Origin of the sequence: Ereboglobus luteus (assembly GCF_003096195.1) — a bacterium.
Taxonomy (GTDB): Bacteria; Verrucomicrobiota; Verrucomicrobiia; order Opitutales; family Opitutaceae; genus Ereboglobus; species Ereboglobus luteus.
In genome coordinates, this window is the sequence record NZ_CP023004.1 from 4,004,734 (window position 1) to 4,120,076 (window position 115,343).

Annotated in this window: 98 protein-coding genes, 1 tRNA gene and 2 pseudogenes (2 of these 101 only partly in view); 72 read left to right on the plus strand and 29 right to left on the minus strand. The window is 57.2% G+C overall.

The window, feature by feature from the left end; genetic code table 11:
• Positions 1-97, minus strand: partial view of a hypothetical protein gene (locus tag CKA38_RS14515; protein WP_108826208.1) — the 5' portion only. 143 nt of this gene lie to the left of the window's left edge; only the first 97 of its 240 coding nucleotides appear in the window; its start codon is at positions 95-97; its stop codon lies beyond the left edge, outside the window.
• A 945-nt stretch (positions 98-1,042) separates the two neighbouring features.
• Here CKA38_RS14515 and CKA38_RS14525 point away from each other — a divergent pair.
• The 24 genes and pseudogenes from CKA38_RS14525 (at position 1,043) to CKA38_RS14635 (ending at position 23,991) form a co-directional block, all read left to right on the plus strand.
• On the plus strand, positions 1,043-1,582 hold the full coding sequence (locus tag CKA38_RS14525) for a hypothetical protein (RefSeq protein WP_108826210.1): 540 nt from the start codon (positions 1,043-1,045) through the stop codon (positions 1,580-1,582).
• Between the two features lie 8 nt (positions 1,583-1,590).
• Positions 1,591-2,505, plus strand: a pseudogene (locus CKA38_RS14530) (IS481 family transposase); the annotation flags it as partial.
• Positions 2,506-3,100: 595 nt separating this feature from the next.
• Entirely contained in the window at positions 3,101-3,520 is a 420-nt protein-coding gene (locus tag CKA38_RS14535; RefSeq protein ID WP_108826211.1) for a Pam3-gp28 family putative phage holin, read from the plus strand.
• A gap of 133 nt (positions 3,521-3,653) precedes the next feature.
• Positions 3,654-3,863, plus strand: coding sequence for a hypothetical protein (locus CKA38_RS14540; protein WP_108826212.1), 210 nt, complete (start codon positions 3,654-3,656; stop codon positions 3,861-3,863).
• A 44-nt stretch (positions 3,864-3,907) separates the two neighbouring features.
• Positions 3,908-4,435: a hypothetical protein gene (locus CKA38_RS14545; RefSeq protein ID WP_108826213.1), complete on the plus strand. Its 528-nt coding sequence runs from the start codon at positions 3,908-3,910 to the stop codon at positions 4,433-4,435.
• A 14-nt stretch (positions 4,436-4,449) separates the two neighbouring features.
• Positions 4,450-5,622, plus strand: a complete 1,173-nt coding sequence (locus tag CKA38_RS14550; RefSeq protein ID WP_108826214.1) for a DUF3383 family protein — start codon at positions 4,450-4,452, stop codon at positions 5,620-5,622.
• A 91-nt stretch (positions 5,623-5,713) separates the two neighbouring features.
• Positions 5,714-6,160 (plus strand): hypothetical protein, encoded by a 447-nt coding sequence (locus CKA38_RS14555; RefSeq protein WP_108826215.1) that lies wholly within the window; start codon positions 5,714-5,716, stop codon positions 6,158-6,160.
• Positions 6,161-6,251: 91 nt separating this feature from the next.
• Positions 6,252-6,674 (plus strand): hypothetical protein, encoded by a 423-nt coding sequence (locus CKA38_RS14560; protein ID WP_108826216.1) that lies wholly within the window; start codon positions 6,252-6,254, stop codon positions 6,672-6,674.
• 5 nt (positions 6,675-6,679) lie between these two features.
• Positions 6,680-6,850: a hypothetical protein gene (locus CKA38_RS15820; RefSeq protein ID WP_161554943.1), complete on the plus strand. Its 171-nt coding sequence runs from the start codon at positions 6,680-6,682 to the stop codon at positions 6,848-6,850.
• 163 nt (positions 6,851-7,013) lie between these two features.
• Complete coding sequence (locus CKA38_RS14565) at positions 7,014-8,108, plus strand: hypothetical protein (protein ID WP_152032889.1); 1,095 nt, start codon at positions 7,014-7,016, stop codon at positions 8,106-8,108.
• A gap of 5 nt (positions 8,109-8,113) precedes the next feature.
• Positions 8,114-9,127, plus strand: a complete 1,014-nt coding sequence (locus tag CKA38_RS14570; protein WP_108826218.1) for a phage baseplate protein — start codon at positions 8,114-8,116, stop codon at positions 9,125-9,127.
• An 85-nt stretch (positions 9,128-9,212) separates the two neighbouring features.
• The gene (locus CKA38_RS14575; RefSeq protein ID WP_108826219.1) at positions 9,213-9,560 is read left to right on the plus strand and encodes a phage baseplate plug family protein; all 348 of its coding nucleotides are present in this window, start codon (positions 9,213-9,215) and stop codon (positions 9,558-9,560) included.
• Complete coding sequence (locus CKA38_RS14580; protein ID WP_108826220.1) at positions 9,557-11,182, plus strand: baseplate hub protein; 1,626 nt, start codon at positions 9,557-9,559, stop codon at positions 11,180-11,182. Before CKA38_RS14575 ends, CKA38_RS14580 begins: the two co-directional genes overlap by 4 nt.
• 43 nt (positions 11,183-11,225) lie before the next feature.
• Positions 11,226-11,939, plus strand: coding sequence for a hypothetical protein (locus tag CKA38_RS14585; RefSeq protein ID WP_152032890.1), 714 nt, complete (start codon positions 11,226-11,228; stop codon positions 11,937-11,939).
• Positions 11,940-12,194: 255 nt separating this feature from the next.
• Positions 12,195-12,581, plus strand: coding sequence for a contractile injection system sheath initiator (locus CKA38_RS14590; RefSeq protein ID WP_108826222.1), 387 nt, complete (start codon positions 12,195-12,197; stop codon positions 12,579-12,581).
• 176 nt (positions 12,582-12,757) lie between these two features.
• Complete coding sequence (locus CKA38_RS14595) at positions 12,758-14,035, plus strand: baseplate J/gp47 family protein (RefSeq protein WP_108826223.1); 1,278 nt, start codon at positions 12,758-12,760, stop codon at positions 14,033-14,035.
• Between the two features lie 114 nt (positions 14,036-14,149).
• Entirely contained in the window at positions 14,150-14,908 is a 759-nt protein-coding gene (locus tag CKA38_RS14600; protein ID WP_108826224.1) for a baseplate wedge 1 family protein, read from the plus strand.
• Positions 14,909-14,993: 85 nt separating this feature from the next.
• A complete protein-coding gene (locus CKA38_RS15570) occupies positions 14,994-15,989 on the plus strand; it encodes a hypothetical protein (protein ID WP_152032891.1) in 996 nt (331 codons plus the stop codon).
• A 150-nt stretch (positions 15,990-16,139) separates the two neighbouring features.
• Positions 16,140-16,541 carry a hypothetical protein gene (locus CKA38_RS14605; RefSeq protein WP_108826225.1) on the plus strand — a complete coding sequence of 134 codons (402 nt, stop codon included), beginning with the start codon at positions 16,140-16,142 and terminating at the stop codon, positions 16,539-16,541.
• Positions 16,542-16,823: 282 nt separating this feature from the next.
• Positions 16,824-18,383: a hypothetical protein gene (locus tag CKA38_RS14615; protein ID WP_152032892.1), complete on the plus strand. Its 1,560-nt coding sequence runs from the start codon at positions 16,824-16,826 to the stop codon at positions 18,381-18,383.
• A gap of 6 nt (positions 18,384-18,389) precedes the next feature.
• Entirely contained in the window at positions 18,390-19,592 is a 1,203-nt protein-coding gene (locus tag CKA38_RS15575) for a hypothetical protein (protein WP_152032893.1), read from the plus strand.
• Positions 19,589-20,149, plus strand: a complete 561-nt coding sequence (locus CKA38_RS14625) for a carbohydrate-binding protein (RefSeq protein WP_108826229.1) — start codon at positions 19,589-19,591, stop codon at positions 20,147-20,149. The genes CKA38_RS15575 and CKA38_RS14625 overlap by 4 nt, the downstream gene beginning before the upstream one ends.
• A gap of 184 nt (positions 20,150-20,333) precedes the next feature.
• Complete coding sequence (locus CKA38_RS14630) at positions 20,334-22,556, plus strand: hypothetical protein (protein ID WP_108826230.1); 2,223 nt, start codon at positions 20,334-20,336, stop codon at positions 22,554-22,556.
• Entirely contained in the window at positions 22,510-23,991 is a 1,482-nt protein-coding gene (locus CKA38_RS14635; RefSeq protein WP_161554944.1) for a glycosyltransferase, read from the plus strand. Before CKA38_RS14630 ends, CKA38_RS14635 begins: the two co-directional genes overlap by 47 nt.
• A gap of 771 nt (positions 23,992-24,762) precedes the next feature.
• Here CKA38_RS14635 and mobF read toward each other — a convergent pair.
• Positions 24,763-27,600: a MobF family relaxase gene (mobF, locus tag CKA38_RS14645; protein ID WP_108826233.1), complete on the minus strand. Its 2,838-nt coding sequence runs from the start codon at positions 27,598-27,600 to the stop codon at positions 24,763-24,765.
• A gap of 1,364 nt (positions 27,601-28,964) precedes the next feature.
• Here mobF and CKA38_RS14650 point away from each other — a divergent pair.
• Positions 28,965-29,324 (plus strand): hypothetical protein, encoded by a 360-nt coding sequence (locus CKA38_RS14650; protein ID WP_108826234.1) that lies wholly within the window; start codon positions 28,965-28,967, stop codon positions 29,322-29,324.
• Between the two features lie 265 nt (positions 29,325-29,589).
• Positions 29,590-30,888, plus strand: a complete 1,299-nt coding sequence (locus tag CKA38_RS14655; protein WP_108826235.1) for a HEPN-associated N-terminal domain-containing protein — start codon at positions 29,590-29,592, stop codon at positions 30,886-30,888.
• A 535-nt stretch (positions 30,889-31,423) separates the two neighbouring features.
• Here CKA38_RS14655 and CKA38_RS14660 read toward each other — a convergent pair.
• The gene (locus CKA38_RS14660; protein WP_108826236.1) at positions 31,424-32,494 is read right to left on the minus strand and encodes a transposase; all 1,071 of its coding nucleotides are present in this window, start codon (positions 32,492-32,494) and stop codon (positions 31,424-31,426) included.
• 191 nt (positions 32,495-32,685) lie between these two features.
• Between CKA38_RS14660 and CKA38_RS14665 the strand changes: the two genes are divergently transcribed.
• Positions 32,686-33,180 carry a hypothetical protein gene (locus CKA38_RS14665; RefSeq protein ID WP_152032894.1) on the plus strand — a complete coding sequence of 165 codons (495 nt, stop codon included), beginning with the start codon at positions 32,686-32,688 and terminating at the stop codon, positions 33,178-33,180.
• Positions 33,181-33,301: 121 nt separating this feature from the next.
• Here CKA38_RS14665 and CKA38_RS15580 read toward each other — a convergent pair whose 3' ends face one another.
• On the minus strand, positions 33,302-33,784 hold the full coding sequence (locus CKA38_RS15580) for a DUF6530 family protein (protein WP_152032895.1): 483 nt from the start codon (positions 33,782-33,784) through the stop codon (positions 33,302-33,304).
• Between the two features lie 446 nt (positions 33,785-34,230).
• Between CKA38_RS15580 and CKA38_RS14670 the strand changes: the two genes are divergently transcribed.
• The 3 genes from CKA38_RS14670 to CKA38_RS14680 all read left to right on the plus strand — a co-directional run bounded on the left by CKA38_RS14670 (position 34,231) and on the right by CKA38_RS14680 (position 36,371).
• Complete coding sequence (locus CKA38_RS14670; protein ID WP_108826238.1) at positions 34,231-34,506, plus strand: type II toxin-antitoxin system Phd/YefM family antitoxin; 276 nt, start codon at positions 34,231-34,233, stop codon at positions 34,504-34,506.
• Between the two features lie 4 nt (positions 34,507-34,510).
• Positions 34,511-34,915, plus strand: a complete 405-nt coding sequence (locus CKA38_RS14675) for a PIN domain-containing protein (RefSeq protein WP_161554945.1) — start codon at positions 34,511-34,513, stop codon at positions 34,913-34,915.
• Between the two features lie 388 nt (positions 34,916-35,303).
• Positions 35,304-36,371 carry a LacI family DNA-binding transcriptional regulator gene (locus CKA38_RS14680; protein WP_108826240.1) on the plus strand — a complete coding sequence of 356 codons (1,068 nt, stop codon included), beginning with the start codon at positions 35,304-35,306 and terminating at the stop codon, positions 36,369-36,371.
• A gap of 109 nt (positions 36,372-36,480) precedes the next feature.
• Here CKA38_RS14680 and CKA38_RS14685 read toward each other — a convergent pair whose 3' ends face one another.
• From CKA38_RS14685 to CKA38_RS14710, 6 genes are all read right to left on the minus strand, one after another.
• The gene (locus CKA38_RS14685) at positions 36,481-38,727 is read right to left on the minus strand and encodes a sialate O-acetylesterase (protein WP_108826241.1); all 2,247 of its coding nucleotides are present in this window, start codon (positions 38,725-38,727) and stop codon (positions 36,481-36,483) included.
• Positions 38,728-38,875: 148 nt separating this feature from the next.
• Positions 38,876-40,216, minus strand: coding sequence for an exodeoxyribonuclease VII large subunit (gene xseA / locus CKA38_RS14690; RefSeq protein ID WP_108826242.1), 1,341 nt, complete (start codon positions 40,214-40,216; stop codon positions 38,876-38,878).
• A complete protein-coding gene (locus CKA38_RS14695; RefSeq protein WP_108826243.1) occupies positions 40,209-40,979 on the minus strand; it encodes a TVP38/TMEM64 family protein in 771 nt (256 codons plus the stop codon). The genes xseA and CKA38_RS14695 overlap by 8 nt, the downstream gene beginning before the upstream one ends.
• A gap of 161 nt (positions 40,980-41,140) precedes the next feature.
• Positions 41,141-41,827: an HAD family hydrolase gene (locus CKA38_RS14700; protein ID WP_236919060.1), complete on the minus strand. Its 687-nt coding sequence runs from the start codon at positions 41,825-41,827 to the stop codon at positions 41,141-41,143.
• A gap of 120 nt (positions 41,828-41,947) precedes the next feature.
• Complete coding sequence (locus tag CKA38_RS14705) at positions 41,948-43,798, minus strand: YgiQ family radical SAM protein (protein ID WP_108826244.1); 1,851 nt, start codon at positions 43,796-43,798, stop codon at positions 41,948-41,950.
• Between the two features lie 312 nt (positions 43,799-44,110).
• Positions 44,111-44,187: transfer RNA gene (locus CKA38_RS14710), tRNA-Glu, on the minus strand.
• 176 nt (positions 44,188-44,363) lie between these two features.
• Here CKA38_RS14710 and CKA38_RS14715 point away from each other — a divergent pair.
• Positions 44,364-45,578: a hypothetical protein gene (locus CKA38_RS14715; protein ID WP_108826245.1), complete on the plus strand. Its 1,215-nt coding sequence runs from the start codon at positions 44,364-44,366 to the stop codon at positions 45,576-45,578.
• A 27-nt stretch (positions 45,579-45,605) separates the two neighbouring features.
• Here the strand turns inward: CKA38_RS14715 and lptE are convergent, their stop codons facing one another.
• The gene (lptE, locus tag CKA38_RS14720) at positions 45,606-46,088 is read right to left on the minus strand and encodes an LPS assembly lipoprotein LptE (RefSeq protein ID WP_161554946.1); all 483 of its coding nucleotides are present in this window, start codon (positions 46,086-46,088) and stop codon (positions 45,606-45,608) included.
• Between the two features lie 22 nt (positions 46,089-46,110).
• Here lptE and CKA38_RS15825 point away from each other — a divergent pair, with 22 nt between their 5' ends.
• Positions 46,111-46,350 (plus strand): hypothetical protein, encoded by a 240-nt coding sequence (locus tag CKA38_RS15825; RefSeq protein ID WP_161554947.1) that lies wholly within the window; start codon positions 46,111-46,113, stop codon positions 46,348-46,350.
• Positions 46,325-47,596: a serine--tRNA ligase gene (serS, locus tag CKA38_RS14725; protein ID WP_108826247.1), complete on the plus strand. Its 1,272-nt coding sequence runs from the start codon at positions 46,325-46,327 to the stop codon at positions 47,594-47,596. The genes CKA38_RS15825 and serS overlap by 26 nt, the downstream gene beginning before the upstream one ends.
• Before the next feature lie 38 nt (positions 47,597-47,634).
• On the opposite strand, the gene CKA38_RS14730 is transcribed toward serS, so the two are convergent.
• Positions 47,635-47,940, minus strand: coding sequence for a YhbY family RNA-binding protein (locus tag CKA38_RS14730; protein WP_108826248.1), 306 nt, complete (start codon positions 47,938-47,940; stop codon positions 47,635-47,637).
• 28 nt (positions 47,941-47,968) lie between these two features.
• Complete coding sequence (locus tag CKA38_RS14735; RefSeq protein ID WP_108826249.1) at positions 47,969-48,670, minus strand: pseudouridine synthase; 702 nt, start codon at positions 48,668-48,670, stop codon at positions 47,969-47,971.
• Between the two features lie 174 nt (positions 48,671-48,844).
• On the opposite strand from CKA38_RS14735, the gene CKA38_RS14740 reads away from it, so the two are divergent.
• The 6 genes from CKA38_RS14740 to CKA38_RS14765 all read left to right on the plus strand — a co-directional run bounded on the left by CKA38_RS14740 (position 48,845) and on the right by CKA38_RS14765 (position 55,583).
• Positions 48,845-49,768: a bifunctional methionine sulfoxide reductase B/A protein gene (locus CKA38_RS14740; protein WP_108826250.1), complete on the plus strand. Its 924-nt coding sequence runs from the start codon at positions 48,845-48,847 to the stop codon at positions 49,766-49,768.
• A 72-nt stretch (positions 49,769-49,840) separates the two neighbouring features.
• Positions 49,841-51,307, plus strand: a complete 1,467-nt coding sequence (hemN, locus tag CKA38_RS14745; RefSeq protein WP_108826251.1) for an oxygen-independent coproporphyrinogen III oxidase — start codon at positions 49,841-49,843, stop codon at positions 51,305-51,307.
• Positions 51,308-51,426: 119 nt separating this feature from the next.
• Positions 51,427-51,696 carry a hypothetical protein gene (locus CKA38_RS14750; RefSeq protein ID WP_108826252.1) on the plus strand — a complete coding sequence of 90 codons (270 nt, stop codon included), beginning with the start codon at positions 51,427-51,429 and terminating at the stop codon, positions 51,694-51,696.
• 136 nt (positions 51,697-51,832) lie between these two features.
• Complete coding sequence (locus CKA38_RS14755; RefSeq protein WP_108826253.1) at positions 51,833-52,999, plus strand: D-alanyl-D-alanine carboxypeptidase family protein; 1,167 nt, start codon at positions 51,833-51,835, stop codon at positions 52,997-52,999.
• A complete protein-coding gene (gene obgE, locus CKA38_RS14760; protein WP_108826254.1) occupies positions 52,959-53,972 on the plus strand; it encodes a GTPase ObgE in 1,014 nt (337 codons plus the stop codon). The genes CKA38_RS14755 and obgE overlap by 41 nt, the downstream gene beginning before the upstream one ends.
• A 249-nt stretch (positions 53,973-54,221) precedes the next feature.
• Positions 54,222-55,583 carry a sulfatase gene (locus tag CKA38_RS14765; RefSeq protein ID WP_343192841.1) on the plus strand — a complete coding sequence of 454 codons (1,362 nt, stop codon included), beginning with the start codon at positions 54,222-54,224 and terminating at the stop codon, positions 55,581-55,583.
• Between the two features lie 158 nt (positions 55,584-55,741).
• Here CKA38_RS14765 and CKA38_RS14770 read toward each other — a convergent pair whose 3' ends face one another.
• Complete coding sequence (locus CKA38_RS14770) at positions 55,742-56,935, minus strand: pyridoxal phosphate-dependent aminotransferase (protein WP_108826622.1); 1,194 nt, start codon at positions 56,933-56,935, stop codon at positions 55,742-55,744.
• Between the two features lie 256 nt (positions 56,936-57,191).
• Between CKA38_RS14770 and CKA38_RS14775 the strand changes: the two genes are divergently transcribed.
• Positions 57,192-58,568 carry an MFS transporter gene (locus tag CKA38_RS14775; protein ID WP_108826623.1) on the plus strand — a complete coding sequence of 459 codons (1,377 nt, stop codon included), beginning with the start codon at positions 57,192-57,194 and terminating at the stop codon, positions 58,566-58,568.
• 15 nt (positions 58,569-58,583) lie between these two features.
• On the opposite strand, the gene CKA38_RS14780 is transcribed toward CKA38_RS14775, so the two are convergent.
• Together CKA38_RS14780 and CKA38_RS14785 are read right to left on the minus strand one after the other, a co-directional pair.
• Entirely contained in the window at positions 58,584-59,753 is a 1,170-nt protein-coding gene (locus CKA38_RS14780) for an ATP-binding protein (protein WP_108826255.1), read from the minus strand.
• A 156-nt stretch (positions 59,754-59,909) separates the two neighbouring features.
• Positions 59,910-61,361, minus strand: coding sequence for a replication-associated recombination protein A (locus tag CKA38_RS14785; protein WP_236919062.1), 1,452 nt, complete (start codon positions 61,359-61,361; stop codon positions 59,910-59,912).
• Positions 61,362-61,533: 172 nt separating this feature from the next.
• Here CKA38_RS14785 and CKA38_RS14790 point away from each other — a divergent pair, with 172 nt between their 5' ends.
• The 3 genes from CKA38_RS14790 to CKA38_RS14800 all read left to right on the plus strand — a co-directional run bounded on the left by CKA38_RS14790 (position 61,534) and on the right by CKA38_RS14800 (position 64,241).
• On the plus strand, positions 61,534-62,532 hold the full coding sequence (locus CKA38_RS14790) for an ABC transporter substrate-binding protein (RefSeq protein WP_108826624.1): 999 nt from the start codon (positions 61,534-61,536) through the stop codon (positions 62,530-62,532).
• A gap of 91 nt (positions 62,533-62,623) precedes the next feature.
• Positions 62,624-63,394, plus strand: a complete 771-nt coding sequence (locus CKA38_RS14795) for an ABC transporter ATP-binding protein (protein ID WP_202863926.1) — start codon at positions 62,624-62,626, stop codon at positions 63,392-63,394.
• A 73-nt stretch (positions 63,395-63,467) separates the two neighbouring features.
• Complete coding sequence (locus CKA38_RS14800) at positions 63,468-64,241, plus strand: ABC transporter permease (protein WP_108826257.1); 774 nt, start codon at positions 63,468-63,470, stop codon at positions 64,239-64,241.
• A gap of 2 nt (positions 64,242-64,243) precedes the next feature.
• Here CKA38_RS14800 and CKA38_RS14805 read toward each other — a convergent pair whose 3' ends face one another.
• Positions 64,244-64,903, minus strand: coding sequence for a hypothetical protein (locus tag CKA38_RS14805; protein WP_152032896.1), 660 nt, complete (start codon positions 64,901-64,903; stop codon positions 64,244-64,246).
• A gap of 58 nt (positions 64,904-64,961) precedes the next feature.
• Between CKA38_RS14805 and CKA38_RS14810 the strand changes: the two genes are divergently transcribed.
• From CKA38_RS14810 to CKA38_RS14835, 6 genes are all read left to right on the plus strand, one after another.
• Complete coding sequence (locus CKA38_RS14810; RefSeq protein ID WP_108826259.1) at positions 64,962-65,162, plus strand: hypothetical protein; 201 nt, start codon at positions 64,962-64,964, stop codon at positions 65,160-65,162.
• 22 nt (positions 65,163-65,184) lie between these two features.
• Complete coding sequence (locus CKA38_RS14815) at positions 65,185-67,083, plus strand: tetratricopeptide repeat protein (protein ID WP_152032897.1); 1,899 nt, start codon at positions 65,185-65,187, stop codon at positions 67,081-67,083.
• A 90-nt stretch (positions 67,084-67,173) separates the two neighbouring features.
• A complete protein-coding gene (locus CKA38_RS14820; RefSeq protein ID WP_108826261.1) occupies positions 67,174-68,046 on the plus strand; it encodes a CPBP family intramembrane glutamic endopeptidase in 873 nt (290 codons plus the stop codon).
• Between the two features lie 75 nt (positions 68,047-68,121).
• Positions 68,122-69,090 (plus strand): thiamine-phosphate kinase, encoded by a 969-nt coding sequence (gene thiL / locus CKA38_RS14825; RefSeq protein WP_108826262.1) that lies wholly within the window; start codon positions 68,122-68,124, stop codon positions 69,088-69,090.
• A 130-nt stretch (positions 69,091-69,220) separates the two neighbouring features.
• Positions 69,221-69,670, plus strand: coding sequence for a tRNA (adenosine(37)-N6)-threonylcarbamoyltransferase complex ATPase subunit type 1 TsaE (gene tsaE / locus CKA38_RS14830; protein ID WP_236919063.1), 450 nt, complete (start codon positions 69,221-69,223; stop codon positions 69,668-69,670).
• A gap of 134 nt (positions 69,671-69,804) precedes the next feature.
• Positions 69,805-70,581 (plus strand): DeoR/GlpR family DNA-binding transcription regulator, encoded by a 777-nt coding sequence (locus CKA38_RS14835; protein ID WP_108826264.1) that lies wholly within the window; start codon positions 69,805-69,807, stop codon positions 70,579-70,581.
• A gap of 49 nt (positions 70,582-70,630) precedes the next feature.
• On the opposite strand, the gene murI is transcribed toward CKA38_RS14835, so the two are convergent.
• Entirely contained in the window at positions 70,631-71,278 is a 648-nt protein-coding gene (murI, locus tag CKA38_RS14840; protein ID WP_108826265.1) for a glutamate racemase, read from the minus strand.
• 139 nt (positions 71,279-71,417) lie between these two features.
• On the opposite strand from murI, the gene CKA38_RS14845 reads away from it, so the two are divergent.
• The gene (locus tag CKA38_RS14845; RefSeq protein ID WP_108826266.1) at positions 71,418-72,470 is read left to right on the plus strand and encodes a hypothetical protein; all 1,053 of its coding nucleotides are present in this window, start codon (positions 71,418-71,420) and stop codon (positions 72,468-72,470) included.
• Positions 72,471-72,479: 9 nt separating this feature from the next.
• Here the strand turns inward: CKA38_RS14845 and CKA38_RS14850 are convergent, their stop codons facing one another.
• Positions 72,480-73,655: an AraC family transcriptional regulator gene (locus CKA38_RS14850; protein ID WP_108826267.1), complete on the minus strand. Its 1,176-nt coding sequence runs from the start codon at positions 73,653-73,655 to the stop codon at positions 72,480-72,482.
• 108 nt (positions 73,656-73,763) lie between these two features.
• Here CKA38_RS14850 and CKA38_RS14855 point away from each other — a divergent pair, with 108 nt between their 5' ends.
• The 6 genes from CKA38_RS14855 (at position 73,764) to CKA38_RS14880 (ending at position 82,409) form a co-directional block, all read left to right on the plus strand.
• Positions 73,764-75,965 (plus strand): hypothetical protein, encoded by a 2,202-nt coding sequence (locus tag CKA38_RS14855; protein ID WP_108826268.1) that lies wholly within the window; start codon positions 73,764-73,766, stop codon positions 75,963-75,965.
• 199 nt (positions 75,966-76,164) lie between these two features.
• Positions 76,165-77,355, plus strand: a complete 1,191-nt coding sequence (gene dgoD, locus CKA38_RS14860) for a galactonate dehydratase (RefSeq protein WP_108826269.1) — start codon at positions 76,165-76,167, stop codon at positions 77,353-77,355.
• Positions 77,356-77,357: 2 nt separating this feature from the next.
• On the plus strand, positions 77,358-78,131 hold the full coding sequence (locus CKA38_RS14865; RefSeq protein ID WP_108826270.1) for an SDR family NAD(P)-dependent oxidoreductase: 774 nt from the start codon (positions 77,358-77,360) through the stop codon (positions 78,129-78,131).
• Positions 78,128-79,411 carry an MFS transporter gene (locus tag CKA38_RS14870; protein WP_108826271.1) on the plus strand — a complete coding sequence of 428 codons (1,284 nt, stop codon included), beginning with the start codon at positions 78,128-78,130 and terminating at the stop codon, positions 79,409-79,411. The genes CKA38_RS14865 and CKA38_RS14870 overlap by 4 nt, the downstream gene beginning before the upstream one ends.
• Before the next feature lie 31 nt (positions 79,412-79,442).
• Positions 79,443-80,732 carry a YdcF family protein gene (locus tag CKA38_RS14875; protein WP_108826272.1) on the plus strand — a complete coding sequence of 430 codons (1,290 nt, stop codon included), beginning with the start codon at positions 79,443-79,445 and terminating at the stop codon, positions 80,730-80,732.
• Positions 80,733-80,861: 129 nt separating this feature from the next.
• Positions 80,862-82,409, plus strand: coding sequence for a GH39 family glycosyl hydrolase (locus CKA38_RS14880; RefSeq protein WP_161554948.1), 1,548 nt, complete (start codon positions 80,862-80,864; stop codon positions 82,407-82,409).
• Between the two features lie 181 nt (positions 82,410-82,590).
• Here the strand turns inward: CKA38_RS14880 and ffh are convergent, their stop codons facing one another.
• Positions 82,591-83,934: a signal recognition particle protein gene (ffh, locus tag CKA38_RS14885; RefSeq protein ID WP_108826274.1), complete on the minus strand. Its 1,344-nt coding sequence runs from the start codon at positions 83,932-83,934 to the stop codon at positions 82,591-82,593.
• A 148-nt stretch (positions 83,935-84,082) separates the two neighbouring features.
• Between ffh and CKA38_RS17015 the strand changes: the two are divergent.
• Together CKA38_RS17015 and CKA38_RS15830 are read left to right on the plus strand one after the other, a co-directional pair.
• Positions 84,083-84,340, plus strand: a pseudogene (locus CKA38_RS17015) (energy transducer TonB); the annotation flags it as partial.
• A 251-nt stretch (positions 84,341-84,591) separates the two neighbouring features.
• Complete coding sequence (locus tag CKA38_RS15830; protein ID WP_236919065.1) at positions 84,592-85,437, plus strand: energy transducer TonB; 846 nt, start codon at positions 84,592-84,594, stop codon at positions 85,435-85,437.
• A 168-nt stretch (positions 85,438-85,605) separates the two neighbouring features.
• Here the strand turns inward: CKA38_RS15830 and CKA38_RS14900 are convergent, their stop codons facing one another.
• A complete protein-coding gene (locus tag CKA38_RS14900) occupies positions 85,606-86,124 on the minus strand; it encodes a peptidylprolyl isomerase (RefSeq protein WP_108826276.1) in 519 nt (172 codons plus the stop codon).
• Positions 86,125-86,279: 155 nt separating this feature from the next.
• Here CKA38_RS14900 and CKA38_RS14905 point away from each other — a divergent pair, with 155 nt between their 5' ends.
• Positions 86,280-87,719, plus strand: a complete 1,440-nt coding sequence (locus CKA38_RS14905; RefSeq protein WP_108826277.1) for a PP2C family protein-serine/threonine phosphatase — start codon at positions 86,280-86,282, stop codon at positions 87,717-87,719.
• Between the two features lie 51 nt (positions 87,720-87,770).
• On the opposite strand, the gene lpxK is transcribed toward CKA38_RS14905, so the two are convergent.
• Positions 87,771-88,964 (minus strand): tetraacyldisaccharide 4'-kinase, encoded by a 1,194-nt coding sequence (lpxK, locus tag CKA38_RS14910; protein ID WP_108826278.1) that lies wholly within the window; start codon positions 88,962-88,964, stop codon positions 87,771-87,773.
• 113 nt (positions 88,965-89,077) lie between these two features.
• On the opposite strand from lpxK, the gene panD reads away from it, so the two are divergent.
• From panD to CKA38_RS14945, 7 genes are all read left to right on the plus strand, one after another.
• Positions 89,078-89,443 (plus strand): aspartate 1-decarboxylase, encoded by a 366-nt coding sequence (panD, locus tag CKA38_RS14915; protein ID WP_108826279.1) that lies wholly within the window; start codon positions 89,078-89,080, stop codon positions 89,441-89,443.
• Positions 89,444-89,538: 95 nt separating this feature from the next.
• Entirely contained in the window at positions 89,539-90,627 is a 1,089-nt protein-coding gene (locus tag CKA38_RS14920; RefSeq protein ID WP_108826626.1) for a pyridoxal-phosphate-dependent aminotransferase family protein, read from the plus strand.
• A 117-nt stretch (positions 90,628-90,744) separates the two neighbouring features.
• A complete protein-coding gene (locus CKA38_RS14925) occupies positions 90,745-91,152 on the plus strand; it encodes an SMI1/KNR4 family protein (protein ID WP_108826280.1) in 408 nt (135 codons plus the stop codon).
• Positions 91,153-91,184: 32 nt separating this feature from the next.
• Positions 91,185-93,287 carry an alpha-ketoacid dehydrogenase subunit alpha/beta gene (locus tag CKA38_RS14930; RefSeq protein WP_108826281.1) on the plus strand — a complete coding sequence of 701 codons (2,103 nt, stop codon included), beginning with the start codon at positions 91,185-91,187 and terminating at the stop codon, positions 93,285-93,287.
• A gap of 143 nt (positions 93,288-93,430) precedes the next feature.
• A complete protein-coding gene (locus tag CKA38_RS14935; protein WP_108826282.1) occupies positions 93,431-93,955 on the plus strand; it encodes a KdsC family phosphatase in 525 nt (174 codons plus the stop codon).
• Positions 93,956-93,973: 18 nt separating this feature from the next.
• Positions 93,974-95,881 carry an LptA/OstA family protein gene (locus CKA38_RS14940; protein WP_108826283.1) on the plus strand — a complete coding sequence of 636 codons (1,908 nt, stop codon included), beginning with the start codon at positions 93,974-93,976 and terminating at the stop codon, positions 95,879-95,881.
• Between the two features lie 286 nt (positions 95,882-96,167).
• Positions 96,168-100,985: an autotransporter outer membrane beta-barrel domain-containing protein gene (locus CKA38_RS14945; RefSeq protein ID WP_108826284.1), complete on the plus strand. Its 4,818-nt coding sequence runs from the start codon at positions 96,168-96,170 to the stop codon at positions 100,983-100,985.
• A gap of 9 nt (positions 100,986-100,994) precedes the next feature.
• Here CKA38_RS14945 and CKA38_RS14950 read toward each other — a convergent pair whose 3' ends face one another.
• A complete protein-coding gene (locus tag CKA38_RS14950; protein WP_108826285.1) occupies positions 100,995-102,302 on the minus strand; it encodes a type II toxin-antitoxin system HipA family toxin in 1,308 nt (435 codons plus the stop codon).
• Positions 102,299-102,697 (minus strand): helix-turn-helix transcriptional regulator, encoded by a 399-nt coding sequence (locus CKA38_RS14955; protein WP_108826286.1) that lies wholly within the window; start codon positions 102,695-102,697, stop codon positions 102,299-102,301. The genes CKA38_RS14950 and CKA38_RS14955 overlap by 4 nt, the downstream gene beginning before the upstream one ends.
• Positions 102,698-103,003: 306 nt before the next feature.
• Between CKA38_RS14955 and CKA38_RS14960 the strand changes: the two genes are divergently transcribed.
• The 4 genes from CKA38_RS14960 to CKA38_RS14975 are packed head-to-tail and all read left to right on the plus strand — an operon-like array spanning position 103,004 to position 107,180.
• Positions 103,004-104,563, plus strand: coding sequence for an adenylosuccinate synthetase (locus CKA38_RS14960; protein WP_108826627.1), 1,560 nt, complete (start codon positions 103,004-103,006; stop codon positions 104,561-104,563).
• A gap of 37 nt (positions 104,564-104,600) precedes the next feature.
• Positions 104,601-105,803: a phospholipase D-like domain-containing protein gene (locus CKA38_RS14965; protein ID WP_108826287.1), complete on the plus strand. Its 1,203-nt coding sequence runs from the start codon at positions 104,601-104,603 to the stop codon at positions 105,801-105,803.
• Positions 105,767-106,309, plus strand: a complete 543-nt coding sequence (locus tag CKA38_RS16795) for a phospholipase D-like domain-containing protein (protein WP_108826288.1) — start codon at positions 105,767-105,769, stop codon at positions 106,307-106,309. The genes CKA38_RS14965 and CKA38_RS16795 overlap by 37 nt, the downstream gene beginning before the upstream one ends.
• 31 nt (positions 106,310-106,340) lie before the next feature.
• Complete coding sequence (locus CKA38_RS14975; RefSeq protein WP_108826289.1) at positions 106,341-107,180, plus strand: MBL fold metallo-hydrolase; 840 nt, start codon at positions 106,341-106,343, stop codon at positions 107,178-107,180.
• A 59-nt stretch (positions 107,181-107,239) separates the two neighbouring features.
• Here CKA38_RS14975 and CKA38_RS14980 read toward each other — a convergent pair whose 3' ends face one another.
• The 3 genes from CKA38_RS14980 to CKA38_RS14990 are packed head-to-tail and all read right to left on the minus strand — an operon-like array spanning position 107,240 to position 110,364.
• Positions 107,240-108,367 (minus strand): AMP-binding protein, encoded by a 1,128-nt coding sequence (locus CKA38_RS14980; protein ID WP_108826290.1) that lies wholly within the window; start codon positions 108,365-108,367, stop codon positions 107,240-107,242.
• Positions 108,368-108,419: 52 nt separating this feature from the next.
• Complete coding sequence (locus CKA38_RS14985) at positions 108,420-109,496, minus strand: o-succinylbenzoate synthase (RefSeq protein ID WP_108826291.1); 1,077 nt, start codon at positions 109,494-109,496, stop codon at positions 108,420-108,422.
• The gene (locus CKA38_RS14990) at positions 109,474-110,364 is read right to left on the minus strand and encodes a 50S ribosomal protein L11 methyltransferase (RefSeq protein WP_236919066.1); all 891 of its coding nucleotides are present in this window, start codon (positions 110,362-110,364) and stop codon (positions 109,474-109,476) included. Before CKA38_RS14990 ends, CKA38_RS14985 begins: the two co-directional genes overlap by 23 nt.
• Before the next feature lie 170 nt (positions 110,365-110,534).
• On the opposite strand from CKA38_RS14990, the gene CKA38_RS14995 reads away from it, so the two are divergent.
• Both CKA38_RS14995 and CKA38_RS15000 read left to right on the plus strand, forming a co-directional pair.
• Positions 110,535-111,191 (plus strand): hypothetical protein, encoded by a 657-nt coding sequence (locus tag CKA38_RS14995; RefSeq protein ID WP_152032898.1) that lies wholly within the window; start codon positions 110,535-110,537, stop codon positions 111,189-111,191.
• Positions 111,192-111,303: 112 nt separating this feature from the next.
• Complete coding sequence (locus CKA38_RS15000) at positions 111,304-111,852, plus strand: GNAT family N-acetyltransferase (protein WP_108826293.1); 549 nt, start codon at positions 111,304-111,306, stop codon at positions 111,850-111,852.
• Between the two features lie 82 nt (positions 111,853-111,934).
• On the opposite strand, the gene CKA38_RS15005 is transcribed toward CKA38_RS15000, so the two are convergent.
• Together CKA38_RS15005 and CKA38_RS15010 are read right to left on the minus strand one after the other, a co-directional pair.
• Positions 111,935-114,604 carry an ATP-dependent DNA helicase gene (locus tag CKA38_RS15005; protein ID WP_108826294.1) on the minus strand — a complete coding sequence of 890 codons (2,670 nt, stop codon included), beginning with the start codon at positions 114,602-114,604 and terminating at the stop codon, positions 111,935-111,937.
• 162 nt (positions 114,605-114,766) lie between these two features.
• Positions 114,767-115,343 carry the 3' portion of a bifunctional 4-hydroxy-2-oxoglutarate aldolase/2-dehydro-3-deoxy-phosphogluconate aldolase gene (locus CKA38_RS15010; RefSeq protein WP_108826295.1) on the minus strand. The gene runs 62 nt beyond the window's last position, so the window shows 577 of its 639 coding nt (coding positions 63-639); its start codon lies off the right edge, out of view — the gene reads right to left on this strand; it ends in the stop codon at positions 114,767-114,769.

Below are 115,343 nucleotides of genomic sequence, written 5' to 3' on the forward strand. Positions count from 1 at the left end.
TTCCCCCATAGCGGACATCCGCTTCGGCTCTCAATTCACGATGCAAATCGCGGTCTATCGTCAGTGTTAATCTGACTTTTTTTGTAGATGCTTTCATAGGAAATAAGTATGATTTATCATATAAATATGAAAAGCAAGATTGAAATCCATCAAAAACATATGATTGTACCATGACTGACTCACTCATGAAGGATTCCCCAAAGGTGCGCATCACTGTGACGCTTGACCCCGATGTTGTAGCGGTGCTTGTGCGGATAAAGACGTACCGTGGGATAAAGGCTAGCACCTATATCAATAAAATACTGCGGCGTCATTTCCTACGACCAGGAAAAGGCATGGATCAATACACCTTGCCCAAATTGAAGGGAAAGGGGGCGACATGAGTCGGTTAATAAGGCATTTGGTTAGGTTGCGAAATGGCTTCCTTCGATGGCGTGTGGAGAGGATAGCAGGAAAACTTCAACGCGCTCAACGACGTTACTGGAGCGCAGTCATGCAAGCGTTGAACCGACGTCGCACGGCGCATGTGGTGAGCGCCATGGTCAAACCTGAAGAGTCCCCTACCCAGCGTGTGCAAAATGAGCTTCCCTCACATACGGAGAGAGAGTGTGTGTCAGTCGAGCGGCAAAATGCGCATTGTACGGAAGGAAACAAAATGCCATGAGTGGATTAGCACACCCAGCAATTTATAATTTCCGCAAGACGCTACGGGCGCGGGGAACAAACTTAGGGAAACTTGCGCAGGAGGTAGGTGTTACACGGCATTTTCTTTCACAGTTGCTTTGGGGATATTTTCCAAAAAACAGAGGCAATCATTGGGCGCGTGTGAGGGCCTGTGTTACGGAGAAAGAGTGGGGGCTGCTTTCAAAATTGCCGCATGTGGCCAAGTGGGTGCAAAAGACTGAGAATGATGCCGCACCATATTGCGTGCAATGGGTATGCGGACAATGTGGTATAGGGCTGGGCTTCCGGGCGGCAAGGGCAGACACACCGGTGGGCATGACGATGCAAGGGGTTTGCCCAGTGTGTCTTGAATTGAAGAATGAAAATAGAAAAAGCGATGCGGTTGATAGGCACATTCAATCTCAAGCTCAGGTTAACAAATAAGCAAACAAATGAATATAAGTATCAATACGAAAAAACACAGACTGGAAGTTTACGCGTCAAGAAAATGGGTGGGAGGTTTAAAATGAACAGAAGAGTCAGTGACTGGGCGGCGCGTGAAGGAGCCGCCCGGAAACGTCTAGATGACGAAGCAATATCATCGTGGATACATCCAGGAGATGTGATTGACGGGGTGGCTCAGTCGCAAGAGTCCGATATGGATTCGCGCGCTCACGCACTGGAGGCGATGAGACGCATCCTCGCTGTGGTCATACCACCACCAGGATGTCGCGATGACAACCGTTGGCGTGCCGCCTTTGGACGTTTCATGGCGTTGGTCTATATTGTAGCTCCAGAGTACACCGAAGGCATGACCATGCGCGCACTTGCGACACAGCTACATGTTGATGAACGAACATTGCGTTTGCGCATGTCGGCAGTGCGAGAGGCATTGGATGGTAGCGCTAGAGAAGTGTAGTGTCGCCTATGGAAGCATTGATCGATAGAAGTCGGCGTGCGCCAAACCACAAAAACCGGGTGGACGAGCGCATTGAGAAACGCATCTGCGAACTGGCATTGGACAATCCAGCCTTGTGACAAGTGCGAGTGGCCAATGAACTGCGTCAGGAAGGCCTGATAATCTCGGCGGGCGGAGTGCGCTCGGTATGGCTGCGACATGAGCTGCAACCCTTCAAGCTGCGGCTCAAGGCACTTGAGGCGCACATCGCCAAAACCGGCGCGGTGCTCACCGAGGCGCAAGTCGTCGCCTTGGAACGCAAGGCCGACGACGATGTGATCGACAACGAGATAGAAAGCGCGCACCCCGGATATCTCGGCTGCCAGGACACCTTCTACGTGGGCACCATCAAAGGAGTCGGGCGTATCTACCAGCAAACCTACATCGACGCTTACAGCAAAGTCGCCTGCGCCAAACTCTACACAACAAAAACACCGCTTCCCGCGGTCGACCTGCTCAACGAACGCGTGCTGCCGCTCCACGAGGAAGGCGGCATGGGAGTGTTGCGCATCCTCACCGACCGCGGCACCGAATACTGCGGCAGGCCCGAGCAACACCCCTACGAACTGTATCTGGCGATCAGCAATATCGACCACACCAAGACCAAGGCCAAAAGCCCGCAAACCAACGGCATCGCCGAACGCTTCCACAAAACGATCCTGCAAGAGTTTTATCAAATAACATTCCGCAAAAAACTCTATCAAGACATCGAGTCATTGCAGGCGGATCTCGACGAATGGATGCGCTACTACAACCACGAGCGAACGCACCAAGGCAAGATGTGCTGCGGTCGAACACCATGGAAAACCTGGCTCGACGCCATACCGCTATGGAAACAAAAAGTCGACACCCTCAATCAACAACCTATAATCATCAATAACTAATCTGACATTTTATCCGCCCACTCACCTCTCCTTGTCAGATCAAGTCCTGTCTACTACAGCTAAACTGGCATTTTTTACGCCCACTCTCTTTACCCTGTTAAATCGAGTCCTGTCTACTACAAATCCCCCAATTTTACATTCCTGTGTTGCTTTGTTCAATGTCCAACAGTTTCCGTTTTTTCAACGTTGAACATTCCCATTATTAAAAATAATTCTATTATCTCCCTGTTCCCCATTTTTTTGCCATCCGATATTCCTGCATTTTCCTCTCTAAATTGGATCGAATAGCATAACACGGATGCGCCCTTGGCGGATAGCGTCGGAACCACTATTCTCCTGCTCATTCCACGATCCAAAGTAATCTGGAACCGACCCTGTGCTTCCGCTTTCCACCATTACCATAAACACATCACAAAAAATCTCATGCAAATCATCGAAACATCTCAAGGAAAAATCACCGATGAGACCAGCAAGACGAGAATTATGCCTATCATAATGAATCACTAGAAGTGATCCTCCTATACGTTTTTCACGCATCAAGCATCAGCGGCAATCTGTAAATCCAAAATCAAATGTCCATCGCACACATTCGCGCATGAAAGATTCCTTCCTTTCCCTCATTCGCCACGCAGCAACATTTCTCGGCGGATATCTTCTAGCAAAAGGCTATGCAACTGAACTTGTTTCAAACTGGCTATCCGGCGCTATTTTTACTCTCGCTGGTGCCATCTGGGGCAGTGTCGATGAATACCTCGCCACTGGCAGCAAGCTTCAATTCGCCCTATCCATCATTCGCCATGCCCTAACAACCATTGGTGGATATTTTTCTGCCCTCGGTAAAATCAGTCTGGAGCACGTTGAAACTATTGTTGGCTTTATAATGACCATCGCTGGCACGATCTTAGGATCCGTCGATGAATACACATACGCCACCAATGATACAACACGCATTTCCTCAGCATCAAACGCCCAGTCCAAGCATCACGAATCAATATCCCCCAAATACCTGCCATGAGCGACTATGAAAATGATTTCCATTGAATAATATCACGACGTTATCTGCACAACAAAAACCTAACCCCCGCCAAATTCGAATCAAAATGAGTATAGAAACACACCCTCCCATAAAGCCAAGGACATCATTCAGCATGCCGCTGTCCGGATGGGTTGTATTCATCAGTATCATTGGCGCCACCTTTGGCGTTTTTGCCGTGGAGCAATATAGAGTTGGGATGCATGAAACACGCCTTGAAAAACTGGAGATCAAATATGAGGAGTCAAGCCGGTTGCTGCACCGCATAGACCAGAAAATGGATTCCCTCCAGCACCAATTCGAAAAACGCTACACCTCCCCTTAAGTTTTGGTCTAGCTACAGACGACAGATCAACCACTTTTAATACAATGTTAGAATTCGAAACAGTCAAAGTAATCGCCGGCATCATTGCACACGAGATGGCTCTTCCTGTGGCGCAAATCGCACTCTATGAGCAAGGCGATCCCGAACCTGGGCAGACGGTGGGACTTCGTATCGCCATCGATATCCTCGAAAAAAAGGTTTTGAATAATAATGTTCGCCATGAGACTCGAGAAGGATCCAGCAACTTCTGGGAGGTGCAGACCATGCAGGTGCAGGAACTGATTAGTATCAACATCTTTTCCACAGGACAGGAGGCGCATGAGCGCAACCACGAAATCGTTCTTGCATTGGGCAGCACTTACGCCCAGCAGGTTCAGGAAAAACACGGTCTGCACATTTGCCGGATACCGACTGCGTTTACCAAAGCTTACGCTCCCGAGTTGTTGACGCGTGCAAATCATTACACAATCACCGTCAACGCACAACGAGCTCATAAAAAGGAGGGCAACGTGGATTATTATAATCAATTTCAGCCAGTCGAAATCATCACTCAACCCACAACCCATAACTAAACACCATAACCACCATGCCAGAAATCGACATCACAAACGTCATTCAGATCGACGTGAGCACCCCTCCCGCCGGCTTGTCCAGCTATAATATCAATAATCTTGCGTATTTTACGAAAGAGACACCGATCAACGCGCCCGACGCCGGCTATGCTGTTTACCTCACACCATCCGCAGTTGCTTCGGATTGGGGGACGAATAGTGCCGTCTATAAAGCGTCTGTTGCAATTTTCTCGCAGTCGCCCAATATACTTACCGGCGGTGGTGCATTCATAGTAATCCTCATGGAGGATGCCGAACTGCTTGCAACGGCCATTGAACGCACAAAGAATCTCGTTTATTATAGCGGCATTCTCACAGGTTTCGATCCGTGGGTTACCGCGAATAGTGATGCGGAGACTCCTGTTGTGGCCGATTATGATGAGGCTATAGCGGCATCCAATGCCGTGCAATCCGTGAATAAAATCCTTTTTCTGGCCAGTCCGGAGCTGGATGCGCTTGGAAGCAACGGAATTTTCGCACAAATCAAAGCCGCAAATAATACACATACGCGGATGCTCCTCTACACGGTCGAGAATGCGTCCGTCAATCATCGCCTCATGGCCGCTGCCTATGCCGGACGCGCCATGTCCACCAACTTCTCCGGCTCCAATACAACGGCTACCATGCACCTTAAGGATCTGGCCACGATTACTCCGGATCCACTCATCAATGAAACCGTAATTACTGACTGTCGGCGTATCGGCCCCGATGTTTACGTAAATATTGCCGGCTTGCCCAAGGTCTTCGCTAGCGGTGCCAATGACTACTTCGATAATGTATACAACCTTAACTGGTTCAAGGGCGCGATGGAAGTTGCAGGCTTCAATGTCCTCGCCACCACCTCAACCAAGGTGCCGCAAACCGAACCCGGCATGAGTCTCCTCAAGGGCGCTTACCGCCTCGTTTGCGAGCAGGCTCTTGCCAATGGATTCATCAGCCCCGGTTCGTGGAATTCGCCCGAGCTTTTTGGAGATCCTGAATCCCTGCGGCGCAATGTTCTGGAGCGCGGATATTACATATACTCGCAGCCTGTTAATGAACAGCCGCAGGCGGACCGTGAGGCCCGCAAGGCTCCGCTGATTCAAATCGCCATCAAGTTCGCCGGGGCAATTCACAGCACCAACCTTATTATCTATATTAATCGATAAAAAACCGGGAATTGGGGGCGTCCGGATTTCTTGGCGCCTCCGATTTCCGCCACACCATTCCAACGCATCAAACACTCAATCACCACACACCATGGCAAATATCATACTCACTGGTAATGACACCGTCAAAATCAATGGCCGCATCATCACTGCTTTTGTAACAGGAGGCAAAACTGGCGCCGGCACGATTGAATTTCCAAATCAGCTTGTCAGCATCACAACTGGAAAAAACGGCAACAGCACATACACGCTTAACGAAGACGGACAACAATGCAAAGTCGTCTTGAATCTCGTTCGGGGATCGCCAGATGACTGTTTTCTGAACAGCTTGCTCTCCCTCATGAAGGCAGATTTTGCATCCTTCACCCTGCTCACAGGCGAGATTAATAAGCGCGTTGGCAGCGGCGACAGCAGTGTCCGGGATGACATTTATATCCTCACAGGCGGCGTATTTACAAAAGAGGTTGAAGCCAAGGAGGAGGATGGCGCGGCAACCTGGAACCTCAGCTTTAACAGTGCTCCGCGTTCGATTGTGTGATCTATGCAAAACACGGGGACCATCAGTGAATACGCACTAGCGGCCACTGGGTTTCAGCCCGCCAACCACTGTTCACTACTCGTTTCCACACATGGACAATACCATCATCACCCTCCCAAGCGGCGCAACCCTTGAGGTTCAAATTGCGTCCTTCGCCACGGGCAACAGCCTGTTCAAGACGCTCTGCCGCGAGCTTAAAAACTCCGGCGTGCTGGCCACGAGCGGCCTCGCCCTCGCAAATCTTGCCGGCAAGGACATCTCCATCATCGTCGGGCCCGTGCTCCAAGCCGCCGGCTCCGACGATGTGGAGCACTGCCTCTGGGAGTGTTTTAAAACCTGCCTCTACAACAACACCCGCATCACCCGCGAAACCTTCGAACCGGAGGAGGCGCGCGGCGATTATCTCAAGGCGGCGTGGGAAGTCCTCAAGACCAACCTCGCCCCTTTTTTCAAAGGCATCGACTGGAAGTCATTGGCCGCGTCGAATGCCGTGAGCAAAGGCCAAAAGTCATAAACGAAATGCCCGAGGATCTGTTCATCGCCTTCCGGCTCTCCAAGGAAGGCTTTGGCAGGCCCGACGAAATCCTGGCCATGCCCTCCCATGTCGTCCTTGCAGCCTTGGATTATGTGGACTTCGAGGCCGCTTATGCGTGCACATGGCTGGAACTCAACAAAAATACTCACTCATAATTCGCTGGGTAGCATGGGCATTTTCCTGTCTGTGCACCATCTAAAAACGCCTTACGGGGAATCGCGCCTGCGCGCCCCAAAACCACATTGATTTGTGCACCCAAAACACGTATAAACCGTCAATCCACACTGTCGTTCTGTTCATCCATCCCAGCCTCAACCCATGACTTTCGCTGACATACTTGCCCGATGGGGGATTTCCCCCGACGCCGACACCGGCGAAACTAGCCCGGCGGCAGACGGGACCATGCAAATACCCGCCCAATCCGCCCTCATGGTTGACTCGGCGTTGCTGGCGCTGGAAGACCCCTTTCTGAAAATCCAAACCTTGGTCGAGACCGCCGCCGCGAAACTCAGCACATTGGTTCGCATCACACGGTTACCCTCCGATCGCATGGAGGCATGGATGATGGCGGCGCAACAGCATCATGTTTCGCCCGCGGAAATCACCGCTGCCATTGAGAGTATACAGGCCGCCGCCGAACACGGTCGCGCGGATATCGGCAACAGTAAACCTTGGGAGCAGCTTGGCATTTCCCCCGATCAGGATCCGCTCGATGTGCTCGACCAGATGCACGCATGCGCCAGCACATTCGCCCCGGCCATTGTGCGTCCCATCCTCGCCGGCGCGGGTATTGGGGACCATGTGTTCCATCTGTTCCGGCAGGAGAAACCCGGGTTTCACGGAATTGATGGATCTGACCGCGATCGTGCATCAACATCATTCCCCGTCCGTGTTTCTGAATTTGCCCAAAAACTTGCGGCGACGACCAGAGGAGCTTCGTCACGCCTCTCCGGCATCCTGTCCGGCTTTCGAGATGCCGCTGCAGCATCCTTGCATATCGGCGATTTTACGGATGCATGGGCTGGCAGTGTGCAGGGAAACGCCCTTGCGGAGAAAAACCTCGCATGGATTTACGACTCGCTCCAAGGCGCTGCGGAACCGGTCGGCACTGCGATGCAACTGGCGTCCAGCCTTGTTGAGGATGCCGGCAAAAACGGCATTGGCAAACTGATGGACTGGATCGCGCCCGGAAACGGCCAGGACCTGACGGGCTCAATTTCACCGGCGTTCTTGGCCCAACCCACGCTGGCGCTCGCGCAACGAGTCGTCGCGGACGAGGCCGCCGCACCCAATACCACAGTAAACGTAAACCAATATATCGAGGGCTCTGTCAGCCCGCAAAAGGCGGCGGAAGACGCCATCCGCAGGATGATCGAGATGACCGCCGCCCAGCTTCCCTCCGAATCCTACTGATCCCCATGTCATACAAGTCCAACATTCGAGCCCTCAATGATGTTACGCAGACGGCTGGCACGTTTAGCGCGCTCTCCAAAAAATTCACCGCTCTCGTCCGTCCCGACAATGCACCGCCGGGCATTGCTGGCTACGTTTTTAATATCGTGCAGGATGACACGGTTGAGCTCACCTCGGACATCTCCCAGTATGTCATGGAGGACAAAAAAATCGCACAGGACAATATCACCCTCAAACCCGCGTCCGTTCAGGTTACCGGCCTCGTGGCCGAGGTGCATAGCACGCCTCCCGCATTTCTTGGCGAGGTCCTACCCTATGTTCAGGCCCTTGATCCTATTGCAGCTTATGTTCCCCGGTTCGCCACTAGTGCCAATAAGATCTACAATGAGGCGGAGCGTATTGAGCGCGAAGGCCGCAAGGTGTGGCAGCAGGCAAAAAATCTTTGGAGTTTGTATAAAAATACCTATAGCACGGAACAAGAAAATATTGCGAAAAATCGCGCCGTCAAGGGAGCAGCAAGCGATTATAAAACATATAACAAAGACGAAGAGCGCACACAACTGGAAAGTCGGCAGAAGGAGGCGTTTGAGTTTTTCCACCACCTCTGGGTAAACAAGCAGCTTGTCACCGTCGAGACTCCGTGGGGCATCTATAATGATATGGCAATAGAATCCCTATCTGTTAAACAGACCGGAACTTCATCTTATACATCCACATTCACGATGAAATTCAGGCATATCCGTATTATCGGAGATACCAAGGCTGAGGCCCCGGAAAAGGAAGCCGCACCCGGACGTTTTAAAAACCTAAAGAGCAAAGTGGCCGCCATTGGCACGGTCCTCGGCGCCGCTGTTCCCGTGGGCGCCATTATATGGGATAATAAGCAGCATAATGACCCTGATAAAAAACCGAAGCAGGAAGAATCACCCGAAGAACCATCCGAGGAAACACCGGAGCCAGAAAATCCAGATCCGGATAAACCAGATGAAGAAACATCCGGGAACGAAAATGCCGGATGATCCGCACATATCGCCACATCTCCGACTCCCCGTATTCCAACAATAACAGTCGTATTTTAATAAATCCCGGAAATCAACCCGACCTATGAAACTCATTCCACCGCTCTCAGATTCCCCGCGCCAGCGCTTTAGCTTTGTCCTTGAGGACAATCGCAGGGTGGACTTTACGCTCCAGTATGTATCACAACAGCGCGGTTGGTTCTTCGACTTGGATTGTGAGGACGACTTCGCCCTCTCCGGCATCCGCCTTGTCAGCTCGCAAAACATTCTCCGCCCCTGGCGCGCAATCATCCCCTTTGGCCTTGCCGTTGTCACCCTCTCCGAGGGCGAACCCATGCGCCAGTCCGACCTCGCCGACGGCACCGTGAAGTTGTATATATTGGAGGGCACCGACATTGATTACATTGAAAACCTTTGTTTCGCACGAAAATGAGAAAATTTGAAAAAACATTTGAACTTCGACTCGCACCGCGGTCTTCATGGGGCGACGAGGAAAATACGATCGTGATCAAGCCGCCCCTCATGATTGATTTTGAAGTCAAAAAAGACGGCAAACCCAGCGCAAATACTGGAGATTTCACCATATATAATTTGGGAGAAAGCACACGAAAACGCATTCATGAATTGAAAGAGAAATCCCGGGAAGAGGAAGAGGCAGGGATTGAAAAGTGGGCACGTGTTCAATTAAGTATTGGATACGGTGGAAATAACATCCTTGTTTTTGATGGTGATATTAAGGCAACCCGAGACAGTCATGAAAAAAATAATACAAAAACTATAATAGAAGCAGGTGAGGGTCTGTATGCCATAGCGTGGAGTTATTCTGTGCATGATTTTGAGCCTGATGCCAGCATGGACAGTCTTATCAAGACTCTCGCGGCCGACCTGAGTCTGATGCCTGATCTGGCTCACACGCCCGAGGCTGGGGCTCCTTATATTGGCAAATTTGGCGGCCAAGTCAGCACTGATGATGGCCTGTTCTCGCGTAAACTTGTGGTTTTCGGCAATACATGGGAACAACTCAAAAAATATACAAATCAGCGCTGCTTTATTGATAAAGAGCGTCTTTATGTCATTCCGCAAAAAAGTTGGAATACAACAAAAGATCTATCGTTCAAAATATCGCATGAAAATGGATTGATTGGCACGCCTCAGAGGAAAGGTGATAGTGTTGTCGTCAATATGCTTTTTGAGCCCCAGCTCATGGTTGGAGCCTTGGCAAAGCTTGATAGTCGCACGCTTCCCGGAGAATATGTCATTGATGCCATTGCCCATAAGCATAATGTTGTCAAAAATGAGGAATCTCTCACGACAGTAACGCTGGTTAAGAAAAATAAATTTAATAAAGAAACACAGGGTGGCACAGGGAGCACCGGGCAAGATACATCCAAGAAAGATGCGCAGGACGCCCTGAAAAACAATGCGACAGATACGACCAGTCTGGACTTAACATCTTTATTGGATCTCTCTAAAAGAAACATGTTTGTCGATCTCAATTGTCACAAGCTCGGCACCATAGTTTCTTTCGATAATGAAGATCAGACGGCTTCTGTTGATATAAATCATAACGGAGTCTATGGCAATAAGCCAATCAAGTATCCTATATTAAAAAAGGTTCCTATTTTTGTTCTTTCTGGTGGCAAAGCATCGCTCACCATGCCGGTAGCGGTAGGTGACACCTGTCTTCTGCTGTTCTCTGACCGCAATATTGATACGTGGTTCGAGACTGGTGAAGCCGATGCTATCCCCGCCTCTCCACGGACGCATCATATTAGCGACGCCCTCGCCATTGTCGGATTTCGGCCTAAGAGCAAAAAAATATCTGATTACAATACTAGTGATGTCGAATTGCGTAACAACAAGGCGCTCATTGCCACGTGCCAGGATGGCCTGATTCGCATGCAAAGCGAAACAGAAAGCCTTCACGGATTATTGTCCAATGTAATTAAATGCATAGAAGGCCTTGTAGTCGACACCAAATCCGGAAAGAGAATTACGCCAACTGATGACGACTTGACTCAAATCAAGTCCCAACTGAACGCGCTGCTAAAATAGAAAAATCGAAACCTCATGTCACATTAACGAATCCCATAACACCATGAAAACAAAATTAATATTTGCGCTGACATTGCCGGTATTCTTATTGTCACCGTTTGCACAGGCTCAGGATAACAATATCTCTAAAGAAATGGCTAATGCGATAGAAAAAGCCGTCAATGAGAAAATTGAAACCATTAAAGCTGACTTGATAAAAGAAATATCTGCTCAATCTCAAAACTACTGTATTGCTGAAATACAAGATTATCACCCTGAAACACAAACAGTATCCGTATTCACAAAAGAACGTTTAGTTAAAGGAAAAATTGTTAACGAAGCTCATGTTTGTGTTAGTATCCCCGTATTTATTCCTGCTGGGAGTAATGTAAAAATCGATCGAGGTGATCTTTGCGTCATTTTCTTTTCCAGCATCAACAGAGACGGCAATTACGAGTTTATCACTAATCGAGGAGGAAAGGATGCTTCCGGTGCTTTCGCTATCGCCGGCTTCTTTACTAAGGAGGCGCAGGAGCGCAAGGCCTACGAGCAGGCAAGGATTGCAGCGTTAGCCGCAAGATTAGGCACAATCAATTCTGGGATAGTCCAGATGTCCAGTAACACGCAAACAGCCGGTGGAGTCGATACAGCACGACTCTGCAGATTAGTCATCGAGCTTAACTCAGAGATGATTTTCCATTTTCAGCAAAACGATTTCAGTTCCCTGGCCCTCAGTTTACGAAGAATTCAAGATGAATTAGTAGCATTGCAAAAATGATGATCACAAGAGCACTTCCTATAAATCTTGATCCTAACCTCGCCTGCAACTGAACCTCTGATAAGTGAAGGCAAAACAGCCTTCGTCACACACATAACACAGCGTTTTTGACTCACCATTCATCACACGTATCCTATTCGCCACACTCACTGTCGCATATGTCTGCGTGCCTGAAATTTGGGCTCAATGCATGGTTAATATTTAACAACATCGATTCAAACGGGATTCAGCGCATATTAAATTATCACAAATAAAATGATCACGCGAGCACTCCAAGTCACTTCCGACTACAGAACAAATCATGACTGGACCTTTGGCAAGGGCAGGCAGAGTTACCTGCGCCACGAGGACGCCATCAAGCAGTCCATCAAAACCCGGCTCATGTCCTTCCTGGGCGACTGCTTTTTCGACATCAACGCGGGCGTCGACTGGTGGCGTTTCCTGGGCGGCAAGGAGCGCCTCGCCCTCCTCGTCCAGATACGCAGCATCATCCTCGGCACCGAGGGCGTGATGGGTGTCACCGATCTCGACGTCATCGACGCCCCCGCCACCCGCGGCATCCAAATCCGCTACGAAATCAACACCCTCTATTCCCGCACCCAAACCGGCACCGTGGAGGTATCCACATCGTCAGTGGCATAACCACATGCCGGCCTACAACTCAAAATCCCAAGTTCCCATGCGATAAGACAGCGGCCTTTTACCGTCCCCAGCACCACCCCACCAATTTCCGCGCCAGGCCGGAAACACTAGATTGCGCCAAAAACGCTCTGAGGCACTCCTTTTGACCCTATAAATCCTAAACACCAATCACCAAAATGCCTAACACGATAAATAATAATGGAATACAGACAAAGCCCCTCGACGAGATCATCGAGTCCATCGTCGAGGGCGCGGATGGCAAACCCGGCCTCAAGGCCATCTACGGACCCGATATTAACATCGATTCCGACACGCCGGACGGACAGCTTGTCAACATCTTTGCCCTCGCAGTGAAGGACGTGCTCGACCTTGCGGTCCAAACCTACAACAGCTTCGATCCCGACCTCGCCATTGGCCGCTCCCTCGACATGCGATGCGCCATCAACGGCATTGAGCGCCAGGGAGCCTCCTACACTGAAACCACCGTCGCCATCACCACCGACCGCGCTGTCACGCTTCACGGTCTCGACAATGCCGACGACACACCCTTCACCGTCAGCGATGGAGAGGGCAACCGGTATGTGCTCAAAAACACGGCCGTGCTATCCGACCCTGTTGACGCGGAGGAGCTCGATTTTCGAGCCGAGGAAGCCGGCGCGGTAATCTGCCTCGCGGATACAATCACCAAGCAGATCACCATTACGCCCGGTGTCACCGCCGTGAACAATCCCAATCCTCCCAAAATCACAGGTGTCAACGAGGAAAGCGACTATTCCCTGCGCTCACGTCGTTCGCGGGCCCTCTCCCTGCCGGCCGTCGGAACCGTTGACGGCATTCTTTCCTCCATTCTGGACGTCAAGGATGTCACCGAAGCCATTGTTTACGAAAATACATCAAACATCGAGGAAGGCGGCATCCCCGCCCACTCCATCTGGTGCATCGTGGAGGGCGGGAAAAAAGAGGATATCGCCCAAGCCATCTATATGAAACGCAACGCCGGCTGCGGCATGAAGGGCGAGACCAAGGGCATAATAAAACAGGAAAACGGCATCGAGTTTAATGTCTGTTTCGACCGTCCCATCGAACAGCCTCTTTGGATTAGGTTTAACACTATCACGATCGATGGAGGAAGAATCGCATCGAAGGACTATTTGCGAAACCAGCTTGTCGAAAAGCTCAGATATTCCATTCATCAAAACGCCGACATCACTACCATCGCCAAACTGGCGAGGGAAATCGTGCCCGATGTCGTTATTTGCGACGCGGAGGTCTCGGCCGACAATGACAGGCCAATTAATGAAAAGGCCTTTCACGCATACGTCGAACCCGAGTCCAGAAGTCACCGATTTGTCGTTGGCAAGAACCGCATCATTATAGATGGAGTTGTTGGCAGTGACGACTCGGGTGAAATCGACCCCGAGGATGACCCCGATAATGAAAATGAGAATGGCTGACCAAAAAAGCGGTTATCGGGCGGCATAGCCCCCATTCGCACTTAACATTCACAGCAATCGCAGCACTCAATATCGAGCCCGGAAAATATTCAACATCAGGCCGGAGATCACAACATGACATCTGAAGAAATCGTAAACTACTACGTCGATCGACTAATTCTGCAATACCGGCAGAAGCCGAAAGCGCGCGCCACCATCGCCGCTTTCGTCCGTGAAGTCGTAGCCGGCTGCTTGCATCTGCGTTTGCACGACGCGTTTGACATCGAAACCGCCGCAGGCAAGCAACTCGATACTTTGGCCAAATACATCGGCCTCACTCGCACCTTCATATCTGGAGAGCTTAATCAGGAGTATTTCGGTTTTGCTGATTATGATCCGAAGAAAGAGCAAAATCCAAACGGATTTCGCGACTACTCAAGCGAGTTTATAAACAGCAAAGGCATCTGGCTCCAATACGGCTTCGACCTGGACACCACTGCCCTACTTGATGACGTTGATTTCCGTGTTCTCCTAAAGCTGAAGATACTCTCCAATACAACCGACACCACCCTTCCGGGCATGATGGCGGCTGTCAGACAGATGTTTGACAGCGCGGTCACCCTTGAGGATCACAAAAACATGACGCTCACCTACACCGTGAACGCCAGTGTCATCACACTTCCCAGGTCCGTCCTCGAAAAAACACTCCCCCGCCCCGCTGGAGTGGGAATTACAGTCAAAATTGTCAGGTCACGTTTCTCCTTCTGGCGTTATTCTTACAACAACTACAACCCCAAAAAACCGAATCCTCATCCGTATAATACAGGTTTCCGGAGATATGCAGGAAATCTCACAGGCGGACAATTTACCACATACCAAGGCTACGATGGCTAAACCATAAAAGTGGCCGGGCATCACTACCCGGAAAAATGCTTAAAAAATTCACCTCAACATAAACATTATAAAATAATATATCACCATGTCAAAAATCAAAAGAACCATACAAAGAATATTCGGCGGAGATGTCGGCCTTGATGGAAACATCTCAGTATTCGGAAGCCTCAGCGCTGGAAATCCCAAATACGCGGGGTCACTTCCCGCCTCGGATAACCCGCTTGACGATATCCAAAACCTGCCTGGCTACGGACGGGGCTGGACCGGGGCGACAATACGCAACAATATCGCCCCTTTGCAGGATATGAATGCCCTGCAATACCTCTTCAGTTCACAGATCGCCTACCTCATGCAGTCTGGTGTCCCTGAATGGCATAAGGATCAAGAATACCACGAAGGCTCATTCTGTAGTTATAATAATACCCTCTATGTGGCGACCAATACTGTTGTCGGTAAATCAAATCCCAATCCCAAAGACGATACTAATAATTGGCGTCCTTATGCAATGATATCTATAGGGACAACCGAAAATCGCAAACGCCTTGAATCGCCATCGACTGGACATATTTATTATGATATCGACATACCTCGGTGGTTAACATGGAATGGCCGCTGGACAACAATCGAAGGCTCGCCTGGCGACATTAAAATGGTGCATGCGAACTCGATTGATGAGGCAGAAGAAAGAAACCCTGGATGGGTTCATTACGTGACAAGCAAGGAACATCCAGATTTCAAAAATTCAGTGGGACGAGTTATTGCCAGCGCCGATCCAAATAACGGCGCAAAATCTAGTGGTTCAATCAACGAACCCAAAGAGAGTATCATTCTTTCAGTGGCTAATTTGCCACCGCACACGCACGATTATGAAGATGTTGGCTTTCTGGAACAATTGAGTAAAACGGGGACCATTAAAAACAGAAAGAAGAGCGAGTATGAGGGCTATATTGGGAGCAAAGCAACCGATTGGGATAACGACATGCAAGTTTTCCGTAACGCTGTTACCAAGTCCACTGGTTCCAGTGATCCAATTAGCATAATGCAACCCACACTCTACGCATGGTGTCTCATCAAACTTTAACTGTGTCTGATAGAATTTAATTATAATGAGTAATGAAAATCAAGGTTTGTTTCCTACACGTTAAATATCTCGTCAAAATTCAAATTTAATTGAATACAAAAGTATTTAAAGAAAACAGACAGTGTTATAGTGAAGTAAATGTGACAACCAATGATCATCAATAAAAAAAATAATATCATCACCATCTTTGTGATGGCCGCGCTTACATTTAGCACCTTGCCCGGCTGCAAGACAACTCTTGAGGAAGGCGGTCCGTATAAAGGTGACACACTATTATACCGGGCTGAGCTTGCATCCGTCACTTCATACGAATTGATGAATACATTTGTCAAGTGGGAGCATGATAATCGCAATCTTCTCTCGACACATCCTGAAATCAAAGTGGCCGCCGATCGGGTCCGGACAGAATATCCGAAAGTTAAGGCCGGGTTGGATGCCGCTATCGAGGTTTATAGACAGCTTCCAAACGATGAAAACAAGGCCAAGCTCTCTGACATCATCAAGGTGGTGCAGACGGAGGTGGCGAAAGTTTCAAAATACATGAACCCCTGAATTACTTTTTAATCTTATGGATGCCGCAACAGCACTCACATTACTCAAAACACTCATCGACACGACCGAGAAACTCTTACCCATTGTCAACGAGTTGTTCAAACAAGGCCTTATCACCAGGGCGGAACAGGAAGACCTCCGTCGTAGGTATGAGTCACTCAAAAACAAAGCTAGGGAACAGTTTTCCGCCCCGCATTGGCAGGTTTGAAGAGCCTTTGCCGTTTCATTCCTTCGGCTTACCAGCATTGATCCACATCCACTAACGCCACCTATCATATTATCATGCCATCTGAAACTCAACTACCCGAGCCACACATGATATTGGGCCGCAAAACACAAAAAATCTTTGCGAGTGCAGCTGAACCCAATAGCATCGCGGTATTCGGTAGTCTAGCCAATCCCCCCACGGCTTCCGATCCGGAGAAAAAAATCGCTTCTACCGAAATCGAAGCTTCGGGAGGAAACGAAATGTTCACCGACGACCCTGATAAAATTCAGAATGAAGCCTACGAAAAGGGATGGAGTGCCGCAGTAGTCTCCGACGACAGTCCCGCATTGGAAGACATGAACGCCCTCTTTTACCTGATCACGCGACAGCTTGCCTACATCATGCAGGCCGGAGTGCCTGAATGGGATGCGGATACGAGCTATCGCAAAGGGAATATGTGTTCTCACTCGGGATTCATTTATGTCGCGTTGGATGGCAATGCAAACAAGCCGGTAAGCGATGAGACAAAGTGGGTGAAATTGGGAAGCGAAATCGTCGAACAACTCACCGCCGCCATCAGGGCAGTCAACGATCGCATTGATGCGGCTGAACTCTCAAGTAATTCCGTCGATGTTGTCGGCACTCATGCTGCTCTTCTCGCTTACGATACATCGGCAATCACGGCCAATGATATCATCACTGTCATTCGCGACGAAACACACAGCAATCACATCTCTTATTATCGCTGGGGCAAAGCAGGCAATGTGTGGGGGTGGAATTTTATCATCGACGAACCTCCTGTAACGAAAGGGCAAATTGGCCTAGGCAATGTTGATAACACAAGCGATGCAGACAAACCGATAAGCAAAGCCACCCAACAGGCGCTTGCTGGAAAGGCTAATCAGGGGGACATGGATCACGCGATAGAACGGCTCAATTTGCTAGAAGAGCAAGCGGTTGTCGCCGAAATTACAGAAACTTACGCAGGCTTGCAGACGCTAAGCAAATCCAAGTTTACTGCAAATGACTATGTGAAGGTGTTGAAGGACGAGATTCGCGGAGGCAAAGCGTCATTCTATCAACTGAGTGCAGATAAAACGGCTTGGAATTGGAAGTATTCTGAAGCGCCGATTAGTCTGCCGCTTGAAGGTGATCAAGTCGGCATATCAAACCCAAACACCGGGCAGCTGGTTTTTTGTGGAGCAGATGGTGATAGTTTCATAACAATAGATACATCTGTGGAAATGATTGGTCGGGCTGGCGTGGATATTCAATCCCATGAAGGGAAAGTTACATTAACTACGCATAACTCTCAACTTATTGTTGGGGAAGGTAAAATTAGTATTTCTGGCGATGACGGGAATGTTAAGCTCACAGGCGTTGCACCAGGCAATGATTTAAATGATGCTGTCAACAAGCATCAATTGGATGTTGTGGAAGCGAAAGCAGAAGATGCCATAGAATCAGCGCACACAAAAATCGAGGCAGTATTCCATGATGTTACTTTATCAGGAGATGGCACAGTCGGCACTCCCCTCAGCGCAGCCCCGTTGCTCACACTTGTTGCTGACGACGCGACCGCAGAAGCCATGAGTCTACTTTACCCTGACCGCTATTTTGCCTCACCTGAATAAAAGCTTATGCCTTTATATAAAAACAGACAAAGGATCTCTGCTATAAGAAAAAACGGCATATCCATCGGCAGGATACACAAGGCGGGAGCGTTAATTTTTGACAAGGTGACGCCATTCGGTCCGCCGCCAATCCTTTGGTCTGATGTCAGGGGCTATCGTTACGGTGGTGTGACGCGGTGCGGCGAGGATATATTTACGACATGCCAAGATCGCACTGGTGAGCAAAATTATCGAGTCACCACAAGCGGCGGCACCCTGATCTTGACAGAGCTTCCAGTAACAGGGATGAATTCAATTGTCGGTTCGCTACTGGACCCGGGAGTATATTGGGCTGTTGGGAGCTATAGCTATGGCCGGCCGTTGACAAAGTTTAATGATAATGAAGTTATCGGCACTTACGCGACAAATACAAAAGGCTCAGGAGGACACGCTGCATACACACCAGATGGCCGAGTTCTTTTTAGCATGCGCGACAACAGTCAAGGCGGAGCAACTAAATATGTGGATGAGACAAATAACGCACTTGTGGATATCGAGGCTACCACGGGCCACTATGGAACAGCACCATTTTCCCCTCAAGTCGCCAACGATTCTCGTTACTGCGTAATTTATGGTTTCATGCGTAATACCCTATCCAATGATCGAATGACACGGTGGAATTCCGAAACAGGGTTTTATGACGTTTGTCTCGGGGGCTCTCCACAACAAGGTGGTGTCGCCTGGAATGAAACAGGAGGGGCTCTAATGAACGGCACGCTTCCAACGATCCAATGCCTTGCGAACTCAAATCTGTTTGCGTCACAAACGGGGCGTTTGTATATAATTCCCCACAATAACTCCGGCATATGGTCTATTGCGCATGATAATGTCTATCTGACCGCCTGCGTTCAAGTCGGGGATGTATTTTACTTTTTCAGTCGATCTGGTGGATATATGAAATCCAAGGCTGATCTAACGAATTTTCAGTCTCATATTGCCGCGGGACTTGGTTCTATAAACTGGGCCTATCATCACGCAGTTTATACTGAGTATATAATTATTGGCAGCGAGACAGGCCTTTATTCGCTTCATGTTACCTCCGGGGATATTACAAAATATAATGGAGCCACAAATTGCATGCGCAGTGCTGTGCGCACGGGAGCTCATATAATTGCGACAGGTTCTGGAGACAGCGCCTCTGGCTCCGAACAAGGACTATTCTACCTATGAAAATCGAACAACCGAATACATCACAAGCAACACCGCTCACACTGAAACCAGATAATGGCAAGGTGCTTAAACTTCTTGAAGCAAATGTCTATTTTGCAAACGCATTCTTGGACGATGCGATTGATCCCAAAACTCTCTTTACAGAAGTGCCCACAGGGCAAGTTCCCATTAGTATGGGGTCGCTACGCTACCAACACACAATCCTCAAGGCGGCGGGCGTGGATATCGACAAAGAATCCACAGATACATCCGTGACACCATGGACTCTGGGCATGCTTTTGCTGTCAAAGCAAAAAGTATCCTATGGCGGACTAAATTATACTGTTATACAAGGACATACAACCCAGAGCGATTGGACGCCGCCACTAACGCCCTCCCTGTTTTCGGAAATGAAGGACAGCGACAAAAACGGCGCTGCCGAATGGAAACAACCCACAGGTGCGCACGATGCATATGCACTTGGCACCAAGGTTGCTCACAACGGCAAGACATGGGAATCCACGGTAGATGGTAACACATGGGAGCCGGGATTGCACGGCTGGAAAGACGTATCCTGATAATTTCAAACCACCAGTAGAAAACACTTGAAACATCCATCTCGGCGCCCTCGCCATATAAGACATCTAAAATAAAGCCGGGGCAGTTATCAGTTCATCACGGAGAGATTTGAAGTGGCTTTCACTAACTCATGCTTTTTTGTCCGATAACCCCCATACATTAATATTAACTCATTATACTACCATGTCATCAGAAATTCAACAGACCGAACAACCAACGTCATTGGAACGCAAAACGCAGAAGATTTTCGCAGGCACAGCCGAGCCAACTAGCATTGCAATATTCGGCAGCTTGGCCAATTCTTCTTTAATCTCAGTCTCGGATGAGAATATCGCTCCCTCTGCAGACGAAAACTCCAGTGATAACGAAATATTCACTAACGATCCCGTTAAGATACAGAATGAAGCTTATGAAAAAGGCTGGGGAGCCGCAGTGGTATCCGACGACAGCCCCGCTTTGGAGGACATGAATGCCCTCTTTTACCTCATTACTCGCCAGCTCGCCTATCTGTTTGAAAAAGGAATAGCCGAATGGGATCCCGAAACGACTTATTATAAAGGGAGCATTTGTGCCGTTCCAAAATCGGGAAAAATCTGTATCGCCAAAAACTCAGGAAAGCTGGGTGATCCTGATACCGACAGGACAAATTGGTTTGAATTCGGCAGTGACAAGGTGACCTCCATTGAATTCATCAACGAACTCGCAAAAAAGGCTAATGCCACTACTTTAGCAGCGCACACTGCGAATACCAACAATCCCCACGCAGTTACAAAAACGCAACTTGGTCTTGGCAGCGTTGACAATACGTCCGATTTAAACAAACCGGTCAGTATTGCCGCCGCCGCCGCGCTTCAAGTTATTAACCAGCGCATCGATGCCGCAGAGCTCTCAAGCAACTCCGTTGATGTTGTCGGCACATATGCTGACCTGTTGGCTTATGACACATCAGCGCTTACGCCGAATGATATAATCACTGTTATATCTGATGGAAATCACGGCGGTCAATATTCGTATTATCGTTGGAACGGCTCCGCGTTTGTATTCATAGCCTCCGATCCACCTCCTACCGAGGCAAATGAAACAACCAAGGGCATTGCAACGCTCGGCTCCGCAGGAGGTGCAGCCAAATTTGAGGATGTTGAAGTGAAACTTTCACAAGTTTGCACTGACGGGACACTTTCAGGAACAGGCACCCCACTTGATCCGCTCTCTGTTCTTGTCTCATCCGGCACACTCGACACTACTGCCACCACCGCACAAAGCCCTGCAACAGCGGAACCCCTTGCCGGCGCCGTTACACTACACAAAATCAGCAAAACCGGTGCTTACGATGATCTTTCCAATAAACCCACGATCCCGGCAGTCCCCGCCCTTGCGAGTCAGTCAGAGGCCCAAACGGGGACGGAGAATACCAAGATCATGACGCCTCTACGCGTCGCGCAAGCGATCACGGCGCTCGCTCCCAGCGGTAGTGGAGGTGGTGCCGTTGGAGTAAAAGTTACCGGAGTGACGACTGCTGGCGCAGTTACCGAGCCGACATCCAGCGGTCCTAATTCCGTTGTTATTGGCCACAATAGTAAGATGATGCACTATGCAGGAGGCACTGTTGTCATTGGTGCAAATATCACCAATTATAAGGAAAATGGTGTTCAAATTGGCTCTGGCTCGCAGGTGACCGATGGTAGCGAAACCGTGGTTGGCTATCAGGCTTATACTCGTTATGGAGGGCAGGCGTTTGGCGCGCGTGCACGCGCCCAAGGTCGCTATGCTGTCGCATTTGGTCAGGACGCCAAGGTTGAAAGTGGAATAACTAATATGCAAGGCGGTGTTGCCATTGGCAACGAAGCCAGTGTCTCCGGCATAGATGGAATTGCTATTGGTGGCCAAGCGACAGTGTCTGCACAAGGTGCCGTTGCCATTGGCAGAAGCATTAACAATACCGAAGCCAACACTGTTCAGATTGGCGATGAAACAACCGGAAAGAGGTTGAAAGGTGTTGCCACCGGCACACAGGCAACGGATGCCGTTAATCTGGCGCAGATGCAGGCCGCGGTTGCTGCTGCTGGAGGCAGCGGAGGCGGGAATACTTTTGGGCCATGGATCCCCGCCCCATCTCATGTCGGAATGCCAGGCGGCTATCTTATAGATGGTGAGGAAAATACTATTGAGGTTGAAAATCCGCCCGAGGGTATCTATGAGTTTTTGAACATATCTTATATGGGGGGGACTAATTATGTTCGGCTTCTTCATAACAATCTTATAGGGCCGAATGGGCAGACGTATTATCGTATAGTTTTATTTAATGGAGGCGCGGTGCGCCTCTACTATCGAAACGGCTATTTTTATACACTCTCGCACAATGCAAGCACTCAGTTCCAATCCGATGGTAGCGGATCATCTTCGTGATTTCCTCTACGTAACTGATGGGCGTGACTACGAACTCACGCTGCTCTCTGCTCAATCCGTGCGTCGCCATGTCCCTGACGCACGGTTCCATCTCATCATAGCTGGCAACTCGAATGTTCCAGTTGAGTCGTTCCCATGGAAATCAACACATGCCGTATCCATTGATGACCTAAGAAAGCATGTGCATTATCAAGTTGAAGGACAGGGGCCGGAGTTCCACTGGGGATGGGGCGCGGCCGCCCGCTGGTTTGTTCAACACATGAGACATATCAGGCAGTGTGTTTATCTTGATAGTGATATTCTCTGTCTACGCCCGCCGATGCTCACACCGGTTGATACCATCGCGGCGGTTCCGGCCCAGCAGTTCCGCAAGGAACGAAGGTCCGAGACGGCTGACTTTGCCGGAAAGATATTCGATGCCAAGAAACCTCTCTTTGAGACCGGCATGCTTGTAATAAATGCAGAGTGGATGCGCAAGGTGAATTTTCTTTCGCGCATTTTTGATGGTGCAGTGGAAACACAAAAGATGCTTGGCAAACGATTTTATGCCGAGAATACCCTCCTCTCAAAAAATTTCGCCGGCTTGATCAAAAAACTACCATTGAAGTATAATGTCGGAAACAATGATGTAACAACTGGAATTATCTCCGAAGATGAAACGGTATTTTATCACTTTCATCATGAAGCTTCTGGAGTATACAACAAGATAATCCAAATGCGCGTCTATTCCGAACGAAATGGACGCATGAATATCGCTTATCTGGTTGATAATTCTATGGATCAAATTTCTCGCATGTGGATGTCAATGCGTTCGATAAGACAGTTCAACAAAGCGGTGAGGTTTTATGTTGTTTCGAGCATACCCCTAAAAGGTGATTTTATAAACCTTGTAGTCAATCCTCCTAGTGATGGGTTTGCCATTTATGGCAACCGACCGAACACACGTTTTAGCGATGCAACGATGTTTCGTTTTTATCTCACGCGCCTGCCTGTTGAACGGCTCATCTACATTGACACAGACACGATCTGCCATGGCAGTCTTGAGCCTTTGTGGAAGATGACGAAACGAAAAGGTATTGGGATGCTTCGCTACGCTATTTCCGATTCAGAGACGAATGCCTCATTAAAACGCAAGTTTTATGGTGATATATACCATAACGCTGGTGTCTTGGCCCTTAACCTGCCTTCGCTTCTCGCGGAAAATTTTGAACACGAATCGCTCAAGTGGATCGCGTCAGATGATATGCCCACGGAGGTATTCTTTGCCGATGAGACGGTTTTGAACCTCCGGTGGTCGCATTTGATTTATCCAATTCCTGAGGAGTTCAACATAAAATTTCCGCTTACTTATAAGGGAACGCAAACCATTAAACATTTCTACGGCAGTCAAAAAGACGCTCAGATTCGGGATTTCTCAGCACTCATGACACCATGACGCTCAATTATTCTCGCCGTTCCTCTCAGTTATCCGCCACACCTGAAGAATATTTATTCAGTGGCGTGCAATTCCAGTCAATTCATCGCGAGAAACCCATCCATGAGTCCAAAAAGATGATTTCCGCGTAGCGCGACCTCATGCCGCGCAAAACTCAATTCAATGCATTCCAATGCGCAGCATCGACACTCGCTGCACATACATCTCGGCGAGTGCGAGCATCAGCGCCTTCTCGCTTCGCTGGTAACGGCCAAACACCTCCGTGCCTCCCCTCGCGGTTCTGCGCCCCCCTCAACTCCAACGTTCCGAACTCGAGGGTGAGCTTGCGTGCGTAATACCCGCTGCGGTAACCGAGCCTGCCGTTCGTGCGCGCACAGCATCTCCTTCATTTCTGGCTCGAGCACTTCCTGCACTATCACTTGCAATAGCATGCGCATCGGATCGTCGTCTAGCAACAATGTCATCATTTGCTCGAGCATCTGTGTTTGTCCTGTCATCTCCTTGTTTGGATGGGTCATGTTTTTTCCTTTCATTGTGGTTTTCGGCTTTTCACCCAACCACTTACCATGATCCGTCTTTTTGCTAGATTTTTTACATGCTATCGTAAAAAACTCGCCCAGAATAATTCCCATGCACGACCGTTGACCGCGACGAGGCGCAAACAACGCGATTCGGCACCTGCCGTTTTCGCAATCATTGACCGTGCTGCGGGATCAAGTGTGTTACCGCCAGTTTCACGTTCCATTTTATCAAATGCTTTTCCGAGTGAACTCATATACCGATGCCTTTCCGTATTGTTGGTTGTTGTGTTTCTGGCTCATAAAATGACGCGGCTTGCGCGTGGCCCATGCGCGATTCTTGGGCGAGGCGCAGTGTCTCGTAGTGTTGCGCCATGATCCGCTGGTGTTCCTCGGTGAGGTTCGCCTGCAAGGCGGCCTGCGCGGTTTCGCCGATTGCCAGCGACACGGCGGACGTTCGCTCGCCTTCCTGCGCGATACGGGTTCGCAGAGCCGCCAGGTCGTCCGTGAAAACCAGCGCTTGTTTGCGGGCGCGCGAGATGCCGACATACCATTGGTTTTTGTTGGCGACCAAGCGTTCGCCCGCATAGTGCAGCAACACCGTATCGACGGTCTTGCCTTGCGAGGCATACGAGGTGACGGCGTAGCCGGGCACGAACATCCGCTGTTCCGGCGAGAGTGTTTTTATCGTTCCCGCGTCGTCTCGAACACGGATGCTTTTGTCTTTTAACACACGACATATCGTGACCAGTTCGCCGTTCCTGATCGCCTTTCCTTCGATTGAGTCCCCATTAAATTTCATCTGCAACCGATCCCCGCGCGCCAACTCCTGCTCACGCTCTTTCACGACCGCAAATCTGTCCGCGTGGCGATAGCTCATGAGCGTGGTTCGTCCGCCTTTTTTCAATATTACGCCGCGTCCGTCGGCGCCGGCGACCTCGCAACAATCGCCGCGTTGAAAGCGTCCGTAGTTGCGCAGAAAATACACCCTGTCGCCGGATGCGTAAAACCGGGCGTCGCGTTTTTGCGCGTCCGTCAAATCGATCGGTTGCCACGTGGCGACGCGCACACCGTTTTTCAAAATGCCCGCATTTTTCAGTTCGTCACGAATCGCCGTGTTGAGCGCGCGCACGCCCTCCCAGGTTTGCGAAACCGCGAGCACGCTTTCATTGCGTTTCACGGATTCGCAGTAACGCGTGGCAATTTCCTTCGGGATGTCACCGGTGTCGTGTTCACGCACCCAGCCGAGGCGTTCCAATTTGTCCAACGACTTCGTGAGATCGCCATCGGCGGCCGCTTTGACGGCGGCGCGGTATTGGCGCACGGCGCGCTTGCCCGCTGCGTCCGGCATGGCGTCGGGATTCTGGCGGCGGATGGTGTTCAATTGAATTGGACGCAGTCCGGTTTGCGTTTCAAGGATGCGCAGCGCGTCCGACGCGGCGACCGCACCTTGCTGGCGCGTGTCACCGGAGAGGATGACGCGCCCGTGGCATTCGCGCGCGGCCTCGATGATGCGCAGCATGTCCTGACCACCGATTTGCCCGGCCTCGTCAACGATGAGCACCGTGCCGCGCGCGAGCGGCACGAGGTTTGTCATGGCGAGCAGGCGCGCAACGGTGTCGGCATCAAGCCCGTCGCGCCTCAGGTCGGCGGCTTGCTGATGTTGCGGCGCATACACACTCACAGGATGCCCCGCTGTCTCCAAACCGCGCACGACCTCGCGCAGCGTGTAACTTTTGCCCGTGCCCGCGCCGCCTTGAAACAGCGTGATAAAATCGCAACTGCGCAGGATGCGGTTCACAGCGGAGCGCTGATCGGCCTTGAGTTCGCGGGATGGAGCGAAGCCGGTGCCGGTGTTAAAAGGGCCGTGCGCATCGCGACCGTCGCGCGCGGCCCAAATGAGGTTCCATTCCGCATTGAGCGTGTCGCGGCAGGTCAGTTTGCGGGTGCCTTCTTCACGGATGAAGTCCGCCTTAGCGACAGCGGTTTTTAACTCGCTCAATGCGAAATTGTCGCCGCGTCCGCGCACGAGCGCGGCGGCCATCAACTCATGATCGGTGGCGACCGCGCGGCGTTCGAAAACATGTTTCTCCGCCCATGCGAGAAAACCGGACAAGTCCGGTTTTTCCTGAACGGACGGCGTTGCCGGCTGCGACAACTTTTCTGGCGCGATGGACGCGAGCGCGGCGCGTTCCGAGTTGGTCATTTCGGCGGCCCAACGCGGGCGCAGTTCATCGGTCGAAAGGTTTTTGATTTTCCGACGCCGGATATCATGAGCGATTTGCTTGCGGAGGTTTTTCTCGTTGCCGCGCAGCCCCTCGTTTTCGATGCGCTTTTTCGTTTCCGCGTCGATTTGTTGATGCCGTTTGGAAAAGCGGTCGATCAGCGATTTCGGGATGTTGGCGATTTCAAAGTCGCGGGCGTTGTTGGCGAGCGTGTAACCGAGCGCGCGGAGGCCCTTTGACAACTCGTGATAATACACATTTTCCGCAAACTTTTGCGCGCGATACATGCCCGTCGCATGAAGCGCCTTCCACTTGTCTTCCTCCCAATCATACGTCGCATTCAGGAAAATGCAGTGCGTGTGTAAATGGGGGTCGAGCTCGCGGCTGGTGTCATGGCGGAAGAGCGCGGACAGGCAGTTGCCTGTCACGCGCTCGGAGCCCGCGCCGCCCTTGCGCACGCGAGCCTCTGCGAACTTTTCCAGTTCGTCCGTCATCATGCGCACGGCGTCATCATGAATTTTCAAAATCCGGTCATCCTGATACAACGCGACAATGGAAACCGACTTCGGCGGGCTGATCGTGAAGTCATAAAATACGCGCCGGTTCGACAGCGTGCGGCCATCCTCGCAGCGCGTCGTGTTGCGGCGCATCGTGAGCCAGCGCCCGGTTTCGGGATGATGCCCCTCGCAAAGCGCGAGAAACTTTTCCTCCGTCACACTGCCTTCGAGTCCGAGCATGGCGGCACCCGTGCCTCGCCATTCGCCGGCGATCACATGACCGTCCATGTAGTAGTCGCCAACAGCCAGGTGCTCGCGAAAATAACTCTTCGCGTTTTGAAGATTCAACTGTGGTTTGGGTGTGAGCATGTTTTTTCAACGCGCGACGTTGCGCGGGAAAACCCACCCTCATCCGAACGTGCCAGGGAAACGCAGTCGCGTTTGAAACCGCAGGACGCATTTCCCCTTGCCAAGGTTGGCAACGTTTTTTGAGGGCCGCTTCTCCACATAAGGGCGCGAATGTAAACCCACCTACGGAGTGCGCCGCCGAATGCCCGGTTTTTGGATACGCGGAAAAACGACGCGCACGCCGACGCGGTGGATTGATTCGACTGGCACGGATTCGCGGCGCAATGCCTCGTCCCTCGTTTTGCGGCGCGTCACCGTGCCCATGCGAATTGATACTTGAATGTGGACGGAGGTGGGAGCGAAGACACGGGCGCGCTCCTCGCTCGCGCTACGCCTCCGCCCCTTCGCGGACGCCCGTTCTTCGTGTCCTATTTGCTCAGGGTTCCGGCTCCGCTTCCGCTGCGGGCGTCCCGTGACTTCGCGCCCCGGTCTCTGGCAAAAAACGCATCCGCGAAAATGCGGACATTTGAATCAGTGAGCGTGCGAAAGTTTCGCGATGGGACAGCGCGGAGGATACCGCAGGATCGCGGATTTTACGCGATGAAAACTGGATGAAAATTTTGGTCGGCGGACATGCGGCTTGTGATTTTTCGACTATCCGCGATGGAAAAAACTTGGAGAACGAAAACCGGACACAGGGTTCATCGTGATGTACGCGCGACGGTTGTTTATCCGAGTCCGAGATGCAGTGCCGACGAATGCGCGAAGGCGCGCTGCACCCTTCGTCCCTCGGATTTGCAGCGCGCCCTCGCGCCGTGGCGGAACGACGGCGGCACCGATCGCAGACTTGGGCGCGTTCGGAGCTTTTCGGCGGGCCGTCGTGCGGGCGCGGACAATGCGTTGCAAACCCGCTCCCGCCTGACGTCACCGCCCGCTCCGAACGTCCCAAGATTCCGATTCGGGCCGCATGTGAACACCTGTTTTTGAGGACGAAAAATCGAAGGTTCGAAACCAACTGGTTGATTCAATTTATCCGGTTTTCCAAGGGCGCGATTACCTCGCTTCGCAACGTGACAGATTGCGATTCAACAGATCGGAAAAGCGTCCCAAAGATGCTCAAAATGAGCGGACAATTTTCGCGCGCACGTTGGCGAAAACAAATCGGACACCTTCGCCGTTAAACAATGACCCTTTCCTTCGTTTCGCCCTATTTTGCCACATTGATCAATGTCGTTCTCGCCAGCGCAAGGCGCCGGCTCCGCTCCACACCGGACGCCTACGGCGTCCTTTGACTCAAGGTGCCTTGGCGACGGTGCAAATCGGGGTGACACCGAACGATCAGGCACGTTGCCGGATGCGGACGCTGCCGCGATTGCGAACTTCACATGGAAAATACAATCATCGCGGACAAACCGCTCACTGCAAAGCAAGCCAAAGACGCCGAACGCGCCGAGGCCGTCGAGTCCTTGAAAAAATCGCTCAAACGCGGGGCTACCGTTTACACCATCTTGCGCCACGTGAGCGCTTCGGGCATGAGCCGATGTCTGGACATTTATACAATCAAGCACGATCAACCGCTCCGGCTCACATGGAGCGCTGCCAAAGTGCTCGATGCCACTTACGATTGCAGAAGGGAAGCCCTCCGAATAAATGGATGTGGCATGGACATGGGATTTGCCGTTACTTCGAACCTCTCGCGTAAACTCTTCGGCGACACCTACGCCCTTCAGCACCGCTGGCTTTGAATGTGGACTGTCGCACAGGGGCACAAGTTGCCCCTATTTTTTCCAACAGGCAAAATCCCGACATCTTGTATCGGGAAATACTGCCAATACTTTACCTACTACAAAAATAATATTTCGCATTCTTACGCAGAAGAGCGAAAAATAGTTCCACAAACCTGTCCAAAGTAATATAAGCAATCTGGTTTTCATCTGATTTTTTATACTTGTAATTAAAATCCAAGATCATAGACTTACTGATAATCAGCTATTAAATCAATAAAACGACATGGGGGGAACAAAACGTTACTTTGAAAAACTTCAAGCAGAGCGTAGGGGCGGCGTTTCAGATAAATATGTATGTGCGGGTTGTTTCGACGACTACGCTATTGAAGACTACATCACGACCAATGCATCAGTTTGCGAATGCTCTTATTGCGGTCGTGTTTCCGATGAGAAAATAGCGGCTGATGCGAATGAAGTTTTTTCTTTTATAGCAAAAGGCATAAACCGCGAATATGAAGATCCTGCAAATGAAGTGCCTTATGATTCAAGCGAAGGCGGTTATTTGGTAGCGCCAACAGATGGATGGGATTTAATTTGTGATCTTGGAATTGTAAAAGACGGACGAGGTTTCAATGATCTGTTCAATGATCTATGCAAGGAATTTGGAGATAATGCTTATGTTCACCATGACCCTCTGGGCAGCACCGAAAGCGAATCGCTTCGGTTTTCTTGGAGACAATTTTGCAACATGGTTAAGCATGAAAAACGGTTTGTTTTTTATCGCTCAAATGATGATGAACACAAAGGCGATGACTCAAATTACTACGCTGATGACGAGCCTCCAGTTCATGCGATTCTCGACGGCCTGGCACACTTAGTAACGAGCCATGATCTTATCACAAAAAAAGAATCAGGACATACTTTTGTTCGCGCTCGACAGCATCCGGGAAAAGTCACTTTTACAGAGGCTTGCCAGCTTGGTGCTCCACCTGCAGCGTGCGCTAAGCAAAGTCGGATGAGTCCTGCTGGGATACCAATGTTTTATGCTGCCGAAAATGAAATGACGGCGTTCATTGAAACTTACGACGCTTCCGACATAGAGAATGATGCAATGACATTCGGGTTCTTTGCGGCCAAAAGACCTTTAGTATTTATCAATTTAGAAAACATACCCCCTGCGCCAAGCCTGTTTGATGAGGGACAACATCATTTAATGCACCAATTGCGATTTTTGAATGAATTCTCTCGGGATATTTCCAAGCCAGTTACCCGAACTGGTGAAGCGCACCACTATAAATATGTACCTACGCAAATCATAGCGGAGTATTTTCGTTGGATATTCCGCACAGCAGACGGTTCCCGAGTCGATGGGATTCAATTCAAAAGCAGTCGCCCATATGCGGGAACTTGTTACTGTATTTTTGCCGATGAGTATAACTGTGTCGATAAAGACTGGGAAACAAAAGTGAAACGCACAGATGTTTGGCGAATCAAGCCCATGCTGGAGCTCAAAAGCTCAAGGAAAGAAGACCCGTCAAAATTAAAAACTGAGCCCACTTTTAGACTGTTGTATTCAGAATAATTTTTAGCTCTAGCATATTGGCAGTTACTACCCGCTACAGCGCATGAATAAAAGAGACCCGCCGCTACAGGGTTTCCATCGTATCACATCGTCAAGGTCTTCTCGGTTCGTTTCTCGCCTGCGCTGCTATGAAGGCCAGTTGGTCAAGAGGGAAATAAGTTTTTTTGGAAAATATGGTATAGTTTGAGTATTGAGGCGGTTGTTTTGCTTTCTTTGGTTTTGTTGCCCCGCCGGGGGTGCGGGGGCGGCGAGCGCCCCGCTTGTTTGCGGCATGATTTTTGCAAAGTGCCTTGCGTCCGAAACCGGTGGGAATGGTCCAACCGGTCAAGCTGCTATCCGCGCGTGGCGAGTGCTAGCGCAACCTACTTTGTTCGAGGCGTTGGGCCAAATGGGGACGCAAGCGAGAGGCACTATCTCCAAAGATCGGGGGATTCCCAAGCGCAGGCACGTGCGCGCTTCACTTGCGAAAATCTGCCGTGTGTGGCGGCGGGCAAAATGTTAAAGAACAGGGGGACAGGCGCGGGACATCGCGCCATCAAGTCATGACGAGGCCGAGTTTTTCGGGGGTGGTTCTTGAGGTGCTCAGCCGCCAAATGTCCACTGTGAGCCGGCGGGCGGCGGCCACCGCCAGTTTTTTTCTCGCCGATCCACGAATGATGCCCTCGGCGAGTTTTTGCACGGGCGGGTAGTTTGGCTGCCAGCGGGAGAGTCTCCAAATTGCCTCAACAAGCAGTGCACGGATACGGCAGTTGCCGTGCCGGTCGATGCTGCCTTCCTTCAAACTGGTTCCCGACTGGCAAACGCCGGGGCACAAGCCGGTGTAGGAACTAACCTGGCGGCGGTTGTTAAAGTGTTTCCATCCGTGCGCTTCCCGGGAAAGCACCACCCAAGTGAGCGCCCCCAATGCCTTCGGAAGACTTGCAGGCGCGGTTTGTTCTATTTTTTCGCGTTCGCGTTTTTCAAGCGTGTCGAGTTTCTCGATCACTTCTCGCATGCTTTCAAGCGAGCCGTGCATCCAGGCCGGAAGCGTTTCCTTGAGTGTTTCCCAGCGTTTTTTCTGCCACCATTTGCCGGTGATGTGGTGGCCGTGGCGCAACATCAGGCTGCGTCCGCGGTGTTCCCATGAGAGGCGTTCCTTGCGATACATCTCACGTTCGCGCGTCTGGGTGCGTTCCCGCTCCTGCTTTTCGGTGGGCACGTGCACCACGCTGAAGGCTTTCGTGTTCCCGCGCTCGTAGCTGTCGAGCAGCGCCACCAGCGCCTGCGCGGCGATTTTGTCGGTCTTGCGGCTCTTGCCCCTGCCGAGCAGTTGCGGCGCGATGACAAGGCTTTTTACTCCCGCCTTCTGAAGCTGGCGGTGCAGCACGTAGCCGCATGGCCCGGCTTCATACACACTGCTCATTTTGATCGCCGCCTTGAGAAGTGATTTTGCCAGGTGCAGCAACTGCTCGCTTTGCATTTTTTGCGAACGCAGCGGCACCGATGCGTCCAGTTTGATCGCCACCACCACGTCCCTCGCGTGCTGGTCTATCCCCAGTCGCACTGTTTGCGGCTTGGCGTTGATGATTCGTTCGATTAGTTTGGTGTGGTTAGTTATAGTATTCATACGAGGCCGACGGGTTAGCGGGGGTTCCCCTGCTTGTCGGCCTCATGGTATCTCCACCACGTCGCGACGGCATACCCGCGCCGCCGCGATTTTGACTTGATGTGACCGGGGAACCGCGTGAATCGGGCGGAGCCGATGACAACTTCGGCACGTCACCGGAAAACGGACTTCGCGCGATTCCGCAAAACATCATGATTACATGCGAAACGACGTTCGTCATGGAACTGCTCAACCTGCCCAAAGGCCGCAAACGCACGGCACTGCGCATCGAGTTGCTCCAAAATATCAACCTCGGTGAAACCGCGATTTTCCGCCTTTTGAGAGGCTACCTCGAAGCTTCGCTTTGGACATCGACTGACGACGAGGGCGAACCGCTCGACAAGGATTTCTGCATAACAAATATTGCCACCGAATCTCTCTTGAGTGCATGGGCAGAGTGCTCCCGCTTCATTCGCGAAAATGAAACTGACCTGACTCACCTTGATGACGCGCGAAACGGATATAACTTTTGGCTCTCAAGGTCGAGCTACGGCAGCGGTGGATTCGGGGACGAGCGCCCCAGCGACGAATCCGCCGAATGCGCGATGAGGCAACTCACTCATGCCAGCCACGTCTTTGGTGAAATCGACCTTTACCTTGGCGATGACCGCAAACAGCACTTCAGCAACGAAAGTGCCGTCGTATGAGGAATGCCTCACGTCCACCGTGGTTCGCAAGCGCGCCATGATTGACGTTATTGGCGACTCAAAAGATGACAACTGATTACTAAAACGGTAAGGCTATTTTCCTAATTTATCATTGCTCCATTTAAATCTTTCCTCTTCTGCGCAAGTCATTCAGCGTATCGCAAAGAGAGTTCAGCCGCTCTTTCAAGAGTCCACTATGAGTAGAAAGCCAATTATTGAAAATTTGCGCTTCTGCCGAAGAGATGGATTCCATTTGAACTGTTATGGCATCATCCTGTTGCGAAAATGTATCGCCCTTAATTTTCAATGTTTGATTTGAGGAATCGAACAATGCTTTGGCTATAAATATGGATAAATCTATCGGCCGATGTATCGGCAACTCCTCGGCTTGCCGACTCCACTGGCCAGTGTGTCGCATGACTTTTGCTGACACATCATTGTTGTCATACTGTGCCAATCCAACTGATAAATATGAGGCATCAGTTGAATTAATATACATGCCGTCAAATTTTTCATACGGCATCGCATAAATAGGCTTATGCGCTAAATGGTGAGGCAATTGGTGCGTGGGAATGTAAGCGTTGTTATTTGATTTGAATGGCATTATTTTTTAGTGTGTTAAAGTGTGTTTTTCAGGCAAGAATTTTCAAATTAAAATGCACATTAAATCGCATGTTTTATCTATGGACAAAAATGCACTACCTCGATAAACAAATGCCCCGCAGTTGAAACTTTCGCATGTGGTTTAATTCCAGACACAGCGTGCTTCAGGGCGAATCACAACCGATAATCGCAGTCACGTGAAAAACACACGCCCCGGCTAGCGAGTATATCACGACGAGCAAGGAGTTCTCGCCTGCGACTCGCTTGGCTGCGCTCCTCCTTGCGCATCGTGCTTTCTCGCAGCAATGGGGGCTTTTGTCTTCCATAAAAGATGGGGGAGGACGCCACTTGGAAAATCAATCGCGCGTTTGTCGATCCGTCCCTTTGCCTGCTGTTTTTTTTGGATAAGTTTGACACGAAAATGCGATTTTATGTATTTTACGCATCATGAGAACGCTAACTGTCACAGAGGCCGTGCGCAATTTTTCCGATGTCATCGGACGAGTTCGCTACGCCGGGGAAGTCACAACCCTGACTAAGGGCGACAAACCCATAGCCCGGATCGTGCCGGTCAAACCCGTCCGCACGACTGCGGATTTTCTGGCATGGGCGAATGATCCAGATCGACCGCGCCTCGCGCCCGAGGAGCTGGCGGCGTTTGAACGCGACATCGAGACGGCGCGCAAACACGCCAACCAACCGCCAGTCTCCAAATGGGAGTGAACCGATGAACGGCATCATATTGGACACATCGGTCGTCATCGCCGCCGAAAAGGGCAAACTCGACCTGAACGGTTTGCTGGGTCGCCAACAACCCTGCCCGATTGCCATTGCGGCAATCACCCTTTCCGAACTGCTCCACGGTGTCGAACGAGCCGACACGACGGCACGCGGCAAGGCTCGCGCCGCATGGCTGGAATCATTTCGGGCTACCGTGACCATCATCGACTTTGACGAAGGCTGCGCGCGCGTTCATGCAAAGTTGTGGGCGAAGCTCGAAGCCGCCGGCGAGCGCATCGGCGCGCATGACATGCTGATCGCCGCCACCGCGCTCACCCACAACATGCGCGTGGCGACATGCAACGCCGGCGAGTTCAAGCGCGTCGCAAACCTGAAGGTTATCACCCCGTGATCACCCGTCCAATGGCCCAAATCGTATTCAAATAATGGATACTCACATGGTGAATTTGCCCAAGATTTGACAGGGATTTGTCAAACAGAGTGCTTTTCGCTTGCTTTCGTTGCACTTCATTGCTTCTCTTTAATCGTCATAAACCATTAACAATCAACTAAGTCCAAAAGACCCAAAGATTTAGGAATCGCAGATAGGCGGGTTCGAATCCCTCCCTCTCCGCCAGTTTAACCGTTGGAAAACAACAGTGCTGTTGCATCGTCCGGTCAGGCTTGAGGATAACTCCGCCGAATTAGAAAAGCGGACGATTGTCTTTTTTTAAAATGAAGATGACCGAGTTTGACATGCGGGATGTGTCATTGATCATACGACAAACCTTTTTGTTACCGTGAAAAGCAAACATACCGAACCCAAAACCGTCACCCGCCCCATTCGTTCCACGACCGAATTTGCCCGTCATGTCGGGCTTGCTCGCACCACTGTTTCACGCGTGCTTAACGGACAGCCCGGTCTCAAAAAAAAGACGATTGACCGCGTGAACCGGGCGATTGAGGAAACCGGCTTTGTTCCCAACGCCTACGCGCTGCATCTGAAGGGCAAGCGCACGCAAACCGTCGGCGTGTGCGTGCAAAATCTTTCGTTCCCAATTCTCGTGAACAAACTCGCAACCTTGCAGGCCAAGCTCCGCGACAGGGGCATCACCACATTCATCGAAGTGGTCGATGGCGACAGCTACGAGGGAGCGGTTCGCAACTTTCTTTCGCTGCGTGTGGAGGCGATGGTGTTTCTCGGCTATTTCGACGAGGGGAAAATCGAGCGCCAGCTTCAGGGGCTCGTGAACAATGGCACACCGAGCCTGATAATCGACCATTTCGGCATCAAGGGCGCCAACACGGTGACACTTGACCGCGCGCGCGGCATGGTGGCCATCACGGAGCACCTGCTCGATCTCGGGCACCGGCGGTTCGGACTGCTCGGCTACTCGGAAAGTTTCCGCAGCACGCACGAGCGCACCCGAGGCATCCGCGAGGCACTCGAGGAGCGCGGGCTCGACTTCGACAAATGCACGGAAAACATCGACGACCAGATTGTCCGCACGAGCGATTTTGAATTCGGGCGCGCGCTCGTGCGCACGTTCATCGAGCGCGGCAAGCCGCCGACCGCGTTTATCGCGCTCAACGACGTCCTGGCCGCCGGCGCGATCCACGGGGTGAGGGACATGGGCCTCCGAGTGCCCGAGGATTTTTCGGTGAGCGGTTTCAACAACCAGGACATTTGCTCGATGGTCGTGCCCAATATCACGAGCGTCGACCAGCGTGTGGACAAGACGATCCAGGTCGCGGTTGATTTTGTTATCGACCAGATGGGAAAACCACTGCGCACAAAACCCGTCGTAAAAATGATCGACCCATTGCTCATCGTGCGCGGTTCAACCGGTCCCGCGCGGGGACGGTAACTTTGCGCAAAAAAAACAACCCGCTGTTTTAAAGCGGGTCGTGGATGAGTGGTTTACCGGGACCGAGCGGGAGTGCGTTGTCCGGAATTGCCTGCAATCCAAAAGGCGCTCACTCGGTTTTCACGAGCACCAGGAGGCGGGCGGACTGGAGGCTGCTGCCGGACTTGGAGAAGGTCCAGTCGGGGTTTTTGTTTGCACCGGTCTGGTTGCCGATGCCGATGTCGCAGTTCTTGCCTTCGCTCCAGTGGTTGTAGGCGATGATGGTTTGTTTTTCGGCGGTGTTGTGGATTTGCATGGAGCCGTAGCCGGGCGAGCGTCCGGTGCTCATGCCGTCGCCGAAATCATAAAGCTGGTCGCTGGCGCCGGGGACCTTGGTGGCGTTGGCGCCGGAGTAGTTGCAGTCCCAGAACTCGATGTTGCCCCGCGCGAAGCTGCCGTTTTTCACACCGCGGACGTTGGAGCGCACGACGAGGTTGGTGACGTTTTGCTGGAAGCGCGCGCCCGAGTTTTTGGTGGGGACGCCTAGTTTTTTCGCATCCTGCGCAAAGGCGTCGAACGAGACGACGGCGTGAGTGTCCCTGTCGTTATGGTCGGTGAGGGAAAGGAAGTAGGCGACGCGCTTGATTTTTTTGCCGGCAAACTTGGCGGCGTTGTTGACATTGTAGGTGACTTCGTGGCCCTTGGAGGCGAGAGGGTTGAGGTCGTAGAGAACTTGGAAGCCCTTGGCGTCGTCGCCGAGTTTTGCGATTTCGGCGGGCAGGGGGATTTCGCCATGTGTGAATGCGCCGACTTGAAGGCCGGTGGCTGCGTCGCGGAGGTTGGGCTCGGCGGTGCCGGACCAAGCGTAGCGGACGGCGGCGGGCTGCGTGACGCCCTCGGCGCGAACGGTGACGGTGTTGTCCTTGATCGTGGCGCCGGCCTTGTGCCAGCCGGAGGCGTCGGCGATTTCAAACCAGTCGGGCGCGGCGTTGTCGCGTGTGGCGAGCTTGGCGGTGTTGCCAAAGGTGATGACGGCGGAGTCGCGCTCGAAGCGGATTTCCGACGGCGCCGGCGAGTCGCATTTCACTTGGGTGATGCCGTAGGTTTTGTTGAGGGCGAGGAGGGCGAGGCGCGCGCCGACGGTGAGTTTGTTTCTCGGGTGGATGTCCTGAATGTTGCCAATGTCGTTGATGATGGCGATGCCGGAGTGTTTGTCGTCGCGGGCGAAGCGCTCTTGGGCGGCCCAGATTTTGGGCAGGGTGACGGTGTCGTTGTATTTGTAGGGGGCGAGCTGGACAATGTGCAGGGGCATCGCGGGGTTTTCAAACTCCGCGCGCCAGGATGCGATGAGGGCATTGAGTTTGTCGTAATAGAGGGCGCCGTCGGCGCGGTTGGCCTCGCCCTGATACCAGATGGCGCCCTGGACGGCGAAGGGGACAAAGGGAGCGATCATGGCGTTGTAGAGGACGGTGGGGTTTTGATGGCGGCTGGCCATGTCGGTGCTCAAGGGGCGAAGCGCCTTGGGAAACTCGGGCGGCGGCGCGATGACTTTGCCGGCGGCGGTGGCGGCGCGCGCGGTGGCGAGCCAGGATTCCTGCGCGGCGATGGCCTTCGCGGTGAGGGTTTTGTTGGCCTCGGTGCCGGGCTGGACCGATTGCACGCGGGTGTTTATTTCGGCGAGCGCGGGGACGGCGGCGAAACCGGCGGGGCTGGTCCACGGCTCGATGCGCGTGCCGCCCCAACTGGTGTTGATGAGACCGACGGGGATGTTGTTCTTGAAGGCGTTCAGGAGGGCGCGTCCGAAGTAGTAGCCGACGGCGGAAAACTTCGGCGTGGTTTCGGGCGCGGCGGCGGCCCAGGCCCAGGAGTTTTCGAGGGGGATGTCGTCGCGAGGCGTGTCGCTCCAGGTTTTCTTGACGTGGAAGAGGCGGAGGTTGGGGTGGCTGGATTCGGCGATGGCGTCGGCGCCGTTCTCCGACTTCTGGAGCGTCCATTCCATGTTGGACTGGCCGGAGCAAATCCACACGACGCCGACGAGCACGTTGTTGAAACGCAGGGTGTTTTTGCCGGCGATGGTGAGTTCGCGGGGCGTGGGTTTCGGGTCGGCATGAAGCGGGTCGAGGTTCACGCGCCACTTGCCGTCGGCGCCGGCCACGGCGGACTTGGTCTGGTCGGCAAAGGTGACGGTGACTTTTTCACCGGGCGCGGCGCTGCCCCAAACGGGAACGGGACGGCCAAGCTGGATCACCATGTTGTCGCCGAAAATGGCGGGAACCTTCACATCGGCGTTGAGCGCGATGCCGGCGCCGGCAAATACGAGCGCCAAAAGGAAGGCGCGGAGGTTGCGAAATGGACGGGCGTATGTTTCTAAATCCATGATATTGTGATTTGTGTTTTTGGGTGACAGAATGAAGACTCCAACCGTTTGGCAGGCGGATTGCGAGATTGTCTTTCACAGGGGAAGGAAAATACCGGCGGATGATGAAGCAACCTTCACCGCTCTCGACGCGACTGGCGCGCACGTCCTACAGGCCAAGCTCCGGCTCTGTCGCACTCATGCGAACCTTCCCGTCGGCAAACTCCGCGACCACCGGCTGGCCGGCATTCACTTCCGCGCGGCGCGCAAGCGGCCGTCCCGCCTCATCGCGCATGATCACGAAACCGCGATTCAACACCGACCGGGGACTCGCCGCCTGCAAGCGCTTCCAGAGACCGAGCAACTGTTGCGATGCCATCTGCACACGCGTTTCCGGCGAGCGCGCCGCAAAGGTCGATCTCGCGGCGGTGAGTTGCTGCCGCTTCAACAATGTCGCGTGCTGAAACGCGGACGCGAGCCGTCCGGCCATGTCATCAAGCCGCAAATGTCCCTGCTCGATCCGGGCCGACGGCGAAAGCAGCCGCAAGTGCGCGCGAAGACTGTCGAGTTGATCGCGCGCGCGTTCGATGCGTTCGCCCAACAATTTTCCGAGTGTTTCTCCCGCTCGCGTCATGCGCTCCACGCAATGCACAAACTGGCTCGAAATCAGTTCCGCCGCGCCGCTCGGTGTTTCCGCGCGCAAATCCGCCGCGAAATCGCACAGCGTAAAATCAATCTCGTGCCCCACCGCCGAAATGACCGGCACCCGGCAGGCCGCGACCGCGCGAACAAGCGCCTCCTCGTTGAACGCCCACAAATCCTCCAGGCTTCCGCCGCCGCGGCCGATCACGAGCAAGTCAAAAATCCCCAGAGATTCGGCGGCGCGCAGCATCGCGGCCATTTCCTCCGCCGCGCCCTCGCCCTGCACTTTCGCAGGCAGCACGACAAGCCAGCCGCGCCAGCCGCGCCTCTTGAGAATTCGGATGAAATCCTGCACCGCCGCGCCCGTTGGCGAAGTCACAAAACCAATCGTCGCCGGCATCGGCGGAATGGCAGTCTTGCGCGCATTGTCGAAAAGCCCCTCGTCGGCGAGCCGCCGCTTGAGCGCCTCGAACTCCCGCTGCAACCGCCCCACCCCGTCCTCGACCACCGCGCGCACGATAATCTGATACTGTCCGCGCGCCTCGTAAACGCTCACCTGCCCGAACACGAGCACCTGCAATCCATCGCGCAACGCGACCGACTGGCGTGCCGCGTCACCGCGAAAAAGCACCGCGGCAACCTGCGCCCCCGCGTCTTTCAGGACGAAATACACATGGCCGCTTGCCTGCGCGCGCAAATTGGAAATCTCCCCGCGCACCCAGCACGGGCGGATTGATTGCGCGAGCGTGTCCTTCACGCGGCGTGTGAATTCCGTCACACTAAACGCGCGCTGGGTTTCGTCCGCAGACGGATTGCCGTCCTCGCCCCCGCGCCGTCCGAACAAGCCCCCGGCACCCTCGTCACTCATGATTGCCGCCTTCCCCGGCATCAACGGACTTGTCGCTTTTCATCGCCGCTTTTTTGGTGATCCGCCTGCGCACGATACGGGTGGCGACGATCAGCAAGGCAATAAAAACCACGGCGACAAAAATCCCCTTGAAGGAGCCGCTTTCCTTGAAGGTGTCGAAATTTTTCCCGAGAAAAATCATGGCAAAGGCCCACCCGTATTGGCCTAGAAACGAGACGACCATGTAGGGCAAAAAGCGCACTTTCGCGAGCCCCAGAATGTAGGATTGTATGACATACGGCGGCCCCGGAACAACACGGAGAAACAAACACGCCGTGATGTGCTCGTCACTCGGAATCACGGGCAGTTTGTAGCCGAGTTTTTTGACCAGCCGCTCAATCACGGGGCGCATCGCATACCGGGCCAGCCAGTAGGAAATCGCATTGGCGCACATCAGGCTCAGCGCGGCAAAAAGACTTGTCCAGAAAATGCCCAGCTTGGGAACGAACACCAAGCCGGCGGTAATGTTAAAAAGCGATATGGGCATGCCAATCGCGGGGCCAATTCCATACGCGGCAAAAAACCAACCGCTGCCGGCGGCGCCAATCGTCTCCACAAAATCAGCAAGGAGGGCGCCCGTTTGCTGCATCAGCACTTTTACCTGCGGCCAGAACCCGACAGCCAATGCGCCACCGACCAAGGCGCACGCAAAAAACGCAATGATGAGTTCGCGTTTATAGCGCTTGTGCAAAGGCTTCGGCTGGGAATCGGTATTGTCGGACATTGGTTGGAAATGCGTAAAAAGTCTTGGTAAAAAAGCCAAGCAACCACCCCGGCATCCCCGTGGCAAGTGGGTTTATGAAAAGGGCTGAAAGACTGAAAGGCCGAAGGGCTGAAAGATTGAAAATGCGGAAGTCGGAAAGTCAGAAACCTGAGGACCGAATTTCAGAATCCCGCCTTTTTGGCCAGCTCGGGCAAATCCGCACACACTTCGGTCGCGCCCGCCTCGCGCAATGCCTCCGCCGTGTGCGTGCCGGTTGTCACGCAATAACACGGGAAGCCGCCGTTCACACCCGTCTGCGCGTCATAGATCGAATCGCCGATCAGGCACACGCCTTGCACGCCGCCCGCCTTGCCCACGCGCGCGGCATCGTCGGGCTTTCCGAGCGTGTTGAGCGCGTGCGCGGCGAATTCGTTTTGCGGCTTGAGCCACGGAGTGTCCGCCGCGCCGAAAATCCCGTCGAGCAAATGCGCCACGCCCAGATGCTCGCACACCTTGCGCGACGAAGGACCGTGCTTGTTGGTCAGCACCGCGCAACAAACACCGGCGCGATTCAACGCCTCAAGCAATTCGCGCGCGCCCGGCAGCAAACGCACGCCGTCGAGCATGTTTTTGTCCCAAAATTCCTTGTAAACCGGCAGCGCCTGCGAAACCAAATCCGGCCTGTCGTCCGCAAAAATCCGCGTCACCGCAACATCCACACCCGCGCCCACCGCGCGGTGCACCTCGTCCATCGACGGCTCGCTCAAGCCAAAATGCCGCCGCGTGTGACAATGCGCGCGGTGGATCGCATCAAAATGATCCAGCAGCGTGCCGTCCAAATCGAAAAAAATTGTGTGAAAACGCATCATGTCGCCTGACAGCATTATGAATCGCATCCGCCGAGAACAGATGAAAGTGCGCCCTTTTTTCACCAACCAGCCTGTCCCGCCAGTTGGACAAGGCTTCGATGGGGTTGCGAAAAAATTTCGCTATCTCCGTTTCGCCCCCGGCCTTTTCCACGCGGGTCCCTGTTTGCGGGCGTCGAAAAAATACGACCGCTGTTTCAATTTTTCCTCCGGCGTGCGCGCCACGTAGGCGGGCGTGCCGGTGTAAGGATCGAAACCGCTGTAATAAATCGCCGAGTCGAGCGTCATCGGCGTCGGCGTGAAATCCTGCACCTGCTCCAGGCGAAAACCCAGCCGCTTCAAATCGCCTTGCAGCGCGCGCATGTCGCGCTCCTCGCAATACGGCAGGCTCGAAATAAAATACGGCACCAATTGCTCGCGCAATCCCTCGCGCTCGTTGAGCTCGTCGAACGCCGCCTTGAAAACCTCGAACAACTTGAACGACGGTTTTCGAATGTGGCCGAGCACCTGCGGCGCGCTGTGCTCCGGCGCGACTTTCAGGCGTCCCGACACATGATGCCGCACCAGTTGCCCGAAATACTCCCCGCCGTCCTTCGAGCGGAATCCGTTTTCATCGAGAAAAATATCGTAGCGAATCCCGCTGCCCACAAACGCGCGCTTCACCTTTGGATGCTCGAGCACCTTGCGATAGAGCGCGGTCAGGCGCGACAAATCCGTGTTCAAATTGCGGCACACGCGCGGATGCAGGCACGACGCGCGACGGCATTGCGCGCAAATCGACTCGTCCTTCCCGCGCAATCCATACATGTTTGCCGACGGCCCGCCAAGATCGCTGATGTTACCCGCGAAATCGGGCATCCGCGCGACATTTTCCACCTCGCGCAAAATCGACGCCTCCGTGCGCTCCGAAATAAATTTCCCCTGATGCGCCGAAATCGTGCAAAAACTGCATCCGCCAAAACACCCGCGGTGCATTGTGATCGAATGCCTGATCATCTCGTAAGCGGGGATGCGTTTCCCGCGATAACGCGGATGAGGCAGCCGAGTGTAAGGCAGGTCGAACGATGCGTCCGTCTCCGCCGTTGTCAGGCTCGGCCAGGGCGGATTCGCCACGATCGCGCGCTCATCGCCGCCCCCCATCGGTTCGACAATCGTTGCCGCGCGCACGCGATTCGACTCCTCCTCGATCACACGAAAATTCTCCGCGAACTTGCGCCGGTTCGCCACGCATTCCGCAAACGAATGGAGTGCGCGGATCTCAGTGGCGCTGGACTCCTGCTCGCAATTCATTCCGCGCTCCACCCGCGCCGTCTGCCGGACATCCCGCAACTCCCCCGCCCGCTCGCCCCGCGCGAGCCGCTCCGCGATTTCCACAATCGGTTTCTCGCCCAGCCCATACACGAGCAAATCCGCGCCGCTTTCCATCAGCACCCCCGGCTTCAGCGCATCCGCCCAATAATCATAATGCGCAAACCTTCGCAGCGACGCCTCGATTCCACCGAGCACCACGGGCACATCCGGCCAAAGTTGTTTTAGAATTTTCGAATAAACAGTGACCGCGTAATCGGGCCGCTGCCCCGCGCGTCCGTCCGCCGTATAGGCATCGTCGCTGCGCAGGCGTTTGTTCGCCGTGTAGTGGTTGACCATGCTGTCCATGCAACCGCCCGACACTCCAAAAAACAAACGGGGCCGCCCCAGCTTTTTGAAGTCGCGCAAATCGTCGCGCCAGTTTGGCTGCGGCACGATCGCCACGCGATACCCGCGCGCCTCCAGCACCCGTCCGATCACCGCCGCGCCAAACGAAGGATGGTCCACATAGGCATCACCGCTGAACAAAATGACATCCGCACAATCCCATCCGCGAGAATCCATTTCCTTCCGCGAGGTCGGCAGCCACGCATCGGGCTTGAACTGCGATTGCAAATCGGGAACCCGTCGCGGTTGCTGCTGCGAATGTTGAGTGTGCGAAGTCATTGATGTTTGTCAGCCGCAACAAGGCGGGCATGCGACCAATCAAACGCAAAATGCTGCGCTTTGAGAAGCATTTATAGATTCACGCAGATGCCGGGCAAAGATGCGTAGCGACAACAGCATCCAAAAAACAATGAAACAGTGTTCGTTTTATGCGTCAAATTTGATGCGATACGTCCTAGCCGATAAAACACATCATTTTGGATGATAATTGGATGCGAAACAAGAATAAGGCAGCCAATGGTGCGGATGGGGTTGGGTTTTCAAAAAAAGCAAAAACCCTCGCATTTGATTAAAAATGCGAGGGTTTGAAATTGGCGTCCCCACGGGGATTCGAACCCCGGTTCTCACCGTGAAAGGGTGGTGTCCTAACCGGGCTAGACGATGGGGACTAATCCGGAAGAACCGCGAACGCTACGAGTCGCCTTCCTTTGCGCAAGGTTTTTTTCGAGTTTCTTTTGCCTTTGAAATTTCAGGGACGCACACGACGGACACCAAACCATGTTTTCCCGAAACCGCATTACGGACTTCTCAATGCCTCAAAATTGCATTTGTCTGTTTTCTTTTCATGAAACGCCTCGCTCCTTTTGCCCTGTTCGCAGCCTTGTTCTGTCTATTTGTCGGTCCGTTGCTCGGGGCCGTGCTGCCCGCCGCAACCACAACGGCCCCGCCTGCGGACAAATCGCCTGCGGGCACGATCTCGTCCACCATCACCACGATCACCGGAATCGCCATTTCCCCGCTGCTCGGCACAGGAGTTTACGGTGCGTATAAATACGTGCGCGCGTCGGATGAGGACCGGGCGAAACTTGCCTGGTATGCGCAGCCCGCGTTTTTTATTCCGGCGCTGCTGATCGCGCTGGCATGCGCGTTCAAGGACACGCTGGGGGCGGTTTTGCCGGCGGGATGGAAAAAACCGCTCGATATTTTGGAGACAGTTGAAAACAAGGCGTCGGGCCTCGTCGCCGCGGGTGCGGTGGTGCCGTTCACAATGGATTCGCTGCGCGGATTGGTCGCGGAATACGCGGCACCGGCCCCCGGCGCGACGGAGTCGACGGGACTGGCGATGATGAACCTGGCCGCAATCGATTTTTCATGGCTATTGAACATTCTCACGGTGCCGCTCGGCATAGCCGTTTTTGCCGTGGTGTGGATGGCGTCGCATGCAATCAACGTGCTCATTTTGCTGAGTCCGTGGGGCGCGATCGACGCGGCGTTGAAGAGCGCGCGCACCGCGCTGCTCGGGCTGATCACGGTCACGGCCACGCTGGATCCGAAGATAGCCGCGATCATGTCGGTGGCGGTGATAATCATTTCGTATTTTGTGGCGGGCTGGTCGTTCCGGTTGATGATTTTTGGAACAGCGTTCACTTGGGATTATTTCACATTCCGCAAATACCGCTTCAAGGTAAACGCCTCGGCCAACAAGGTTTTCAGCGGCGCGCATTTGGAAAAAGTGCCGCTGCGCACATTCGGACGTTTGATCAACGAACCGGAAACCGGCGGCCTGCGTTTCGCGTTCAAACCGTGGCTCGTGATGCCGGAGCGCTCGGTCGAGGTGAAGTTGAAGGAGCCGTTTGTGGGCAGGGGCCTGTTTTTCTCAAGCGTGCGCGACGGCGAATACACCCTGTTCTTGCTGCCGCCGCGTTATCGCGGGCACGAGGAGGAAGTCGTGAAAACCTACAACCTTTCGGGCGGCGTGAAGGACGCGGGGCTCCTCAAGGCGTGGAGCTCGATGCGGGAGCTGTTCGGCGGAAGCGCGACAAAGACACAAGTCACCTAATGGCCGCCGCAGACGGGCTCCGGTTTTTCACCAGACATCCAGCACGGCGTGCGTCACGCCGCTTGCCAGCGAGGAGGCCAGCAACGGCATCGCGTTGTATTCGGCCTGCAGCTGGTCGCTTTGGCGCGCGTCAAAAGTGGGCGTGGTAAAAATCTGCCTCGTGGATGAAACCGGGCGTTTTTCAAAATACACCTTGCCGTCATTTGCACCCTGAAGCGTGCATACGGCGAGAACCGTGAGGTCGAACTTGCGGGCGAGCCCGGAATCGTCGGCGCGCGACGTGGTCATGTTGCGCGTGTAGCGCTCGAGCGTGACTGTGAGCGTGACATCGGCGGCGGCGGCCGAGTTGACGACCGCGAGGCGTCCATCACGCACAAAGCTTTCCCGCAGTTGCGCGGAAAAAATCGCGGCGCCTTGGGGAATGTTCGCGGCATTTTCGACGGGCGCGATGTAGATCGTGCGAAAAGGCAGCTTGCCGCCGGAACCAAGTTGATAATGCGAACAGGACACAAAAAACGCGCCGCAGCACAGCATGAGCGCGACCGAAAAAAAACGTGGTAAAAAATTACGCATGGAAAACACGAGTGTCCGTGATTTTTCCGATGCACGGGCAAAAGACAACAACCTTATCCCGGCTGCCCGGGGAAGCCGCGACGATCCGGCGCGGCGCATTTTACGTCCCTCAACAGTTAAGATTTTGCGTGTCAGCGCATGGGTTTCACGCTTTCATTGTCGTTTTTCCATCCATGCTCGATCCAAAACTGCTTCGTGAATCGCCCGACACCGTGCGCGCGGCGATTGCCAAAAAACATCTTCAAGTCGATCTCGACGCCGTCATCGCGCTCGACAACGCGTGGCGCGCGCTCTTGCAGGAAACCGAGGCGCTGCGCTCCAAGCAAAAGGCCGCGAACGGCGAAATGGTCAAACTGCCGAAAGGCTCGCCCGAGTTCATCGCGAAAGTTGCCGAGATGAAGGCGGTGTCCGCGCAAGTGAAGGAAAAGGAGGCCGCGCTTAAGGACGCCGAGGAGAAGTGCCGCGCCGCCATGCTCTCGCTGCCAAACATCCCGCACGAAAGCGTGCCCGAGGGCGCGACGCCGGAGCAGAACGTCGTTTTTTCGACGCACGGTGACATCGCCGCGCTCGTTTCGCAGCACGCCAAACCGCACTACGAAATCGACGGTTTCAACAAGCTCTTCGACTTTGATCGCGGCGCGAAAGTGACCGGCGCGGGTTTTCCGTTCTACGTCGGCGACGGCGCGAAGATCGTGCGCGCGCTGCTCCAGTTCTTCCTCGATGAGGACACGAAGGCCGGCTACACGGAGGTCAATCCGCCCATCTTCGTCAACGAGGCCAGCGCCACCGCCGTCGGCCAGCTCCCCGACAAGGAGGGCATGATGTATGAGACGATCCCCGACCGTTTTTACGCGATTCCCACGGCCGAGACTCCGCTCACCAATTTCTTCCGCGACGAAATCATCGACGAGGCCGCGCTGCCGGTCTGCCGCTGCGCCTACACGCCGTGCTTCCGCCGCGAGGCCGGCAGCTATGGCAAGGACGTGCGCGGACTCAACCGCCTGCACCAGTTCGACAAGGTCGAGCTGCTCAAATGGGTGCATCCGTCAAAAAGCTACGAGGAGCACGACAAGCTCCGCGACGACGCCGAGCGCCTATTGCAAAAACTCGAGCTCCCCTATCGCGTGCTCCTGATGTGCGGCGGCGACCTCGGATTTTCGCAGTCGAAAAAATACGACCTCGAAGTCTGGTCGGGCGGGCAAAAACGCTGGCTCGAAGTTTCGAGCTGCTCAAATTTCGAGTCGTTCCAGGCGCGTCGCGCGCAAATCCGTTTCCGCGGCAAGGACGGCAAGCCCGAGCTCGTCCACACGCTCAACGGCTCCGGCCTCGCGATCCCTCGCGTGCTCTCGGCGCTCTTGGAAAACAACCTGCAGGCCGACGGCCGCGTGAAAATCCCCTCCGCGCTCGCACCGTATTTCGGCAAGGAATATTTGTCGTTCGCGTGATCGTTTTGCAAGGGCGCCGATTGCGGCGCCCCGCGACATCAAATCTCAACACGCTGTTTCGCCTTGGCCTCCTGCCGGCGGAAAAACAGCGCCGTGCCACCCACCGCGCCGACGCACACACAACGACCCTCGTCGGCGATTTGTTCGCATAGTTCGGCGCGCACGTCGCGGTCTTTTTCGAGCAGCCGCACCTTGATCAGCTCGTGCGCGTTGAGCGCGCGCTGCAGCTCCAATAAAAATTCGCGGGTGATTCCGGATTTGCCGAGCTTGAGCACCGGCTCGAGCGTCTGCCCGATGCCGCGAAGCTTTTTTCTCTGCGCGCCCGTGAGTGGAAAGTCATACATGGTTTCGAAGAAATTTTCTGAAATAGAATCAGTCGAAAAAATTGATTGGCAATTCGCGAAATGCGCCCGGCTCAATGCCGTCCAAGTCGAGCGGGCCGAACTTTTCGCGATGCAGCGCGAGCACCTCGCTGCCCTGGCTCGCCAGCATCCGGCGCACCTGGTGGTAACGCCCCTCGGTGAGCGTCAGCTCCGCCGTATTCGGATTTAGGATACGCAACTGGGCGGGCAGGCATGGCTGCTTTTCGCCGTCAAGCACGAGCGAGCCCGATGCAAACAACCCGACTGCCTCCGGCGGAACCGGGTTCGCGACAGTCGCGCGATAAACTTTCGGCACCTTGTGCTTTGGCGACGTGAGCCGGTGCACGAGCGCGGTTTGATCGGTCAGCAGAATCAAGCCGCTGGTGTCCTTGTCGAGCCGCCCGACACTCGTCACCTGCGGATTGCGCGCGCGCCAGCGCGGGGGCAACAGTGAATAGACATTCGGGCCCTCGCGCGGATCGTGCGAGCACACAAGGCCGGTGGGCTTGTTGAGCACGACAAGAATCCCCTCGGGATGATCCAGCGGCGCGCCATCAACGAGCACATTTGCCGGGTCAACTTTTGCAGAGGTGTCGCGCAACACCCCGTCCGAATCGCGCAGCGTCACCGCGTGCGTTTTCAGAAACAGTCGCGCCTCGCTGCGCGAGCAGTAACCGAGGCTGGCAAGAATTTGGTCGAGTCGACGGCGCATGGCGGGTGATATTTTTTAAAAAGATGTAAACAAAACGCCGAGGCTGACAACGATTGTTGCGCGCCGGGCCGTTGCAATTTGATTATTCTTTTTTGATGAGCCACTCTCCGCCAACTTTCCAGAGCCCAAACCAAAACATGCCGACATTATGATTCCAATGACGCCCGACCAACCATGAAAATCAGACTCCATATTTGGATTTTCCTGCTCCTCGCTATGACCAGCAACGCCGAACAACCCCAGCCGCCAATCAAAACCAACCCGCTCACCCCCGAGGAGGCGCGGGTGATTCTCAACAAGGGCACGGAGCAGGCGTTCAGCGGCAAATATTACAAGTTCGGCGACAAGGGCGTTTACACCTGCAAACATTGCGACGCGATCCTGTTCCGCTCGTCCGACAAGTTTGACTCCGAATGCGGCTGGCCGAGTTTCGACAACGACATCCCCGGAGCCGTGAAAAAAACTCCCGACGCCGACGGCAGGCGCACGGAAATCGTCTGCAATCGTTGCGGCGGCCACCTCGGCCACGTTTTTCACGGCGAGCGTTTTACGGAAAAAAACACGCGCTACTGCGTCAACTCGATCTCGCTCAATTTTGTGCCGTCATCGAAAATGAAAGTTGAGAAGGCCTATTTTGCCGCCGGGTGTTTTTGGGGCGTTGAGTATTATCTGGAAAGGGCAAAGGGCGTGGTCGCGACAACCGTCGGCTACATGGGCGGAATGACCAAGAATCCAACCTACAGGCAAGTGAGTGCCGGCGGCACCGGTCACATCGAAACGGTCGAGGTTGTTTACGATCCGCTGCAAACCGATTTCGAGTCGCTCGCCCGCCTCTTCTTCGAGATCCACGATCCCACGCAAACAGACCGGCAGGGGCCCGACATCGGCGAGCAATACCGCGGCGCGATTTTTTATCTCAACGACGGGCAAAAAAACACCGCGGAAAAATTGATCCGCCTCCTGAGGAACAAGGGCCTGAACGTCGTGACCAAACTGGAGGCCGCGCCAACATTCTGGAAGGCGGAGGATTATCACCAGCAATACTACGACAACAACGGCAAACAACCCTACTGCCACGCCTACACAAAACGCTTTTGAAAAACGGCCGCGCCACATTGTAAACAGGTCAAAAAGCGTTAACTTTTTTTATTTAATTTTCGCAAGCACGACATGGATCAGTCCCACATAACCTCCACCAACGCCCCCGACGCGGCGCCCCGCGCATGCGCGTCGGCCTTTGACCTTGATTTGGTGCGCAAGTATTCCCATGTCGCGGCCCCCCGTTACACATCCTATCCGCCCGCAACCAAATTTTCAGAGGACCTGGCCTTGCTGCGCGCCGGGGACGCGATCGCCGAGGACAACAATCCCGCCGCGGACGCCGAAGGCGGGCAGCCGCTCTCGCTGTATTTTCACCTGCCGTTTTGCGAGTCGCGCTGCTGGTATTGCGGATGCACGGCGGTGATCACGCGCGACCAAGGCGCGGCGGACGCCTACCTGGACGACCTCGCGCGCGAACTGGAACTGGTCACGAGCAAAATCGACCGTCGGCGCAAGGTCGCGCAACTGCACCTCGGCGGCGGCTCGCCCACCTTTTTCACGCCCGACCAACTGCGACGCCTGAACGGCCTCGTGCGCGCGCACTTCGCCTATGCGCCGGATGCCGAGGTGAGCGTTGAAATTGATCCGCGCAAATTTTCGCAAGAGCATGTGCACGCGCTGCGCGAAATGGGCGCGACGCGCGCCTCGCTCGGCATACAAGACACCAACCGCCGCGTTCAGCTCGCGATCCACCGCTACCAGCCAAACACCCTGAACCGGCAGGCCGTCGCATGGCTGCGCGAGCAGGGTTTCACATCGATCAACTTCGACCTGATCTACGGGCTGCCGTTGCAAACCGCCGCATCCTTCGAGCGCACGCTGGACGATGTGCTCGCGCTTTCGCCCGACCGATTCTCGATCTTCAGTTACGCGCACATCCCCTGGATAAAACCCGCGCAACGCATTTTCGAGGACCGCGGGCAGCTTCCCGGAGCCGAGGAAAAACTGGCCATGTTTGCGCTCGCGCACAAGCAGCTCACCGGCGCCGGTTTTGTGGACATCGGGCTGGATCATTTTGCAAAACCCGACGACGAACTCGCCGCGGCGCTGCGCAACGGCACGCTGCAACGCAATTTTCAAGGCTACAGCACGAAGGCCGGAACATCGCTCTATGCGTTCGGCATGTCGGCGATTTCGCAAACCCGCACCGCATACTGGCAAAACACAAAGGACCTCGCCGCCTACCGCTCGATTCTCGCCGGCGGACGCCTGCCGGTGGCGCGCGCCCTGTGCCTCAGTGCCGAGGACCAGCGCCGTCGCACGATCATCATGCGCATCATGTGCAACCGCCAAATCGACTTCGCCTCGATGTCGGCGGAGCTGGGCGTTGACTTTGCGCAAACCTACGCCTGCGAACTCGCCTCGATGTCGGATTTGGTAGCCGATGGAATCGTGCGACTGACCTCCGACAAATTGGAAATCACACCAGTGGGCGTTCCGCTGCTGCGCCTGGCCGCCATGCGTTTCGACACCACGCTTGCCAAGCCGGCCGGCCCGGACGACTCCGCCCCGCCAATGCACGCGCGGGTAATCTGACGCAGAATTTTTTACACGCTGGCTGGCGTTGGGGCACCCTTGTTTGCATGGAGTGCAAAACGCCTGCCGCAAAAACGCCGGTTTGCCTTCTCCCAAAAAACGCTTAATTTTCCCGCATCATGAACCTCAAGACACTCATCGACGAAACGGCCAATCGTGCGGATGAAACGCTCGATGGTTGCACGAACCCATCGGAAGCCCGTTCGATCTTGCTCGAATTGCTCGCAGCCGAGCATCCGGAACTTCAGCAAGCCGACCTCCGAAAAATCGCCGAACAGGTCACTGTGATTCTCACCAACGAAGGATTCTTCGAAAGCGGCCCCGGCAGCGGCGGATGGGGAAGCAGCGACGATGACGACGAAAGCGACGGTTTGGCCGAGGACGAATAATATTCGGAACCCGGTTCCCCATAAAAAAGTTTGCAGCAAACGCACTTGGATCCTCTTGCGGCGCACTCATTTTCGCGACACCCCGCATTTCATCCTTTAACCCTGCGCGTGGACGCTCATTTTTGACGGTTCCGAAATGAGAATCCGTTTTTCCCAGCGCATCCTGTTCACCGCATTCGCACTTTTCCTGTTCGCCGCATCGCAACCGGCACTCCACGCCGCGCCCAAAAAATCAGCCAAGCCCGCCGCCGCGCCGGCCGTTTACAAGGGTGCCATCACCATCAATGTGCAGGACGGCTCCGTGCTCTTCGAGGATAACGCCGATATTATCAACCCGCCCGCCAGCATCACGAAACTGATGACCTTTCTTGTCGTGCATGACGCAATCAAGGCCGGCCAAATCTCGCTCGACACACCCGTCACCGTCACCGCCGAGGACAGCCGGCTCGGAGGCACGCAAGTCTGGCTCAAGGAAAAGGAGGTCTTCCCCGTCGAGGAACTGCTCTACGCACTCATGATTCACTCCGCCAACGACTGCGCAAATGCCCTTGCGCGCGCCACGGCCGGCTCGCGCGCCGCGTTTGTCGAGCGCATGAACATACGCGCCCGCCAGCTCGGCATGACAAACACCACCTTCGTCACTCCCCACGGCCTTCCGCCGGCCAGCCGCAAAATCAGTGAGGGAGACCTCTCCACCCCGCGCGATATCGCCCTGCTCTCCCGCCATCTCATCGCCCACACCGATATCCTCAAATACACCTCGGTGCGGTTGCGCAAATTCGGCGTGAATACGCGTCCGCAAAAATCACAAACCGACATGGTCAATCACAACAAGCTCCTCGGCAAAGTCCCGGGGGTGGACGGGCTCAAAACCGGATTCACCAACGGCGCCGGGTTCTGCCTCTCCGCCACCGCCGAGCGCGACGGACGCCGCGTGATAGTCGTTTCCATGGGCACGCCAAACCGCGTTGCGCGCGACGCGAAAATCGCCGAGCTCATCGAATCCGCCTTCGCCAAACTTTCCGAAATCCCCCTCTCGCCCGTTTCGGCCATCGCGGCGCCATCGCCTGTCGCGCCGACACCCGAGCCGCAATCCGCCCCCGCCCCGGCGCCCGTCACCGAGCCCGCGCAACCCGACGACATCCCGAGAATCGTCTTCCCTCGCCGGGCGGCTCCGGCAAGTCGCGCAAAAAATAACACGCGCGCCACCATTACAGGCTCGCCACACTCCGCATTCCGCATTCCACATTCCGCATTCAATTATGTTTATCGACGAATGTGTAATCAAAGCCCAAGCCGGTGACGGCGGACGCGGCTGCATCAGCTTCCGCCGCGAAAAATACGAACCCTGGGGCGGCCCCAACGGCGGCGACGGCGGGCGCGGCGGCGACATCGTGCTCCTCGGCGATGTGAACACCAACAATCTCATCGACTACAAATACAAGCCCCACTGGAAGGGCGAGCGCGGCGAGCACGGCATGGGCTCCGACTGCAACGGACGCGAAGGCCGCTCCGCCATTTTGAAAATGCCGCTCGGCACCGTCGTCATCAACGAGGAGACCGGCAAGGCCGTCGCCGAGATCGTGCACGAAGGCGAGCGCATCGTGCTTTGCAAGGGCGGCAACGGCGGCTGGGGCAACACCCGTTTCAAAAGCTCCACCAACCGCGCCCCCAAGCGCGCCAACCCCGGCGCGCCCGGCGAGGGCGGCACGTTCCGGCTTGTCCTCAAAAGCATCGCCGACATCGGCCTTGTTGGATTTCCCAACGCCGGCAAATCCTCGCTCACGAGCAAAATCACCAAGGCGCACCCCAAGACCGCCGCGTATCCTTTCACAACGCTGCACCCGCAGATCGGCGTCATCGAATACAACGACCTGAAAACGCAGGACCGCCTGCTCATCGCCGACGTGCCCGGCCTCATCGAGGGCGCGAGCGAAAACCGCGGCCTCGGTCATCGCTTCCTGCGCCACATCGAGCGCTGCACGCTGCTCATGTTCCTGATCGACATGGCGGGCACCGACGCCCGCGACCCGCGCGACGACTACGCCACGCTCCTCAAGGAACTAAAGCTCTACGATCCGGCGCTTGCGAAAAAAGCGCGCATTGTCGTCGCCAACAAAATGGACATCCCCGAGGCCGAAAAGAACCTGAAGAAGTTCAAGACCCGGCACAAAGTGGACATCCTGAAAATCTCCTGCCTGACCGGCGACGGCTTGGACAAGTTGAAGAAGGAACTCCTCAAGCGCGTCCGCAAGGCCAAGCCAAGTGGCAAATGAACCGCAAGCCACGGCGGGATGTTGCGTAAGCGCCAACCTCACCAAACCTGATTTTCAAAAAACACCCATTACGGCATAATGGGCGGGATTGATGCGGGAGGACCGGATATGGATTTCGCCCAAGCAAAACGGGCAAATCCCGCGGGCTTCTTGACCGTGCGAAGAAAAACGATTCCTTTGACGCGCATGTCACCCAAATTACCTCTGATTCAAACGACGCTTGGCGTGTGCGCTTTTGCGGCGAGTGCCGTGTCAATTCCCGCGGCATCCCAACCGAAAAATATCGTTTTGATGCTTGTTGACGACCTCGGCTGGGGCGACACCGGGCCTTATGGCGGGAGATTTGCGGAGACGCCAAATTTCGACCGTCTTGCCAAGGAAGGAATGCGATTCACCAACGCCTACGCGCCCGCGCCGATTTGCTCGGCAACCCGCGCCGCCATCATGACGGGAAAATCCCCGGCACGGTTGAATTTCGAATTTGTTATTCAGGCGCGCGGTTCCAAGCCGCCGCCCGGCACCGTTTTGAGGCAACCCGATTTCCCTCGTTTTCTTGATCCGGCGGAAACCAGCATGGGCGATGTGATGGGGGCTGCCGGTTATGTCACCGGATATTTTGGAAAGTGGCATCTTTCGGAGCACGGGGTTCCCGGAAACGAACGCTATCTCGGCTACGGCAGCCAGGGGCCGGACAAACAAGGTTTTGTCCATGTAAACGAGGAGCGAGGCAGCCATCCCTACAGTTACCCGAAAGGAAAAAAGAACCGTCCGGGATACGGCGATTTTAAGGAGGGCGAGTTCGCGCCCGACCTTCTTACCGACAGGATGATCGATTTTTTGAGAGCGCACCGGGATGAAAAATTCTTTCTCTGCCTTTCGCATTATTATGTGCACGCCCCCATTCACACCCGCTGCGAATGGTTGATTAAAAAATACAAGGCCAAGGCCGCCCGCATGGGTTTGCAGATGGACAAGGAACACATCGAGTATGCCGCTTTTGTGGAAACGATGGATCATCTTGTCGGGCGCGTGCTGGACGAGATGGACTCGCTTGGCCTGGCACAAAACACCCTGTTCGTCCTGATGTCCGACAATGGCGGCGATCCCCGTTTTGCCGACAATGGCGGATTGCGCGGCGGCAAGTGGACGCTCTACGAGGGCGGCACCCGAGTGCCGTTGATGGCTCGCTGGCCCGGAATAATCGACGCAGGCTCCGTCAACGACACACCCGTGATCGGCACCGATTTTATGGCGACATTTTGCGAGGCCTTGGGCGTTAAAAAACCGGCGAGCGCGGTGGACAGCATGAGCTTCCTGCCCCTTCTCACCGGCAAGGCAAAGGCCCTGCCGAGGGACACACTGACATGGCATTTCCCCTTCTATCACCCGCGGGTCACCGGAACCAAGCCGATCTCCTCCATCAGAAAAGGAGACCTGAAACTCATTTATTTCTACGAGGATGATCGCCTTGAACTTTTTGACCTCAAAAACGATCCCCTCGAAAAGAATGATCTGTCGTCCCTCAAAACACAAATTGCCGCCAACATGAAAAAAACACTGCTCGACACGCTCAACGCGCAAGGCGCGCGGTTTCCGACGAAGCGCGAGTAGGCGAAGTTGAGCCGTCCTCGTCTCCGTTCGCGTTGCGGCAAGAGTATGTCCGGTTTATTTTTTGCTCAAAATGCGACTGAAAAAACCAAAACGGCAGCCCTGAGCAGGGCTGCCGTTTTGGTTTTAATATGTATTTCGATCAAACTTTCGAACCACGCTCAGCGTTTCAGGTTGGCGCAAAACGCGGCCAGGCGCTCAACGCCTTTCTTGATCATCTCGTCGCTCGTCGCGTAGCTGAGACGCAGGTAACCCTCCGCGCCGAACGCGCTGCCAAACACCGCCGCGACCTTTTGCTGTTCGAGCAGTTTTTCGCAGAATTCAGCCGAGGAAAGGCCGAACTTGCTGATGTTCGGGAACAGATAAAACGCGCCTTGCGCAAGCAGGCACGAAATGCCGGGGATTTTGTTTATCTCGGCGTGCAGGTATTTGCGGCGGCGATCAAATGCCGCCATCATCGCCTCAACGGCCGCCTTCGTTTTTTCCTTTTCGGTGAGCGCCGCAAGCGCGCCGTATTGGGCGAAGGTCGTGGCGTTCGAGCTTGTCTGGCTTTGGATTTCCGCAACGGCCTTGGCAATTGGCGCGGGCGCGACAAGCGTGCCAAGGCGCCAGCCCGTCATCGAGTAGGTTTTTGAAAATCCGGACACCGTGATCGTGCGCGCAGCGGCTTCCGCCGAGAAGGTCGCGGGCGACACATGCTTGGCGCCGTCGTAGATGAGATGCTCGTAGATCTCGTCGGACATCACGTAGAGGTTGTGCTTGAGGGCGACGGCCATGATCGCCTCCATCTCGGCGCGAGTGTAAACGGCTCCGGTCGGATTCGAGGGAGAGTTGATGATGATGAGTTTTGTCTTCGGCGTGACGGCGGCCTCGACTTGCGCGGCGGTCAGGCGGAACCCGGTCGTGTCGTCGGCAAGCACGATCTTGGGCGTCGCGCCGGCGAGCTTGATCATTTCGGGATAGCTCACCCAATACGGCGCGGGGAGGATCACCTCGTCGCCGGGCGAGCACACGGCCATGATCGCAAGGTAGCAGGAAAATTTGCCGCCGGGCGAAACAACAACCTGCGCGGGCGTGAAGTTGAGGCCGGCGCGCGCGGCGTAGTCCGCGGCAATGGCCTCGCGAAGCGGCAGGATGCCGGGCGTGGGCGCGTATTTGGTTTTGCCGGACTTGAGCGCGGCGATGCACGCCTCCTTGATGTGCTCGGGCGTGTCAAAGTCGGGTTCGCCCGCGGCGAAACCGCAAACATCTTCGCCCGCGGCAATCATCGCCTTGGCTTTTGCGTCAACGGCGAGCGTCGGGGACGGCGCTATGTTCTGGGCCCATGTTGAGAGAGGACGTGTCGGTGTGCTCATGTGAAGTTGGTTTTGCTTGTGGAAAACGACAATCGGGGCGGACTTAAAGAGCCCGCCGCCAAAAGAGCAAGCGCGCTGTTGACCAATGACCATCGTCGGAGACGCAAAAGTGCTTTCGAACGATCATCTCCGAATAAACGCGGCCTTGGCACCGGCATGTCTTCAAAACGTGGTTAAACCCGCGTCCGCACCATCACGGCATTGCACCCGTTTCGCCGACATGCCAGACTCGCCGGACAATTTTTATTATCACATAATGTCCGATCACGCACACTCCACCCATTCCGGTCGCGCGCTGCTGGTGATTTGCACCGCGGCGTTCTTGGCACCGTTCATGGGGTCGGCGCTCAACCTCGCGCTGCCGGAGATCAGCGCGTCGCTTTCGCTTGATGCCGTCGAGCTTACCTGGCTCACAATCGCCTACCTGATTCCCACCGCGATTTTTCAGGTTCCCGCGGCGCGCATGGGCGACTTGCTCGGGCGCAAGCGCGTGTTCGTTTGGGGTGTGCTCGGGTTTTCGCTGTTCACTTTCGCATCGGGGTTTGCCCCGTCGGGAACGGTGTTGATTGCGCTCCGTTTTCTCGCCGGGATGTGCTGCGCGATGATGTTCGGCAACAACATCGCCATCCTCACCTCGGTGTTTCCGCCGCATGAGCGCGGCAAGGTGCTCGGCATCAACACGGCCATGGTCTATTCGTCGCTCGCGGCGGGTCCGTTTGTCGGCGGGCTGCTCACGCATTATTTCGGGTGGCAAAGCATTTTCTTTGTCAGCGGGGCGGTCAGCTTCGCGGTGCATATATTTGCGCGCGTCTATTTGAAGGGGGAATGGACGGTGGCGAAGGGCGAGCGGTTCGATTACGCGGGCAGCGTGCTGTATGGAATCGGGATCATGGGGTTGATCTGCGGCTTCACGCGGCTGTCATCCATCGACGGTTTTGTGTGGCTGTCAATCGGCGGCGCGGCGCTATTTGCGTTTGTATATTATGAGCGGCGCTGCGACGCGCCGTTGATCAACTTAAAACTGTTCAGCGAGAACCGCGTCTTTGCGTTTTCCTCGCTCGCCACGCTCATCAATTACGCGGCCACGTCGGCAATCGCGTTCATGCTGAGTTTATATTTGCAATATATAAAGGGAATGGACGCGCGGCACGCCGGCTTGATATTGATATCGCAAGCGTGCGTGATGGCCGTGTTCGCGCTTGTCTCAGGGCGATTGTCCGACCGTTTTTCGGCATCGCGCCTTGCCACGTTTGGCATGGCGGTAATCGTCGCCGGCCTTGTGATCATGCTGTTTTTGTCGCCGACAACACCCATCGGGGTCATCATCGGCAGTCTGTTTTTGCTCGGCCTCGGGTTCGGCCTGTTTTCCTCGCCAAACACAAACGTCATAATGGGCTCGGTGGACAAGAAACACTACGGCCAGGCCTCCGCCACAACCGGCACGATGCGTCTGACCGGCCAGGCCTTCAGCATGGGCATCGCGGGAATGGTGATCGCGCTAAAAATCGGCAACAGGCAAATCACACCGGAGATTTTCCCCCAGTTCATGCAAAGCCTGCGCATCACATTCATAATATTCGTGGTGCTGTGCGTGATCGGCATCTACGCCTCGTCGGTGAGGACGAAAAAATAGGAGAATCATCGTCGATCAAGTTTCATCCGTGCGAAGGCCTCGTATGAATTTCCCCAGTGATATTGCGGTCGTTTTGGCGTCCAGCGGATATGTTTCCCCGCCTGAATAAATGACCCATTGCCGTGTGGCCTTTATGTCTGCGCAACCTATGTGGAATCCTTTGCTCACAGTTGGCGCGAGGCCTTTTTTGATCTCCACTGCCCAGCGGCGGCGCTTGGGCAACTCCATAACAAGGTCAATTTCCGCGCCCGCCGAGGTTCGGTAAAAATAACAATGCGCGCCCTCGGGCATGGCCGCGATTATGTTTTCGATCACATGCCCCTCCCAAGAGGCTCCGACGACTGGATGTCCGAGCAAGTCGTCCTCGGTGTCAATACCAAGCAGACAATGAAGCAGGCCGGTGTCGCGAAAATAGATTTTCGGTGATTTCACCAGGCGTTTGCCGACGTTTTGATGCCACGGTTCGAGACGGCGGACGAGCAGGAGATCGACGAACAAATCCAGATACGAGGCGACAGTCTTGCCATCAACCCCGAGCGACTGGGCGATGGTGGCGGCGTTGTGCAGTCCGCCATGCCGGTGCGCGAGCATCGTCCAAAAGCGGCGCAATGTTTCCGCGGGAATGCGCGGGCCAAGCTGAGGGATGTCTCGTTCGAGGTAAGTGCGAATAAAGTCCCGCCGCCACGACATGCTGGCTGCGTCGGTTTTGGCCGTGAAACTTTCGGGGAAACCTCCGCGCACCCAGAGCGCGGAGGCATGTTTTTGGCCGACCTCCTCAAGCGTGAGCGGGCTAAGTTCAATGTAACTGATGCGCCCGGCGAGGGATTCGCTGGATTGTCGCAGAAGGTCGAGCGACGCGGAACCGAGCAGCAGAAATCGTCCGTTCTTTTTCTGACGCCGAATGCGGTCAATGCTGCCACGCAGGGTTTGAAAGAGCCCGGGTTTGCGCTGGATTTCATCGAGAATCACGCAGTCGTCCTCGTGCTTCGAGAGATAGAGTTCCGGGTCGCTGAGTTTCGCCAAGTCGCTTTCGGATTCGAGGTCGAGATAAACCGAGGAAGGCATGGAGTCGGCCACGGTGAGCGCGAGGGTCGTCTTGCCAACTTGCCGAGGCCCGAGCAATGCGACTGCCGAACGTTCGGACAGGCGTGCTTTCAACAATGGAAGGATCTGGCGGGCAATCATACTACCTTGCATTTATGGAGTTACACTCCTGAAATGCAAGGATGATTACATGACAATAAAGAGCGCCAAATTGACCAATCCCGCACCAATCTAGCAATTAATTCGCCTCAATCGACGGTATCCACGCCTCGTCAGTGAGGACGAAAAAATAGTCGCTCACCCTTTCCTTCTCCCGCGCATCTCCGCCTGAATCGACGCGCGCATTTCGCGCCAGCGGGCGAGCCGCTCGGCGATTCGCGCCTCCGAGCCCGCCGTCTTCGGCGTGAACAGCGACATCGGTTTTTCCAGGTAGGCCTGTCCCGAAATATTCTCCGGGTAATCGTGCGCATACATGTAGTCCCTGCCCTGCCCCATGCGTTTGTTCGCCTGGCCGCTGCTTGAACGGCAGGACTCCGGCACTCGCTGCACCACGCCGCTCGCGATCTGCGCCTTCGCCGCGTGCAGGCCGAGCGTGATCGAGTTGCTCTTGCACGCGCACGCGATGTAAACCGTCGCGTGCGCCAGCGCGTATTCGCACTCCGGAAGGCCGACAAAATCGCACGCATGATGCGCCGCCACCGCCAGCGGCAACGCCAGCGGATCGGCCAGTCCCACGTCTTCCGACGCCAGAATCACCAAGCGCCGCGCGATAAATCGCGGGTCTTCGCCGCCCGCCAGCATTTTGGCCAGCCAGTAAAGCGCCGCGTCCGGATCGCTGCCACGACAGCTTTTGATGAAAACCGAAATTGTGTCGTAATGCTCGTCCTCGTCGGCGTCATAGCGCACGCGCCGCTCGCGCGCGAACGCCTCCAGTTCCTCCGGCGTGATCTCGCGTTTCGCGCCGCCCTCAGCCGGCGGCATGCTCAGCACGATCACCTCGAGCGAATTGAGCGCGCGCCGCAAATCGCCGTCGCACAGCACCGCCAAGTCCGACAGCACCGCATCGCTCGCGGTCACGCCATGCGAGCCAAGGCCGCGCTCGGAATCGGCCAGCGCGCGCTTCAGCACACCCGCCACCGACGAGGCCGAGAGCGGCTCCAGCCGGAACAAATGACTCCGGCTCAGCAGCGGCGGATTCACATAAAATCCCGGATTGTGCGTCGTCGCGCCGATGAGCCGGATGTAGCCCTCCTCGACATCCGGCAGCAGCAAATCCTGCTGCGATTTGTTGAAACGGTGCAGCTCGTCGATGAACAGCAGCGTCGGCGAGTCCGGCTGCGATCGCGCCTCCGCCAAAATCTCGCGCAGCTCCGCCACGTTGGACATCACCGCGTTGATGCGCACGAAACGGCTCTTCGTCTCGCGCGCGATCACCTCCGCGAAACTCGTTTTTCCGCAACCCGGTGGTCCGTAGAAAATCAGACTGCCAAAACGGTTGCTCGCAATCAAACGCGGCAGCAGCGCGCCCTTCGCCGTCAAATGCTCCTGCCCGACGATTTCGTCCAGCGCGCGCGGCCGCATTCGCGCCGCCAGCGGTTGCGCCGCCGAGGGTTTTTGCGGCATCGCGCTCAAAGCGCGCGCGCCGCGCGCCTTGCCCTTCGGTGCGAAACTCCCGCCAAAAAGATCAGCCTGTTCATCAAGTGCCATGTTGCCGCGACCAAACCAAATCCCCGCGCCCTGGGCAAGCACGGGAACGGCCCTCCCCCGCCCGGTTTTTGCCCCGCGGGGTTAAAAATCCATAAACTGAATTAAAAAACACCCTAAAGTGAAATTTCACCTCGCCCTGCACCCCATCATTTGAGAGCGCTTTTGTGTGCGCAAAAGCACACAAACCCACAACCCGGCAAAACCCTTCGCAAACATGAAAACAAAAAACACATTTCTGTTGCTCATCGCTGCTCCTTTGCTCGCCGTCGCCCTTCTCATTTCCGGCTGCGGCAAGAAAGAAGCCGACCTCACCGTGCTGCGCGTGGGTTACTTTCCGAATATCACCCACGCCCAGGGCGTCATCGGGCGCGCCTCGACTGACGATGGCAAAGGCTGGTTCGAGCAACGCCTCGGCCCCGGCGTCAAAGTCCATTGGTATGCCTACAACGCCGGGCCCACCGCCATGGAGGCCATGATCGCCGGCTCCATCGACATGACCTACGTCGGCCCCAACCCCGCCCTCAACGCCTACATGCGTTCGCGCGGCGATGAAATCCGCGTCATCGCGGGCGCGGCCTACGGCGGCGCCGCGCTCCTCGTGCGCCCCGCCGCAAACATCAAGACGCCGGCCGACTTTCGCGGCAAAAAAATCGCCACGCCCCAATTCGCCAACACGCAGGACATCGCCGCGCGCGTCTGGCTCAAGTCGCAGGGCTTCAGTGTCACGCAAACCGGCGGCGACGTCTCCATCCTCCCCGCCGCCAACCCCGACCAGCTTCTGCTCTTTCAGCAAGGCAAGATCGATGCCGTCTGGACCATCGAACCCTGGGTCTCGCGCATCGAGCGCGAAGCCGGCGGCAAACCCTTCATCGAGCAAACCGACGCCATCACCACCATCCTCGTCGCCAGCAGCGGCGCGTTGAAGGACAAGCGCGCTCTCGTGGAAAAATTCCTCCAGGGACACCGCGAACTCACCGCGTGGATCAACGAACATTCCGCCGAGGCGCAAACCCTCGTCCAGCGCGGCATCAGCAACACCGTGAAGCGCGAAATCCCGCTCGACCTCGTGCAAGCCTCGTGGAAACGCCTCCATTTCACAACCGATGTGAAACTCGCCCCATTCGAGGAACTCGTCACCCAAACCCGCGAGCTCGGGTTTATCAAGGACGACACCCAACTCGACCGCTTCATCGACACAAGCATATCCAAATAATTTTGGATTGCGCGCCGCCGAGCGACACCGAGATTGAAGCCGGAGCGGCGGCTCCCAATCGAAAATCCCCTATCCAAAATCCAAAATTTCAATGGGCATTCAACAGGAACTCGAAAACGAAGCGCCGTCGAAACTTTCAGTGCGCAACATTTCGAAGATTTTTCATTCGAAACACCAAATCGTGCGCGCGCTCGACGGTGTCTCGCTCGAAATCAACGAAGGCGAATTCGTGTGCCTCGTCGGCCCCAGCGGCTGCGGAAAAAGCACGCTCCTGAACATCATCGCCGGCCTCGACCAGGCCGACGAGGGCTCCGTGCTTTCAGACGGCCAGCGCATCTCCGGTCCCGGGCGCGACCGCATGGTCATGTTTCAGGAACACGCGCTCTTCCCCTGGCTCGACGTGCTCGACAACGTCATGTTCGGCCTCCGCCTCAAACCCAACCTCAAAACTGACGAGCGCCGCGAAGTCGCCAAATATTACCTGCACCTCGTCGGCCTCGACAACTTTCTGCACGCCAACATCCACGAGCTTTCCGGCGGCATGAAGCAGCGCGTCGCCCTCGCCCGCGCCCTCGCGCCCAACCCCAAGGTCCTTCTCATGGACGAACCTTTCGGCGCGCTCGACGCCCTCACGCGCGAACAACTCTACCGCGACATCCAGCGCATTTGGGCGCAGCGAAAAAAGACCATCGTCTTCGTCACCCACAATGTCCGCGAGGCAGTCTGCCTCGGCGACCGCGTCGTGCTCTTCTCCCCGCACCCCGGGCGCATCCGGCACGAGTATCCCATCACCCTCCCCGCCCGCGCGACATCAACAGCGTTTCACTCGCCGAAAAATCCGGCGAGATTCTCCAAGCCCTGAAAGGCTACCTCAACGACGGCGTGGTCACCGCCGCCAACAGCCGCACACCCTTCAACACAGACGGAGCCGCCGAATGAAAACCCGCATTATCTCCGCCATCGCATTTTTCCTTCTCCTGCTCGTCGCATGGGAGGCCGCCTCGCTTCTCGGCTGGGTCAACCGCATCCTCATCCCCGCGCCCAGCGACGTGCTCCGCTATCTCTACGGCGCGGTCCTTGATGGCTCGCTCGCCTCCGCCGCGCTCGTCACCGTCAAGCGCCTCCTTCTCGGCTACCTTTGCGGCATCGTCATCGGGCTGCCCCTCGGCCTTGTCACCGCCCGCTTCAAACTTTTTCAGGACACCATCGGCCTGCTCGCCCTCGGCCTGCAAACCCTGCCAAGCGTTTGCTGGGTGCCGCTCGCGATCATCTGGTTCGGGCAAACCGAGTCCGCCATGTTTTTTGTCGTGGTCATGGGCACGCTCTGGTCGGTGATCATAGCGACCGAGACGGGCGTGCGCACCATCCCGCCCATCTATGCCCGCGCCGCGCGCACCATGGGCTCGCGCGGCATTCACACATGGGTGCATGTCATGCTCCCCGCCTCGCTGCCCTTCATCGTGAGCGGCATGAAACAAGGCTGGGCCTTCGCGTGGCGCTCGCTCATGGCCGCCGAAATCTACGTGACAATCCTCACCGGTTTCGGCCTCGGCCACCTGCTGCACTACGGTCGCGAACTCAACGCGATGGAGCAAGTCATCGGTGTCATGTTTGTGATTGTTGTGATAGGCCTGCTCGCCGACAAGGTCCTCTTCTCGCCGTGGGAGCGATTCCTCCACCGCCGATGGGGCACGCAGGGCAGCCGTTGATTCTATTTGGAAAGCCCGCCCTGTTGGGAAACCGGAATCACGATTGTTTTTTCCGCGGACGCGGGAGCGCGTGACGGGGAGACCGATTGCACTTTGCTTGTGGGATCGCCCAAAGGTTCGGGACCGGCTGGACGCTGCTCTGCCTTCACCTCCGCGGCCATGGCTTTATAACGCTCATATTCCTCGCGAACCACGGTGGCTCGCATTATCAGCAGAAGCTTTTTTTGATACTCCAATTGTTGAATGGCGCTTTTGGCGTAGTCCGCGCGCGCCTTGTAACTACCTCCGCCAAAGAATCCCCAAAACAACCTTGGATGATTGAGCACCTCGTCGAGTTTTGTCGGCACAGTGAGCATTGTTTTGCGGGCAATCAGGTCGTCGATTTCAGCAATTCGGATTTCTATGTCACGGACAGGTTTGCTGGTGACCACCATCCTCTCCATGATGACAATATCCGGGTCCACCTCAACCGCCTCAGAAGGCGCGGGTGGCGGTGCCTTTGGCCGAGGTGCTTGCGCCCGCGCCATCAATTCCGCCGTGAGCCGAGGGCGCGGCTGCGGCGTTATCGTGGAAGATCGGACGAAGTCGCTATTCTCCTTGGCGGGGAGTTGGGGCAAAATGCTGTATTCATCTTTTTTGACGAGGATGTCGTGGATATCCACATGCAAGGCGGTGCCGGAGCTCGTTTGCGCAACGGAAATCTCCCCGGCCGCAAACATCATGGCGGTCAGCCAAAGGGACGAAAGCAACAAGATGGTTTTCATGGCGGGCAATATGATTGGACTGCCGATTTTGGCGGAAGTGTGTCAAAATCTTGCAAAGCATGAGAGATACAATCACCACACGCTTGCAAGCACCACATTTTTTGGATTCTTTCAGCGTCAACAACGGTGGCGCGACAACGCCAACTGGAAAACCTAAACCGCAGAATCAGCCCCCTCCCATGCACTTAAGTCTTCCCCGTCCTCTCGCCTGCCTGCTCTTCGCACTGACAATGGCTGCGTCGTCTTTCGCCCAATTCTACTATGGCGTCCCGGAGCCCGGAATTGTCGAACTGCCCGAACTGGAAGTCATCGGCTCGCGCTATGAGTGGAAATACGTAAAAACCGGAAATTTTGAATTATACTCAAACTTGGACGACATCGATTTTATAACAAGATTCGCAACATTGTTGGAAACCTCGCATAATCTCATCAAATCACAATTCAAGGGATTTTTAACAAACCGCACTCTCCAAAAAAAATACGTGCTCTGCTATGAATCCACGCGCCAGGATCGGTTTTCCGTCATGGAACGAAACACGCGTGAACACAAAAGGGCGGATCAGGGCGTGAGAGTTTTCACCTACGAAAAACGCAACGGACGCCTGTATAATTATCGCACAAACAGACTGTCCACGGCTCTGACACTGGCCGACCTCCATGGAGACATCATGCCCGACGATGTGAAACACACGCTGGGAGGCAGGGCCAACGCAAGATCGCGCGGCCGTGTAAACGACTGGTTTAGGACGGCGATATGTTACATGAGATTGAATCTGAACGAAAAATCGGCAGTGGATCGCGGCGAATACCTGGTTGTATTTAACAGTGAAATCGCAACCCAGGCCGATGCCGCGGCAAAAAAACCGTCCGTTTCCAAAATGATCGACGGTTTTTCAAACACGATACACTGGCACTCCCAGAACCGCGGAAGAAGAACCAATGAGGATTTGCGAAACGATCTGCGCTGTTTCAATTTTGTTTATTATTGCATGTTTGGAAACCAGGGGCGGCACAGGGCCGCGATGGCCGCCTTCATGGCCTGGTTGAATAAACATGACGCCTCCGAGGAAGTTTTCATAAATATTTTCGGCATTGATTACAAAACGATGGAAAAAGAAATCTCGGAGTATTTCGCCAAGATATATAAAACAAACCGTTGCATTCTCCCCATTGCAAATACTGCGGAGAAACCCGAAAGGATCGATGTGCAGCGGGTCGTGCGCTCCCGCAGCTCCCGGCTGCTGAGCGATGCCTTTTACGTGGCAAATGACGATTTTCGCGCCCGCGCGCTGCTCCTCAAGGCGCTGGATGAGCAGCCCAACGTGCTCAACGATCCCGAGTTCAAGGCCTCGCTCGCGCTCAACGAACTTTACGCGGATGAAGGCGACCGCGAGAAAGCTGCCGACTGGCTGGAGGAGCTTGTGCAAATGAAAATCCCGCGCCCGCGCGTCTATGCCGAGGTCGCCAATCTGCGCCTCAAGAAAACCCTGCCATCCAACCAGCATGACGCCACGGACGCGTTCGTGCAAAGGATCCGCGCCTCATCAGCGACAACAACAGACCCCTTTCATGCGTTCGGCTGGCAGATCGGCGAGGCGGCGAACTGGCTGCGCCTCTATCAACGACGCTCCGAACAATTTTCCGCATACAGACTTTCGATGGAGGAAGTGGCGCACTCAATGGAGCCGCTCGTAACCGCGTTCTCAATGTATCAAAGCGAGTCGTTGTATGTGATGCTCACGACGATTTGGTTCCTGTCAGATCATGCGCCGCCGAAAAACATCATGAATAAAATCAAAGAAGGCTGCATGTTGTATCCGACCAACACGGTGATGATCGAATGCACTCTCGACATATTAAAACGCCACGACGCGATGGCTGGCGCGGAAGAGTTGCTCAAACACGGATTCATACATGCCCTGCGCTCCAACGAAGCGAAGGTTGTGAACATGGTCGCGAAATTTTATGATTTGAATGATCCAATAGCCGAGCGAACCAAGGACGGACTGAAACGCGAGCAATGGCAGCGTTTTTACGAAGTGATGCAAAGCGCAAAGACAAGAACGAAAACACCATAAACACGGAATTTCCGCCAACTGCAATTTTCTAGTGGCGCGGTAGCGTTAAACCGCAAACTGTAAACGCAGCATCCTTCCCAGCATCCGCACATGCCAGAGCAATCCGCCACACCCGTCTCCATCATCATCACGATGTCCGCCATCTGCATCGCGGGATTGTTTCTGCTGTGGCATTGGGAACTGAGCCCCACCGCGCGCAAGACCGTGCAATACTCGCGCGTCCGGCACATCGCCGCCTCGTGGCCCTATTTCGCGGCAATGTGCATCCTCGTGGTTTTCGCCGCCTTTTTCGCGCAAAGCCTCTTCGTGCAATGCTGCAAGTGGATCCATTCCGACTTTTCCCTTAAAAACGGCTTCAACCAGATGCTTTCGCAGGGGGCGTTCGACATTGGCGCAATTGCCGCGGTGCTCTACGCCCGGCGCTTTCTTCTGGTCATGGAACGCCTGCCTCGCCTCGCAATCCTCGCGCACGCGCAACCCAAGCCAGCCCCGCCAATCCCACTGCTCCAGGCCATTCTCGTTGGCATCGGGGTTTTCTGCATCGCGCGCATGGTTTTCGTTCCGGTTGCGTTTGCCTGGGACTGGCTGCTCGACCGCGCCGGTGTCGAGGCAGCAAGCCAGGATCTCATCCAAATTTTCATCAACGAAACTTCGCCCGCCCGCATTGCCGCGCTTGCTTCCATAGCCGTGGTCATCGCGCCTGTCACCGAGGAGGCGATTTTTCGCGGGGGGCTTTTTGGCTACATCCGCACCCGCACCCAGCGCCTGATCGCGCTCATCATCCCCTCGTTTGTTTTTTCGCTGGTGCATTTTAATCTGCGCGTGTTTCCGCTCCTCTTCATTTTCGGCGTCATCCTTTCGGTTTCCTACGAGCGCACCGGACGCCTCACGGTCCCGATCATCGCGCACGCTCTGCTAAACCTCAGCACAATCCTCACCATTCTCCTCGGCCTTGCAAACTAACCCCAAATCCTCGCGCCCATCGACGCCCGCGCGCATCCGGTAGCAGCCGAAAAACGCCCGCGCCAGTCAACACACATGCACCCGTTCAGCAGCAAACCCGGCGAAACTGTTTCCGCGCTCGGCGAGGAAAAACTCATCACGCGCATCCGCCGCTGGCTCGGCCCCGTCTCGCCGCCCGCGCCGCTCGGCATCGGCGACGATTGCGCCGTTCTCGCGCCCTCGAAACGCGCCCAAGCCGTCACCGTCGACCCCGTCATTTACGGGCGCCATTTCGACGACGCCGTGCCGCCGCGCGCGGTCGGGGCCAAGCTCCTAAAGCGCAACCTCAGCGACCTCGCCGCAATGGGCGCCGCGCCAGTCGCCGCCGTGCTCGCAATCACGCTCGATCCGGGCGTGCGCATCGCATGGCTCGAGCAGTTTTACCGCGGACTCGCCTCCTGCGCGCGCGCATACCGGCTTCGCGTCATCGGCGGCGACATCGCGCAAAACACCGGCGCGCTTGCCGCCAGTCTCACGCTCATCGGGCGTGCCACGACGCCCCGCATGCTCCTGCGCACCGGGGCGCGCGCGGGCGATCACATCTACACCACCGGCACGCTTGGCGGAAGCCTTCTGGGAAAACACTATCGTTTCACGCCGCGTCTCGCCGAGGGCGCGTGGCTCGCCGCTCGCGCCGAAGTCCGCTCAATGATGGACATCAGCGACGGCATCGCAAAAGACCTTCACTCGCTCACGCCCGCCGGGGCGCGGGCGGAGATCGACGCCACGGCCATTCCGATCAGCGCCGCCGCGAAAAAAATGGCGCGCGGCGACAACCGCCCTCCCCTCGTCCACGCGCTTTGCGACGGAGAGGACTACGAGCTCCTCTTCACCGTCGCCGCAAAAACAAACCTCCCCGCCTTTGATAAAAAATGGCGCGCGCGTTTTCCGAAAACCCCGCTCGCTCGCATCGGCCGGTTTGTCCCGTTGCACGCGCCGCGCGCCCCCGGTGCCATCGACCTTGCAGCCCATCACGGCTATGAACACCTCGCAATCGCCCGCTGATGTTTGTGAGGTTCACGATTTACAGTTCACCGTTTACAGTTATCCAAGCCATCAAAGTTCCAACTGGCGCGCCCGCGCCCAACTGAAAACCGCAAACCGTAATCCGCAAACTCCGCCTCCGGCTTCTCCCGTGCCCGATCTTCTCCAACAACTCCGCGCCGGCCTCACCACGCATTCCGCAGAGGAAACACGCTCGCTCGCCGAACGCCTCGCGCACGTGCTTCCGCGCAACGCCACGCTCGCGCTGCATGGCGATCTCGGCGCGGGCAAAACAACCTTCGTTCAGGGTCTTGCGCACGGTCTCGGCATCCAAAGCTCAATCACAAGCCCCACGTTCACCATCTTCACAATCCACCGCGGCCCGATTGCCAGCCTCGTTCACCTCGACGCCTACCGCCTCGAAAACGACCGCCAAATCGACTCGCTCATGCTGGAGGATTTTCTGATCACGCCCTACATCCTCGCCGTTGAGTGGCCTGAAAAAATCGCCTCATGGCTTCCCGAAACCGCCTGGCATTTCAGCCTCGGAATCACCTCCGAACAAAATCACTTCGTGCGTCTGGACAAATCTGCTGCGTAGCCAACGGGCAAAAACGAAGAAGCCGTTTCGCTGACGGGCAAATGTCCGCCTCCACACTGCGCGCGGCCACATTTTCAAACGATTGACCTCAATCATATTTTAAAAACAATCGCGCCTCACAAATTTGAATCCTCATGCGCGTCCCCCTGCATATTGTTGAAGCCCGTCGCGAGCGGCTTCGCACCCTTATCCGGCACGACGGCTTTCTGCCCATCGCCGACATTTGCGCGCGGCTGAGCATTTCCGAAGCCACCGCGCGCCGCGATCTCGCCGCAATCGAGGCGGAGGGACACATCACGCGCACTTACGGCGGCGCGCTGGCCGATTACAACATCTCCTTCGCGTCGATCGGCGAACGCGCCAAGCGCGCCCGTTCGGCCAAGGCGCTCATTGCGCGCGCCGCAATCAAACGCGCGCCACTCCACGGCACGATCTTCCTCGACGCGGGCACGACGGTGCTTGCGCTTGCGCGGCTGCTCGCGCGGCGTCCGGGGCAGCAGCTCACCGTCGTCACCAACAGCCTCGCCATCGCCTCGGTGATCGGCGGCGCGCCCGGCATCACGCTGCATTTGCTCGGAGGCGTTTTCCTGCACCGCCAGGCGTCGCTTTTCAACAAACACGCGCCGGACGCGCTGGCGGATTGGAAATTCGACGCCGCCTTTCTGGGCGGCGAGGCAATGAACCCGAAGGGGGTTTTTAATTCGCATCCCGAGCTCGTGCAGTTGCAACGCGCGGTGCTCGACCATGCGGCGAAAAATGTTTTTTGCATCGACGCCACCAAGCTCGCCCGCGACACGCCGCACCACGTCATCGCGTGGGACAAAGTCGGCTGCCTCGTCACGAACACAACGCCGGCGCAACTCGCCGAGGCCGGAATCGAGCTGGACAAAAGCCGGATCGTTCCCGCGTAAACCGCGCGCGGTGATTTCGCAGCGACGGAGCCCTCCTGCCGTTTTTTAGTCAATCAAGCGCCAGCAACGTTTTTACGCGACGGCCAATCGCCTCGGAAGGCTCGATCACACGCGCACGCCCGGCCGCAAGCTCGGTGATCAGTTCCTTGATCCAGTGATAATGCGTGCACCCAAGCACAATCACGTCGGCGCCCTGCTCGCACACACCCTCGATCGTTTTCTGAATGTGCGAGCGGTTCATCAGATTGTTTTCGATCAGGCTCGCCCACTCACCGCAATCCGGCTCGATGATGCGCAACCCGGCCCCGTAATCGCGCACGAGCCGTTTGTAACGCGCGCTGGCCAGCGTCGCCGACGTTGCGCAAACCGCGACGATTTTGCCGCGCGTCAACGTGGCCGCCGTTTTCACCATTGGTTCGATACCGATAAATTTTTGCGCGGGATATTTTTCGCGAAGCGCGTCGATTGCGAGCGCGGTGGCGGTGTTGCACGCAAGAATGATCACATCGCATTTGCTCGCGAGCAGCGACTGGATCGCCGCGTCCGTCAGGCATAGCACGGTTTCGGGTGATTTGCCGCCGTAGGGCACATTGGCGCGGTCGTTGACAACGAGAACCTCCGCCCCGGGAAAAGTTTTTCGCAATGCGTCGGCCACTGCTTCGCCGCCGATGCCGCTGTCAAATACGCCTAGTTTCATGCTCGAAGACAGGATGGACAGGATCGGTAGGATTCAATCCGAAAAAACAGGCGCGCCCCTGCATGCGTCCCGAAAAAACGCGTTGGCATTAACATTTGCTACGCACCACCGTTTATTCCATGAATTGTAACTACCCTCGATGAGCACCTTCTGTTACCTGATGCTGACACTTGCGGTCACAATGATCGCCACGCCTTTTTTGCGCGCCTCCGCGACAAATCAAAACAAGGAAGAGTTTGCGAAGCGAATGAAGGAAAGCAGCGGTCCCCAAACCTTTGCCGAAATCGAGGAGCTTTTCGCCGAGCTTCCGCCGTTCTTCCACAATTACAGCGAAAAAACGAAAGAGCAGTCCGAGGTTTCATTCGATCCCAAAGGCTACTTGAAACTCGCCGTCGCACTGCAAAAACAAGGAGAGGACCATGCTGTGTCCGTTTTGCGCAAACTCGCCAAGCGGTCCGATGGCAGCAAAGTCGTCGCGCTCTGCCGCATGCTTTTTGTCGCCCGCAAGGACGGCGCATTCCGCGCGCCCATGTGGGGCGCGCCCAACAGCCTGCCGCGCCCCGATGGCAAGAAATGGCCGCTCGAACCCATCGCAATCATAAATGACATTCCGTTTCTTGTTACAATGGGTTACGACATTGCCGGAAACCCAGAATCGGTGAGCGACTATTTGGAATACTGCATCGCCGAATGCGAATGGAACAAACGGAATTATCTCGCGCTTCAAATTTATAAGATGAGGAGAAACGCCCCCACTGTTGACATGGAAATCAAGGCCGCATGCACCAAGCTCCTCATACTAAACGTCCCCCAGGAAAAATGGGGCGAAAAGGAATGGGCTCGACGTTGGGCGCCGTTCATGCGGGCCCAAACTAAAAACTGGAATCGTTCCCTCAAAATAAAACCAGCGGATTTCCGCGCGCGCAAAAACACACTCCGATACCTGCTGGATGACCGGTTCGATTTGTCATCCGTGCCGAAAGAACGCGAAGACGATTTTTACGAGATAATCGAAGCTTTCATTCAAGGCCGGCATCACCGGCGAGATGAGTTCATTTATAAAATTCAGTTTACTTCACCGGATGCAGCCGAACTTCAGTTTTCCGATAGTGGCATGCACGGCGGTGGCGTGGCCTCCACCAGAAAGGAAAACGGCAAATGGGTCATTGGGCTAACCCTTTATTTGCAATAAAGCCATCCCTCACCCCTTCCCCTGCCGTCTGTAGTGCTCGCGGTATTCGCGCGGGGATTTGCCGGTGCGGGCGGCGAACATGCGCATGAATGACGACAGCGACGAGTAACCGCTGCCTCGCGACACGGCTTCCAGCGGCATCTCCGTTTGCCGCAGCAACCGTCTCGCGTTTTGCAGGCGCAACTCGACAAAAAAATCGTGCACGGTTTGCCCGAGGTCGGCGTTAAACGCGCGCTCGAGCGTGCGTCGCGACATGCCCACGGCTTCCGCAACCTCGTCGGTGCCGATCAATCTGTGGCTTTCCGCGCGGATGAAATCGACCGCCTTCAACACCGCGGGGCGCGCGGGAGGGAGGCGGTCCGTCGAGGCGCGGCTGACCACTTCCAGCGGCGCGACGCGCTGCCAGCGTTGCTCGGGAGATTCGCCGGATAGCAGGCGTTCGAGCGTTTCCGCCGCGGCGCGTCCGATTCGGCGCGTCGGCAGGGCCACGCTGGTGAGGCGAGGCAGGGTCAGTTCGCAAATCAATTCGTCGTCGCCGATTCCAATCACGCCGACTTCGTCCGGCACGCGGATTCCCGCCCAGCGGCACGCGGCGAGCACGCGCTCGCCCATCTTGTCGTCAAAGGCGAGCACGCCCACGGGTTTTGGCAGCGAGCGCAGCCAGCGCATCAGTTTTTCAATGTCCATCTGGCCGTCGCGCCGCTGGTCCTCAAATGTGTGCCCGGCCGGGCCCGAGAGTTCCATGAGGTGTTTCGCGCGCGCGGTCGACGGGCTGCTGCCCGCAAGTCCGCAGTATCCAAAAAATTCGAATCCCACCGCGCGGAGATGCTCGACCGCCACGCGCACGAGCGCCTCGTCGTCCACAAACACGGCCGCGTCGTCCAGCGGCAGGTGGCGCGCGCTTGTCTCCACGCAAACCACGTTCTTGTTTTTCACCGCCTCCTGCAACTCGCGCGAGCGGTCGTAAAAGATCGCGCCGTCCAGCGAAATGCCCGCGAGTTTCGCGATCTCGTCCGCGTTGTCCTGCCGGATCAGGTAGAGGCGCCAGTTTCGCTCGAGCGCGTATTGGTAGCAACCGAGCAGGCGTTCGCGCCCCGGGCCGTCGCGGGTGTCGATGCACACGGCGACATGCAGCGGATCGCCGGGCTTGCGGCGTGCGCAGGGCTTGTTGCGGTTGCGAGGCATGCGTCGAGAAGAAGCGTTCCGCCAGTGCCGGTCAATGTCGCAAAATAGAAACGGGTTGCCGCAAATGGCTGTTTGCCGGCGGTGCGGGCGCCGGCAGTATTTCGCGGCATGATTCACGCCCGCTTTCTTGCAACCCGAATCGCCGCTCCCGGACTCGCGCTGTTGTTTTTAGCGCAGGGAATCTTTGCGCAATCCCCCGAGCACGCGCGCACCGTGGCCGGCTGGGAACGCTGGCCCGCCGCCGGAGTGAAAACGCTTTCGTCCGAGGCCGCGCCCAACGAATCCGGCTGGCTCGAACTGACCGCCCCGCGCGACGCAAAACGCGCCGGCATTTCCGTGAGACCGGAGGCGGGCGCGGGCTCGTGGGACCTGGAGGCGTTTGCTGAAATCGCCGTGCCGTTCCGCAACCTCGGGACGGAGCCGGTTGATGTTGAACTCGCGGTGTTCGACGCCGCCTCGGCCACCGGGCCGGTCAAAATTCACCACAGGCACTATCGCGCCCCGGCGACGCTGCCCGTGGGCGGCCAGGTCGTGTGGGTAACGGTGCCGATCACCGGCAAAAACAAATCGCCGCTCGACGGCAAACTGATCTCGCTCGTTGGCAAGCCGCGGGAGTTCGCCCGCCACGGGGTCATGGACGGCGCAAGCATCGCGCGCATCGAAATCCATGCAAAAAACGCGCGCGCCGGGCAACGCTTCGCCATCGGCAAAGTTGTCGCGCGCGGCGTGCCCGAGCAGTGGCGCGACTGGCCGGAAAGCCGCGTGTTTCCGCTTGTGGATGAATTCGGGCAATACGCGCACCGCGCGTGGCCTGGCAAAATAAAATCGGAGCGCGATTTCGCCGCGCGCCTGAACGCCGAGGACGCCGACATCGCCGAGCATCCACGCCCCGCAAAATGGAACCGTTACGGCGGCTGGGCGGCAGGGCCGCAACAACGCGCGACCGGATTTTTCCGCGTCGAAAAAATCGACGGCCAGTGGTGGCTCGTCGATCCGGAGGGGCGGCTTTTCTGGTCGCACGGCGTGGTGCGCGTCGCCACGCTTCAGCGCGTCGGCGGCGTTTATCGCGGCACGCCGCTTCCCGACCGCGAGCATTTCTTCACGCTGCCGCCAAAAGATTCCGCGTCGCCGCTCGCGCGGTTTTACGGCGACGAGTCGCCCTCGACGCGCGGCTATTATTTGGGAAAAGGCAGGCACGCCGTTTATGATTTTCTTGAGGCCAATCTTTTCCGCAAACACGGCGCGGACTGGGAGGCGGCGCACAAGGCGCGCGCGCTGCGGCGCCTCGAAAGCTGGGGATTGAACACCATCGCCAACTCCTCCGATCCCGACATTTACCTGCGCCGCAAATTTCCCTACACGGCGATTCTCTACTCCGCGCCGATGGGCGCTTCGGAGTTTCGCATCGAGGCGTCCGGCGGAAGCTGGGGCAAGCTGCCCGATCCGTTCGACCCCGCGTGGGAGCGGCACATGGAGCGCACCATGCGCACCGAGTTGAGGGAGTCGCTCAACGACCCGTGGTGCCTCGGTTTCTTCGTGGACAACGAGCTGCGCTGGGGCAACTCGTGGCATGCCGCCGAGGTCACGCTCGCCTCGCCGGCCTCGCAACCCGCCAAGCGCGCGCTCGTTTCCGTGCTGCGAAAAAAATACCGCGACATCGCCGCGCTGAACACCGCGTGGGCGACCGCGCACGAAAGCTGGGACGCGCTTCTCGCCGCAACCGCGCCGCCCGACAAAAAACACCCCGCCGCCAAGGCCGACCTCGAAATGCTGAGCGAGCACATCGTCGAAAAATATTTCGCCGGCTGCCGCGCGGCGGTCAAGGCCGCGTCGCCGAATCACCTGTATCTCGGTGCGCGCTTCGCGGGCAGCGGCAGCGCGTTTGTCACGCGCGTGGCCGCGCGCCACTGCGACGTGATCAGCATCAACATCTACGCGTCGAGCCTCGCCACGCTTCCCGCCATCCTCGATACCGCGAAGGGCATGCCCGTGCTGATCGGCGAGTTTCACTTCGGCGCGCTTGATCGCGGGCCGTTTTGCGCCGCCCTCGTGCGCGTGGCCGACCAGGACGCCCGCGCGCTCGCCTACCGCGAATACGTGCGCAGCGGCCTGCGCAACCCGGCGATCATCGGCACGCATTGGTTTCAATATTACGACCAGCCGACGACCGGACGTTTCGACGGCGAGAATTACCAAACCGGCCTGCTCGACATTTGCGACACGCCCTACGCCGAAACCATCGAGGCCGTGCGCGACGTCGCCGCCACGCTCTACGAAACGCGGTTTGGCGCAAAACCGACCAACCAATGATCTCCGAAAAACACAGCGACGCATCTTTGGAGTGCGGTGGCATAGCGAAGCGGCGACACCGCTTTGAGCGATATTCGAATTTTCTTCGCATTCAAAAGCGTCGTCGTCGGGCTGCGCCCTTTGCCGCCGCACTCCAAAGATGCGCAATCCCGCAGCGTTAAGCACAAGAACCGCTTTTTTATTCCATTTCTCCATCACCATGAAAGTCACCGCAATCGAAACACACATCTGCCACGCGTGGCGCACGAACTGGGTTTTTGTGCGCGTGCTCACCGACGACGGCATCCACGGCGTCGGCGAGGCCACGCTCGAATACCGCGAGCAAACCGTCGCGCAAGCGTGCAAGGAGCTTGAGCGCTATCTCGTCGGGCGCGATCCGTTCGACATCGAGGCATTCTGGCACGACACCTACCGCGACGTTTACTGGCGCGGCGGACCGGTGCTGATGAGCGCGCTCTCCGCCGTCGAAATGGCGCTCTGGGACATCAAGGGCAAAGCGCTCGACGTGCCCGTGTGGCAGTTGCTCGGCGGACGCGTGCGCGACCGCGTGCCGTGCTACGCGAACGGCTGGTTCGCGCCGGCGGTGCGCCCGGACGAGTTTGCGGAAAAAGCGCGCGTCGCCGTCGCGCAGGGTTTCCGCGGACTGAAATGGGACCCGTTCGGCTCGGCCTACATGAACATCGGCAAGCGCGAACTCAACGACGCGATGGCGTGCGTGCAGGCCGTTGTCGAGGCGGTCGGCCCAGACGTGGATATTTTGATCGAGGGGCACGGACGTTTCAACGTGCCCACGGCGATCCGCATCGCGCAACGGCTGGAGGAGTTTGACATCACCTGGTTCGAGGAGCCGGTGCCGCCGGACAACCTCGACGCGCTCGCCGAGGTGAAGCAGCGCGTGCGCGTGCCCATCGCCGCCGGCGAACGCCTTTACAGCCGCTGGGATTTTCGCGCGCTCCTGCAACGCGGCGCCGCCGACTACGTGCAGCCCGACGTGAGCCATGCGGGCGGAATCGGCGAGCTGCGCAAAATCGCCGCGATGGCCGAGACGTATAACATCGCGATCTGCCCGCACAACCCGTCCGGCCCGGTCGCCAACGCCGCCACGCTGCAACTCGCCGCGTGCACGACCAACTTTTTCCTGCTCGAAACCATGTCGAACGACGTGCCGCACCGCCGCGAAATCAGCACCGAGCAGGCGCGTTTCGAGGCGGGCGCGCTGCTCATCCCCGACGGCCCCGGCCTCGGCATCGACCTGCGCATTGATGAAATCGCGAAGCATCCCTACGAGCCGCGCAACCTGCGGCACTATACCGGCGCGCTCACGCAAATCCGCCCGCCCGACGCCGTCTCCTACTTCAATCCCGAAACGTCAAACACTCCGAAAAAATAACAATGAACTTCCAAGGAAAACACGTGCTCGTCACGGGCGCGGCCGCCAACTCCGGCTTCGCCATCGCGCGCCGCTTCGCCGCCGCGGGCGCGCAAGTCGCGATCAACGACATCGACCCCGACGCCACCGTGCGCGCCGCCGCCGAAATCAGCGAAGCCACCGGAGCGGACGTGCTCGCGCTGCCCGCCGACCTCACTAAACGCGAGGGCATCGCGGGCATGTTCCAGCAAGTGCGCGACAAGTGGGGCCGCCTCGACATCCTCGTGAACAACGCCGTGCAGCACGCCATCGGCCACTCGTTCGCGGACATGCCGTTCGAGGTGATGGAAAACGTCGTCCGCGTGAACCTCATGGGCACGTTTTTGTGCGGCCAGGAAGCCGCGCGGCTCATGATCGCGCAAGGCGGCGGGGCGATTATAAACCTCGGCTCCAACACTGCGCAGCGCGCCATCCGCAACCGCAGCATTTATTGCGCGACAAAGGGCGCGATCGAGGCGCTCACCCGCGCGATGGCGCTCGAACTCGGCGGGCACAACATCCGCGTCAACACCGTCGTGCCCGGCTACATTCGCACCAACCGCTGGGACCACATCACGCCCGAAACCGCCGCGCAGCGACGCGCCATCGTGCCCATCGGCTGGGAATCGACGGGCGACGACATCGCCGACTCGGTGCTCTTTCTCGCCTCGGAACAGGCGCGCCGCATCACCGGCTCCCGGCTGGTTGTTGACGGCGGCTGCTCGGTCCAACTCGTCCCGCAAGCACTCGAAACATGAAACCTCAAAAACCACTCCGTCCGGGCTACAAATGGGAGCTGCTCGCGCTGCTCTGCCTGGCGTTTTTCTTCCACCAGGGCGACCGCGCGATCTTCGGCGTGGTGTTGCCGCAAATCCGCGCCGAGCTGCTGCTCACCGGTTCGCAGGAGGGCCTGGTCGGCTCGGTGCTCTTCTTCACGCTCGCCATCCTGATGCCCTTCGCGGGTTTTGTCGGCGACCGTTTTTCCAAGACGCGCGTCATCACCGGCTGCTTGATATTCTGGAGCACCGCCACGCTCTTCACCGGCTTCGCCGGCGGCGTGGTCGCGCTCGTGGCGTTGCGCAGCGTGGCGACCGCGGGCGGCGAGGCCTTTTACGCGCCCTCGGCGTATTCTCTGCTCGCCAAGTTTCACCGCTCGACGCGCAGCATCGCCATGTCCGTCCACCAAACCGCGCTCTACATCGGCGTGATGACCAGCGGCTTCCTCGGAGGCTGGATTGCAGACTGCTGGGGCTGGCGCTCCGCGTTCTACGTGTTCGGCGGCTGCGGCATTTTGCTCGGCTTTGTGTTCATCTTCCGCCTGCGCGACACAAATGACGAGAAGTCGCTCGAGCCCCCGCCCGCGGACGCGCCGCCCGCCCCCGCCCCCGCAGCGGAGCCGACGCTATTCCAGTCGTTCGCCATGATCTTTCGCACGCCGACGGCGCTGCTGCTCACGGTCGCGTTCACCGCCATCGTTTGCGTGAACAACGCCTACGTCGTCTGGGCCCCCTCGTTTCTCCAGGACAAGTTCAACCTCTCGCTCACGCTGGCGGGCGGCTACGCGATGTTCTTCCACCACTTCGGCGCCATGGCCGGCGTGCTCGCCGGCGGCGCGTTTTCGGACTACCGCGCGCGCACCCGCCCGACCGCGCGCCTGGAGTTGCAAACCGTCGCGATGGCGCTCGGCGCGCCGGCGATTTTCTGGATGGCCATGGCGCCGGGCCTCGTCTCCGTGTGTGTTGCCATGACCGCCTTCGGCCTCTTCCGCGGCCTCTACGAATGCAACACCCACGCCTCGCTCTTCGACGTGATTCCGCCGCGCTTCCGCGCCACCGCCGTGTCGATGATGACCATGATGGCGTTTCTCGTCGGCTCGCTCTCGCCGCTGCTGCTCGGACGCATGAAGGACATTTACACCGACGGCTCCGGGCTCACGCGCGGGTTCGCCGTGCTCGCCTCGCTTTACCTCGTCGGCGCCATCGCCGTGGGTTTCGCCCGCGCGCGCACATTCCGCCGCGACCGCGTCGGTCTGGTTTGATTTTTCCCAAAACCGGACAACAATTCCGCTCATGAAATTCCCCCGCGCCGCCGCACGCCTCCTTGTTATTCCGGCCCTGCTCTGCGTCCTCGCGACGTCCGCGTTTTCCGCGCTGCCGAAAACCGGGCGGGCCGGACCCGTCACGTGGAGCAATCCGCTTCTCGAAAAGACGTTCCCGCTGCTCGCCGTCCTCGAAAGCGATCCCGCCGTCGGCGCCGCGCTCGCCGCGCATCCCGAACTCGCCGCGCTTGCGCAAGCCAAGTTCCGCGCGATCCCGGCCTCCGCCGCGGCGAGCAAGGACACGACAACCCTCGACGCCCTCACCGCGCAAATCGACCCGCTCCTCTGGTCCGACGCCGAGATTCAGCAAGTCGCCGGAATCCTCCGCGGCCTCCTCGACGACAGTCCCGCGCTCCGCGCCGCCGTCCGCGACAACCTTCGCCCGAGCGGTCTTTTTGCGCTCCACGAAAAACTCCCCGACGCCGATTTCCTCGCGCGCGCCTGGGGTGACGCCGCCGGCATGGTCAACCTCGTCATCAAAACCTACGCGCTCGGCGTTCCGCCCCGCTACGCAAAAATCGATGCGCTCGCCTACGATCCCGCCTCCGCCTACCACGTCAAAACGACCCGCGAACTACTCGTGCTCGTGCGCGACGACCCCGAGGCCGCGCGGCTCTTCATCCAACCCTCGCTCCGTTTCGCGGTCATGCTCCTGCAAGCGCACCAGCGCGATTATGCCGGACGTTTCGAGCCGTTGCACGCGGGTGAAAACCAGGCCGCATTTGCCCGCGCCGCGAAGATTGACTGGACGCATTACAAGCACACCGCCCTGCTCGTGCTCGGCCACGGCGCGCACATCTCCGGCGTGCCCCTCAGCCCGACGGGTCGCGCCTCGCTCGACGCCGCCATCCGCCGCTTCCGCGAAGGCGACTCCGCGTTTCTGGTGCTGACCGGCGGCTACGTCTGGCCCTCCGGCACCAATTATTGCGAGGCGGTTGAAATGAAGCGCGTCGTTGTCCGCGACTTCGGCGTGCCGGAAGAGTGCGTCATCATCGACCCGCACGCCCGCCACACCACCACCAATTACCGCAACACCGCGCGCCTGTTCATCCGCCTCGGCGCGCCCCTGGACAAAACCATCCGCGTGCTCACCACCGACACGCACGTGAACTACATCGTCAGCCCGCGCTTCCAAAGAAACGCCAAAAAGGAGCTCGGCTATTCGCCGTTCACGCTCGTCTCCCAAGCCGGCCCGCTCGAACTCATAGGCAAGCTCTCCCCGCTCTCCACCCAAGTCGGCACCGACCCGCTCGACCCGTAGGCGCGCGCCTTGCGAGCGCCCTCGTGTTCGCCCGCTTTGTGATTTCTCGCGCAATCGGTCTTTCGCATGCCAGGGCGCACGCCAGGTGCGCCCCTACGATTTTCCCGTAGATTTTTTAAACCCAATAACATGAAACCAAAATCCCTCACCTCACTCCTCCGCATTGTCGCACCCGCCCTCCTCGCCACGGCCCTGTGCCTCCCCGCGACGGCACAAACCGTCCATCCGAAGGCGGCGCCCGTGCAGCTCAAACGGATCGGCAAAGTCACCCCGCGCGCATCGGTCGAAGGCGTCAGCCCGCGCATCGGCATTGGCTTCGAAAAACTCGACCGCAATGTTTTCGATCCGGAAAAAGCCTACGACAAAGTCGGCGCGCTCGGCGTCAAGTGGGTGCGCATCCAGTCCGGCTGGCAGCGCACCGAAAAAGTTCGCGGCCAGTATGATTTCGCGTGGCTCGACAGCGTGGTGGACAACCTCATCAAGCGCGGCATGACGCCATGGATCAACCTCTGCTACGGCAACGAACTCTACACGCCCGAGGCGAAAAAATACTACGGCGCCGTCGGCGTGCCGCCCGTGAAAACCGAGGAGGAAAGACGCGCGTGGGCCGCTTACGTCACGGCCGTCGTCAAGCATTTCAAGGGACGCGTCCAACTCTACGAAATCTGGAACGAACCCAACGCGCTCAACTGTTGGAAAACCGGCGTGAACCCGGCTGAATACGGCGAGTTTGTGATCGCCACATCGAAGGCGATCCGCGCCGTCGATCCCTCCGCGCAAATCGCTGGCGGCGTCACCTCCGGCTCGCTCAAGCACCTCGGCTACATGGCCGCCGCGCTCGAAACCGGCATGGCCGCGCACCTCGATATTTTCTCGTATCACTATTACGCGATCACGGAGCTCGGATACAAAAACCGATACGACGCCATGCGCACGCTCGTGCGCGCCCACAACCCCAACATCAAAATGGTGCAAGGCGAGTCCGGCACGCAATCGCGCCCCGACGGACGCGGCGCGTTGCGCTACCGCGCGTGGACCCCGCAAAACCAGGCCAAGCTGCTGCTGCGGCACCTCGTCACCGACATTTCATTCGATGTCGATTTCACCTCGTATTTCACGACCGTCGACATGATCGAGGCGCTCGACGGCAAAGTCGGCGAAAAAGCCTCGTATCTTGACTACGGCTATTTCGGCGTGCTCGGCGCGGACTTCGACGAGGACGGCCGCTCCACCGGCGAATACACGCCCAAACCCTCCTACTACGCGCTGCAAAACCTCTGCTCCGTTTTCACCGACGACGTCACCACGGGAAACATTGCGCTGCAAATCGTCCCCGGCGAAGGCGCATACGGAAAAGAAGTCGGCTTCGACGATCATCCCCTGCAATATCTCGCATTGGAAAAGTCCAACGGCGCTCGCGGCTTCCTCTACTGGAACGCGACCGACCTACTCACGACGAGCTTCGAAAGCGCGACCACGATGATCTTCACCGGTCTTCCGAAACCCGTGCGCCTGGTGGACCTGATCACCGGCGACGTCTATGAAGTGCCCGACGAAATGCTCGTGCGCTCGCGCTACAAGGGCAATTCCTGGACCCTGAAAAACATCCGCATAACCGACTACCCGCTCCTGCTGACCTTCGGTGATTTTGTGAAATTCGAGCCGACCAAAAAATAACCAATTGGAGCTTTTCTGGTTTATCCTGTCACATTTTGAGGCAGGGCGAACCGTCTCGGTGAGCCGAGAATACTACGGCTCAGCCGGAGGCTTCGCCCTACCAAAAGGCGTTCTCTCGCGGCAAGTTAAACCAAAACATATCTAAGGGGCGTCGCTTGCGCCGCCTCTGCAAAAAACAACATCAAAAACGCGGCATGCCGCCCTTGGCCTGCATGGCTTGCATCTGGCGCATCATTTTGCGGCCTCCGCCACCTTTCAGCATCTTCATCATTTTTTGCATTTGCTGAAATTGTTTCATGAGCTGGTTGACCTCTATGATTTTCACGCCCGCGCCGTTCGCGATGCGCAGGCGGCGGCTGCCGTTCAGGAGCTCGGGCTTGCGGCGCTCCTGCGGTGTCATCGAGAGAATGATCGCCTCGGTGCGCGCCATTTGTTTCTCGGCGTCGCCGTCTAGTTTGACGCCGTTCATGCCCGGAAGCATGCCCATGATGCTTTCCATCGAGCCCATTTTTTTGATCTGGCGCATCTGCCCGAGAAAATCCTCCAGGTTGAAGTCGGCCTTGCGGAGTTTCTCCGCCATCTTTTCCGCCTCCTTCTGGTCGATATTTTCCTGCGCGCGCTCGACGAGCGAAACCACGTCGCCCATGCCGAGGATGCGCGAGGCAAGGCGGTCGGGATAAAATATCTCAAAGTTTTCCGTCTTCTCACCGGTGCCGACAAACTTGATCGGCACGCCCGTGATCGACTTGATCGAGAGCGCCGCGCCGCCACGCGCGTCGCCGTCGAGTTTTGTGAGGATGAGGCCGGTGAGTTGCAACGCGTCGTTGAACGCCTTTGCCACGTTGACCGCCTCCTGGCCGAGCGCGCCGTCGGCGACGAGAAACACCTCGTCGGGTTGCACGCGGGCGCGAAGTTTTTTCACCTCGTCGATCAGCGTCTCGTCAATTTGCAGGCGTCCGGCGGTGTCGAAAATAATCGCGTCGCACGTCGCCTCGCGAGCCGCCTCAAGCGCGGCCGCGCCAATGGCGGGAACGTCCTTCGAGTTGCGATCCGCGTAAAACGCGACCTCCTCCGCCTTCGCCAGAATCTCCAGTTGGTCGATGGCCGCCGGGCGGTAAATATCGCACGCCACAACCATCGGACGATAGCCGCGTTTTTTAAGCAGCTTCGCAAGTTTCGCGCTAGATGTCGTTTTGCCCGAGCCGTGCAAACCGACCATGAGCACCCTCAGCGGACGCGCCGCGGAAAGCTCGGTCGCGCCCTCTCCGAGCAAGCGCACCAATTCGTCGTTGATAATCTTGACGATTTGCTGGCCTGGCGAGACGCCCTTGAGCACTTCCCGCCCGACGCATTGCTGCTGCACGCGCTCCACGAATTCGCGCGCGACCTTGAAGTGCACGTCGGCGCCGAGCAGGGCCGCGCGCACTTCCTTGAGCGCCTCGGCCATGTTTTCCTCGGATAGTTTGCCAACCCCGCGGAGATTGCGGAGCGCCTGCGAAAGTTTGTCTGTGAGCGATTCGAACATGTGAAAAGCGCACAAATGAACTCACGTGCAAACAAATGGCCAGATTTGTTTGAGGCAAATTGCGCGCGCGCAAATGGGTTGACCATCGCGTCCGATTCGCGGGAGGGTTTGTGACATGCGTTACCGACCCCTCGCCTGTGCGATTGCAATGATTTTGTTTTCAACGGCCGCCCGCGCGCAAACTCCGCCCCCCGCCGGCGCGCCGAGCGGGGATCCTCTTGTGAAAAGCTGGACGCCGCCGGTGTATCCGCCGGAGTTGGAAAAACAGAATGTGGAGGGGCGCGTGGAATTGCGTTTTGTGGTGAGCGAGACGGGCGAGGTCGGCAAACTGCGCGTCGCCAAATCGTCGGACAAACGCTTCAACGAAGCCGCGCTCGAATCAGTCGGGAAATGGGTGTTTGCGCCGGGCCTCGACGAAGGGAAGCCGATTCCGATGGGAATGGGCGTGCGTTTGTTTTTCAAACTGTCGGAAATAGGAACGGCAGGCCTGCTGCCCCCGAGCGAATCAACGCCCTACCCCTTGAAGAAGACACCGCCAAAGATTGTTTCACAGCCGGTGGAAACGACCTTTCCGGCGTGGCTGGAATCGCGCATCACAAAAGGCACAGTCTTCGCCGACCTAATGATCGACGCCGGGGGAATGTATCAAGGGTGCGGGTGCTCGACTCGACGCATCCCGATTTTGTGCGGCGCTCGGAGGCGAAGTTCAAGGAGTGGAAGTTCGAGCCCGCGAAACAGGGCGACCTGGCGCTGCCGGGAAAGACGCGGGCGTCACTGGAATTCTCGGCGTGGGGCGAGCGGCAGAAAAATGAAACCGACACCGACGTTTTTACCATGGCGCCGCCCGAAGGCGTTTCGATTGACAGCTATTGCGAAAAAGAACCGGAGCGGGTGATTATGGTGGACCCGGTTTTTCCATACGAGCTCGCAACAACGGGGAAATCGGGCGAGGCCGTGGTGCGATTCACCGTCAGCGACACCAATAAAATCCGCGACATCGAGGTGCTTTCGGCAAGCGATCCGGAATGCGGACGCTCGCTTGTGGCGGCGCTTGAGGGAAGTTATATCAAGGCGGGCACCAAAACGCTAAAACCCGCGTCGTTGCGAATGACGTGGAGGCACGTTTTCAAGCAGCCGCCCGCGGAGCCGGTCATAAACGCCAACGGCGAGATCGCGGAGTCGAGCGAGATGCGCATGATTCGCCACCTGGCAAACGGAAACGAAGTGCTGGGCGCGCGAGGGCTCGACGGAAGGCCGCGCCCTGTGTGGCGCGCCGCTCCCGTTCCCCCGCGGGCATTCGCCGGCAAAGAGGTAAAAGGCGAGACCACAATCGAGTTCATCATTGATCGCGAAGGGCGCGCATGCCTGCCGCGCATAGTGCAGGCGTCGCACCCCGAGTTTGGCTGGGCGGCGGTGACCGCACTCAACCAGTGGGTGTTTGACCCGCTGACTCGCGGCGGACAGCCAACCGAGGCGCGCGTGCGCGTGCCGTTCTCGTTTTAGGCATTCCTCCCTCAAGGAAACGACATCGCCGTTTTTCAAACACAACCGGTCGCTGTAATTGATTTTTGAATACAAAAAACGACCGCGGTTGATTGCGGGCGTTTTTTTGGCTTGGTTTTTGGAGCAGCGTGGCCGCCGCAAACAGAAAACGAAATGCGAATGCGCCGATCACGCGGCGGGCACGATTTCGACACTCGTGAGTCCGATGCGGTCGATGGGCGTGCTGCGCTCGCCGGTGGGCTGCGTCGGAACGGTGGCGATGCGCTCGAGCACATCGTCGCCGGCGATGAGTTCGCCAAAGGCGGTGTATTGCTTGTCGAGGAAACGCGCGTCACCGTGGCAGATGAAGAACTGGCTGCCTGCGGAGTCGGGATGCTGCGAGCGGGCCATCGAGATGACACCGCGCACGTGCGGCTTGGCGTTAAACTCGGCCTTGATCTGGTAGCCGGGGCCGCCCGTGCCGGGCAGTCCGCTTTCGCCGTCCTTGGTATTGGGGCAGCCGCCCTGGATCATAAAGCCCTTGATGATGCGGTGAAACGCGGTGCCGTTGTAAAAACCCTCGCGCGCGAGTTTCTTGAAATTCTCCACGGTCTTGGGCGCGACGTCGGGCCAAAACTTGATGGTCATGTCGCCGTAGGAGGTTTTCAGGATCGCGTGTTCTTCGGGTGCTGTGTTGGTGGTGCTCATGTGTAAAAGGCCGAGAGACTGAAGGACAGAAGGGCTGAAAGGGAAGCAGAAACGGACGGTCAAAATTGATGGAGGTTTGAAAATAAAAATGAACACCGGCTGGAGATTTTGTTGAATGCGGGGCGCGCAGGTTGTTTCCTAGGAGCCATCCCGAAATGTATTTGTTTTTAACAGGCCTGCTCGTCGGTGCGTTCGCAGCATTTTTGTTTTATTGCCGCGCGCGCCGCGGCGCCGCGCCCGCCGAGGACGACCGGCAGGTGGTTTCGCAGGAAACGCAAATCGTGGTGGATTTCATGCACCACATGGCGGAGGCGATGGCGGACAATCCCCGCCGCGAGGCGCTCTATCAGCGCATCGTGCACGCGTCGATTTTGTGCACGGGCGCGCTCAGCGCGTGCATATTTGAAAAGACCGCGGGCAACATGATGCGCGGCGTGGCGGTGGAGGGGCTATTCCCGCCGCACAAGCCGCTGCCGGACTCGGGCCGGGCGGGAATCATTTCGCGGGCGAAGTTCATCGAGCAGGTTTTGAAGTCGGAAACATTTCCCGTCGGCGATGGCGTGGTGGGAAACGTGGCGCAGACCGGCAAGGGGGAGTTGATTCCCGATGCGAAGGCCGACCCGCGCGTGGTCCGGCATTACGACCCGGCGCTTGAGGTGCGCTCGATCATCGCCGTGCCGGTGACATTTGGAAAACGGTTTTTCGGCGTGCTCGCAGTGACCAACCCGGCGGGCAGCCATCCGTTCACGCAAACGGATTTTTCACTGGTGCAATCGCTCGCCGAGCAGGCGGCGATCGCGTTGCACACGGTCGATTTCATCAACTTCCAACTGGAGAAAAAGCAGCTCGACATGGATCTCTCGCTCGCGAGCAACATCCAGCAAATGCTGCTGCCGCACGGGGTGCCGCAGATCGATGGGTTCGACATCGACACGCGTTACTCGCCCGCGCAAAAAGTGGGCGGCGATTTTTACGACTTGTTTGTGCTGTCCGAAACGAAGCTCGGCGTGGCGGTGGGCGATGTTTCGGGCAAGGGCGTCGCGGCATCGCTGCTGATGGCGATTTGCCGCACCAACCTGCGCCAGATCGCGCCGCGGTTCGAGTCGCCCGCGCGCGTGCTCGTGGAGCTCAACCACGTGCTGTCCGAGGACATCCAGCAGGGGCTCTACATCACGATGGTGTTTGCGATCATCGACACGGAATACAACGAGGTTACGTTTGCGCGCGCGGGGCACGAGCTGCCGTTTTTCGCGCGCGAGGATCGCGCGGACAAACACTTCAAGGGCGAGTTTATCGGCTCCGAGGGAATGCCCATCGGCATGGTGGAGGAGATGATTTTCGCCGAGATCATAAAGGACCGGCACGAACCGCTGATGCGCGGCGAGTCGCTCGTGCTCTACACCGACGGGATCACGGAAATGCCAAACGAGGACGGGAAGGAATTTTCCGGCGCGCGGCTCATGGATGCCGTCCGCGCATCGCGCAAGGGCAGCGCGAAGGAAATCAACGACCACGTGCTCGAAAGCGTGTCGCGCTTTGCCGGCCCGGAAAAACAGCGCGACGATTACACGCTAGTAACGATCAAGCGCGTTTGAGCCGCGCACATGGCGTCCCGTGCCAGCAGCGAACCCGCGGCGCAAAACAAATCACGGCAACGCCGCGGCGCCCGGAAAGCAGATGCGCTCCACGGCCTCGTTGAAGTCGGCCGCGCCTTGAAGAATCTCGATCTCGAGCCGCAGGTAATAGATCGGCACGGGGCACGGCATGCCGGGATCGATGCGCACGGCGTCCTTCTCGGTGGTCACGATAAACTCCACTTTTTTCTCGATCGCCTCTTTGAAGATCGATTCGAAATCCGATTTCTTAAACCGGTAATGGTCGAGAAACCGGCGCGTAAAAACAATCGATCCGCCGAGATCGCGAACAAACTTCTCGAAACTCTCCGGCACCGCGATTCCCGAAAACGTGCCCACTCGCTTGCCTTTCAGAAAATCAAGCGGCTGCTTCTCATCGGCTCCGGCGCCGAAGCGTTGCAAATATTGCGGGCGGTGCGCGCACTCGATAATGTCGGCGTGCGGATTGTGTTTTTTGATAAGCTCCTCCAGCTCCAGGTCGCGCTGGCCGTTGGACTTCGTGAGGAAAACGTAGCTCGCGCGCTTGATGTGCTTGATCGGCTCGCGCAGGATTCCGCGCGGCAGCAGGTTGCCATTGCCGAACGGGTTGGTCTTGTCAACGAGCAGCAGGTTGAGCCGCCCCTTGAGCGGCAGGTATTGGAAACCGTCGTCGAGCACGAGCGTGTCGCAGCCGAATTTCTTGATCGCATACATGCCGGCCTTCACGCGGTTTTTGTCCACAAGCACGAGCACGCCCGGCAGGTTTCGCGCGAGCATGTAAGGCTCGTCGCCCGCGTGCTCCGAGTCGAGCAGCACGGTCTTGCCGTCGCTCACGATGCGCGGCGGCGGCTCCGCGGCGTGCGTGATCCAGTTGATCCACTTGCGCCAGAACGGGGGCGACTTGCTCTTGTAGCCGCGGCTGAGGATGGCGACCTTGCGCCCGCGATCGCGAAGCGCCGCGGCGAATTTTTCCACCACCGGCGTCTTGCCCGTGCCGCCCACCGTGAGGTTTCCCACCACGACGACGAGGCACCCGAGCGGCTGATCATGAAAAATGCGCCTCCGGTAAAGCCAGTAGCGCGCCTGCACAATCCCGCTGAACATAAACGACAGCACCTGCAAAAATCCCGCGAACAATGTCGCCGCCGTCCCCTCCGCGCGCCCGAAGATCACATCGATGGCGAAAGCTTCGAAGCTGCGGATTTTTCTTTGAAACCAGGAGGACATTTGCGATGCGGGCTTTTACAAAAGGCGTGGATCGTTGCGGTTGGGATTGAGTATTGACGATGAGGGCGGTGTGGCGTTCGTTGACAGACTTCTATCACGAAGTTGATCCAACCATGCAACTCAATCTCGTAAAATCCAAAATTCATCGTGCCGAAGTCACCGACATGAGCCTCAACTACGAGGGCAGCCTCGCCATCGACATCGAGCTCATGGAAATGGTGGGCCTGCGCCATTACGAAAAAATCCTCGTGAGCAACCTCGCCAACGGCGAACGCTTCGAAACCTACGCCATCGCCGCCCCCGCCGGCTCGCGCGTCTTCAGCCTCAACGGCGCGACCGCCCACCTCGGCAAGCGCGGCGACCTCATCACCATCATGAGCTTCGCCAACGTTGACGAAAAGGAGGCCGAGGGTTGGAAACCGCAAGTGCTCCTCCTCTCCGAGGCGAACAAGAAAATCGTGAAACTCTCTCACAAGTGACGCGCGGCGGCCTGAAAAACGCCAAGATTCAACCTAACGCACACCCGTGCAAAAAAAGTCCAATCAATCGAAAATCGAAAATCGAAATTTTCCTCATGAGCTACAAACTCTTCATTCCCGGCCCGATCGCCGTCTCTGAAAAAACGCTCCGCGCCATGGCCCAGCCCATGATCGGACACCGCAGCGCCGACTTCGTCGCGCTCTTCAACGCCGTCCAGCCCGAACTCCAGACGCTGATGTATACGAAGGACCCCGTTTACATCAGCACCAGCAGCTCGTGGGGCTGCATGGAAGGCGCGATTCGCAATGTCGTCAAAAAGAAGGTGCTCAACTGCATGAACGGCGCCTTTTCCGACAAATGGTTCGACGTCTCGAAACGCTGCGGCAAGGACGCAGGCGCGCTCAAAGTCGAGTGGGGCCAGCCCATCGAACCCGACGCGCTCCGCGCGGAACTCGCCACCGGCCAATACGACGCCGTCACCCTCATCCACAACGAAACCTCCTGCGGCTGCATGAGCGACCTGCCCGCGCTCATGGCCGTGCTGCGCGACTTCCCCGACGTCATCTCGATCGTCGACACCGTCAGCTCCTGCAGCGTCGTTCCGATCAAAAAGGACGAACTCGGCATCGACGTGCTCATCACCGGCTCGCAAAAAGCGCTCGCGCTCCCTCCCGGCCTCTCGCTCATGTCGGTCTCCAAGCGCGCGCTCGAACGCGCCGCCACCGTCGAAAGCCGCGGCTACTATTTCGACTTCCTTGAATTCCAAGCCAACTGGGAAAAAGGCATGACGCCCAGCACGCCCGTCATCCCTCTCATCTACGCGCTCAAGTCGAAACTCGACGACATCAAGGCCGAGGGACTCGACGCCCGCCACGCCCGCCACGCGCAGCTCAACAAAATGGTGCGCGACTGGGGCTTTGCGAAAGGCTTCAAACTCTTCCCGAAGGAAGGCTACGGCTCGCTCTCGCTGAACTGCTTTGCCAACACGCTCAACTACGACATCGCCGCCCTGAACAAAATCCTCAAGGCCGAGCACAACCTCGTGATCGACGGCGGCTATGGAAAGCTGAAAGGCAAAACCTTCCGCATCTCGAACATGGGTGACGAAACCGTGGAAACGATCACCTCGCTCATCGCCTCCCTCGACGCCGCGCTTGCGAAAACGCCGAAGCTCGCGGCGTAAGCGCCAGCTTTCGAACACTCACGTAGGGGCGTCGCTTGCGACGCCCTTTTTTACTTTCCATACCTCCGCAATGCTTTACACCCCAAGCGCCGCACTCAACACCACGCCATAACCAAAATGACACCCGATCAGAAACACTGTATTAAAGAGGCGCATTTAGCATTGCCAGAAGGGTTTGGAGCCAAACCCGCAAGTGAGAGCGCACTTTGCGCATTTGAGAAAAAATTCGGGCCGATACCCGCTGATTATCGTTGGTATCTCGCAGAGTGCGGCGGCGGTGTTGTTCGTTCCGAGACATTGGACGATATCAAAGAGCTGACGAAGAGCCACAGAAAGTTCGAACGAGAAGCCGCAATGGACGGAGGATGGAAGAAGCGAGATGGTTTTCTTATCGGCTGGGACGGCAGCGGAAATCCCATAAGCATGGATACTGCGACCGGACAGATCATGGTTGAAGACCATGATTTTGGTGGTGTTCACGTTTTAGCCGCATCGTTCGCTGACTTTTGTTTGGGAACAAAGTGAAAACATAATCCGCGTAACGCTCACATTTTTCCATGGCATCCACGACCAACTTTCCCGCACCGCCCGCCATCCTCAATGAGCGCGATCTCCGCGCAGCCGATTTCAGCGCGCCCGGTGCCGCCCCTTCAGCCCTTCAGCCCTTCAGCCCTTCAGCCCTTTCCTCCCCCGCCCTTCTTCGCATTTACGCGTGGATGCAACTCGCGCGCCTCACGGACAACCGCATCCTTGACCTCTTCCGCCAGGGTTTGATCAAGGGCACCGTCACCGGAGGACAGGGACACGAAGGGCTCGTCGTGCCCCTTGCGCTGCTCGCCGACAAAACAACCGATGTCATTTCCTTCACGCATCGCGGACTCGGCGGACATCTCATTTGGAGCCAGCATCTCTGCACGCACCTCAACCAGTATTTTGCAAACTCCGAAAGCCCCACGCAGGCCCGCGAGGGAAACGTCCATCGCGGCGACCCGGCGAATCGCTCGCTCCCGATGGTCAGCCATCTCGGCGCGATGGCGTCCAATGTCACCGGTTGCACCGACGCGCAACGCCGCGCGGGGAAAAATGCCGTTGGCATCGCCATTTTCGGCGAGGGCGCGTCATCCACCGGCGACATTCACGAGACGCTCAACCTCGCCTCGCTGCTCAACATCCCCGTTCTTTTTGTCATCGAAAACAACCGCTACGCCTACTCGACACCCTACGAGGAGGAATGCGCGCCCGGCGCGGCCCTCTGGCAGCGCGCCGCTGGCTATGGCATCGAGGGCTTCGCGCTCGACGGCACAAATCCCGAACTCGCCGCCGCCACGCTTGCCGCCGCGCTCGAAAAAGTCCGCGCCACTTCGCGCCCCATGCTCGTTGAAGCCAGTGTCGTCCGCCTCCGCGGGCACGCCGCTTACGACACTTGCGATTATTATCCGCCCGGCGAGTCCGAGCGCATCGCCGCCGCCGATCCACTCCCGAAATTCCGCGCCCGCCTTGCAGGCGCGGGCCACGCCGCGCAACTCGACGCAATCGACGCCGAGCTCTCCGCCTATCTCGAAACCTGTGTCAAAATTTCGCTCACCGTGCCGCGTCCCGCCTCCGATGCCGCACCGATGCAACGCGACATTTTTGCCCCCGCCGCCGAACCGATGCCGTGGAAACCCGCCATCGAGCTTGCCGACAACTCACCCTTGACGATGGCGCAGGCCATCAACGCCGCTCTTCGCAAAATCCTCACCGAACGTCCCGAGTCGCTCATACTAGGCCAGGACATCGGAACCTACGGCGGCCCGTTCAAAGTCACCGAGCATCTGTTGCGCGATTTCGGACGCCCCCGCGTCATGAACGTCCCGCTCGCCGAGAGCGCCTGCACCGGTTTCACAATCGGCCTCGCGCTCGGCGGACGCCGTCCAATCGAGGAGTTCCAGTTCGCCGATTTTTCCACGGAGGCAGTCACCCAAATCACACAAAACGCCGCCACCTACCGCTTCCGCTCCGGCGCGCAAGTGCCGCTCGTTTTGCGATTCCCCTGCGGCGGCGGAATCACCCTGGGCTCCTTTCATTCGCAGGAACTCGAATCGCTGTTCACCGCATTCCCCGGCCTCAAGGCGCTCTACCCGAGCAATCCGCAGGATGCGTTCAACGCCATCCTCGCCGCCTACGAGGACAACAACCCCGTTCTCGTTTTCGAGCACAAGGGCCTCTACCGACGCGGCAAGTCGCCCATCACGTGGGACTCGAATTACCGAGACATCTGGCAACCCGCGCATCTGCGCGCGGGCGACTTCGCCACTTTTGTTTCCTACGGCGAAATGACTCACATTGCAGCCGAGACCTGCGATTATTTCACCGCTGAATACGAGCGCAACCTCGACCTCTTCGACCTGCGCTGCCTCGCTCCGCTGAACCTCGATTCCATCCGAGAGTCACTCTCTCGCACGCACCGCCTGATCGTGTTGCACGAAGGCCGGCGCTCGCACGGTTTCGGCGCCGAGCTCGTGGCGCAGCTCACCGAGGAACTTTTCTTTTCGCTCGAAGCCCCGCCGCTGCGCATCGCATCGCTCGACATGCCGGTGCCCTTCGCCCCCGAACTCGAACACGTCTTCCGCCCCACAAAGGACAGCGTGATCGAAAAAATCACCGCATGGATGGGTTGAGTCGATTTTGGATTTTTGGATTTCGCAAATGCCGTGTTTTCCAAAAAACATACAACGCACATTCAGCACTCCCATCCGTCCCATCTGCCTCATAAAAAATCTCATCGAAAAATCGCCGCGCGCAAACAACATCCTCTTTTCCCATGCCTACAAAAAAATCCAAAAAAACAAAATCCCAAATCAGCGCCGCGCAGTGGCGTAAAATTCGGCTCTTCGCCATGGATGTCGACGGCATCCTCACCGATGGCTCGCTCATCGTCTCAAGCGACGGCACCGAGTCGAAAACCTTCAGCATCCTCGACGGTGCCGGCCTCATTTACCTCGGCTGGGCCGGCATCACCACCGCATGGCTCTCGGGCCGCAAATCCGGCGCGACAACCGTCCGAGCCAAGGACCTGAAAATCCCGTATGTCGTCCAGGGCCAGGACGACAAACTCGCCGAACTTAAAAAACTCGCCGCCAAGCTCAAGCTCACCGCCGACCAGATTGTTTACATGGGCGATGACGCCATCGACGCGCCCGCGATAAAATGGGCCGGCATCGGCATCAGCGTCTCCAACGCCCAGCCCCCCGCGCTCGCCGCGGCGGACATCATCACCAAAAAAGCCGCGGGCGCGGGCGCCGTCCGGGAAATCTGCAACTGCATCCTCGCCGCCCACGGGAAATAGTTTTCCGAAACAACGCGCGTGCGCGCCCTTCTCACAGCACTCCTGTTTTCCGCCCTCGCCGCCGGTGTTTTTGCCGGCGCCGGGGGCAGAAGCATTTTCGCAAACGTCCCGGTCAAGAATCCCCGGTATCCCGCGTTCAACGACGCCGGGCACCGCACATCGCTTATCTCCGGGGAACAGGCCACCATCATCAATACCCGCCAGATCGACATCGGCCGGCTCGAATTCATCCAATACCCCGGGGACGGAAGCGCCCGTGTCGTGACCCGCATGACAGCGCCCGTGGCAAGTGTGTTCGAGTTCGACTCGCCGGCACCGAGAATCGAGGGAAAAGAAAATGTCCGCCTCGCACGCGAGGACGAACTCGACGTGACGGGCGAGGACTGGGCCTATGATCATGCGCGGCAAAAACTCACGATAAACAAAAACGCCCGCATCCTCTACAAAGCCCCGCTCAAAAACATCCTCGGCCGTTCCGCCACCGATCAACCGGCTTCCCAAAATCCCCCATCCGCACTCGAGCCCGACGAGACGCTCGTCACCGCCGATTCGCTCGCGCTCACACAAAACGAAACGAACGGCACAACCCTGGCCGTCCTCAACGGCAACGTCGTCATCACCTCGGTCGACGGCCTGCGCCTTGCCTGTGATCACCTCGAAATCACCGCCGCGCGCCTCCGCGACAAAGACCCCGCGCTCACACCGCTCGACAAATTCCAGCTTCTCGTCGCCACCGGCAATGTCCGCCTCACCCAAGGCGCACGCACGGTCACTTGCGGACGCGCCGATGTTTTTCCGCGTGAGGACCGCATCACGCTCACACAAAACGCCGTCGTCACCGACACTGAACTCAAGATCACCGCCGCCGGCGACCCGCTCGTCCTCCACCGCGCCGACCGCCGCATCGAAGGCAAAACCGGACGATTCATCCTCCCGCCCTGGCAGGCAACCGGCACGGAACCGCGCGTGGAAAATGCCAAATTGGAAAACACGGTCATCACCGCCGGCAACTTTGTCATGAGGGAGGCACCCGACGGTCTCACCCACGCCAATCTCGATGAAAACGTAACTGTCGCCGCCACGGACACCCGGCTCACCTGCGATCACCTCGTGCTTGCCGTCACACCGCAGAAACAACCCGCTCCCGACGCACCCGCGCCAAAAATCGCACCGCTGCAACATTTCCTCGCCATCGGCAACGTCCACCTCGCCCAAGCCAGCCGCGAAGCGACCGGCGGCCAGGCCGAAATCCTGCCGAATGAGGATAAAATCATACTCACCCAAAACCCCGTGCTCATCGATCACGAGGCATCCGCAACCGCCTCGGCGGATATTTTCACGCTTCAACGGCTCGAACGCCGCCTGACCGCCGAAAACAATGTCCGCATCACCCTTCCCCCGATCAAGGACCTCAGCGCAAACACGCCCCAGGGCCCCGCAGCCTCGCCCGACATCGACACGGTTGTCACCAGCCGGACGCTCACCATGTGGACAACTCCCGACGAACTGTCGCACGCCGTTTTTGACGGGGACGTCCACCTCGAGGGAACGAATCTCGACCTCGCCTGCAACCACCTGACGGTTGACGCAGATCCACGCAAGACCGGGGCACCGCCTCAACCGCCGAAACCGGATTCAACGCTCGACCCCAAACTGCAAACCATCGCCTCCAAGATTCTCCTGCTGGTTGCGACGGGGGATGTGCGATTCAAACAGCTTTCACGCGAAGTCACAAGCGGTCGCGCCGAGATCATTCCCGCCGAGGATCGCATCACGCTCACGGAAAATCCAGTCATCATAGATCGCTCGAATCCGGACGAAACAGTCACCTTCAGCAGCGAAAAACTCACGCTCATCCGCGGCGAGGAAAACATTGAGGGAGAAAAAATAAAAATCACCCGCACCACGACAAAACCGCAACCGTAGCGCCCAACCGTCAAATCCCCGTCAATCGGACGCGATACATTTTTTTGATTTTGCAATATCGCGGGGTGCGTCACGAAAAATGTTGTGACGAAAAATACTTGAAAAGTGGTTGCGATTAGTGGGATGTAGTTAAGCCATGAGTGGCTTTAGCAGCCTTTGACAACTTGGGCGGTCATTTATTTCTCTCTTTGCTCTAACCTAATTCATCCAATCCAACATAATTGTGCGAAAACTCCGGCTATAACGGCACCGGTGCCACCCACAAAATTTTGAACTCCTTTCCTACATGAAAACCTCATTGAACAATCCGCGGACCTTTTTCGCCGCGATATTCCTGACAGCATGCGCGCTTTCACCGTTGCGCGCGGATGAAGCCCAATGGCAGGGCACCGGCACGGGTGACTGGAGCCGGCCCGAAAACTGGACGCCCGCAGCGCCCAGCGCCACCGGCACGGCCTACATCGACAACAGCGGCACGGCCGTGGTCGCCAATTCCACGTTTGAGGTTGGCGGCATTGTTGTGGGAAGCAATGGCGCGGGCGGATTGATCCTTGGCACCGACGCGGTTGTCACGGCCACAGCCCCGGCGGCGGGAAATTTATACATCGGCGAAAATGCCGGCGGCAACGGCTCGCTGGTAATGTGGAGCAACGCCTCGCTTGAAACACTCCACGCCACGATTGGTTCCGACGGGACAGGCTCGGTGTCGCTGCACAACAACGCCTCGCTCAAAACCGACGGCGCCCACATCGGCTTGAACGCCGGCGCGGTCGGCACGGTGTCTGTTGACGGCAACGCGACATGGGACGCGGGCACTCTCCATATCGGCGGCTCCAGCAGCGCCGCGGGCAGCTGGGGAACGGGACAGTTGACCATTCAAGGCAGTGGTGCGGTAACGAGCTCCGACAATATAATCGGCGCGGGAGTTGACGGAAGCGGTGAAGTCAAGGTGTCGGGCAACGGCCAGTGGACCATCGGCACTGCATTGACTGTCGGCGATTATGGCAGCGGTCTTTTGGAGATCAGGAACAATGGCAAGGTGGTCAGCGGGACGGAGTCCGCTCTCTCGAGCGCATATCTCATCGGTTTCGATGCAGCCGGGACAGTATCCATTTACGACAATGGCATTTGGGACATGACCGAAGCCGATGTCATAACACACGAGTTTGCAATCGGCGGTTCGTCGAATGGCACGCTGAACATCAACGACCAAGGCTCGGTCATTTTCCCCGGTGTGATCGCACTCGGAAATTACAGCACGGGCGTGGGCACGATCAACTTGAACGGCGGCGTGCTGGAAGTCGCCGGACTTGAAAAAAAGGCCGGCGCGGCTGTGGTCAGTTTCAACAGCGGCACGATTCGCGCGGCCGCGGATTCGGCAGATTTTATCTCGGGGATTTCGTATGTCAGCATCCTCAACGGGGGCGCGGGCGTTGATACCAACGGCCATAACGTTATCATCGGCACCAATTTCATCGGCAGCGGCGGACTGATAAAAACGGGCGCTGGTTCGCTCACCTTTTCCTCGGCGCAATCCTACTCGGGAACAACGACCATCAAGGCCGGCGTGATCACGGCGGGCGTCGCGAACATAATCATAAACAGCGCCGCGCTCGTGGTTGACGGCACATTCAACCTCAACGGCTACGACCAGCAAGTGGGCGACCTGTCCGGCGCGTCGTCAGGCGTGCTTTCGGGCATCGGCAAATTAACCGTGAACAACTCGGAGGACAGCACTTATTCCGGCGCCCTCAAAATCACGGGCACACTGGTCAAGGCGGGATCGGGCACGCTGACCATGGATGGAAACACCGCCGCCGCGGATTTCGGAGGTTTGGTGTCAGTAACCGCGGGCCAGCTAAATATCGCCTCAAACAACGCCCTCGGCGCCGGCACGATTGACAACGGCAGCGTCATTGAAATCGCCGACGGCGTGACCGTGTTCAGCAACACCATCACCGGCGCGGGCATCACCGAAGTGAGCTCCTCCGGCGTGAACCTAACCGGCACGCAAACAAATTACGCGGGCACTTGGAATATCACCGGAAGCGGCACAGTGGCCTCGCAAGAAAACCTCGGCGCGGACGCCACCGTCGAAATCGAAACCGACGGAAGCCTGACGCTCAAGACAGCCACCGCGGGAAATTTCCAGTGGAGCAACACCCTGCGGGGCAGCGGCACATTGACCGTGAATCTCACCGGCACGTCGGACGTTTTCAGCATGAACACCACGACGACCGGAGCCGGTTTCCAAGGCGCGGTGGAATTGAAAAACAGCGCCTATGTCATAGACGATTCGACGGAAGCTCTGCTCGCAAACGCGACCCTTTCACTGGGCACAGGCAACGCCACCCAAATCGCGGCAAGCTCCGGCACACGCCAGATCGGCGGCATCACACTTGACGGCGGCTTGCTGCAATTCGGCGAAGTCGAACCGATGGCGGGTCAGGTCGAAACCGTGTTGAAGACAGGCACCCTCACTGTCGGCTCCGGCAGCATCCAAGTGGGCTTCAAAGAGCCCGGATTGATCCCGAGCGGCACAGATCTCACGGCGCTGGAAGGCACGCCGTTGCTGAAGCAGGACGACGGCGACGTGCTCATGAAATTGATCGAGGCCGACTGGGCCTCCGGCAACGCCGCCAATCTTGTCATCCACGACGGAAACGGCGCGGTGGTCAGCAATTCACACAGCATCAACCTTTCGCACGACGGCGTGACGACAGACGCCGTCGCCACTTACGACTATGTGGCAAGCACCGGTGCCTCGAGCGACGGCCTCTATATTTCCTACGGGCTGAAACAACTTGATATCCTCGACGGACGCACGATGGTTCTCGATCACGACGACGGCACCGCCGCCGGTTCGACGCTGAACACAAAAATCACAGGCGACGGCAGCCTCGACATAAAGGCCACCGATTGGATCATGCTCAGCAACGCGGAAAGCGATTACACCGGCACCACGAGCGTGAGCAGCGGCACGCTCCGGCTTGGTGCAAATGGAGCATTGGGGCAGACCTCCATGCTCGCGATTGAAGACGGCGCCGCGTTCGACGCCGGCAACTTCGCCCAGGAAATCGGTGCCCTCAACGCCAAGGAAAACTCGATCCTCGCGCTCAACAGCGGCACGCTGCAACTCAATGCCGACAGCGAAATCCGTGGCACCGTCACCGGCAGCACGAGCGCAAACCTCGTCGTCAACTCCTCCACGCTCGCCGTTTACGGCGCAAACGCCGATCTGCATTCCCAAATCACCATCAATGCGGATTCCGCCGCGCTTCTTGACAATGCGGGCGGTCTCGGTGACGGCATCATCGAGTTTACCGACAGCACCGGAAGCCTGACCATTTCGAACACCGCAAGCGGCACGCTCGAGAACACACTCGTTGGCAGCGGACGCTTGATTAAGGAAGGCGCAAACACACTGACCATTGCGCAAGCCAACAGCGACTTTGAAGGCGCCGTGGACATCAACGAGGGCCGTTTGCTCGCCACGCACATCTCCGCCCTGAACATCGCAACCGTCAACGTGGGCACCGACGCCATCTACGAACTCTCGGGCGTGAACGGCACGCTCTCCAACACGGTCGCCGGCTCGGGCACGCTCGCACTCACAAACAATGCCGCCGTCACAATCACCCGTGCCAACACCATCGCCTCGACACTCGGTGTCGATATGAACAACGCCCGGCTCATCGCCGCCGCGACCGGCATGAGCCTTGGAAATGTTTACATGAACAGCAGCCGGCTAAGCTTCGCCGCGGGCACTCCAAAAACAATGACGATAGCCCGGCTCGACGGCGTGGACTCGATTCTCTCCCTCAATGTCGATTTCGATGAGGTGAGGCGGCTTGCCACCGGAAAAACCTGGACCGTGATTGATGGCGGTCTAGCGGGCGATTACTTGCAAATCAGCGAAAACGCATCCGGCGTGTTCGGCGTCAACATCGTGTCCACAGGCCAAGCCCCCGCCGAGGGCTCCTATGTGGAACTGATCAACTTCACCGGCGCGGCGGGAGACGACACCGCGCAGTATCACCTCGTCGATATTTATGGAAACCAGATCGACGAACTCGATCTCGGTCTCAACAAATTCGTCTTGATAAAGGGCACTGAGAACACCGGGCTGCTCAACGACAACGCATGGTATTTGCAGGACACTGGACAATCGAGCGTTGTCGACGCCGCCATCGCCGCCGCGGCCATGCTCGGCAGGGATTGGAATTACGCAATGGACTCCATGCACCAGCGCATGGGCGAAATCCGCATGGAACGCGAAGCGCTTGCCCCCAACGCCGCCAACAAGGGCAACATCTGGCTGCGCGGACGAGGCTATCAACTGAATGCGGACGCGGACATGAGCGGACGCTCCTACACGCAATACGGCTACGGCGTCACCGCGGGCGGGGATCGCGCTTTCAACACCGAAAACGCAACATGGCTCCTCGGCGTGTTTGCCGACGTCGGCGCGGTTGATCTCGATCTTGACAACAGCGGCGAAAGCCAAAGTCGCACGGTGGCATTCGGCGTGTATGGCAGCTGGTTGCACAAAAGCGGCTGGTATGCCGACGCCATCATCAAGGGCGGGCACCAAGAGCAAACCATCGACGCCAAGAGCCCGAACGGCCATGTGACCAACGGCGAGGACAACACCAACATGGGCGGAATCTCTGTCGAAATTGGCCGCCGCTTCAACTGGAGCAACGGCTGGTGGCTTGAACCTTCCGTGCAGGCGTCGATGTCATGGTTTGGAAAAGCGGAATATGAAACCACGTCCACAGTGAGCGCGTTCGATATAAACATGGAGTCGTTGCGTTCGCAGCAATACCGCGTCGGCATCCGCACGGGCCGCCAATTCCGTGACACAAAGTGGCATCCCTACGGAAAACTGGCCGCCGCAAAAGTGAGCAGCAGCGGCGGGCTCGTGGAGATACTTGACCGGGAGTTCACGCCCGATTGCGAGGGCTGGCGTTTCGAGGTCGGTCTCGGCGCCATGTATCGCCTCACCGACATCAGCCAAGTGTATTTGGAATATGAATACGCGACCGCCGACAACTACGACCGTCCATGGGCGTTCAACCTCGGCTACCGCGTGCTCTGGTAATCCGCGACACTACGCGAACTTTTTTATTCGCAAGTTTTGTTGAATGTGTTTCCGCCACACGGCGGAAACACCGGCTTGCTTCGCAAAATCAGGCCACTTGGAGACGGCAGCGCGCACTTCGTCGATAATCGTCTCGGCGCGCCCGCGTTTCATGATCGCGTTTCGCGCGCACGCCCTGAAATCGGCCAAGGTGAAACCGTCGCGCTTGCCGTTCATTGTCATCTGATGCTGCGATGTCCAGTCGCCGTCTGGATTGTAACTAAACGTCAGGTCAAACGCCGGTGAAAGTGTCCAGCGCCCGGCTTTGTTCATGAGAAAGGCGATGTTTTTCACATGGTCGTCCTGATTGCGCGCGATGATGTTGAAAACCATGCGCCGGAATTGCTCCTCGACCGAGTCTGTTTGCATACCGAGTATTCGTATCACTTGCAGCGCCTGTTCATACGAATAGGCTCCCGCGCTGTTAAAATCATAATGAGCCATCGCGCAGAGCGACTGCATGTGAAGCTTTCCGCCGCCGGGCAGCCGGTCAAAACGGCGCGTCATGAAATGGCGGCGTCCATGCTCCTCCAGCAAACGGCATTCGCTCATGGCTATGCCCGCCTCGCGAGCCATTAGTGAATACGCATACTCAATCGCGCCGTAACCTTTTGGGTCGGCGAGTTCCTTGTCGCGGTTGTTTGAGACACCATCGAATTTGAGCAACCAATATTCGAAACCGTCACCTGCGCCGACCTGGCCTGAACGCACTTCGTTGGTGAGGGGATTCCAAGCGATGACCGCCTTGGCGCGCGCGCCGCCCGCGGATGTTCCGACCCTCAAAATGTCCTTGAGCGACTGTGCGCGTTTTCCATCGGAGAATGTGCCCTTCAAATCATTGCGATGCTGGAGCACTTCGGAGGCGAGTTTTACCAGCGCGTCGATTTCGATTTTTTTCGCCGCGCGCGTCACGGGGCCGACCACCGGCGCAAATTCAAGCGCCCCCATGCCGCGCCCCCCCGTGTAACAAAGGCGTTCAACGGCATTGAACGAGTCCGGCGTCCGACCCTGCGTGGCAAGCCATGCGTTGATGAGCGCGTTGCCAAATTTGTCCGGCAGCGAGTCTGCCAGCATTCCCGGCAATCCATGAAATGTCCGCCATGGCAAATTGGGAAAACTATAAATGCGATCACTCAATGGCATCACAATGGGAGCAACTTGAATGCCGCTTTCAATGAATGTGCGCTCGTATTCAAAACCCGCCACCTCCGTCGGGCCATTTACTGAAACCGCGCCGATGGTGCGCCCCCATAGCTTCACTTCCGCGATCGTTGTCATGTGTCGTCTCCCCATGTCCAGTTGCTGGGTTTTGGCTCTTCCAGCAGAAACTGCCCGGCGGTGCGATTGGGCTCGGAATACCTTGCCGAATCGGGGCGCGGTCGTGCGCGCTTACGCTGACGGCCCCTCAATTTCAATTGCGCCATCGGGCTCGGCGGTAATTCAGGAATCAGATCGTTGAAACGCTCGATCAGTCCCAAGACACGGCAGACGCGAATGAGCGCTACTAGTTGTGACGAGCCTCCGTTTTCCATCCGTTCCAATGTGCGTTTGGACACGCCCGCAAACTTCGCAAGTTGTGCTTGTGTCATATTTTCAGAGAGGCGTGTTTGCGCCAGCCTGTGCCCAAGTGTTTTGAGAATTGGTTGATCGGACATGTTTTGTTCGATTTTCATTCTTCGCACAATTTGGCGAAAAATATCATTTATGTCAATATATTCGTCAAAAAGAGCGATTTATTATCATTAACATAATTCGCTATAATTGTCGGCTTATATCGATTTATGGCATTTTTTCGCCATTTTTCGCGATTATCATAATATTGAATTAAATTTTTTCTTTTTCCAATTGGCGATTACCGGGGCTTTTTCTTGGTCGAGGGTATCGAGTCTTTTATGGTTGCCGAAATGCGCGTCGTCTTCTTTCTGCTTCTCTGCAACAGGGGAACGCTCATGTGACTCCGGTTGCGCGAAACATCAACCATGTCACTTCTCCCATTCTCAAGCCAGCTCATCGCTGATGTCGGCATTTCCTTTGGCGACGAGGGCAAAGGCCGTCTCATTCCCGAACTCGCCAGTGAACTGCGTGGCACCCCCGCCGCGGTTTCCGTGGTGCTTAAGGTCAACGGCGGCGCAAACTCCGGGCACACCGCCGCCGGCATCAAGCTCAATCTTCTGCCTGCCGGCGTCGTCGAGCGCGAAATCGCGCACTTGGCAATCGGCTGCGGGGTTGTCGCCGATCCGCGCAAGGTCTGGTGGGAGGCGCTCCCGCTTGAAAAAAAGGGCTACCCCACCCTTTCGCGCCTGCTCATCGACGAACGCGCGATGGTTTCCGACTTCACGCACCGCCTGCTTGATCTCGCGTGGGAGGATTACCGATCCAACGTTCTTCGCGAGGAGCCGCGCGGTTCCACCGGACGCGGCATCACGCCCGCATTCTGCGACGAAACCGGCCAGTGGCAGATCACCTTCGCCGACTTTCTGGCTTCGCCCAACGACTACCGTAAAAAACTCGCCCAGCGCGCAGATCGCGCCTGCCGCACCATCCAGCACGTCTGCCAAGTCAGCGCCGCCACATGGGATTCGTTTTTCGAAAAACTGACCGCTGCCGAACGCCGCGCCAACGCCGAGGCCATAGAACTCGGTGTTTTCTCTGCAGGCGAATTTGATTTCAATCGATTCAAAGGCTCCGCGCCCTTCACCCTCAATCTCGACGCGCTCGCCGACACCTATTGGCACGCCGGCTCCTCACTCGCAAAAAATATCGGCGAGGTTCGCGAGCTCATCCGCAGCGAGGTTCGCGCCGGACGCACCATCATTGGCGAATTCGGCCAGTCTTACTGGCTCGACAAACGCCACGGCTTCTCGCCCAACGTCACTGCGTCGCACACTTTCTCGCCGGAGTTTTTCGAGAGCGCCGGCATTCCACTCCAGCGCATCCATACCTTCGGCGTCGCCAAGGCCTACGACACCAAGGTCGGCACTCACACCTTCATAACGCAAATGGACGACGCGCACCCGCTCGCCGCCAAACTCAAGCAAATCGAATTTGGCACCAGCACCGGACGCCAGCGCATGGTTGGTTGGTTTGACGCCGTTGAAAAAGGCGACGCGCTCCGCTACGGCGGCTATCAAGATCTCATGATCAACAAGGCCGACGCGCTCACCCATGACGGTGATTGGCTCGGTGATCTCCTTATTTGCACCGCCTACGAGGACGCGTCCGGCAAACGCTATCATCACGTCCCCCGCAACGAGGCCATCCGCCGCGCCCTTCGTCCCGTCTACACAAAACACGCGGGGTGGACCGAGGACATTTCGAAAATCCGAAGCTTCGCCGATCTTCCAGAAAACGCCCGTCACTACGTCGCAGCAATGTATCGAACCACGATCGAGGTCGCGTTCCACGGCGATTACGGCAACGACCTTTCGCGCATTCCCGCCTCCGCGCTGCCCAACTTCCGCTACCTCGGTGTCGGCCCGGAACCCTCGCAACTCATCAAGGATATCCCCACTGCGACGGAGCTGCTCAAACTTACCTGAGTTTACTCACGCGCTTCCGCCCTCGCATGCCCGCACCGTGTTCGCCGCGCACAACAGCACAAAAGTAAAAAAGCGCAGAGACACTGTTTCGCGTTTTTTTCTTATCGGCGGCAACACACACGGCGCGGGCATAGCCTTCCTTCTCACGCTATTTCTGCTTCTGGCCAGCGGTTGCTCGAGTGTTCGGAAAAATTACGCCAAGGTCGCCTCAGAGGCGCTGCCCCCGCCTCCGCACACGATCAACACAAGGCACATCGCCGAGCAACTCGCCATGCAGCCCGAGGGACATTCCGGCTTCCGGCTCCTCGCACTCGGCACCGAGGCGCTCACCGCCCGCATCGCACTCGCTGACCAGGCCGCCAGTTCGCTCGATGTCCAATATTACATGATTCACGACGACTCCACCGGTCGCCTCGTCATCAAGCACATCCTGGCCGCCGCCGACCGTGGCGTGCGCGTGCGCGTGCTTATCGACGACATTCATGTGATCGGCAACGACCGCAATATCCTTGCCATCGACACGCATCCCAATGTCGAGGTCCGCATCTTCAACCCCTTCAAAATTCGAAAAAGCCTCGCGCTCGGCCTTGCCACCCAGTTCCTCTTCGATGGGCGCCGTCTCAACCGGCGCATGCACAACAAATCCTTCATCGCCGACAACCAGGTCGCGATCATCGGAGGGCGCAACATCGGCGACGAATATTTCGACGCCCGGCAAGACATGAACTTCCGCGACCTCGATGTTCTCGCCGTCGGCCCCATCGTCGCCCAGATCAGCCAAAGTTTCGACGATTTCTGGAACAGCGACGCCGCCTACCCGCTCGTAGCATTTTACGATCAAGACAAAGCCTCCAAAAAACTAATCGCCCTTCGCGCCACCCTTGAAAAGAACGCGCGCGATTACCCCTCGACTGAAAATATCCGCGTCCTATTCTCCCCGACCTTCGCCATTGACGACGACCCCGACGACCTCTTCGAAGACGATCTGACCGAATCCCATGCAGAAACACCCCACCCTCGGCGCTTCAACTGGTGCTGGGCGCCCGCGCAACTCATCGCCGACGATCCCGGCAAGGCAAACCCCTACGACGCCCCAAAAAAAGGCCCGCACATCGGCGAAAAACTCGCCGAAATCATCACCACCGCCAATGAGGAACTCCTTCTCATCTCCCCTACCTTGTCCCCCGTCCCCAAGGGGTGGAAATGTTCGGCAATCTCGTCAAACGCGGCGTCGACGTAAAACTTCTCACCAACTCGCTCGCCTCCACCGATGTCGCCATCGTGCATGCCGGCTACGCCCGTTACCGCGCCCCGCTCATTGATGCCGGCGTCCAGCTTTACGAGCTTCGGGTCATTCCGTCCTCAACTAAAAAACGATTCTTCCGGGGCAAACGCACCGGCATCAGCCTCCACGCAAAAGCCTTTGTCATCGACCGACGCATTACCTTCATCGGCTCCATGAACATCGACCCCCGCTCCGAACTCCTCAACACCGAGATGGGCGTGCTGGTCGAAAGCCCCGAACTCTCCCGCGAACTCGCCGCATTCTTCAACGAGGCCATTGAGCCCGATAGCAGCTACCAAGTCCGCATCACCAAGCCCGACACCGAAGGCAACCGCAAACTCTACTGGACCGGCACCCCCGACGGCAAACCCGCCACCTACAACACCGACCCCAACGCCAGCGTCTGGCGCCGCGTGAAAACCACGCTCCTCCGCATCTTTCCCATTGAGGGCCTCCTCTAAATTTAGCACCTCGCCTGAATCCTTTTTCACCATGCCTCGCATCCCGATCGAAGACAATTACACCGACATCCTCGGCAAAGCCCAGCGCGGCCTCCGTATCACCGACGAGCAACTCGCCGCCCGCGCTGAAATCACGCCCGCCGAACTCGCTTCGCTCAAAGCCGGCCAATTCGACGAGGCCGCCGCCCGCCGTGTCGCGCGCCACCTCCGCCTCCACCCTGGCGCGTTCGCCAACCTCGCCTCAAAAAAATGGTATCCCACGCATCCCGTTTTCCGAAGCGGTTTCGCGGCCTTCAACGCCCCTTACGACGACATGGCCGTGAACAGCTACCTCGTATGGGATCACCGCTCGCGCCAGGCGGCCCTCTTTGATCCCGGCGCGTCCGGTGAAAAAGTCCTCGACTACCTCGACGCCGAAAAACTCTCGCTTCGCCAAATCTTTCTCACCCATGCGCACGAAGATCACATTGCCGATCTCGGCAAAATTCTCGCCGCCATAAAAACATCCACGCCTCCCGAGGTCTGGATTTCCGCGCGCGAAGCCTCCGACGTTCCCGAGGCAAAACCCTTTGCCGACAACACCATCTTCCACATCGGCGACCTCACTCTCCGCAGTTACCCGACCTCCGGACACTCCCCCGGCGGCACCACCTACTACACCACCGATCTCTCCTATCCCCTCGCCATTGTCGGCGATTCGATCTTCGCCGGCTCGATGGGCGGCAGCGCGGACGCTTACGACGACGCCATCAAAAACAACTGGAAATACATCCTCTCGCTCCCACGCGACACCGTTCTCGCCTGCGGCCACGGCCCAATCACCACCCTGGCCCAGGAAAAGAAAAACAACCCCTTTTTCGCCCGCTGGTAAAAAACAAGAATCGACGACCTTCGGGTTCCCGAATGAGGCGCAACGCGGTTCGAGCAACGCTACTCACTACCCGCTACTTTTCCCAACACCGCCTCCACCAACGCAGCGCGATTCAATTTTCCCTGCGCATTGCGCGGCCAATCGGCAACCGGCACGTATGACTTCGGCCATTTATATTTCGCCAGCGAATGCAGAGCCGACTCAACCCGGCGCATATCGAGCTTGGCAATTGACCGCGCCGGATAACACGCCACCACACGCTGCCCCCATTTCGAATCGGGCACGCCAATCACCGCCACGTCGGTGAACACGCCGCTCGTGCGCAAGACCTCCATCACCTCGACCGGCATCACCTTTTTGCCGCCCGTGATTATGACCGCGTCACGCCTGCCAACAATATTCAAGCATCCGCGCGCATCCCAGTGCGCCAAATCCTCCGTTCGAAAAATCTTCCCCTCGCGCGCATCAGGAAAATATCCGCGAAACAAACTCTCCCCGCTTATCTGAACCAAACCCGTTTGACCGCGCGCCATTTCGCGCCCCGTCCCCGCGTCAACAATCTCCACGTTCACATGCGGCATCGCGCGCCCGCTGCTGCGGTCACTGGTTTCCAGAAAATCGCTCGCGCCCTGCGCCGTCACCATCGCGCCCGTCTCCGTCATTCCGTAACTAAGCACGACCGGCAGCTTCGCATGCGCAGCATCCTGCACGAGCTGCGGCCATACCGGTCCGCCCCCGACAAATATGCACCGAAACTGATGCAGCCAAAACAACGCCCGCTCGCCCGCCACCAGCAGCCGCTGCAACTGCGTGGGCACGAGCGAAACCACCCATCCGCCCGGCAGCTCCGCCTCGCGCGGATAACTCCCTTGGTCAATCTCCTTCCATGCCCAAGGCAAATGCTCGCCGCCTGTCGCCGCGCAGCGCACGCGCGACATGAAGCTGCTCACATGATGCGCCGGCAAAACATCCACCGCATTCACCCGCGCCATTCCGAAATGTTTGCAAAAACCCGATACCGCCGCCGCCAGCGTCCGCTCATCGTGCCGCGCAAATTTCAGCTCACCACTCGTCCCGCCCGTCGGCAGGCACAACCAACCGTGTTCGGGAGGTTCCAGTTTTTCGGCGATCTTCCCGAACTGCTCAAACTGCGCCGCCTCGTGCGCGCCCCATTTCGGATCGCACAAAAAACAAACCCGCCGCGCCTCACGGCACAGCCCGTTGCCTCCGCCACTCGCATCAATTCAGCGCGTTCCATAAAATCTCCGGTTTCAATCTTTCCAAATCCTTCGCCCGCACAAACGGTGCCGCCCGGGGTCCGTCGAATCGCGCGTCCTCAAACAACGGCCACACGCCGAACCCAAGCGCGCGCGGTTTTTCAGTGCCCGCAAAAAACTCGAACGCCATGTTCAGCGCCGACTTCGCGCCCACCCCCGTCTCAATCGCCGACGAAAATACCGTGCGCGACTTCGGCAGCCGCTTGAGGGCGTCATCCACATCACCCAGCAACGATGGTTTGATCACATAAATCCCCGGCCAGTCCAAATCCAGCCAGCCTCCGACATCTCCCGCGCCAACCACCGACTCATCCAGCGCAATCGGCACCGGATAATCAGCCGCCAGCCCAAGCAGCAAATCCTCCGCTCCGGCGGCATCCGCCGCGACAGGTTGTTCGATAAATTCCACCGGATATCCGACACACCGCGACAGCCAGCGTTCCGCACCGCGTCGATCCCACGCGCCGTTCGCATCCAGCCGCAACCGCGCTCCCTGCGGAAGCGCCGCGCACACATCATCAAGCAACGCCAGCTCGTCCGCCATGTCTCCCGCGCCCACCTTCCACTTGAATGCGCGAAAACCGTCATCCGCCAACGCTGAGATTTTTCCCACCGCAACACGCCCCGCCAGCACCAGTGCCGCAACCGGAAGGTAGGGCGAAGCCTCGGTCCGCGCCGCCCTGTCCTGCGAAGCATCTGCCGCCAGGCCGGCCGAAAACTTCGCCCTGCCCAGCGCAAACCGCAAACACGGATACCGCGCCGCGTCGATTTCGCCAATCTGCTCATCACTCACCCGCGCACCCAGCGTCGCGCACACATCGGTCGCCTCGGCAACCGTCTCCGTGCCAAACCAAGGGATCGGCGCGCACTCGCCAAAACCCACGCCCCCGTCCTCGCGCTCAAGCCGCGCAAGCAATCCCTCGCGTCGCGTCCACAAACCGTGCGCCGTGCGCAAAGGCGTGCGAAACGGAAGCGAATAACGACGGTATGCGAACGTGTAATTCACGGCGATTTTATCAAGGCGCCCGCAGCAACACATCCGACCACTCGCCCATGGTGCGGTGCTCGATCTTCCACTGCGGCACTATTTTCGCATACGCATCGCGCACCTGCTCGTTTTCACTGGCGAGAATCCCGCTCAAAATAAGCACGCCACCGGGAGCAACCGAATCAGTCAGCTCCTTTGCAAACTCAATCAGCACATTCGCCAAAATGTTCGCCATCACAATCTCGGCCTTGTGACCCGCGAGCCCCGTGACGAGGTCGCCGGTAAAAAAATCCACCCGCCCCGCCATGTCGTTGAGCTCCGCGTTCTCGATGCTCACTCGGACGGCATCGGGATCGTTGTCAAAGCCGCGCACATTTTCGTAGCCGAGCTTCGCCGCCGACAGCGCGAGAATCCCAGACCCGCACCCCGCGTCAATCACCCGCGCATCACGATTGAACGGCAACTCGACAAGCCGCTCCACGCACAACCGTGTAGTCTCGTGATTCCCCGTGCCAAACGCCATTCCCGGATCGAGCCAGATAACCTCCTCGCCCCTGGGCAGCGTAAACTTGTCGCGTTCCCAAACCGGAACCCAGTGCAAGCGTCCGAATTTCCACGCCTTGAAGTGCGCCTTGTAGCTGTCGCGCCAGTCGCTGTTGCCCAGCGCGCGCAACCCGGCCTCGCCAATCGGCGCGCCGCCCAGTTGCGGCCTCAACGCGTCCCATTGCGCGCGCGCCTCGTCGCCACTCTGGAAAATGCCGACAACCCACGCGCGCTTTTCAATTACATCCTCAAGCAGGCTCCATCCCTCAATGCCCAGCTCGAGCAAAAGATTGTCCGTCTCATCAACGGACGCGGGCGTGATCTCGACCTTTATTTCAAATAAATCCATGCCGCACACGACACGCCGGAGCTGCATCTTCGGCAAATTGATTTTTCACGAAACACGTTTTTGGATGTGCTTAAAAACGCGCCTACTCCCAGAATGAATTGTTGAGATTTTTTTGGAATTTGGGATTTTTGAGCACCCATGCGGTGAACTTCCCCAATCCTCCTTGACTCAGCAATTACTCAAGAAAGCATCGACCCATGAACCCTTCATTCCGTCGCCCCTCCCTTTTGCTCGCTTTTGCCATCGCATGTCTCCCGATGTCGTCACTCGTTTTTGCTCAACAAGAACAAACGGATAAAGCTACAAAAGCTACCGACGAGTTTGCCGCACGCTTTTTCGACGAGGCAAACATCCGCGATTACATTGCCAAGGTTGACACGCTCATTGAGCAAGCCGAGTCAACCGTCTTTGCGTCCAGCGAGGAAATGAAGGACAAAATCCCAGGCATCACAACCGCAAACGGCATCAAGATTGCCTATTCGATACGCAGCAATCCGGACGTCGGCGAAGTGCATCACGTCTCGATTTCGCGCACGCCACAATACTTGGCAACAGCCTTCGGCACCAACCTCGTCGGGCTGTTTGCCGAACGCACCGGCTTCGTGTTCCCGCCCGCCGCGTATGAGGTCAGCCAAAACAATGTCTATCACGCCATCTGGCTTGTGCCTGTTGCGACACTGACTGAGGACAAAGCGGCCATTACCCAACGCCGTGAGAAAAACCGCAAACTTGAAGACCCAAAGAAAATTTTCATCAATGCCGTAAAAAATGGCGTGACACTGCAAAAACAGTCCAAAGGCGCCGCAAGCAAACCTGCAAATGCATCACCAACCACGCGAAAAAAACAGGGGTGAGAAATGCCCCCTGACGAATCCGTGCTGCTTGTAGTGTAGCGTGCCAAGTCTGCCCAATCACGAAACGCATCCTAACACCCAGGCAGGCTGGCAGCCCGCGCTACAAAATACCATGCTTCCCACCCTTCATACCACGCGCCTCACACTCTCGCCATTCACGCCCGCCGACGCCCCTCTCGTGCAACGCTATGCGGGCGATGCGCGCGTGGCCTCGATGGCCGCGTTCATTCCGCATCCGTATCCCGACGGCCTTGCCGAGCAATGGATCGCCTCGCACCTGCCCGATCACCTCGCGCGCACAAGCACCACGCTCGCCATCCGCGAGCGCGACACCGGCGAGCTGCGCGGAGCCATCGGCCTCATTCTCACACTCGAAAAACGCCTTGGCGAAGTGGGCTACTGGGTCGGCGCGCCCTTTTGGAATCAAGGCATTTGCACCGAGGCCGCCCGCCGCATCATTCAATATGGGTTCGACGATCTCGCTCTCGAAACAATCCGCGCGCATCATTTCCCCCACAACCCCGCATCTGGACACGTCATGAAAAAAGCGGGCATGACACGCATCGGCGTCATTCCGCGCTGCACGCCCAAGGACGGCCAGCTCCTCGATGCCATTCAATGGCAAATCCTCAAAACTGATTTTGACACACAAGGAGAATAAACTGATCGACTTCACATAACGCACCATCAACTAGGACTCGGGGATTTTTACCCGGGGTTGCGCTTTGGTGGTCAGGTCGCGATCACTCGTGCCCCAGCCAATTCTTCAGGTCCTCGTCATTCGCAATCCGCAGGGACGCGCGGTATTCGGGCGCGAGAAGATCATGAAAACTTTTGTCGGAAAAGCGGCGGCAATGGAGAAGAACCTTGGTGTGCTGTCCCGGGGCGCGAACGAGGCGGCCCAGGGCTTGATTCACTTTTTGAATACCGGGGATTTGATAAACACGGCGCGCGGCCTCGTCGCGTCCGAGATTTGCATAGGCCGCGAGACGCGCGCGCTGGATCGGGTTCACCTCGGGGAGCGCGGGGCCGACGACCATCGCGTGCGAGATGCGGCCGCCGAGCAGGTCGATGCCCTCGGCGAAGCTGCTGCCAAGAACAAGAAGCACCACGCCGGGCGCTGAAAGGGATTGCTCCAGCCATGCGTTTTGCGCGGCAAGATCAGGGAGCTTGGGTTGCATCGAAACGCGAATCGCGGGATGCATATCGGCAAGCTCGCGTTGGATGGTTTCGGCATAGGCGTAGCTGGGAAAAAACACGGCCACGTTGCCGCCCGACGCCGAGGCGAGCGAGGCGATGGTGGACGCAGTGGTTTCGGAAAACTGCGCGCGTTGCTGGTAGGTGGTGTTGACACGGGTGTCGATGGCAACGTCGTAGGCGTCGTCGCGCCAGGGCGTGGCGGCGCGGACGTAATGCGGCGCGGCGGTTGCGCGGGCTTCGTCGAGCGCGAGCAGATCCGCGGCGGAGGTGAGCTTGGCGAATAGTTGTTTTGTGTCGCGCTTGGTCAGCGCGCCAAGCTTATCGAGCTTGGGAGAAGAGGATGCCGGGCCGGGTTCCGGTGTTTCCGGCGAATCCAGTCCGCATGCGGCGGTGAAGTTTTCGACAGGAGTGAGGGTTGCCGAGGCGAGGATGACTCCGCCAAATTCGGCGATGGCCGGACCGATAGCGTCTGCTGCGTCAAGGCAGGTGATTACGAGGAGCGCGTTTTGCGGACTCCACCAAAGACGGGGAAGGTCGAGCGACGCAAGATCGGCGGCAAGCTCGGGAATCGACCAGAGCGTCTCGCTGATCCCGGCGGGCATTTGCGCGTAATCGAGCGGCGTGGCGGTGATTTGACCGGCAAGAGTGTCGATGAGTTCGCGAGCGTCGTCCTCGGTCGCGAGCGTGTGCGCGCCGTTTGCCTTGAGCGTGGAGAGAAAGTGGACCCAATGACTCCACGCGTTGGAAAGCGCCGAGGGAACCCGGACCATGTTGAACCAACTGCCAACCGCGCGCGCATCGTCCGCGTAAAATGCATGGCTGAAAACATCGGCAACGCGCGACGGGAGATTGTGAGCCTCGTCAACGACGAGCAGCGTGCGCTCCGGATCGTAGCCGGGCTGCCCGGTAAAAATGCCGCGATTGGCCGGCGAAAAAATGTAATTGTAATCACCGATCCACACGTCGTTGAACGGAAGCGCGGCGCGGGAAATTTCGTAGGGGCAAATGCGCGCGTCGGCACCCGCGGCGCGAAGCGTGGCGATGTCGCGCGGATGATCTTCGACAAGATAAAAGCGCGACAGCCCGCTCTTCGGCCATCGAGTTTCGAGATCGTTGAGATAGGCGCAGGTGTCGCGCGTGCAGTTGTAAGCGGTGTTGATGCAATGCTCGCGCTTGGGGCGCATGAGCCAGGCGGTGACGGGCGTGGCACGGGCCGCCAGCTCGTCAGGGCGGGGATCGTGCGGCACAGGCATCCCGTCCGTGGAATCGGCGGCAATGGGGATTGCGCACGCGGGAGCCACTGAGGGTTGAGATTCGATTTGGTGAAACGAACCCTCCGGGTGAGTCGCGTCGATAAACAGCTCACCCGGAGGGTTCGCCCTACCCTGGTCTGCCATATCCGCGAGAGTGCGCGTAACCTGGAGTTGTCCGGTGGCTTTGCTCGTGAGGTAAATGAGACGGTCAAAACGGCCCTCGCGCATGTGTGAAAGCGCGAGTTCGAGGAGAATGCCGGTTTTGCCGAAGCCAGTGGGCGCCTCGAAGAGAACAACCGGGTGTTCGGCAAGCGCGTCGGCAAGATCTCGCCCGGTCGTTTCCTGTCCGGGCCGGAGCGTGGCGAACGGCGAACGATAACGAAGACTGCGAAGACGCTCGCGGGCGCGAAGGCGAAGGTTGAGAAACTCGGTGACTCGCTCGAGTTGCGCGCGAAAAAGCGCGTCGTCGATTGCGGTGAGCGTGATCGTCTGGGCGAGTCCGCTGGCAACTTCGACGAAATGGAGCTCGGCGCGGATGCGCGGAGATTGGTTGCCGGTGTCCGCGAGGCGACGCAGCTCCGCGTAGGTGGCGAGCTGGACAAAGTAAGCGGGATACTCGGCGCGCAGCTCGGATTCGTCAGCGGGAATGGGACGCGTGACAGTTTTGATCTCGCGAAGGATGAGCGGCGTATTTTCGGTCGCGGGAATGAGCTGGTCGATGCGACCGGTGAGCGTGAGTATCCAGCCGCGATGAACAATTTTCCCGGTGATGGGGATTTCGAATTGCGCGGCGGAGTTCTCGGATGCGATTTGCGCGCGGAGCTGGTTATGCCAGTGGGTGCCGAGTTGCGCGCGCCAGAGTCCGCTTGGCGCGCCGGACGCATCGCGCGGCCCGAGGGTGAAATCTGAAAGTTCACCCACGCTCAAGCTGGCGGTGCGTTGTTCGAGATCGAAATCCATCGGAAAATGCGGAGTCCAAAATGCCGAATGCGGAACGACCGTCACGCAAGCGTGTTTTCAAAAAAGAAAAAAAGCAGACCGTAATTCGGTCTGCTTTTGGATGAGAAACTTGAGAGCGAATCGCGAATGTGTTTTCCCAATTCCACAATCCGCATTCCACATTTATTTGATCGCGGCTACGGCGTCGGCGAACGCCTTGGCCTTGGCGGTGATTGTCGCCCAGTCTTTTTCCTTAAACGCCTTGGCCTGGACGAGCGAGCTGCCCGCGGCGGTGGCGGTGGCACCGGCCTTGATGAAGTCGGCCACGTTGTTCTCGTTGACGCCGCCAGTGGGCACGAAGTCGATTTGCGGGAAGGGCGCCTTGACCGACTTGATGTAGTTCGGGCCGAAGAATTCAGCGGGGAAGATTTTCACCGCGTCGGCGCCGGATTCCCATGCGCGGAGAATTTCGGTGGGCGTGAACGCGCCGCTGAAAACCGGCACGCTGTAACGGCGGCAGAGTTCGTTGACCGCGGGAAGCGTGGCGGGCGTGACGATGAACTTCGCGCCGGCAAGGATGCCCGCGCGCGCGGTTTCGGTGTCAAGCACGGTGCCGAGGCCGAAGATAAAATCGGGCAGCTCGGCGGTCGCCTTTTCGAGCAGGCGGATCGCGCCGGGCGTGGTCATGGTGAGCTCGATGCTCGTGAGCCCGCCCGCGGCGAGCGCGCGCGCACAGTCGATGAGTCCGTCGGGACTGTCG

Coding starts and splice junctions, on each gene's coding strand:
- CKA38_RS15825 (WP_161554947.1), top strand. CDS start 46,111: ATGAGCGCGACCGAAAAAAAACGTGGTAAAAAATTACGCATGGAAAAC.
- CKA38_RS14715 (WP_108826245.1), top strand. CDS start 44,364: ATGAAACGCCTCGCTCCTTTTGCCCTGTTCGCAGCCTTGTTCTGTCTA.
- CKA38_RS14695 (WP_108826243.1), bottom strand. CDS start 40,979: ATGTCCGACAATACCGATTCCCAGCCGAAGCCTTTGCACAAGCGCTAT.
- CKA38_RS14955 (WP_108826286.1), bottom strand. CDS start 102,697: ATGAAAATCGAACAAAACATGTCCGATCAACCAATTCTCAAAACACTT.
- CKA38_RS14835 (WP_108826264.1), top strand. CDS start 69,805: ATGCGCGTCCCCCTGCATATTGTTGAAGCCCGTCGCGAGCGGCTTCGC.
- CKA38_RS14795 (WP_202863926.1), top strand. CDS start 62,624: ATGGGCATTCAACAGGAACTCGAAAACGAAGCGCCGTCGAAACTTTCA.
- CKA38_RS14945 (WP_108826284.1), top strand. CDS start 96,168: ATGAAAACCTCATTGAACAATCCGCGGACCTTTTTCGCCGCGATATTC.
- CKA38_RS14685 (WP_108826241.1), bottom strand. CDS start 38,727: ATGGATTTAGAAACATACGCCCGTCCATTTCGCAACCTCCGCGCCTTC.
- CKA38_RS14705 (WP_108826244.1), bottom strand. CDS start 43,798: ATGACTTCGCACACTCAACATTCGCAGCAGCAACCGCGACGGGTTCCC.
- CKA38_RS14540 (WP_108826212.1), top strand. CDS start 3,654: ATGCCGCTGTCCGGATGGGTTGTATTCATCAGTATCATTGGCGCCACC.
- CKA38_RS14950 (WP_108826285.1), bottom strand. CDS start 102,302: ATGACAACGATCGCGGAAGTGAAGCTATGGGGGCGCACCATCGGCGCG.
- CKA38_RS14675 (WP_161554945.1), top strand. CDS start 34,511: ATGAACGGCATCATATTGGACACATCGGTCGTCATCGCCGCCGAAAAG.
- CKA38_RS14555 (WP_108826215.1), top strand. CDS start 5,714: ATGGCAAATATCATACTCACTGGTAATGACACCGTCAAAATCAATGGC.
- CKA38_RS14855 (WP_108826268.1), top strand. CDS start 73,764: ATGATTCACGCCCGCTTTCTTGCAACCCGAATCGCCGCTCCCGGACTC.
- CKA38_RS15570 (WP_152032891.1), top strand. CDS start 14,994: ATGTCAAAAATCAAAAGAACCATACAAAGAATATTCGGCGGAGATGTC.
- xseA (WP_108826242.1), bottom strand. CDS start 40,216: ATGAGTGACGAGGGTGCCGGGGGCTTGTTCGGACGGCGCGGGGGCGAG.
- lpxK (WP_108826278.1), bottom strand. CDS start 88,964: ATGTCCTCCTGGTTTCAAAGAAAAATCCGCAGCTTCGAAGCTTTCGCC.
- serS (WP_108826247.1), top strand. CDS start 46,325: ATGCTCGATCCAAAACTGCTTCGTGAATCGCCCGACACCGTGCGCGCG.
- CKA38_RS14700 (WP_236919060.1), bottom strand. CDS start 41,827: ATGATGCGTTTTCACACAATTTTTTTCGATTTGGACGGCACGCTGCTG.
- CKA38_RS14735 (WP_108826249.1), bottom strand. CDS start 48,670: ATGCGCCGTCGACTCGACCAAATTCTTGCCAGCCTCGGTTACTGCTCG.
- mobF (WP_108826233.1), bottom strand. CDS start 27,600: ATGCTCACACCCAAACCACAGTTGAATCTTCAAAACGCGAAGAGTTAT.
- CKA38_RS15005 (WP_108826294.1), bottom strand. CDS start 114,604: ATGGATTTCGATCTCGAACAACGCACCGCCAGCTTGAGCGTGGGTGAA.
- CKA38_RS14630 (WP_108826230.1), top strand. CDS start 20,334: ATGTCATCAGAAATTCAACAGACCGAACAACCAACGTCATTGGAACGC.
- CKA38_RS14755 (WP_108826253.1), top strand. CDS start 51,833: ATGAGAATCCGTTTTTCCCAGCGCATCCTGTTCACCGCATTCGCACTT.
- CKA38_RS14655 (WP_108826235.1), top strand. CDS start 29,590: ATGGGGGGAACAAAACGTTACTTTGAAAAACTTCAAGCAGAGCGTAGG.
- CKA38_RS14780 (WP_108826255.1), bottom strand. CDS start 59,753: ATGATTGCCCGCCAGATCCTTCCATTGTTGAAAGCACGCCTGTCCGAA.
- CKA38_RS14660 (WP_108826236.1), bottom strand. CDS start 32,494: ATGAATACTATAACTAACCACACCAAACTAATCGAACGAATCATCAAC.
- CKA38_RS14905 (WP_108826277.1), top strand. CDS start 86,280: ATGTATTTGTTTTTAACAGGCCTGCTCGTCGGTGCGTTCGCAGCATTT.
- CKA38_RS14565 (WP_152032889.1), top strand. CDS start 7,014: ATGACTTTCGCTGACATACTTGCCCGATGGGGGATTTCCCCCGACGCC.
- CKA38_RS16795 (WP_108826288.1), top strand. CDS start 105,767: ATGTTCGGCAATCTCGTCAAACGCGGCGTCGACGTAAAACTTCTCACC.
- CKA38_RS14770 (WP_108826622.1), bottom strand. CDS start 56,935: ATGAGCACACCGACACGTCCTCTCTCAACATGGGCCCAGAACATAGCG.
- CKA38_RS14550 (WP_108826214.1), top strand. CDS start 4,450: ATGCCAGAAATCGACATCACAAACGTCATTCAGATCGACGTGAGCACC.
- CKA38_RS15820 (WP_161554943.1), top strand. CDS start 6,680: ATGCCCGAGGATCTGTTCATCGCCTTCCGGCTCTCCAAGGAAGGCTTT.
- CKA38_RS15000 (WP_108826293.1), top strand. CDS start 111,304: ATGCTTCCCACCCTTCATACCACGCGCCTCACACTCTCGCCATTCACG.
- CKA38_RS15575 (WP_152032893.1), top strand. CDS start 18,390: ATGCCTTTATATAAAAACAGACAAAGGATCTCTGCTATAAGAAAAAAC.
- CKA38_RS14800 (WP_108826257.1), top strand. CDS start 63,468: ATGAAAACCCGCATTATCTCCGCCATCGCATTTTTCCTTCTCCTGCTC.
- CKA38_RS14935 (WP_108826282.1), top strand. CDS start 93,431: ATGCCTACAAAAAAATCCAAAAAAACAAAATCCCAAATCAGCGCCGCG.
- CKA38_RS14570 (WP_108826218.1), top strand. CDS start 8,114: ATGTCATACAAGTCCAACATTCGAGCCCTCAATGATGTTACGCAGACG.
- panD (WP_108826279.1), top strand. CDS start 89,078: ATGCAACTCAATCTCGTAAAATCCAAAATTCATCGTGCCGAAGTCACC.
- CKA38_RS14960 (WP_108826627.1), top strand. CDS start 103,004: ATGTCACTTCTCCCATTCTCAAGCCAGCTCATCGCTGATGTCGGCATT.
- CKA38_RS14590 (WP_108826222.1), top strand. CDS start 12,195: ATGATCACGCGAGCACTCCAAGTCACTTCCGACTACAGAACAAATCAT.
- CKA38_RS14585 (WP_152032890.1), top strand. CDS start 11,226: ATGAAAACAAAATTAATATTTGCGCTGACATTGCCGGTATTCTTATTG.
- dgoD (WP_108826269.1), top strand. CDS start 76,165: ATGAAAGTCACCGCAATCGAAACACACATCTGCCACGCGTGGCGCACG.
- CKA38_RS14820 (WP_108826261.1), top strand. CDS start 67,174: ATGCCAGAGCAATCCGCCACACCCGTCTCCATCATCATCACGATGTCC.
- hemN (WP_108826251.1), top strand. CDS start 49,841: ATGGATCAGTCCCACATAACCTCCACCAACGCCCCCGACGCGGCGCCC.
- CKA38_RS14975 (WP_108826289.1), top strand. CDS start 106,341: ATGCCTCGCATCCCGATCGAAGACAATTACACCGACATCCTCGGCAAA.
- CKA38_RS14900 (WP_108826276.1), bottom strand. CDS start 86,124: ATGAGCACCACCAACACAGCACCCGAAGAACACGCGATCCTGAAAACC.
- CKA38_RS15580 (WP_152032895.1), bottom strand. CDS start 33,784: ATGCCATTCAAATCAAATAACAACGCTTACATTCCCACGCACCAATTG.
- CKA38_RS14600 (WP_108826224.1), top strand. CDS start 14,150: ATGACATCTGAAGAAATCGTAAACTACTACGTCGATCGACTAATTCTG.
- CKA38_RS14740 (WP_108826250.1), top strand. CDS start 48,845: ATGAAAATCAGACTCCATATTTGGATTTTCCTGCTCCTCGCTATGACC.
- CKA38_RS14810 (WP_108826259.1), top strand. CDS start 64,962: ATGGCGGTCAGCCAAAGGGACGAAAGCAACAAGATGGTTTTCATGGCG.
- ffh (WP_108826274.1), bottom strand. CDS start 83,934: ATGTTCGAATCGCTCACAGACAAACTTTCGCAGGCGCTCCGCAATCTC.
- CKA38_RS14545 (WP_108826213.1), top strand. CDS start 3,908: ATGTTAGAATTCGAAACAGTCAAAGTAATCGCCGGCATCATTGCACAC.
- CKA38_RS14560 (WP_108826216.1), top strand. CDS start 6,252: ATGGACAATACCATCATCACCCTCCCAAGCGGCGCAACCCTTGAGGTT.
- CKA38_RS14920 (WP_108826626.1), top strand. CDS start 89,539: ATGAGCTACAAACTCTTCATTCCCGGCCCGATCGCCGTCTCTGAAAAA.
- CKA38_RS14775 (WP_108826623.1), top strand. CDS start 57,192: ATGTCCGATCACGCACACTCCACCCATTCCGGTCGCGCGCTGCTGGTG.
- CKA38_RS14525 (WP_108826210.1), top strand. CDS start 1,043: ATGAAAATAGAAAAAGCGATGCGGTTGATAGGCACATTCAATCTCAAG.
- CKA38_RS14665 (WP_152032894.1), top strand. CDS start 32,686: ATGATTACATGCGAAACGACGTTCGTCATGGAACTGCTCAACCTGCCC.
- CKA38_RS14730 (WP_108826248.1), bottom strand. CDS start 47,940: ATGTATGACTTTCCACTCACGGGCGCGCAGAGAAAAAAGCTTCGCGGC.
- CKA38_RS14575 (WP_108826219.1), top strand. CDS start 9,213: ATGAAACTCATTCCACCGCTCTCAGATTCCCCGCGCCAGCGCTTTAGC.
- CKA38_RS14750 (WP_108826252.1), top strand. CDS start 51,427: ATGAACCTCAAGACACTCATCGACGAAACGGCCAATCGTGCGGATGAA.
- CKA38_RS14580 (WP_108826220.1), top strand. CDS start 9,557: ATGAGAAAATTTGAAAAAACATTTGAACTTCGACTCGCACCGCGGTCT.
- CKA38_RS14650 (WP_108826234.1), top strand. CDS start 28,965: ATGGAAAATACAATCATCGCGGACAAACCGCTCACTGCAAAGCAAGCC.
- CKA38_RS14990 (WP_236919066.1), bottom strand. CDS start 110,364: ATGCAGCTCCGGCGTGTCGTGTGCGGCATGGATTTATTTGAAATAAAG.
- CKA38_RS14625 (WP_108826229.1), top strand. CDS start 19,589: ATGAAAATCGAACAACCGAATACATCACAAGCAACACCGCTCACACTG.
- CKA38_RS14850 (WP_108826267.1), bottom strand. CDS start 73,655: ATGCCTCGCAACCGCAACAAGCCCTGCGCACGCCGCAAGCCCGGCGAT.
- CKA38_RS14595 (WP_108826223.1), top strand. CDS start 12,758: ATGCCTAACACGATAAATAATAATGGAATACAGACAAAGCCCCTCGAC.
- CKA38_RS14930 (WP_108826281.1), top strand. CDS start 91,185: ATGGCATCCACGACCAACTTTCCCGCACCGCCCGCCATCCTCAATGAG.
- murI (WP_108826265.1), bottom strand. CDS start 71,278: ATGAAACTAGGCGTATTTGACAGCGGCATCGGCGGCGAAGCAGTGGCC.
- CKA38_RS14790 (WP_108826624.1), top strand. CDS start 61,534: ATGAAAACAAAAAACACATTTCTGTTGCTCATCGCTGCTCCTTTGCTC.
- CKA38_RS14925 (WP_108826280.1), top strand. CDS start 90,745: ATGACACCCGATCAGAAACACTGTATTAAAGAGGCGCATTTAGCATTG.
- CKA38_RS14865 (WP_108826270.1), top strand. CDS start 77,358: ATGAACTTCCAAGGAAAACACGTGCTCGTCACGGGCGCGGCCGCCAAC.
- CKA38_RS14535 (WP_108826211.1), top strand. CDS start 3,101: ATGAAAGATTCCTTCCTTTCCCTCATTCGCCACGCAGCAACATTTCTC.
- obgE (WP_108826254.1), top strand. CDS start 52,959: ATGTTTATCGACGAATGTGTAATCAAAGCCCAAGCCGGTGACGGCGGA.
- CKA38_RS14845 (WP_108826266.1), top strand. CDS start 71,418: ATGAGCACCTTCTGTTACCTGATGCTGACACTTGCGGTCACAATGATC.
- CKA38_RS14605 (WP_108826225.1), top strand. CDS start 16,140: ATGATCATCAATAAAAAAAATAATATCATCACCATCTTTGTGATGGCC.
- thiL (WP_108826262.1), top strand. CDS start 68,122: ATGCACCCGTTCAGCAGCAAACCCGGCGAAACTGTTTCCGCGCTCGGC.
- CKA38_RS14985 (WP_108826291.1), bottom strand. CDS start 109,496: ATGTGTTGCTGCGGGCGCCTTGATAAAATCGCCGTGAATTACACGTTC.
- CKA38_RS14880 (WP_161554948.1), top strand. CDS start 80,862: ATGAAACCAAAATCCCTCACCTCACTCCTCCGCATTGTCGCACCCGCC.
- CKA38_RS14670 (WP_108826238.1), top strand. CDS start 34,231: ATGAGAACGCTAACTGTCACAGAGGCCGTGCGCAATTTTTCCGATGTC.
- CKA38_RS14995 (WP_152032898.1), top strand. CDS start 110,535: ATGAACCCTTCATTCCGTCGCCCCTCCCTTTTGCTCGCTTTTGCCATC.
- CKA38_RS14615 (WP_152032892.1), top strand. CDS start 16,824: ATGCCATCTGAAACTCAACTACCCGAGCCACACATGATATTGGGCCGC.
- CKA38_RS14870 (WP_108826271.1), top strand. CDS start 78,128: ATGAAACCTCAAAAACCACTCCGTCCGGGCTACAAATGGGAGCTGCTC.
- CKA38_RS14635 (WP_161554944.1), top strand. CDS start 22,510: ATGCAAGCACTCAGTTCCAATCCGATGGTAGCGGATCATCTTCGTGAT.
- CKA38_RS14815 (WP_152032897.1), top strand. CDS start 65,185: ATGCACTTAAGTCTTCCCCGTCCTCTCGCCTGCCTGCTCTTCGCACTG.
- CKA38_RS14875 (WP_108826272.1), top strand. CDS start 79,443: ATGAAATTCCCCCGCGCCGCCGCACGCCTCCTTGTTATTCCGGCCCTG.